101 protein-coding genes, 6 tRNA genes and 3 pseudogenes (1 of these 110 only partly in view) are annotated in these 115,343 nt (G+C 37.3%); 76 read left to right on the top strand and 34 right to left on the bottom strand.

Going from position 1 to position 115,343, the window contains the following annotated elements:
• The 5 genes from F960_RS03115 to F960_RS03095 all read left to right on the top strand — a co-directional run.
• Positions 1 to 1,129, top strand: partial view of a carbohydrate porin gene (locus F960_RS03115; protein WP_004857378.1) — the 3' portion only. 116 nt of this gene lie to the left of the window's left edge; 1,129 of the gene's 1,245 nt are visible here — the last part of the coding sequence; its start codon lies beyond the left edge, outside the window; its stop codon occupies positions 1,127 to 1,129.
• A gap of 153 nt (positions 1,130 to 1,282) precedes the next feature.
• Positions 1,283 to 3,673: a glucose/quinate/shikimate family membrane-bound PQQ-dependent dehydrogenase gene (locus tag F960_RS03110; protein ID WP_004857377.1), complete on the top strand. Its 2,391-nt coding sequence runs from the start codon at positions 1,283 to 1,285 to the stop codon at positions 3,671 to 3,673.
• 232 nt (positions 3,674 to 3,905) lie between these two features.
• Positions 3,906 to 5,036: a GGDEF domain-containing protein gene (locus tag F960_RS03105; RefSeq protein WP_004857374.1), complete on the top strand. Its 1,131-nt coding sequence runs from the start codon at positions 3,906 to 3,908 to the stop codon at positions 5,034 to 5,036.
• A 59-nt stretch (positions 5,037 to 5,095) separates the two neighbouring features.
• The gene (locus F960_RS03100) at positions 5,096 to 6,091 is read left to right on the top strand and encodes a DUF2804 domain-containing protein (protein WP_004857372.1); all 996 of its coding nucleotides are present in this window, start codon (positions 5,096 to 5,098) and stop codon (positions 6,089 to 6,091) included.
• Between the two features lie 64 nt (positions 6,092 to 6,155).
• Positions 6,156 to 6,494, top strand: a complete 339-nt coding sequence (locus F960_RS03095) for a hypothetical protein (RefSeq protein WP_004857369.1) — start codon at positions 6,156 to 6,158, stop codon at positions 6,492 to 6,494.
• 292 nt (positions 6,495 to 6,786) lie between these two features.
• Here the strand turns inward: F960_RS03095 and F960_RS03090 are convergent, their stop codons facing one another.
• The gene (locus F960_RS03090) at positions 6,787 to 7,662 is read right to left on the bottom strand and encodes a metal-dependent hydrolase (RefSeq protein ID WP_004857368.1); all 876 of its coding nucleotides are present in this window, start codon (positions 7,660 to 7,662) and stop codon (positions 6,787 to 6,789) included.
• Positions 7,663 to 7,806: 144 nt separating this feature from the next.
• Between F960_RS03090 and F960_RS03085 the strand changes: the two genes are divergently transcribed.
• The 5 genes from F960_RS03085 to F960_RS03065 all read left to right on the top strand — a co-directional run bounded on the left by F960_RS03085 (position 7,807) and on the right by F960_RS03065 (position 13,278).
• Positions 7,807 to 8,850, top strand: coding sequence for an AraC family transcriptional regulator (locus F960_RS03085; RefSeq protein ID WP_004857365.1), 1,044 nt, complete (start codon positions 7,807 to 7,809; stop codon positions 8,848 to 8,850).
• 486 nt (positions 8,851 to 9,336) lie between these two features.
• Entirely contained in the window at positions 9,337 to 10,140 is an 804-nt protein-coding gene (gene trpA, locus F960_RS03080; RefSeq protein WP_004857362.1) for a tryptophan synthase subunit alpha, read from the top strand.
• Positions 10,137 to 11,033, top strand: coding sequence for an acetyl-CoA carboxylase, carboxyltransferase subunit beta (gene accD / locus F960_RS03075; RefSeq protein WP_004857360.1), 897 nt, complete (start codon positions 10,137 to 10,139; stop codon positions 11,031 to 11,033). Before trpA ends, accD begins: the two co-directional genes overlap by 4 nt.
• On the top strand, positions 11,030 to 12,316 hold the full coding sequence (gene folC, locus F960_RS03070) for a bifunctional tetrahydrofolate synthase/dihydrofolate synthase (RefSeq protein WP_004857357.1): 1,287 nt from the start codon (positions 11,030 to 11,032) through the stop codon (positions 12,314 to 12,316). Before accD ends, folC begins: the two co-directional genes overlap by 4 nt.
• The gene (locus tag F960_RS03065) at positions 12,307 to 13,278 is read left to right on the top strand and encodes an SPOR domain-containing protein (RefSeq protein WP_004857354.1); all 972 of its coding nucleotides are present in this window, start codon (positions 12,307 to 12,309) and stop codon (positions 13,276 to 13,278) included. The genes folC and F960_RS03065 overlap by 10 nt, the downstream gene beginning before the upstream one ends.
• A gap of 31 nt (positions 13,279 to 13,309) precedes the next feature.
• Here F960_RS03065 and F960_RS03060 read toward each other — a convergent pair whose 3' ends face one another.
• Both F960_RS03060 and F960_RS03055 read right to left on the bottom strand, forming a co-directional pair.
• Positions 13,310 to 13,900, bottom strand: a complete 591-nt coding sequence (locus F960_RS03060) for a dual specificity protein phosphatase family protein (RefSeq protein ID WP_004857351.1) — start codon at positions 13,898 to 13,900, stop codon at positions 13,310 to 13,312.
• A 37-nt stretch (positions 13,901 to 13,937) separates the two neighbouring features.
• Positions 13,938 to 14,750: an MBL fold metallo-hydrolase gene (locus F960_RS03055; RefSeq protein ID WP_035374065.1), complete on the bottom strand. Its 813-nt coding sequence runs from the start codon at positions 14,748 to 14,750 to the stop codon at positions 13,938 to 13,940.
• Positions 14,751 to 14,935: 185 nt separating this feature from the next.
• Here F960_RS03055 and F960_RS03050 point away from each other — a divergent pair, with 185 nt between their 5' ends.
• On the top strand, positions 14,936 to 15,544 hold the full coding sequence (locus F960_RS03050; protein WP_004857346.1) for a glutathione S-transferase: 609 nt from the start codon (positions 14,936 to 14,938) through the stop codon (positions 15,542 to 15,544).
• Positions 15,545 to 15,618: 74 nt separating this feature from the next.
• Here the strand turns inward: F960_RS03050 and F960_RS03045 are convergent, their stop codons facing one another.
• Positions 15,619 to 16,041 carry a hypothetical protein gene (locus F960_RS03045; protein WP_004857343.1) on the bottom strand — a complete coding sequence of 141 codons (423 nt, stop codon included), beginning with the start codon at positions 16,039 to 16,041 and terminating at the stop codon, positions 15,619 to 15,621.
• A gap of 190 nt (positions 16,042 to 16,231) precedes the next feature.
• On the opposite strand from F960_RS03045, the gene F960_RS22580 reads away from it, so the two are divergent.
• From F960_RS22580 to F960_RS03035, 3 genes are all read left to right on the top strand, one after another.
• Positions 16,232 to 16,378 carry a hypothetical protein gene (locus F960_RS22580; RefSeq protein ID WP_004857342.1) on the top strand — a complete coding sequence of 49 codons (147 nt, stop codon included), beginning with the start codon at positions 16,232 to 16,234 and terminating at the stop codon, positions 16,376 to 16,378.
• Positions 16,379 to 16,706: 328 nt separating this feature from the next.
• Entirely contained in the window at positions 16,707 to 18,374 is a 1,668-nt protein-coding gene (locus tag F960_RS03040) for a mechanosensitive ion channel (RefSeq protein WP_004857339.1), read from the top strand.
• A 72-nt stretch (positions 18,375 to 18,446) separates the two neighbouring features.
• Positions 18,447 to 18,638 (top strand): hypothetical protein, encoded by a 192-nt coding sequence (locus F960_RS03035; RefSeq protein ID WP_004857335.1) that lies wholly within the window; start codon positions 18,447 to 18,449, stop codon positions 18,636 to 18,638.
• Between the two features lie 46 nt (positions 18,639 to 18,684).
• Here F960_RS03035 and F960_RS03030 read toward each other — a convergent pair whose 3' ends face one another.
• The 5 genes from F960_RS03030 to F960_RS03010 all read right to left on the bottom strand — a co-directional run bounded on the left by F960_RS03030 (position 18,685) and on the right by F960_RS03010 (position 24,620).
• Positions 18,685 to 19,881, bottom strand: a complete 1,197-nt coding sequence (locus F960_RS03030; protein ID WP_004857331.1) for a BaiN/RdsA family NAD(P)/FAD-dependent oxidoreductase — start codon at positions 19,879 to 19,881, stop codon at positions 18,685 to 18,687.
• A 98-nt stretch (positions 19,882 to 19,979) separates the two neighbouring features.
• Positions 19,980 to 20,849, bottom strand: coding sequence for a 1-aminocyclopropane-1-carboxylate deaminase/D-cysteine desulfhydrase (locus F960_RS03025; protein WP_004857328.1), 870 nt, complete (start codon positions 20,847 to 20,849; stop codon positions 19,980 to 19,982).
• 332 nt (positions 20,850 to 21,181) lie between these two features.
• Positions 21,182 to 22,327 carry an HlyD family secretion protein gene (locus F960_RS03020; RefSeq protein WP_004857325.1) on the bottom strand — a complete coding sequence of 382 codons (1,146 nt, stop codon included), beginning with the start codon at positions 22,325 to 22,327 and terminating at the stop codon, positions 21,182 to 21,184.
• Positions 22,328 to 22,396: 69 nt separating this feature from the next.
• Positions 22,397 to 24,052, bottom strand: coding sequence for an MFS transporter (locus F960_RS03015; RefSeq protein WP_004857322.1), 1,656 nt, complete (start codon positions 24,050 to 24,052; stop codon positions 22,397 to 22,399).
• Between the two features lie 7 nt (positions 24,053 to 24,059).
• Entirely contained in the window at positions 24,060 to 24,620 is a 561-nt protein-coding gene (locus F960_RS03010; protein ID WP_035374068.1) for a TetR/AcrR family transcriptional regulator, read from the bottom strand.
• A 260-nt stretch (positions 24,621 to 24,880) separates the two neighbouring features.
• Between F960_RS03010 and F960_RS03005 the strand changes: the two genes are divergently transcribed.
• Together F960_RS03005 and F960_RS03000 are read left to right on the top strand one after the other, a co-directional pair.
• Complete coding sequence (locus tag F960_RS03005) at positions 24,881 to 25,543, top strand: hypothetical protein (protein WP_042072507.1); 663 nt, start codon at positions 24,881 to 24,883, stop codon at positions 25,541 to 25,543.
• Positions 25,544 to 25,614: 71 nt separating this feature from the next.
• A pseudogene (locus F960_RS03000) lies at positions 25,615 to 26,196 on the top strand (class I SAM-dependent methyltransferase); the annotation flags it as partial.
• A gap of 55 nt (positions 26,197 to 26,251) precedes the next feature.
• Here F960_RS03000 and F960_RS23195 read toward each other — a convergent pair.
• Positions 26,252 to 26,359, bottom strand: coding sequence for a DNA polymerase III subunit chi (locus F960_RS23195; RefSeq protein WP_373430217.1), 108 nt, complete (start codon positions 26,357 to 26,359; stop codon positions 26,252 to 26,254).
• Positions 26,360 to 26,409: 50 nt separating this feature from the next.
• On the opposite strand from F960_RS23195, the gene F960_RS02995 reads away from it, so the two are divergent.
• From F960_RS02995 to F960_RS02975, 5 genes are all read left to right on the top strand, one after another.
• Positions 26,410 to 27,069, top strand: coding sequence for a YcbK family protein (locus tag F960_RS02995; protein WP_004857312.1), 660 nt, complete (start codon positions 26,410 to 26,412; stop codon positions 27,067 to 27,069).
• A gap of 112 nt (positions 27,070 to 27,181) precedes the next feature.
• Complete coding sequence (locus F960_RS02990; protein WP_004857307.1) at positions 27,182 to 27,373, top strand: NF038215 family lipoprotein; 192 nt, start codon at positions 27,182 to 27,184, stop codon at positions 27,371 to 27,373.
• A 228-nt stretch (positions 27,374 to 27,601) separates the two neighbouring features.
• A complete protein-coding gene (locus F960_RS02985) occupies positions 27,602 to 28,225 on the top strand; it encodes a LysE family translocator (RefSeq protein ID WP_004857304.1) in 624 nt (207 codons plus the stop codon).
• 134 nt (positions 28,226 to 28,359) lie between these two features.
• Positions 28,360 to 28,956: a hypothetical protein gene (locus F960_RS02980; protein ID WP_004857302.1), complete on the top strand. Its 597-nt coding sequence runs from the start codon at positions 28,360 to 28,362 to the stop codon at positions 28,954 to 28,956.
• A 77-nt stretch (positions 28,957 to 29,033) separates the two neighbouring features.
• Complete coding sequence (locus F960_RS02975) at positions 29,034 to 29,495, top strand: hypothetical protein (RefSeq protein WP_228681420.1); 462 nt, start codon at positions 29,034 to 29,036, stop codon at positions 29,493 to 29,495.
• A gap of 35 nt (positions 29,496 to 29,530) precedes the next feature.
• Here F960_RS02975 and F960_RS02970 read toward each other — a convergent pair whose 3' ends face one another.
• The 3 genes from F960_RS02970 to metG all read right to left on the bottom strand — a co-directional run bounded on the left by F960_RS02970 (position 29,531) and on the right by metG (position 32,727).
• Positions 29,531 to 30,016, bottom strand: a complete 486-nt coding sequence (locus tag F960_RS02970; protein WP_004857297.1) for a hypothetical protein — start codon at positions 30,014 to 30,016, stop codon at positions 29,531 to 29,533.
• A 78-nt stretch (positions 30,017 to 30,094) separates the two neighbouring features.
• Positions 30,095 to 30,511 (bottom strand): hypothetical protein, encoded by a 417-nt coding sequence (locus tag F960_RS02965; RefSeq protein WP_004857295.1) that lies wholly within the window; start codon positions 30,509 to 30,511, stop codon positions 30,095 to 30,097.
• 161 nt (positions 30,512 to 30,672) lie between these two features.
• Entirely contained in the window at positions 30,673 to 32,727 is a 2,055-nt protein-coding gene (gene metG, locus F960_RS02960; protein WP_004857293.1) for a methionine--tRNA ligase, read from the bottom strand.
• 339 nt (positions 32,728 to 33,066) lie between these two features.
• Here metG and F960_RS02955 point away from each other — a divergent pair, with 339 nt between their 5' ends.
• The 4 genes from F960_RS02955 (at position 33,067) to F960_RS02940 (ending at position 36,367) form a co-directional block, all read left to right on the top strand.
• Positions 33,067 to 33,816, top strand: a complete 750-nt coding sequence (locus F960_RS02955) for a carbonic anhydrase (RefSeq protein ID WP_004857289.1) — start codon at positions 33,067 to 33,069, stop codon at positions 33,814 to 33,816.
• 228 nt (positions 33,817 to 34,044) lie between these two features.
• The gene (locus tag F960_RS02950) at positions 34,045 to 34,506 is read left to right on the top strand and encodes a hypothetical protein (RefSeq protein WP_004857288.1); all 462 of its coding nucleotides are present in this window, start codon (positions 34,045 to 34,047) and stop codon (positions 34,504 to 34,506) included.
• Between the two features lie 205 nt (positions 34,507 to 34,711).
• Positions 34,712 to 35,956, top strand: a complete 1,245-nt coding sequence (gene apbC, locus F960_RS02945) for an iron-sulfur cluster carrier protein ApbC (RefSeq protein ID WP_004857286.1) — start codon at positions 34,712 to 34,714, stop codon at positions 35,954 to 35,956.
• A 60-nt stretch (positions 35,957 to 36,016) separates the two neighbouring features.
• Positions 36,017 to 36,367 (top strand): avidin-fold protein, encoded by a 351-nt coding sequence (locus F960_RS02940; protein WP_004857284.1) that lies wholly within the window; start codon positions 36,017 to 36,019, stop codon positions 36,365 to 36,367.
• Positions 36,368 to 36,504: 137 nt separating this feature from the next.
• On the opposite strand, the gene F960_RS02935 is transcribed toward F960_RS02940, so the two are convergent.
• A complete protein-coding gene (locus tag F960_RS02935; protein WP_179943804.1) occupies positions 36,505 to 37,065 on the bottom strand; it encodes a DUF2062 domain-containing protein in 561 nt (186 codons plus the stop codon).
• Positions 37,066 to 37,476: 411 nt separating this feature from the next.
• Here F960_RS02935 and F960_RS02930 point away from each other — a divergent pair, with 411 nt between their 5' ends.
• From F960_RS02930 to F960_RS02895, 8 genes are all read left to right on the top strand, one after another.
• Positions 37,477 to 38,070 carry a LysE family translocator gene (locus F960_RS02930; protein WP_004857279.1) on the top strand — a complete coding sequence of 198 codons (594 nt, stop codon included), beginning with the start codon at positions 37,477 to 37,479 and terminating at the stop codon, positions 38,068 to 38,070.
• A gap of 174 nt (positions 38,071 to 38,244) precedes the next feature.
• On the top strand, positions 38,245 to 38,814 hold the full coding sequence (gene dcd, locus F960_RS02925; protein WP_004857276.1) for a dCTP deaminase: 570 nt from the start codon (positions 38,245 to 38,247) through the stop codon (positions 38,812 to 38,814).
• Positions 38,815 to 39,209: 395 nt separating this feature from the next.
• The gene (locus F960_RS02920; RefSeq protein WP_004857273.1) at positions 39,210 to 40,730 is read left to right on the top strand and encodes a hypothetical protein; all 1,521 of its coding nucleotides are present in this window, start codon (positions 39,210 to 39,212) and stop codon (positions 40,728 to 40,730) included.
• 331 nt (positions 40,731 to 41,061) lie between these two features.
• Positions 41,062 to 42,537, top strand: coding sequence for a hypothetical protein (locus tag F960_RS02915; RefSeq protein WP_004857269.1), 1,476 nt, complete (start codon positions 41,062 to 41,064; stop codon positions 42,535 to 42,537).
• A 410-nt stretch (positions 42,538 to 42,947) separates the two neighbouring features.
• Positions 42,948 to 44,456: a hypothetical protein gene (locus F960_RS02910; protein WP_004857266.1), complete on the top strand. Its 1,509-nt coding sequence runs from the start codon at positions 42,948 to 42,950 to the stop codon at positions 44,454 to 44,456.
• Positions 44,457 to 44,694: 238 nt separating this feature from the next.
• On the top strand, positions 44,695 to 46,800 hold the full coding sequence (locus F960_RS02905) for a hypothetical protein (protein ID WP_035374076.1): 2,106 nt from the start codon (positions 44,695 to 44,697) through the stop codon (positions 46,798 to 46,800).
• Between the two features lie 10 nt (positions 46,801 to 46,810).
• Positions 46,811 to 47,518 carry a DUF6160 family protein gene (locus F960_RS02900; RefSeq protein ID WP_004857262.1) on the top strand — a complete coding sequence of 236 codons (708 nt, stop codon included), beginning with the start codon at positions 46,811 to 46,813 and terminating at the stop codon, positions 47,516 to 47,518.
• 25 nt (positions 47,519 to 47,543) lie between these two features.
• Positions 47,544 to 49,928 (top strand): DUF6160 family protein, encoded by a 2,385-nt coding sequence (locus F960_RS02895; RefSeq protein WP_004857261.1) that lies wholly within the window; start codon positions 47,544 to 47,546, stop codon positions 49,926 to 49,928.
• A gap of 135 nt (positions 49,929 to 50,063) precedes the next feature.
• Here the strand turns inward: F960_RS02895 and F960_RS02890 are convergent, their stop codons facing one another.
• From F960_RS02890 to F960_RS02875, 4 genes are all read right to left on the bottom strand, one after another.
• Complete coding sequence (locus F960_RS02890) at positions 50,064 to 51,779, bottom strand: proline--tRNA ligase (RefSeq protein ID WP_004857258.1); 1,716 nt, start codon at positions 51,777 to 51,779, stop codon at positions 50,064 to 50,066.
• Between the two features lie 242 nt (positions 51,780 to 52,021).
• Entirely contained in the window at positions 52,022 to 52,579 is a 558-nt protein-coding gene (locus tag F960_RS02885) for a hypothetical protein (RefSeq protein WP_004857256.1), read from the bottom strand.
• A gap of 164 nt (positions 52,580 to 52,743) precedes the next feature.
• Positions 52,744 to 55,848: an efflux RND transporter permease subunit gene (locus F960_RS02880; protein WP_004857255.1), complete on the bottom strand. Its 3,105-nt coding sequence runs from the start codon at positions 55,846 to 55,848 to the stop codon at positions 52,744 to 52,746.
• Between the two features lie 11 nt (positions 55,849 to 55,859).
• On the bottom strand, positions 55,860 to 56,978 hold the full coding sequence (locus F960_RS02875; RefSeq protein WP_004857253.1) for an efflux RND transporter periplasmic adaptor subunit: 1,119 nt from the start codon (positions 56,976 to 56,978) through the stop codon (positions 55,860 to 55,862).
• A gap of 599 nt (positions 56,979 to 57,577) precedes the next feature.
• Between F960_RS02875 and pilG the strand changes: the two genes are divergently transcribed.
• The 6 genes from pilG (at position 57,578) to F960_RS02845 (ending at position 66,105) form a co-directional block, all read left to right on the top strand.
• Entirely contained in the window at positions 57,578 to 57,961 is a 384-nt protein-coding gene (gene pilG, locus F960_RS02870; protein WP_004857252.1) for a twitching motility response regulator PilG, read from the top strand.
• 17 nt (positions 57,962 to 57,978) lie between these two features.
• Positions 57,979 to 58,347, top strand: a complete 369-nt coding sequence (locus F960_RS02865) for a response regulator (RefSeq protein ID WP_004857249.1) — start codon at positions 57,979 to 57,981, stop codon at positions 58,345 to 58,347.
• 3 nt (positions 58,348 to 58,350) lie between these two features.
• Positions 58,351 to 58,872: a chemotaxis protein CheW gene (locus F960_RS02860; RefSeq protein WP_004857246.1), complete on the top strand. Its 522-nt coding sequence runs from the start codon at positions 58,351 to 58,353 to the stop codon at positions 58,870 to 58,872.
• A gap of 202 nt (positions 58,873 to 59,074) precedes the next feature.
• Positions 59,075 to 61,120 (top strand): methyl-accepting chemotaxis protein, encoded by a 2,046-nt coding sequence (locus F960_RS02855; RefSeq protein ID WP_004857243.1) that lies wholly within the window; start codon positions 59,075 to 59,077, stop codon positions 61,118 to 61,120.
• 126 nt (positions 61,121 to 61,246) lie between these two features.
• On the top strand, positions 61,247 to 65,641 hold the full coding sequence (locus F960_RS02850; protein ID WP_004857240.1) for a hybrid sensor histidine kinase/response regulator: 4,395 nt from the start codon (positions 61,247 to 61,249) through the stop codon (positions 65,639 to 65,641).
• 5 nt (positions 65,642 to 65,646) lie between these two features.
• Entirely contained in the window at positions 65,647 to 66,105 is a 459-nt protein-coding gene (locus tag F960_RS02845; RefSeq protein WP_004857237.1) for a hypothetical protein, read from the top strand.
• Between the two features lie 53 nt (positions 66,106 to 66,158).
• On the opposite strand, the gene dapE is transcribed toward F960_RS02845, so the two are convergent.
• From dapE to F960_RS02830, 3 genes are all read right to left on the bottom strand, one after another.
• Positions 66,159 to 67,289 (bottom strand): succinyl-diaminopimelate desuccinylase, encoded by a 1,131-nt coding sequence (gene dapE / locus F960_RS02840; protein WP_004857233.1) that lies wholly within the window; start codon positions 67,287 to 67,289, stop codon positions 66,159 to 66,161.
• 117 nt (positions 67,290 to 67,406) lie between these two features.
• The gene (locus tag F960_RS02835) at positions 67,407 to 67,550 is read right to left on the bottom strand and encodes an entericidin A/B family lipoprotein (protein ID WP_020847023.1); all 144 of its coding nucleotides are present in this window, start codon (positions 67,548 to 67,550) and stop codon (positions 67,407 to 67,409) included.
• A 124-nt stretch (positions 67,551 to 67,674) separates the two neighbouring features.
• Positions 67,675 to 68,529 (bottom strand): DUF1853 family protein, encoded by an 855-nt coding sequence (locus F960_RS02830; protein WP_004857228.1) that lies wholly within the window; start codon positions 68,527 to 68,529, stop codon positions 67,675 to 67,677.
• An 83-nt stretch (positions 68,530 to 68,612) separates the two neighbouring features.
• Here F960_RS02830 and F960_RS02825 point away from each other — a divergent pair, with 83 nt between their 5' ends.
• The 8 genes from F960_RS02825 (at position 68,613) to F960_RS02790 (ending at position 70,633) form a co-directional block, all read left to right on the top strand.
• Positions 68,613 to 68,975 carry a YbaN family protein gene (locus tag F960_RS02825; RefSeq protein WP_004857226.1) on the top strand — a complete coding sequence of 121 codons (363 nt, stop codon included), beginning with the start codon at positions 68,613 to 68,615 and terminating at the stop codon, positions 68,973 to 68,975.
• 358 nt (positions 68,976 to 69,333) lie between these two features.
• Positions 69,334 to 69,409: transfer RNA gene (locus F960_RS02820), tRNA-Val, on the top strand.
• Positions 69,410 to 69,432: 23 nt separating this feature from the next.
• Positions 69,433 to 69,509 (top strand) — tRNA-Asp (locus F960_RS02815).
• 54 nt (positions 69,510 to 69,563) lie between these two features.
• Positions 69,564 to 69,640 (top strand) — tRNA-Asp (locus tag F960_RS02810).
• Positions 69,641 to 69,756: 116 nt separating this feature from the next.
• Positions 69,757 to 69,832 (top strand) — tRNA-Val (locus F960_RS02805).
• 30 nt (positions 69,833 to 69,862) lie between these two features.
• Positions 69,863 to 69,939: transfer RNA gene (locus F960_RS02800), tRNA-Asp, on the top strand.
• A 107-nt stretch (positions 69,940 to 70,046) separates the two neighbouring features.
• Positions 70,047 to 70,122: transfer RNA gene (locus F960_RS02795), tRNA-Val, on the top strand.
• A 40-nt stretch (positions 70,123 to 70,162) separates the two neighbouring features.
• Positions 70,163 to 70,633, top strand: a complete 471-nt coding sequence (locus tag F960_RS02790; protein ID WP_004857223.1) for a DUF2750 domain-containing protein — start codon at positions 70,163 to 70,165, stop codon at positions 70,631 to 70,633.
• A gap of 55 nt (positions 70,634 to 70,688) precedes the next feature.
• Here F960_RS02790 and F960_RS02785 read toward each other — a convergent pair whose 3' ends face one another.
• From F960_RS02785 to yccS, 5 genes are all read right to left on the bottom strand, one after another.
• Positions 70,689 to 71,474 carry a YdcF family protein gene (locus F960_RS02785; RefSeq protein WP_004857220.1) on the bottom strand — a complete coding sequence of 262 codons (786 nt, stop codon included), beginning with the start codon at positions 71,472 to 71,474 and terminating at the stop codon, positions 70,689 to 70,691.
• A 189-nt stretch (positions 71,475 to 71,663) separates the two neighbouring features.
• The gene (locus tag F960_RS02780) at positions 71,664 to 74,039 is read right to left on the bottom strand and encodes a TonB-dependent receptor (protein WP_004857215.1); all 2,376 of its coding nucleotides are present in this window, start codon (positions 74,037 to 74,039) and stop codon (positions 71,664 to 71,666) included.
• A gap of 371 nt (positions 74,040 to 74,410) precedes the next feature.
• Positions 74,411 to 77,137, bottom strand: coding sequence for a PepSY domain-containing protein (locus F960_RS02775; protein WP_004857211.1), 2,727 nt, complete (start codon positions 77,135 to 77,137; stop codon positions 74,411 to 74,413).
• A 196-nt stretch (positions 77,138 to 77,333) separates the two neighbouring features.
• Complete coding sequence (locus tag F960_RS02770) at positions 77,334 to 77,894, bottom strand: YcxB family protein (protein WP_004857209.1); 561 nt, start codon at positions 77,892 to 77,894, stop codon at positions 77,334 to 77,336.
• Between the two features lie 87 nt (positions 77,895 to 77,981).
• Complete coding sequence (gene yccS / locus F960_RS02765) at positions 77,982 to 80,156, bottom strand: YccS family putative transporter (RefSeq protein WP_081401775.1); 2,175 nt, start codon at positions 80,154 to 80,156, stop codon at positions 77,982 to 77,984.
• Between the two features lie 148 nt (positions 80,157 to 80,304).
• On the opposite strand from yccS, the gene F960_RS02760 reads away from it, so the two are divergent.
• Positions 80,305 to 81,522 (top strand): multidrug effflux MFS transporter, encoded by a 1,218-nt coding sequence (locus tag F960_RS02760; protein ID WP_004857203.1) that lies wholly within the window; start codon positions 80,305 to 80,307, stop codon positions 81,520 to 81,522.
• A 40-nt stretch (positions 81,523 to 81,562) separates the two neighbouring features.
• On the opposite strand, the gene F960_RS02755 is transcribed toward F960_RS02760, so the two are convergent.
• Positions 81,563 to 82,270: a nitroreductase gene (locus tag F960_RS02755; protein WP_004857199.1), complete on the bottom strand. Its 708-nt coding sequence runs from the start codon at positions 82,268 to 82,270 to the stop codon at positions 81,563 to 81,565.
• 421 nt (positions 82,271 to 82,691) lie between these two features.
• Between F960_RS02755 and F960_RS02750 the strand changes: the two genes are divergently transcribed.
• Positions 82,692 to 83,978, top strand: coding sequence for a DcaP family trimeric outer membrane transporter (locus F960_RS02750; protein WP_004857196.1), 1,287 nt, complete (start codon positions 82,692 to 82,694; stop codon positions 83,976 to 83,978).
• Positions 83,979 to 84,034: 56 nt separating this feature from the next.
• On the opposite strand, the gene chrA is transcribed toward F960_RS02750, so the two are convergent.
• On the bottom strand, positions 84,035 to 85,210 hold the full coding sequence (chrA, locus tag F960_RS02745) for a chromate efflux transporter (protein ID WP_004857192.1): 1,176 nt from the start codon (positions 85,208 to 85,210) through the stop codon (positions 84,035 to 84,037).
• A 128-nt stretch (positions 85,211 to 85,338) separates the two neighbouring features.
• On the opposite strand from chrA, the gene F960_RS02740 reads away from it, so the two are divergent.
• The 6 genes from F960_RS02740 to F960_RS02715 all read left to right on the top strand — a co-directional run bounded on the left by F960_RS02740 (position 85,339) and on the right by F960_RS02715 (position 90,243).
• On the top strand, positions 85,339 to 86,307 hold the full coding sequence (locus F960_RS02740) for a patatin-like phospholipase family protein (protein ID WP_020847028.1): 969 nt from the start codon (positions 85,339 to 85,341) through the stop codon (positions 86,305 to 86,307).
• 226 nt (positions 86,308 to 86,533) lie between these two features.
• A complete protein-coding gene (locus F960_RS02735; RefSeq protein WP_004857187.1) occupies positions 86,534 to 86,722 on the top strand; it encodes a hypothetical protein in 189 nt (62 codons plus the stop codon).
• A gap of 152 nt (positions 86,723 to 86,874) precedes the next feature.
• On the top strand, positions 86,875 to 87,396 hold the full coding sequence (locus tag F960_RS02730; RefSeq protein WP_004857185.1) for an acyl-CoA thioesterase: 522 nt from the start codon (positions 86,875 to 86,877) through the stop codon (positions 87,394 to 87,396).
• 153 nt (positions 87,397 to 87,549) lie between these two features.
• Entirely contained in the window at positions 87,550 to 88,110 is a 561-nt protein-coding gene (locus F960_RS02725) for a TetR/AcrR family transcriptional regulator (RefSeq protein WP_004857183.1), read from the top strand.
• Between the two features lie 17 nt (positions 88,111 to 88,127).
• Complete coding sequence (locus F960_RS02720) at positions 88,128 to 89,342, top strand: MFS transporter (protein WP_004857181.1); 1,215 nt, start codon at positions 88,128 to 88,130, stop codon at positions 89,340 to 89,342.
• A gap of 4 nt (positions 89,343 to 89,346) precedes the next feature.
• A complete protein-coding gene (locus F960_RS02715; protein ID WP_004857180.1) occupies positions 89,347 to 90,243 on the top strand; it encodes a LysR substrate-binding domain-containing protein in 897 nt (298 codons plus the stop codon).
• A 51-nt stretch (positions 90,244 to 90,294) separates the two neighbouring features.
• Here the strand turns inward: F960_RS02715 and F960_RS02710 are convergent, their stop codons facing one another.
• Positions 90,295 to 91,098: an amidohydrolase family protein gene (locus tag F960_RS02710; protein ID WP_004857178.1), complete on the bottom strand. Its 804-nt coding sequence runs from the start codon at positions 91,096 to 91,098 to the stop codon at positions 90,295 to 90,297.
• 7 nt (positions 91,099 to 91,105) lie between these two features.
• Positions 91,106 to 92,395 carry an SLC13 family permease gene (locus tag F960_RS02705; RefSeq protein WP_004857177.1) on the bottom strand — a complete coding sequence of 430 codons (1,290 nt, stop codon included), beginning with the start codon at positions 92,393 to 92,395 and terminating at the stop codon, positions 91,106 to 91,108.
• Positions 92,396 to 92,525: 130 nt separating this feature from the next.
• Here F960_RS02705 and F960_RS02700 point away from each other — a divergent pair, with 130 nt between their 5' ends.
• Positions 92,526 to 93,257, top strand: a complete 732-nt coding sequence (locus tag F960_RS02700) for a GntR family transcriptional regulator (RefSeq protein ID WP_004857175.1) — start codon at positions 92,526 to 92,528, stop codon at positions 93,255 to 93,257.
• A gap of 60 nt (positions 93,258 to 93,317) precedes the next feature.
• Here F960_RS02700 and F960_RS02695 read toward each other — a convergent pair whose 3' ends face one another.
• Both F960_RS02695 and F960_RS02690 read right to left on the bottom strand, forming a co-directional pair.
• Positions 93,318 to 94,913: a bifunctional 3-(3-hydroxy-phenyl)propionate/3-hydroxycinnamic acid hydroxylase gene (locus tag F960_RS02695; protein WP_004857173.1), complete on the bottom strand. Its 1,596-nt coding sequence runs from the start codon at positions 94,911 to 94,913 to the stop codon at positions 93,318 to 93,320.
• Positions 94,914 to 95,435: 522 nt separating this feature from the next.
• Positions 95,436 to 95,663: a hypothetical protein gene (locus tag F960_RS02690; RefSeq protein WP_004857171.1), complete on the bottom strand. Its 228-nt coding sequence runs from the start codon at positions 95,661 to 95,663 to the stop codon at positions 95,436 to 95,438.
• A 709-nt stretch (positions 95,664 to 96,372) separates the two neighbouring features.
• On the opposite strand from F960_RS02690, the gene F960_RS02685 reads away from it, so the two are divergent.
• From F960_RS02685 to F960_RS02635, 11 genes are all read left to right on the top strand, one after another.
• The gene (locus F960_RS02685; RefSeq protein ID WP_004857169.1) at positions 96,373 to 97,383 is read left to right on the top strand and encodes a CobW family GTP-binding protein; all 1,011 of its coding nucleotides are present in this window, start codon (positions 96,373 to 96,375) and stop codon (positions 97,381 to 97,383) included.
• Between the two features lie 57 nt (positions 97,384 to 97,440).
• Entirely contained in the window at positions 97,441 to 97,971 is a 531-nt protein-coding gene (locus F960_RS02680) for a YaeQ family protein (protein WP_004857166.1), read from the top strand.
• Between the two features lie 349 nt (positions 97,972 to 98,320).
• Complete coding sequence (locus F960_RS02675) at positions 98,321 to 98,944, top strand: MgtC/SapB family protein (protein WP_004857163.1); 624 nt, start codon at positions 98,321 to 98,323, stop codon at positions 98,942 to 98,944.
• A gap of 56 nt (positions 98,945 to 99,000) precedes the next feature.
• On the top strand, positions 99,001 to 100,227 hold the full coding sequence (locus F960_RS02670; RefSeq protein ID WP_004857161.1) for a DUF2252 domain-containing protein: 1,227 nt from the start codon (positions 99,001 to 99,003) through the stop codon (positions 100,225 to 100,227).
• A gap of 11 nt (positions 100,228 to 100,238) precedes the next feature.
• On the top strand, positions 100,239 to 100,580 hold the full coding sequence (locus F960_RS02665; RefSeq protein WP_004857158.1) for an FKBP-type peptidyl-prolyl cis-trans isomerase: 342 nt from the start codon (positions 100,239 to 100,241) through the stop codon (positions 100,578 to 100,580).
• Between the two features lie 367 nt (positions 100,581 to 100,947).
• Positions 100,948 to 102,942, top strand: a complete 1,995-nt coding sequence (pgaB, locus tag F960_RS02660; RefSeq protein ID WP_004857154.1) for a poly-beta-1,6-N-acetyl-D-glucosamine N-deacetylase PgaB — start codon at positions 100,948 to 100,950, stop codon at positions 102,940 to 102,942.
• Between the two features lie 12 nt (positions 102,943 to 102,954).
• Positions 102,955 to 104,226: a poly-beta-1,6-N-acetyl-D-glucosamine synthase gene (gene pgaC / locus F960_RS02655; protein ID WP_004857151.1), complete on the top strand. Its 1,272-nt coding sequence runs from the start codon at positions 102,955 to 102,957 to the stop codon at positions 104,224 to 104,226.
• A 22-nt stretch (positions 104,227 to 104,248) separates the two neighbouring features.
• Positions 104,249 to 104,662: a poly-beta-1,6-N-acetyl-D-glucosamine biosynthesis protein PgaD gene (gene pgaD, locus F960_RS02650; RefSeq protein ID WP_004857149.1), complete on the top strand. Its 414-nt coding sequence runs from the start codon at positions 104,249 to 104,251 to the stop codon at positions 104,660 to 104,662.
• Between the two features lie 87 nt (positions 104,663 to 104,749).
• Positions 104,750 to 105,874 carry an acyltransferase family protein gene (locus tag F960_RS02645; RefSeq protein WP_004857146.1) on the top strand — a complete coding sequence of 375 codons (1,125 nt, stop codon included), beginning with the start codon at positions 104,750 to 104,752 and terminating at the stop codon, positions 105,872 to 105,874.
• A gap of 161 nt (positions 105,875 to 106,035) precedes the next feature.
• Positions 106,036 to 106,929 (top strand): HARLDQ motif MBL-fold protein, encoded by an 894-nt coding sequence (locus F960_RS02640; protein WP_004857142.1) that lies wholly within the window; start codon positions 106,036 to 106,038, stop codon positions 106,927 to 106,929.
• 221 nt (positions 106,930 to 107,150) lie between these two features.
• On the top strand, positions 107,151 to 107,579 hold the full coding sequence (locus F960_RS02635; protein ID WP_004857140.1) for a hypothetical protein: 429 nt from the start codon (positions 107,151 to 107,153) through the stop codon (positions 107,577 to 107,579).
• Positions 107,580 to 107,689: 110 nt separating this feature from the next.
• On the opposite strand, the gene F960_RS02630 is transcribed toward F960_RS02635, so the two are convergent.
• Positions 107,690 to 108,478: a crotonase/enoyl-CoA hydratase family protein gene (locus F960_RS02630; RefSeq protein ID WP_004857137.1), complete on the bottom strand. Its 789-nt coding sequence runs from the start codon at positions 108,476 to 108,478 to the stop codon at positions 107,690 to 107,692.
• Positions 108,479 to 108,657: 179 nt separating this feature from the next.
• Here F960_RS02630 and pnuC point away from each other — a divergent pair, with 179 nt between their 5' ends.
• From pnuC to F960_RS02615, 3 genes are all read left to right on the top strand, one after another.
• On the top strand, positions 108,658 to 109,242 hold the full coding sequence (gene pnuC / locus F960_RS02625; RefSeq protein WP_004857131.1) for a nicotinamide riboside transporter PnuC: 585 nt from the start codon (positions 108,658 to 108,660) through the stop codon (positions 109,240 to 109,242).
• 19 nt (positions 109,243 to 109,261) lie between these two features.
• On the top strand, positions 109,262 to 109,528 hold the full coding sequence (locus F960_RS02620; RefSeq protein ID WP_004857128.1) for a hypothetical protein: 267 nt from the start codon (positions 109,262 to 109,264) through the stop codon (positions 109,526 to 109,528).
• A 110-nt stretch (positions 109,529 to 109,638) separates the two neighbouring features.
• Positions 109,639 to 110,139 carry a DUF2505 family protein gene (locus tag F960_RS02615; protein ID WP_004857127.1) on the top strand — a complete coding sequence of 167 codons (501 nt, stop codon included), beginning with the start codon at positions 109,639 to 109,641 and terminating at the stop codon, positions 110,137 to 110,139.
• A 45-nt stretch (positions 110,140 to 110,184) separates the two neighbouring features.
• Here F960_RS02615 and F960_RS02610 read toward each other — a convergent pair whose 3' ends face one another.
• Entirely contained in the window at positions 110,185 to 111,459 is a 1,275-nt protein-coding gene (locus tag F960_RS02610) for an MFS transporter (protein ID WP_004857123.1), read from the bottom strand.
• A 390-nt stretch (positions 111,460 to 111,849) separates the two neighbouring features.
• Here F960_RS02610 and F960_RS02605 point away from each other — a divergent pair, with 390 nt between their 5' ends.
• The 6 genes and pseudogenes from F960_RS02605 to F960_RS21715 form a co-directional block, all read left to right on the top strand.
• Positions 111,850 to 112,965, top strand: a complete 1,116-nt coding sequence (locus F960_RS02605; protein ID WP_035374117.1) for a GGDEF domain-containing protein — start codon at positions 111,850 to 111,852, stop codon at positions 112,963 to 112,965.
• 97 nt (positions 112,966 to 113,062) lie between these two features.
• Entirely contained in the window at positions 113,063 to 113,542 is a 480-nt protein-coding gene (def, locus tag F960_RS02600) for a peptide deformylase (protein ID WP_004857118.1), read from the top strand.
• 147 nt (positions 113,543 to 113,689) lie between these two features.
• A complete protein-coding gene (locus F960_RS02595) occupies positions 113,690 to 113,983 on the top strand; it encodes a cold-shock protein (protein ID WP_004857115.1) in 294 nt (97 codons plus the stop codon).
• 191 nt (positions 113,984 to 114,174) lie between these two features.
• Positions 114,175 to 114,306: pseudogene (locus F960_RS21720) on the top strand (DUF559 domain-containing protein); the annotation flags it as partial.
• Positions 114,307 to 114,557: 251 nt separating this feature from the next.
• Positions 114,558 to 114,927: pseudogene (locus tag F960_RS02590) on the top strand (endonuclease domain-containing protein).
• Between the two features lie 252 nt (positions 114,928 to 115,179).
• A partial coding sequence (locus F960_RS21715) for an endonuclease domain-containing protein (protein ID WP_004857110.1) occupies positions 115,180 to 115,343 on the top strand: 164 nt, incomplete at its 3' end.

Below are 115,343 nucleotides of genomic sequence, written 5' to 3'. Positions count from 1 at the left end.
TTGGAATGGTCAAAGAACTGCGTTACAGCAACAGGGTTATGATTTTAGTTTCGGTTATACAGGTGAACTCGCCAATCAGTGGGATGCAAAGCATAGTGGCGGGCATCCTACACAGTATTCGGATCAGTTTGCCTTAGGCGCTCATCTGGATCTAGAAAAAATTGCAGGTTGGAAAGATACTGAAGCTCAGATCACAGTGACTGAGCGTAATGGTCGTTCATTGTCACAGCGTTCAGAAGCTTTGCAAGGACACCTTAGTTCGACTCAAGAAGTTTGGGGACGTGGTCAGACTTGGCGTTTAACTGATTTGTGGATCAAAAAGAAATTTTTAGATCAAAAGCTAGATGTTAAAGTCGGTCGTTTTGGTGAAGGCGAAGACTTCAATACTTTTGACTGTGACTTTCAAAATCTGGCACTTTGCGGCTCGCAAGTAGGTAACTGGGTTGGCGACCAATGGTATAACTGGCCTGTTAGCCAATGGGCAGCACGTGTGAAATACAACTTAACGCCAGAAGTATTTGCTCAAGTCGGGGTTTATGAATATAACCCTGAAAATTTAAAACGTGGCAAAGGCTGGAATTTGAGTACTGACGGCTCACATGGTGCGATTATTCCTCTAGAAGTGGTATGGCAACCCAAACTTGATCTAGGTCAAGGCGCATTACCGGGTGAATATCGTGCGGGCTATTATTACAGCACAGCCGATGCTGAAGAAATCAAAAATCCAAGCCAAACTGACCATAAACAAGGTGGCTGGTTGGTATTGAAACAACAACTGACAGCTCATCATGGTGATGCAAACCGTGGTTTGACGGGCTTTGTCAATGTGACAGTGCATGACTCAAAAACCAATAGTGTTAACAATATGCAAAATATTGGATTGGTTTATAAGGGGTTACTTGATGCACGACCTAAAGATGATATTGGGGTGGGTGTTGCTCGTATTGAAGCGAATGACGATCTCAATAATCAATTGGATAGTGAATATAATGCCGAAATTTATTATGGCGTACATGCAACAAACTGGTTAACGGTTCGACCAAATATCCAATATGTCCGCCATGTCGGTGCTTATGATCATGGTGAAAATGTTTGGGTAGGCGGTATTAAGCTCGTAACAGCATTCTAGTTTTTAGATTGAATTTTGAATTAGGCTTGATCTGAAAATATGCAATGTATCCAAAGACAAACTGATTCAAAATTCAAGCACTAAAAACAACAATTGGTTCCATGCCGCTTTCAGGCTGGAAAGTTAAAATCTAAGAAAATAAAGGTGGTTACTATGACAAATCCATCTCAACCTTCAGGATTTCGAACTTTTGTCGTGGTTGTTTCTGCGATATTTGGTTTGTTTTTATTGATTGGTGGGATTTGGCTGGCAGCTATAGGTGGATCTTGGTATTACATATTTGCTGGGATCTTATTTTTAGCCACAGCCATTTTACTTCAACGCTATAAAAGTTCAGCTCTTCTGGTCTATGCATTTCTCGTTTTAGCCTCTGTGATTTGGGGACTATGGGAAGTCGGATCAGATTTCTATGCACTTGCTCCAAGACTCGATATATTGGGTGTTTGGGGATTGGTGTTGTTAATTCCTGCCGTAACTCGTGGTTTTGTTAAAAGCTCGGGTGCAAAACTTGCGCTTACAGGTTCTTTGGCGCTGACCATTTTAGTGATGATTTATTCACTCTTTAATGATCCGCAAGAAGTACGTGGTACGCTTACAACAGCACAGCCTGCAACGGTTGAGCCTACTCTCGGTGTTGCTGATGATGATTGGCCAGCTTATGGTCGAACTCAAGAGGGAGTACGTTATTCTCCACTCAATCAAATCAATGACAAAAATGTCAAAAATCTAAAAGTCGCTTGGACTTATCATACCGGCGAAGTTAAAACTGACAATGATTCGGGTGAAACAACCAATCAGGTAACACCAATCAAAGTCGGCAATAACATGTATATTTGTACGACACATCAACGATTGATTTCATTAGATCCTGCAACAGGTAAAGAAAAATGGGTCTATGATCCAAAACTGAAAGCAGATAATACGTATCAACATTTGACTTGTCGTGGCGTTTCTTATTTTGATGCAAGCAATACTGCAGGTTTTGCTGCAAGCTTGCAAAACAAAAAATCAAGCTCTACAGAATGTCCTCGTAAAATTATTTTACCGGTCAATGATGGTCGTTTAGTCGCAGTCAATGCGGATACAGGTAAGGCATGTAGCGATTTTGGTCATGATGGTCAAGTTGATCTACAAAAAGATATGCCATATCCATATCCAGGCGGTTATATCCCAACTTCTCCACCAGTCGTTACAGGCACAACGATTATTATCGGTGGATCAACTACGGATAACTTCTCAAACAAAGAACCTTCTGGTGTCATTCGTGGTTATGACGTCAATACTGGTGCTTTACTATGGGTATTTGATACAGGTGCTGAAAATCCGAATGCAATTCCTGCACCGGGTCAAACCTTTGTTAATAACTCACCAAATGCGTGGGCTCCATTGGCATATGATGCCAAACTCGATATTGTCTATGTGCCAACAGGTGTAGGTACACCAGATATTTGGGGCGGTGACCGTTCTGCATTGAAAGAGCGTTATGCAAACTCGATGCTTGCATTAAATGCGAGCACAGGTAAGTTGGTGTGGAATTTCCAAACGACACATCATGACCTTTGGGATATGGATGTACCATCGCAACCGTCATTGGCTGATATCAATGTCAACGGACAAAAAGTTCCTGCGATCTATGTCTTGACCAAAACTGGTAATGCTTTTGTACTTGATCGCCGTGATGGTAAAGCCATTGTGCCGATTACAGAAAAACCAGTACCACAAACAGTTAAATTTGGTCCACAAACCAAAGGCGAACATTATTCTGCTACACAACCATTCTCTGATTTCGATCTAGCACCTAAAGAGAAATTGACAGATAAACAAATGTGGGGCGCAACCATGTTTGACCAAATGATGTGTCGTATTTCCTTTAAACGTTTGAACTATGACGGTATCTATACACCACCTTCAGAAAATGGAACACTCGTTTTCCCAGGTAACCTTGGTGTATTTGAATGGGGCGGCATGTCAGTCAACCCTGATCGTCAAATTGCAGTGATGAATCCTATTGGCTTGCCATTTGTGACTAAACTGATTCCTGCCGATCCAAATCGTCCGCATACAGCGAAAGGTGCAGGTACAGAACAAGGCGTACAACCAATGTATGGCGCACCATATGGTGTAGAAATCAATGCATTCTTATCGCCATTAGGCTTACCTTGTAAACAACCTGCATGGGGCTATGTTGCTGGCGTAGATTTGAAAACACATCAAGTCGCTTGGAAACGTCGTATTGGTACAGTCCGTGATAGCTTACCGGGCATTCCATTACCGCCATTTAAAATGGGTGTTCCAATGCTTGGTGGTTCAATATCTACAGCAGGTAATTTGATGTTTGTAGGTGCGACTCAAGATGACTATATCCGTGCGATCAATGTAACCAATGGTGACGAACTTTGGAAAGGTCGTTTACCTGCGGGCGGTCAAGCGACACCAATGACTTATGCCATTAATGGCAAACAGTACGTGGTGATTATGGCCGGTGGTCATGGATCTTTTGGTACGAAAATGGGTGATTCACTGGTTGCTTATGCACTAGATTAATGACTTATCAATTCAATTTAAATAAAAAACCAGAAGTTCGCTTCTGGTTTTTTTATCCATAAATATTTAGAAAAAGCGAAAGCTGAGCAATATAAATAATTTGCAAGTTACATGAATTTTCATACACTATGCATATGAAGCAAATAGAATATTTACAAGCAAAGTAAAGCGATAAACTCAATCAACTCGTCGCTAGATGCAGCAATGTGGATAGCTAAAAAAGGAAACTTGATTGAAAATTAAAAATATTTTAAGTCGGGTCTTAGATTGGTCAGAAGTTGCCAAGACACAATTAATATTGTCATTTTCAGTATTTATGGATCTTGGTTTGTTACCACTGATCAATCGTTTCATAGATCATCCATTGGCAAATCAAAGCTTTTTATTGAAAGCACAATATTATCTCATTGCTTTTGTCTTGATCGGATTAACTTTGATTTGGATTGGGCATTTGCTTAAAAAATATAATAAATATCAAAGATTTTATACATATTTTTCACTTAATTATTATTCTATTTCTTTAATGTTTACTGCCATTGCAGTTGGGATTTTAAATATTACCAATGGCGTGATTTTTATTGGAACATGTTTGATCGGGATGATTTTATTTCCGAGAAAAGTCGTTTATAGCGGTATTATTACGACTTCTGTGATGTTTATTGTGGCGATCCTTTTAACGTTACACGGTACCATTTCTTATGCGCCAGCGATTAGGCCACATAGTGTTTTTGTTCCTGAACTAGAGCATTTTTATATTATTAATTCAACAATTTACACGCTGGCTTATTGTTTTGTTACAGTATGGCTTTTAGACCTCTGTTTACAGAGTTGGCATGAAAAAAACCAACTGATCAAAGAGTTATCCAATGTTGATGTATTGACTGGATTGATGAACAGAAGAGGATTGGAAAACTTTTTAGCTTCCATTAAGAATGAGCAAATATCTGCAAATTATGGATTGATCATATTGGATATCGATGACTTTAAAAGCGTGAATGATCAACATGGACATTTTGCAGGGGATCATGTTTTAAAATTTGTCTCCTCAGCGCTTAAAAATCTTGCCCGCAATGGAGATCTACTGATACGTTATGGCGGTGAGGAATTTATTATTTTATTGCCTCATACAAGCCTTGAAGCGACGATCCGACTTGCAAATAATATCAAAAACTATTTAAATCATCAGAAGATCAGCATAAATTCTGCAACAAATCTAAATATTACAGCGAGTTTTGGGATTACTCACTCAGGGGATTCGGTTTCTCGATTTGAAGAATTATTTAAAACAGCCGATCAACATTTGTACCAAGCAAAGGCGTTGGGCAAGAACCAAGTCTATGCTGCCGAAAGAATTGATTTATAGCAAGAAAATGCTTAATATTTATCCAAAAATGGATATTCTATAACAAAGGATCGTAGAAAATGGATTTGATTCAATACAATGGACAACCACGTTATGGTCGTTTTGAGCATATCCCAACGTCGATCAACGTAGAAAAATATATCTATCAAACACCTTATGGTAAGGTACTTACAGGTTGGCGTAAGCGATTAAAATATAAGAAATTTAAATTTTGTAGTATCCAGCATGGGGATTTTAGTATCGGCGTGGCAATTGCGGATATTTCTTGGGCTGGGCATGGTTTTATCTATATTTATGATCATGCGACACAACAGGTTTTAGAGTGGAATGCCAATACTTTTATGGGGCATAACACAGTGGTGGATGAGCAACCCTTATTTAACCAAAGTCATTTTGAAAAATCGCCGTTTCATATCGAGATGCAACATGCCAATGGTGTACGTTATATCCGTGTGACCAAGCATGGTGAAGAAAAATTAAAAGCCCGTATTTTTTGTGCAGGGACTCAACCATTGAGTTTGTGCTCACCCAATGGCATCAATGGATGGACGTATACGCAAAAGAAAACCACACTTACAGTTGAAGGTTTTTTTGTCGATAAGCAAAAAAATAAGATTGATTTTAATGAAAAAACGCTTGCCTCATTGGATGATACCTGCGGATTTTTACGCCCTGAAACCGCTTGGTTTTGGCTTTCATGCAATTTTTGGGATGCAGAAGGTAATCGTATTGGTTTAAATCTCGCTTCGGGTGTCAATGAAAGTTTTGGCAATGAAAATTGTCTTTGGTTCAATGGCGAACTTTATCCTGTTGCAGATGTTTTATTTGAAAAACATGATGAGCAACATTGGGTGATTCGTTCACTCGATGATCGATTGCATTTGATGGTTGAAACAGGTTGGCGACGTTTTGAAAATCTCAATTTACGTTTAGTCGGTAGCCAATTTAGCCAGTGGCAGGCGAAAGTATCAGGCACGATTCAAAATGAACAGGGAGAGAAAATTCAGCTCAACCGAGAATACGCTTTATTAGAACAACACTATGCCAAGTGGTAATTGCTATCAAATCAAAGTTAAATTTACGAACGCTTTAAAATATAAAACATAGGATTGAGAACAGATGCATAAAATCATATTTTGGGGCTTAGTTGGCTTTATGAGCAGTACCTTGCTGCATGCGGAATCAAGTAAAAAGACTGTCTGTAAATTTGATCAAAGTAAGCAAATCGTACCCTGTCAAATCACACAATCTAAAACAGCGGATGGAACTCTACTCAAATTGGTTGCGGCGAATCAACGCACTTATTTTGTAGAAGATTTATGTAATGATATTGGTGAATGTTCACCAGCGATTGGTTTATCTAAAGAGAAAATGTTTGATGGCATAGATGAGCTGAGTAAAGGCTTCCGATGCATCGAGGAAAGTTCAGAGAAACTCAAAGTTTGTTATAGGAAATAGAATAATCAAGAAGATTGAAAATTATAGATCTTATCGTGTGGTCTAATTGTTTAGTGTTTAAATTGAGGCATTCACCACATCGTCTTTCGTTTTATTTGAAATGCATTTCAATTTTGTTCAGGTTCACTTCTCTTAAGTTAAAAATAAGCAAAACTAAGCGTTTGGCGGATAGGTTATCCTTATCCACCAGCCCAACGCTTCACATATCTAACTAAGAAGCTTTTAATGTTGTAGATCTTTGAGTATCAAACATAGTCTAGATTATTACATTAAGAACAGAGCAAAGCTCGGCTTATAAACCCGCAGCCCAAAATGCTTCACCTGCCGCAATTGGATCATCAGTCTCATTAAGCGTGTCGACCCAAACTTGGTATTGGCGGATGACTTCATGCTGGCTTGGGTGAAAATCTTTTTTATACCAGTCCAAATATTGCTGTTTCATGCGCGATAAAGTACCCGTTTTACCAAAAAACCACGGCAAACCTTTTCGAGCCAGTTTTAAACGCTCAAGACGATTGAAGCCATCTTTTTTGAGCATGATATTGGTACGATACAGGGTGAAGCCAAACATCAGTGCAGTTGTAAAAGCCAGAGCAAATTTACGGGTGGATTCTGGCACCTCACCGACTTGTTTCATGACGTCAAATGCAACATCACGATGCTCCATTTCCTCGATAGAATGCCAAGCAAATAGGGCACGCACAAAAGGATCGACTTCAGCAAGTGTTGATTTTTTACTAAAAAATGTCTCTGCCATGAGCGCTGTTAAATGCTCAGCCGCCGCAGTCATGGCGATATTATATTGAGCAGAACGATTTTTTAAAATGTAGGCAAAATGCCCTGATAAATATTCAATAAACTGATCTACAGGCATACCTTGTGCCTTCATGATGTCGTTCATTTTGTCATGCGCGATACCGTGCTGAGCTTCTTGTTTGATGAAGTCTGTGACACGATTTTGTAAATCAGGATCTTTAATCTTATCTCGAAACAAGCGCACGCTTTGGATGAAATAACGCTCTCCAATCGGAAAAGTCAGGCTAAGCGCATCAAACATACGGGTTTTAAATGGGTCGCCACCAAACCAAAAGCGTGGAGCTTGTTCAAGTTTAAAATCAAGATTGCTACGTACAACTGGATCAACTTGGTATTTAACGAGTGCATTCATCTTATTTTACTGGCTTCGCTATTGATATGTTCAGTATGTCGCTTATTTACAAGTTTGTTTTGACAGATGTTGCCATTTTTTATACATTTTACGACAAATGACAATCTGATATTTCAATATCAGCATCTCAATATGAGTACCGCTATGCAGCATGAATTACTGATTTCAAATGGTTATTTCCAGCTTTGGCAAGCCTATTTAAACCAGCAAAATGATGACTGGACGGCATTGCCTTTGAGCGCTGAACAGACCCAAATGCTTGAACAGATCTTGTCTGAGCCGATGGATAAACTTTCGCCTTATTCATTTTTTATGGTGTTGATCGAGCTGACCCAAAAACATTTAAATAGTCCAGATCTACCTTTTGCGATGGCACGTTGCATCAGTCCTGCAAATTTTGGATTGTTGGGATATATGGCTTCGCGTAGTGAAAATCTAGCTCAAGCGATTGAATATGTGGTTCGTTTTAGTCGTTTAGTGATTGATGGCGACAATATAACGTCGATGAAATATCAAAGAGATGGTCAATATATTCGTATGCATTGTCCACTGAGCCACGAAAAGTTTGTGTTCTTACATGAAGTGACTTTGGCCGCTATGCTGCATTTGGCAAAACAATTTGTTCCTGAAGATAATTTTCCATTATTGCGCATGAGTTTTGTCAATAAACCGAGCATGCCGCTCAAATATTACCAAGCATTTTATGGCTGTGAGTTGAAGTTTGAACAAGCAGAATATGAAGTGATTTTTTCCAATAAAGTATTGGATTTGAAACCTGAGCAGGCTGATCCGAACTTAATCCAGCTTTTAGTCACTCAAGCTGAAGCTGCGATGCAACAACGATCAAAACAAAGTAATGTCGCGGAAAAATTACATTTTATTTTGGCGGAATATTTGAGACTACGTCAGCAAGCTCCAAAAATTGAAGATATTGCACAAGAGTTACATGTGTCTGTCCGGACTTTGCAGCGTCAACTTGCGGAGCATGATTCTTCTTTTAAACGAATTTTAGAAGTTGAACGGATTAAGCGCTGTGATGCTTTATTGAAAAGCGGTACGGCATTGACCGATATTGCTTTCGAGCTTGGTTATTCGGATCAGTCCGCTTTGGCACGTGCTTATAAAACCTTGACAGGGCAGACGTTATTGCAAAAGAAGAAAGTTCTAAATAGCCTAAGTAAATCATAAGCGGGCTAGACCTTGCTTTATCATTTGAATACTTACGATCACTTGATTATTCACTTTTATTTGCTGTTTAAGCACTGTGATTTTGATAAACGAAAAATGCATCGAGTTTTGTCGCTTAAAGGTTAATGCCTGTAAAGATAATCCATCAATTGATTTGTCTTTAGTGCTCGAACATGAGCTTTTGCAATGCCATTCTGATAAAAAAATAAAAATAAAGCTTTTTGATATGAATGACTTAATAAAGGAATGATTTAAAATAGCAACAAAATAAATCTGTTAAAAAACAACAAAATTAGGAAGCTTTGATCATTGAAGCAAAAGTTAAAATATTGATTAATGTAGCTCTTGGGTTGTCACTGAAATTTTAGAGGCTGAATCGTGACTTTTGCGCTCTATCTATTGAGTAAAAAATAGCGGTACAATGCAGGCTCTTGTATTTCAACACAACAACTCCTCAAATTTACAATTCAAGGAAAGTACAACCCTATGTCACGTCTAGCTACCCGTTTTGCAGAGCTTAAATCACAAAAGCGTAAAGCTTTAGTTTCTTATGTTATGGCGGGTGACCCACAGCCACAAGTAACAGTACCTTTGTTACATCAGATGGTAGATGCGGGCGTAGATGTTATTGAACTTGGATTACCATTTTCCGACCCTATGGCTGATGGTCCAGTGATTGCACTTGCTGCTGAGCGTGCTCTGGCTGCTGGAACAAATACCTTAGATGCCTTGAATATGGTGAAAACATTCCGTGAAAAAGATACAACGACTCCTGTCGTTTTGATGGGTTATCTCAATCCTGTCGAAGTGATTGGCTATGAGCGATTTGTATCGATTGCACATGAATGTGGTGTGGACGGTATTTTATTGGTGGATCTACCACCAGAAGAAGCACATGATCTTTCTGTAGTACTGAAAAAGTATGCAATGGATCAAATTTTCTTGCTTGCACCGACTTCAACCGATCAACGTATTCAACACGTAGTCAATCAAGCGAGTGGCTTTATTTACTATGTATCATTAAAAGGTGTGACAGGCGCTGCAACTTTAGATACTGCTGATGCGGCTTCACGTATCGAAAAGATCAAGAAAGTGACAGATATTCCTGTTGGCGTAGGATTTGGGATTAGTGATGCTGCTTCAGCGAAGGCGATGGGCAGTGTGGCTGATGCTGTGATTGTCGGAAGTGCATTTGTAAAACCATTTGCAAATTTAGCACCAGAACAAGCCGTAGAACATGCGGTAAATAAAGTCAAGGAGCTTCGAGCTGCGCTCGATGAGTTAGTATGAATCAAGAAGTGAAATCAGGGAAAATCCTTAGCCCATCGACACCTTGGACAGATCGCCCGATTCCGAGCATCCATGTACCAGATGCAAAAGAAACGATTAAGGCGACATTTACAGAACCAACGATTGAATGCCCTGAATGTCATGCTTTGGTGACACGTACTGCGATGTCATTCAATGCTTATGTTTGTCCACAATGTGATGAACATTTGAAAATGAAAGCGCGTGATCGTTTAAATTGGTTCTTTGATCAAGTTAAAACTGAAATGGGTCAAGAATTTCACGCCAAAGATCCTTTGCATTTTGTAGACAGCAAGCCATATCCTGAGCGTATGAAAGATGCTCAAGAGAAAACTGGTGAAACTGAAGCACTTGTAGTGATGCAAGGGACAATTAAAAATATCCCAATGGTTGCTTGTGCTTTTGAATTTGACTTCATGGGTGGTTCAATGGGTACCGTTGTTGGTGACCGTTTTGTACAAGCTGCCGAAAAAGCAATCAAAGATAAACAACCACTGATTTGTTTTGCCGCTTCAGGTGGTGCACGTATGCAAGAAGGCATGTTGTCTTTGATGCAAATGGCGCGTACTTCTGCTGCAATCCAAAAATTGAAAGATGCACGTCTTCCATATATCGTGGTATTGACTCATCCTGTTTACGGTGGTGTAACTGCTTCACTTGCGATGTTAGGTGACGTACACATTGCTGAACCTAAGGCAATGATCGGTTTTGCGGGCAAACGCGTGATCGAACAAACTGTACGTGAAAAACTTGAAGAGCCGTTCCAACGTGCTGAATTCTTGCTTGATCATGGTGTGGTCGATCAAATTGTCCATCGTCATGCATTACGTGATACTGTATATCGTATTGTAGCGAAATTGATGAACGTATCTTGAATAACACAGCACCATTAAAATCTGATCATCTACAAACATGGCTCGATTATTGGGGCCATGTTCATGTTACAGGAATTGATTTAGGCTTAGAGCGGGTCATTCCTGTTGCAGAGTATCTCGGTGTAACTCAGCCAAATGCCAAAGTGATTACTGTTGCAGGCACCAATGGTAAGGGTTCAACTACCACAACACTTGCTGCTATTTTAAATGCACAAGGTTTCAATGTTGGGTTGTATCAATCCCCACATATTTATCGTTTCAATGAACGGGTCAAATTGGCTGGTATTGAAGTCGATGATCAAACATTAATTGATGCTTTTGTTCAAGTCGATCAAGCGCGTCGCGCGTGTGATTTAAGCCTATCCTTTTTTGAAGCTACCACTTTGGCTGCTTTTATTATTTTTAAACAACAACAATGTGATGTTTGGGTCTTAGAAGTAGGACTTGGCGGTCGCTTAGATGTGGTCAATGTGATTGATCCAAATGTAGCTGTGATCACCAATATCGGTCTAGATCATACAGATTGGCTAGGCGATACCATTGAAAAAATTGCTTTTGAAAAAGCAGGAATCATCCGTCCCAATATTCCCGTGATTTTTGGGGGCATTCAAGAACTTCCGAAAGCGATTGAAAATAAAGCGCAACAATGCGGTGCTAAGCTTCATGTGGCAAATCGGGATTTCTTTTATGATTATGCCGAAGATGGACAATCTTGGAATTTTGCAAGCTCAGGTCTTACTTTAAAATTGCCATTGGGTGCTTTGGCTCTAGAAAATATTTCTACAGCAGTGGCTGCGATTTTATTGAGCGGACTAAAAGTATCTCAAGAGGCAATTGCCCAAGGGATCTTAAATGCTAAGTTACAAGGTCGTTTTGAAGTTCGGAAAATCCAAGAAAAAACTGTGATTTTTGATGCTGGACATAATCCGCATGGTGTTGAATTTTTGTTAAAGCAATTGCGAAAATTCTTAGAATACAATAAACAATACACAGAAGTCGTCGCCGTTTTTTCAATGTTGGCAGATAAAGATATAAATTCTGTCGTCAACTTATTGAAAAATACTGTATTAATGTGGAAAATTGCACCATTGACTGTTGCACGTGCAGCACCGTTGGAGCAACTGACATCCGCATTAGCAGGGGAAACGGTGCAACAATTTGAAAATGTACAAGCAGCATTTCAATCAGCGCTTGAGTCTACAAAAAATAATCAGCTGATTTTGGTGTGTGGTTCGTTTCATACCTTAGAAGCGGTCTGGGAGTATCTAGAAGAATGTCAATGAATAACAAACAACGCTGGATGGGTGGCGTTGTTTTATTAGGTGGTGGTGCGCTATTGGCGGCATTGCTCCTAAAAGGCAACGAAGAAATGCATCAAAAAACTGATGTCGCTCCTTCTGCAAATGTACAGCAAAATCAACAAACTTCTCAGACTTCAGGACAAGGTTTGACAGTGGATGTTGCCACTGAAAAACGTTTGCTTGAGGAACAAAAGCGTAATCGTGAAAAAGCGGTTGCTGAGCAAGAAGCCAAAGCTGCTGAGTTTCTACGTTTACAGCAACAAGCAGAAGCAGCTGCTGCTCAAAAAGCTGCAGAAGAATATGCTGCGCGTAATGCTAGAAAACTCGCTGCACAAGAAAGTTCAGACAACATTCCTCCTAAAGATTTGACTGACAAATCTAAAGCAGATGACACAAAGACAGCACAACAAAATAAAAATAGCGACAATGAAAAAAAGTTAGCTGAGCAGAAGCGTTTACAAGCTACCGCAGAAGCAGAAAAGAAACGTAAAGCAGATGAAGCCAAACGCAAAGCAGAGGCTGATGCTGAAAAAGATCATAAAGAAAAACTCGCTGCACAGAAAAAGGCTGAGGCTGATAAGAAAGCTGAAGCAGATAAGAAAGCCGCTGCTGAGAAAAAAGCTGCAGCTCAAAAAGCAGAAGCTGCTAAGAAAAAAGCAGAAGCTGAAAAAGCCCGTGATCTTTTGGAAAATGGCGATCGTCAATGGATGGTACAAGTTGCGTTGGCAGCTAACCAAGCCAATGCAGATGCTGTTGCAGCAAAATTGCGAGCTAAAGGCTATAAAGTAACGAAAAGCCCGACGTCAAAAGGGATCCGTATCATGGTCGGTCCTTCGAAAGATCGTGCCACAGCAGATGCGGCACGCAAAAAGATCACGAGTGATGCAAGCTTAGGAATGAAGTCTGCATGGGTGATTGATTGGGTGCCACTCGATCAACGTTAAGCAAGACGTTCAAAAGCATTTTTGCGAAACTTTAAGATGGATTTGAAAGCTGATTTCGAATCCATTTTATATTTTCAGGGCTAAAAAGTTTTTCGATATTGAACCAAATCGGGTGGAAACCGTAGCCACCATGTTTCATTTCATTGAGTGCATCTTCTCTTGACCAATTTTCAAAAATAATGCGGTACATGGCGACACTTGCCCCTGTACGATCCGAGCCATGATAACAATGGATAAGAACATTTTTATTTTGTTGTTTTGCCTTTTCAATGCTTTGCATGACTTGCAATAATTCTTCACGGCTGATCGACCATGTATTGATTGGGATATGCACCATTTGTATATGAGCGATCGATTGTAAAACCTGTGCATCTAAATTACTGGCACGTAGATTGATCACCATTTGAATATTTTGTTGTCTTAAAAGCGCTAACACATCTCCTGAAGGCTGTTCGCTACGATAAACATGTTCGGAAACTTGATAAAAATTATGTGGTTTTGAGACTACATGTGCCCAAGTTCTAGGTCTTTGTTCATCAGGCAAAGCCGAAGTACTGATACAGCCTGAGAGTTGCAGATTAAGGAGCAGGGCACAGCCAAGAGAAATGTAAATTTTATTCATTTTAATCAGTCTATTTATAAAGCAAAAAAGTAAAAAATTAAGTTAAAAATCGAGATAAATCTTTAGGGTCATGCGCACATATAATTTCAATATTTGATTGATTTGCTGCAAGTGCTTGGATATCGGCCAAGGATTTCATTCTTTGGCTATTATTGGCTGCCAATATCTTTTCTGTACGTTCTAAAATTGGCAATTTATTGCTCGGATCAAGCTCTAGATGTGAATAGTACGCATCACCGCAGAAAAATAACCAACCATTTTCACGTTTTATCGCAATACCACAATGTCCTTCGGTATGCCCGAGTAATGGGATTAGTAAAATTTCATCAGCAAAAATATTTAAGCCTTGCACACGTGAAAAATTAAACCAATTTTCACCTTTTTCTAATTCTAAAAAGTTCCAATAACGATGATTTTTAAACTGTTTTGGACGATAGCGCAGTTTATTTAATGCAGAAATTTTTTGGGCTGCATTGAACTCATTGGACAAGATATGAATGGTGGCATTTGGAAAATCTGAAATTCCTCCTGCATGGTCAAAGTCTAAGTGACTGACCAATATATGTTTTACATCAGAAGGTTTGAAGCCTAACTGCTGGATTTGCGCGATAGCGGTCAAAGTCAGATCAGATTTGATTGCACCAAAGCGATTGAGCACTGCACCAAGGCGTTTTTTTGTATGTAAATAATCTTGTATACCAAGCCCAGTATCAATCAAGACCAAACCACGGTCAGTTTCAACCAATAAACAATGACAAATGATATTGGCTTTTAAGCCTCTTTGTCCAAAAAGTGGTGCACAAACGGGGCACATTGTTCCACAATGAAGATGATAAATATTGTAAATCATATAAAATTTTACTTGAGATACATTCATCCAACGTTATACAGTAATTTTATAGATAGACCAATGTTTATAAAATAGGCAATTGAGTAAAATTGTAATCGCTCCTTTGCACTGACTTTAATAATAATTTTAAGGATAGTTAGCAAGTTTTGACCAGAAGATGAACAGCTGACTTGGGGAGAGTGGAAATGAAATTATATTATTCACCAACATCACCTTTTGCTCGGAAAGTTCGAGTGGCGATTCTTGAATTAGAACTACAAGATCAAGTTGATTTGATCCTTATCAATCCATGGGCTGATCCAGAATTACGCAAACTCAATCCATTGTGTAAAGTTCCGACTTTGGTACTCAATCATAAAGAAGTACTTTTTGAATCTGTATTGATTTGTGAATATCTCAACTCTTTACGTGAAAAGAAAAGTTTATATCCGATCGAACGTGTGCATTATTTTAAAGACATGCGTTTGCAGGCTTTGGCAGATGGTGCAATGGCCGCCATAGGTCGCTTATATGCTGAATATCAAAAGCCTGAACAAGAACAGTCTTTGAAAATGATTCAAAGATTTATTGAAACAAGACAAAGTAGTCTGAACTGGCTTGCAAAACATTTGGAAGATTTTGCGGAGGGTATAACGATTGGTGCGATTGCTGTCGCTTGTTTTTTAGACTATATCAGTTTTAGGTTTCCCAATGATATATGGAAAAATGAATTTTCAGATTTATATCAATGGTTTGAAAAAATGCAACAAAGAGATTCGATGCAACAAACAGTCTATCAAAATTTAGCCCTTTGATTTTTGTAAAAATAGATCTATAAAAAACCCACCAGATGATTGAGCATAGGTGGGTTTTTTATAGATATTAGGGCTTAATGGACAAACATATCCATAAACTCGCGCAGTTCTTGGATGGCAATTTCAGTATCACTGGTGAGCCAAGTCGGCTCAAAAAAACCTGCATAGTATTCAAGACGTTCTTGGGGAACAACTAAACGTATTGGACATTCTTCCTCAAGTAAACGCCACGGGATAATCGGCACATCGTTGTCTACAAAAGGTTTTACATCACGGATATCAATCACCATCGCATTGATACAATCAGGAAACGGCATCACCGAAAATTCCTCGGTACGACGACGAAAATATTCTAAATCTCCCCATTTCAAAGCATAACTTGGCTTACTAAACTCAATGATACCAATAAGATGACCATCGCGAGTGGTATGCAAAGTGCATTGATGAGTGACATCTGTATCCAGATCCAAAGAAACAGCTTGCCTTTGATATGACATAAAAATCAAGATCTAAAATGAGGGACGACATTATAGCCTAGTTAGATCTTAATATGTTGTTCTGTGCTTTGAATTTGTTAGGAGCAAATCTGCTGTAAAATTCTCATAACAAATGTATACACACAAAAGGATCAATCAGGCGTAGTATAAAAATTCACCAATCGAATATTAATAAATTAGAGAGGTGCTTATGCAACATGATTTCAGCCGTCCTTCTCATGTGACCAGCAGGGAAGAGATTCAACAAAAACGCCGTTTGCCAGTGTATATGCTGATTCTTGTAGGCTTATTCTTATTTGCGATGCTTATGTATATGGTTGCTGACTGGGCTAAATAATATGAAGCACCATTTCAAGCGTAGCGAGATGTTTATTCACAAAATACTGAGTGTAAAGTGATACATCAGCTGCAATTTTCAGTTCATGTTCCTCTAAATGGCATGACGATTTCTAGAATATTCCACCAACAGCCTTAGCAATTGCTAAGGCTTTTTTGCATCATTCAGTAGCGTTTTTCTATTCACGCTCATTTTTGTAGTAGTTATGCAGTCTTATGTTGCTTAAAAAATATACTTTTTCAATAATATTGAATATAAATTATCCAATTTATAAAGAACAAGTTGCTTGACTTGCTTGTTAAAAACAGAACATAACAAGAGGTGAAAAATGAACGGATATTTTACTGGAGACCCGAGGGGACTAGATTTTATGTACTACTGGGATCAATTTCATCCCATTATTGCTGCCGTACTCATTTTAATCGTGGGTTGGATTATTGCTTTAATCGTCGCAGCAGGCATAAAAAAGCTCCTACAAAAATTAAATACGAATCACAATCTTTCAAGTGCAGCAGGACATACTGTGGCACAGTCGAAAGTGCCTGATTATGAATCGATTGTTTCAAAATTTGTTTTTTGGTTTGTTTTAATCCTTGCTGTGATCGCAGCATTGAATGTTCTTAATATCAGTAGTGTCAGTGCTCCTTTAAGTGACATGATCGGTCAATTTCTGATTTTTGTACCAAATATCATCGCAGCGGTGATTGTGGCTTTTATCGGTTGGATCGCTGCAAGATTGGCACGAGCAGGCTTGGTTCGAGTTTTAGCCAAAACTCAATTGGATGAAAAATTGAGTGCGGACGTTGGTGTAAGTCCGATCAGTGAAAATATTGCAGAAATTATTTATTGGTTGATTTTACTACTATTTTTACCCATTGTTCTGTCTATTTTAGGACTCACAGGCTTACTGGTTCCTGTGCAAAATATGGTAAATGAAGCCATTTCCTATTTACCCAATATCTTTATTGCTGGGGTTATTATTTTTGTTGGTTATATCTTGGCAAAAATTGTCCGTGGCATCGTGGAAGGACTGATCAATAGCCTCAATCTACAGTCTCAAGCACAAAAGATTGGCTTGTTTAAAAATGGCAGTATTGCCAAATTTTTAGGTTCATTTGTTTTTGCCATTATCATTATCACTGCATTGATTGTCGCATTTGAAGCACTCGGTATACAGGCGATTTCTGAGCCTGCCACTTTGATGCTTGGTCAAATCATGAATGCGATTCCAAACATCATTGCTGCTGGATTGATCCTGATCTTGGCCTATGTGGTGTCTCGCTTTGTGGCTCGTTTGGTTTCAGAGCTGGTGGCTGGTACTGGTGTTGATGAAATCCCTGCAAAATTGGACGTACAGCGCTTTTTAGGCAACACGAAAGTATCTTGTATCATTGGATATTTGATCGTATTTTTCACTATGCTCTTTGCTGTTTCGGAAGCGGCGAATCGACTTGGTTTCGAGCAAATCAGTGTCTTGATTGCGATGTTTATCCAGTTTGGTGCAAGTATCTTGCTCGGTGCGGTCATTATGGTGATCGGCTTTTGGTTGGCAAATCTTGTGGCAAATATCGTGCAACGAGGTGAATACAATAGCTCAAGATGGCTAGGCAATTTGGTCCGTGTTTTGATCATGGGCTTGGTGATTGCCATGGGACTGCGAGCGATGGGTATCGCTGACTCCATTGTCAATTTGGCATTTGGCTTAACTTTGGGTTCTGTTGCAGTTGCCTTTGCTTTGGCATTTGGTTTAGGTGGTCGTCAACCTGCTGAAACTGTGTTGAATGGATTGATTGATAAAGCCAAAAAAGAGGCAAATCAACCCAATCCACTCGCTGAAAAATCTACAGCTACAACTGATCCATCACCTACAGAAAGTCAGCTAAGCACTGACAGTAATGCGGTCGAATCAGAGTACTCTGAACACAATAATCCTTATGGATCAACCGGTGAAAATAGCACTAGTTCAGATGACCCTTTGAAAAATGACCCGAAATAACCTTTAATTTTCACTCAAGATCGATCAGTCTAAATTGGTCGATCTTTTTTATTTTTGATTTGGAGGGAAATAATGCCACCAAAAAAACCGAATAAATTTATAGCACCTGTGGTGATTGCGGGGATTACAGTGGGTTTTTTAGCAAGCGCCTATAAATTTGTATTTGCAAAACCTAAGAAAAAATCACAGGAAAATGAACACGTCGAGGCGCAAGCTGATTTATACACAGATTCAGAAAGTTCTCAGCCTAAAAGCGAAGAATAGTTTCTATGTATACATCATACTTACTGGTGATCATCCAGTGATGGCACTAAACAAATTCAGATGCGGCATGTGCAGATGACCATGCCCATTGAAAATTGAATCCACCTAAATGTCCTGTTACATCCAGTATTTCACCGATAAAAAATAAACCTTTTTGTTTCTTACTTTCCATCGTTTTTGAAGAAACCTCAGCAGTATCTACGCCACCCAAAGTCACTTCAGCAGTGCGGTAACCCTCAGTTCCTGAAGGTTTTAACTCAAATGCATGCAGTCTTTCAGCAATCGTTTTAAGTTTTTCATCACTCAATTGACCAATCGCGGTTTCTGCAACATCAGACCAAATCAGTTGTTGTAGCTCAGTGATCACACTTTTTGGGTACATTTCACTTAATATGGTGCGTAATAAAACTTTGGGTTGGGTATTTTTCTTCTGTTTAAATAAGGCGTGTAAATCAGTGCTTGGTGCAAAATCAACTTTAAAACTTTGCCCAACATTCCAGTAGTTAGAAAGTTGTAAAGAACTTGGACCGCTCAAACCGCGATGAGTAAACAATAATGCTTCAGTAAAACTATTTAGGTCATTGGAAAGCGTTGCTTCTACAGCATTACCACTGAGTCGAGTGGTGACTTCTTTAAATTGATCTGAAAATGTAAAAGGTACAAGTCCTGCTCGTGTCGGATAGACATGATGACCAAATTGCTTGGCAATGTCATAACCGATGCCTGAACCACCTAAAGTTGGAATAGACAAGCCACCTGAAGCAATCACTAAGGATTCTGACTGGAAATCGCCTTGTGTACTTGTGATCTTGAAACCAGAGTCAATACTTTGAACAGCTTTAACTTCACAGTTAGCTCGAATCTCAACTAAACCCGTTTTTTCACATTCATTTTCCAGCATTTTTAAAATTTCTTTTGCGCCTTTTAGTGTGAAAAGTTGACCATGCTTACGCTCTTCGTAGTCGATGCCATACTCACAGACCATCCCAATGAAATCCCATTGGTTATAGCGGCTTAGCGCAGAAATCACAAAATGTGGATTGTGTGAAATAAAGTTTTCAGGCTCAACATATAAATTGGTGAAATTACATTTCCCACCGCCTGACATGAGGATTTTTTTACCAATTTTATTGGCTTTTTCTACAACGAGTACATGACGCCCACGTGCTGCGGCTTTTGCAGCAAGCATTAATCCTGACGCACCTGCACCCAAAACGATGACGTCATAATGATTTGTGGACATGGTCGATACTCGGTATTTTCAAAGCGGCAAAGTATAGCGAAAAATGGTGTAAATTTCAGGACTATTCGAAGGGGAGCGAATTTTTTAAAGTGGTCATTTCAATGCTTGGCTCCTTTGCCTTGCAGACCGCCACTGTGAATTAACAAGATGCGACTATGTTTGGGAAAATAATCTTGTTTGAGTAGCTCGAAAATGCCAAAACACATTTTTCCTGTATATACGGGATCGAGCGGAATTTGATATTTCTGTTCAAATTCATCGATAAAGTTGAGCAGCTCAGGAGAAAACTTCGCATAGCCGCCAAAGCAGTATTGATCAGTGATTTGCCAATTGGTTTTTTGCGTCCATTGGCTGATTTCTTGCTTGAGAAAATCACCTTTTAATGACGAAAATCCTAAAATTTTCTGATGATCTTGGCTGGCTTCGATGATGCCTGAAATCGTTCCACCAGTACCGACTGCACAGGCGATATAATCATATTCTAAGTCTTGAGCTGATAAGATTTCCTGACAGCCTTGTATCGCAAGGGCATTGGTTCCCCCTTCAGGAATGATGTAACTTTCAGGATATTTTTCCAATAATTCTTTTAAAAATTCTGCTTGATTTTTATGCCGATATTTTTCACGTGAAACATATTCCAACTTCATCGCATGACGCTCAGCAGTCGCCAAAGTGTGATTAAGCGGTTTGTTGGCTAATTCTTCACCACGAATGATACCGATACATTCAAAGCCAAAAAGTTTAGCCGCATAGGCTGTCGCCGCGATATGATTTGAATATGCGCCACCAAAACTAATAATCCGTTTTTTCCCTAAGCGTTTTGCTTCGAGTAAATTGTATTTCAATTTATAAAATTTATTGCCCGAAATTTCAGGGTGAATCAGATCAAGACGTTTGATGACCAGCTCAATCGTAGAGTCGAGCTGGACTTTTTGATCACAAATCGGTTGTTGAATATGCTCAAACATGGCTTTAGTGGCTTAATCTTTGTTTGTATTGTATCGAAAAAATGGCTTCGGACTGATTTATTTAAAAATAAAACAGCTTTAAGTCACCCATTAGATCTCTTTCATAAATCTAAAATATACAGTCATTTATTATTTTGAAAGTTAATACAGGAAGTCCCTTCTCCTTTTGGGAGAAGGTTAGGATGAGGGTAAATTTCTAATAGCATCCTTACTTTCTTGCGGAACATGTTCCTCATCCTTTAAAAAGGAGAGGAAACGGTACTGTAGAACATAATGTTAATCTAAAATCTATTTATGCACGTTATCTAGCCCATCTTTAAAACGCTATACATTTATTTTGAATTGGTATCGACTGAGGTCACAACCGACATACCAGGACGGAGGTATTGTAAGCCTTGTTGGTTTGGATCAATCGCGATACGTACTGAAATCCGTTGCACGACTTTGGTAAAGTTCCCCGTTGTATTGTCAGGTTTGAGTACGCTAAATTCTGAACCTGCAGCAGGAGATATTTCTTCAATATGCCCAGTAAATTTCTGATGATGCATAGCGTCTACAGTAAACCAAGCCTTTTGCCCGATTTTCATATCAGCAATCTGGGTTTCTTTAAAATTTGCCAAAACCCATGTTTGTTTGGGAATGAGGTAGAGTAACTGTGTGCCTGCCGCAACATATTGCCCAACACGAGGGCTAACCTCACCGAGTTGACCATCCATTGGAGCGGTAATCACACTATAATCCTTTGTGGTCACGGCTTGATCCAATTGTGCATTGGCATTGGTGACTTGTGCTTTTAAGCCTGTTTCAGCAACCTCAGCCGTTTTTAATGCTTCTTTGGCAACCAAGACATTGGCTTCGGCTTGTTTGAGGAGGGCTAAATTATTTTTGGCATCAGCAGCCGCTTTATCTTGCTCAGTTTTTGAAGCTGCACCGCTATTTCCAAGTTGTTGATAACGATTGAGCTGACTGACAGAAAGTTCATAAGTCGCTTTGGCTTGGTCAACTTTAGCTTGAGCTGCAACGATATCGGCTTTGCGTTGTTCAATATTTTGTGCTTGATTGGCTAAATTATTTTTAGCTTGATCAACACCTGATTCGGCTTGGGTGACTTTTTGATCATACGTTGTTGCATCGATATGCATCAACACCTGACCTTTTTTGACATGATCATAGTCGATGACTTTGACATCTTTGATATAGCCATTGATTTGTGAGGATAAAACCGTTGTTTTACCTTTGATATAACTATTGTCAGTAGACTGAATTGCATTGCTAAATGGACCCAGTTTCCACGCCCACATAATGACTGCAATCCCGATCAATAATACAAAAAACATCAGCACCAAAGTCCGCTTCGCAGTCGGAATGAGTTTACTCGAAGGTGGTGGAACAGCAGGGGACGGAGTAGGGCTTGCGGCAGGTGCAGACTCTGACTGAGGTGCTGTCGGTTTTTCTGTACTATTTTGATCTTGTGCCATATCGTTACTCAAATAAAATACTGATCTGTGTGCTGTATCTAGTTCAATTTAATCATTTCAAAACAAGAATTATGATTTCATTCTTTCCATCCGTTGTTGTTTTAAACTGAGATATTTGGTTCTTGCGATATTTGAACCACCCCAGATTAAGAGTAGTACCGCAAAAATACCATTGAGCGCAATGACATCATTATAAGCACGAACTTGCGCTTCTTTGGTCACTTGTTGACTTAAGCTACGTATCGCTTGATTTTGTTCATAATTTGGATCAATGGTGTATTTACTGGCACTTTGTGTATAAGTGGCAAGTCGCTGTGCAACTAATGGGTCTGCTTGGGGTAAATTGCTGACGATTTCAGTGACATAATTTTGCGTACGAATTTGCTGATAAGTCGAAAAAAATGATGAACCAATCAGCCCGCCAAAGGTTTGAGTTGCAGAAAATAGCACGACAAAGGTCACCATATGACTAGGACCTTTTTGCAGCGCATTGATGATCCCTGTTAATAGCAAAGGACCGATAAACATTCCACTGGCAAAGCCCACCAAAAACTGACTACGATAAAAATTTGCCGGTCTAACATCGCTGGTTAAATGATAATCTAGTGCACAAGCGACAAAAACCAAAAATGTGGCAAACAACAAATGCCAAATCATGCGTTCGCGAGAAAATGTTATCGCGCTAAATACTGTACCTATTACGATTCCGATAAAAATCACGCTATATAAGGGAACAAACTGATCTGGCCCCATGCCCATAGTCTTTAAGAAGTTAACTGCTGCATAGCTTTGTTCGGACATCAAAATACGTATCGCCAAGGCACCAATCACAAAGCGAATGGTAGAAGACGTGCCGAGCCAACGCGTCATGATCAACGGATTGACCCGAAAATGTTCATACGTCAAACCGACGATAACGAGGACAAAGCCCGCGATCAGGACATAGCCGAGCCATGGAACATTGACCCACCACAAAATTGGACCTTGAGTGAGCACAATACAAAAACAAGCAAAACCTGGTGCGAGCAAAGCAAAAGTAAAGAAATCTTGTTTTTCAAAGACTTCAATACGCAGACTGCGGGGTAATTTTAATGATACGACCATCGCTAGACAGCACAAAGCCAATCCTAACTCAAAGGTATAGAGCTGTGCCCAATCATTTACATCAACCAAATATGGTGAAATGATCCATGCCAACGGTACTCCGAGCTGTTGAAAACCCAGTGCTAAAAATAGTCCTTTACCAAAATGTACTCGCTTAAAGGCCTGCATAATATAGTACATACCCAATGAACTCAGCGGCGCAGCCACGATGCCACTGACGATGCGCACAAATAGTGCCATGTGAAAGGTATGCACAAAAATATGTAAAATCAGCACGCAAATAAATAGCACTAAACCTAATTCAGAAAAAAGCCGTAAACCATATTGCTGACGAGCTTTAAATAAAATCAAGTTTGAACTGACATTTGCCATTACGTAGGCAGCAGGAATCCACGCCGCCTCAGCAGGCGTTAAACCATATTCACCCTGAATTAATGGTAAATTTGCAGTAATAAAACCATTACTCAAACTACCTGAAATCGCCACCACGATGCCAATGATAAAATACAGCAAACGTTTTTGATTTGAATGTGCGATTGCAGCAGGTGAACCCGGTAATGTAGGACGCTCTTCAGGGGTCCAATCTGGCATTGGTTCTAAAACACGAGGTGATTTTTCCATCACAACCTCACGACGCTTTGATGCCATTGATTAGTAAATCAACGGCTCGTGTGGCAAGGCGAACTTGCTCTTGTTCATTTAAACCCTGAAAAGAAGAACGCAAAATCCCTGTGATCATTGCATAATCTTTAGGTGTCAAATCTGCACGACATACGCCATGTGCGATCGCCTTATCAATCAATGGCTGCAAAATTGCATCTCGACGCGCATAGATCTCAATCAACACAGGATCATGATGTTCAATCACTCGCCAATAATCCACCAAAGCGGTGAGTAAGGGGAGGTTATGAATATGATTGCGAATGAGTTGAAATAAACCATCCTCAAATTGGATGAAATGTTGAGCATTTTTTTCCAAACGTTCCAGTCCATACTCCATCAAAGCAATCACCAATGCTTTACGATCAGCAAAATTGCGATAAAAGGTCGCACGTCCAACACCCGCCTCATCAATGACCATTTGTAATGGCGCACGAATTCCGTGATGACGAAAAATCAAAAGAGCAGCATTGAGCAGGTCGATACGGTTTTGAGCCGCCTTTTGTTGACGATTGAGCGTAGTTTGCATATCGAGAACTTGCATGAAAAAAATAGTGAAAAGAACAATACGAATTAAACGGACATTTTTGTCCGATGTAAAATAATTTTCGGAAATTTTTTGTAAATCAAATAAAATTTGATGGAAAATGCCAATAAAAATGTGATGTAGTACACAAAAATATCATATGAACTATTGTAAAAATAGAACAAAATATGTAGAAATTAATGGAGAGTAAATTTAATTTTTTATTATTTATATTATATATATCAATATATTACTGGGGTGATATGTTAAAGATTATTACATTTTGGATTATGATATCTCAGTTTATTGTACTGACAGCATGCCATTCTAGAGAGGATGCTGATCAATTGAAAAATATAACATTCCCTGATAAGACAACTGAGCAACAATTTAAAAATTGGTATACGGGAAACAACCGAGTTTTATTAGATGAATATCGCAGTTACCTTGCAAAATATTTGAAAAATACTCCAAATGTATTTCAGCTCAGTTATAACCAAAGCAATGAGCTTAAAGGTTGTGAACAGTATCAATTTACTATTCCACCAAAACAATATTGGAAAAATATCATCAATTCATTGAAACTTATTGAGAAACTTCAAATGAATGGATTATTCGATCACTATCGTATTGTGCATGCTTATAGTCCTAAACAGGCCAATGCTTGTTTTAGCAATGCTATTGAAAGTAAACATGATAGTAACAGTGCAGTTGATATTCAGTTACTCAACGAGCAACAGCAAATTTATCACAATCAGGGGACAAAAATTAAAGAACTTTGTCAATTCTGGATTGAAGATGGGCGTGAGTACCGCATGGGTTTAGGTATTTATAACAATGACACTTTGCATATCGATACCTTGGGTTATCGAACTTGGGGCATCGGACGCTCAACCAAAAGATCGCCGTGTTTAGTAGATGATTAATAAAAAATATTTATAAATAAGCTTAAAACATATTATTTTTATTTTTTAAATATACTGGTTAAAGTATATACATGTTTCGTGGTGAGAATGGAAAAATGAAAACACAACATGATGTAAATACCAATCAATATCAAGATAAATCAGAAGCTTATTTACATAGTCAAGTTCATGCTCAAGGTGTCGAATTTGCTAAAATGCGTGAATTATTACAGAAAAATTCCTTTAAAAAGGTGCTTGATTTGGGCTGTGGTGGTGGGCATGTCAGTTATCAGGTTGCTCCGATCGTTGAAGAAGTTGTTGCTTATGATGTGACTCAGTCAATGGTTGAAACTGTATTGAAACACGCAAAGCAGCAGGGTTTAAATCATGTGACGGGTCAAGTCGGTTGCGCTGAACATCTCAATTTTGCGCCTCAATCTTTTGATTGCATTATCAGTCGTTACTCTGCACACCATTGGCAAAATGTTGGGCAGGCAATGCTTGAGATGAAACGTGTTTTGTCAGAGCAAGGTAAAGTGATCATCTTTGATATCCTTGGTCAAAGTGACCCGATTTTAGACACTTTTTTACAAAGTATTGAGATGATTCGCGATCCGAGCCATGTCCGTGATTATAGCTTGCAAGAATGGTGTAACTTTGCCGAGTATGCAGGATTTCGCATAGAAACCATAGAAAAACAAAAGCTTGAACTTGATTTTTCAAGTTGGATTACACGGATGCAAAGCCCAGATCATGCGGCAGAAACGATTTTGTATTTACAGTCCAAAGTATCTGATCGAGTTCGTAAATATTTTGATATTCAAGCAGATGGATCATTTTGCAGTGAGGCTGTATATTTAGTTTTGGGGCAAGCATGAACTACGAAAATGAAAATACATAATAAAATCGTTTGCTTGTTTGCAGTTTTTTTAACTTTGATGGCTTGTAATAAATCGCAAGATAAAAAAACTGCAGCAAGTGATACAGGACAAATTTCTGAAAATGAGCGTTTGCAATATCAAAAGTGGCGAGAAAAGAATGCTGTGCAATTGGATGAATATTATCAATATATTTCATCGAAAATAAAGGATGCACCAGAACCATATTACTTGGTATATACAGGGCATAGTATGCCTAAAAAATGCGAGGAATTTCGCTATGCTATTCCTCCAAAAGCAGACTGGCTACACTTGGTTAAAAGCTTAAAAGTGATTGAACAATTACGTGAACAAGGTGTGTTTAAACAATATCGAATTATTTCGACTTATCGCAGTCCTGAGATGAATACATGTGTGCGTGGTGCCAAAAAAAGTAAGCATATGGCCAATTTTGCAGTGGATTTTAAAATTATCGACCAAGACGCAGACTTAGAAAAAAAACATAAAAAAACGACTCAACAATTGTGTGAATTTTGGAGGAAAAAAGGGCCAAAGCTCAATATGGGATTGGGGATTTATCCACGCCATATTTATCATATTGATACTGCTGCTTTTAGAACTTGGGGTGGAAACTATAAATCTGATTCATCACCCTGTATGCAGAAATAATGAATTGGATTACATTGAAAAAAATTGTTGTATTTTGAAATAAAAAAATGCTGTTTTTTTGTGCAGAACTGCTAAGCTAAAACGATAAAAATAAACATAAGCAGGAGATGCTATGAAGATACGTACGCTATTCCTCATCAGTATCGTCGCAGTGGTTGGTGTGGGTTGCGATAAAAAGGAAGCGAAAACAGATACACAAAGTCGATCTATGAGTGTTGTGGGTGTTCCAGTTTATGATCACGATTTTAAATTGGGTGATCGTCAACTCAGCGCTCGTGAAAATATTGATATAAATCAACAGTAAATTTTGCAAATAAAAAGCACATATGATGTGCTTTTTATTTTTTAATAAATTGAATTTTATAATGATTTTTAGGATTAAGTGCGACAGTAAACAATTGAAATGATGTGCTTAGCTGAAAATATTAAGCATTTTAAAAGCAACAAAAAAGAGAAATATAAAATGATATTTTCATATGCATTTCATCAATGAGGCTGTAAAATACCTGAAATTTTTGTACTGGAGTAAATTTTGGACTCGCTTATTATTTTAGGCTCGATTGCTGCAGCATTGATGTTAGGTGCAATCAGTCCCGGTCCAACATTTATTTATGTTGCAAAAAATTCGATCGCAATTTCACGTAAACATGGTTTGTTTACAGCCTTGGGTACAGGGACTGGTGCTGCATTATTTGGTTTTTTAGCCGTAATTGGATTACAAGCGGTTTTATTGGCTGTACCGTCAGCGTATATCGTGCTTAAAGTTTTTGGTGGCTTATATTTACTTTGGTTGGCATTCAATATCATTCGTCATGCCAAAGAACCTGTAGAGACGCATACTGATAGCAAAACACAAATGAGTTATGCCCAAGCTTATCGTTGGGGGCTATTTACCCAGCTTTCTAATCCTAAAATTACGATTATTTTAGCCAGTATTTTTACTGCACTTTTACCAAAAGAAATTCCTACGTATTTTTATTTTGTGCTACCGATTCTGTGTTTCTTTATTGATGCAGGATGGTATTCATTGGTTGCTGTTGCATTATCAGCTGAAAAACCGCGCCGAGTTTATCTGAAGTTTAAAAAAGTTTTTGATCGAGTCGCTGGTGGTGTGATGACCTTACTTGGATTGAAATTAATTTTTGGGATGAAATAAGGATATTTTACTCCTCCTCATTCGAGAAAATGAGTTAGATAACTTACAATCAGAGAAGAAAAGTTAAAGACACATCTTTAGAGAAACAAAGTTAAAACGACACTGTTAAAGCAACATATTCAGAGAAAAATAACGTGAAGAATATAATCATTTTAATTGCAAGCTTATCGATCTGGATGACTCCTGCATTTGCACAAGACAAAGTTTTGGCACAAGCAGGAGACGTGCAAATCATTCAGAGTAACTGTACCAAAGATGAACAACAATGTGATTTTATAAAAAGTTATCGTGGAAAACATTCATATTTAATGAAGAATTGGTCGGGAAACGCAAACACTTATAAATTTTCAGATAAACTGCTGGGTATGACATTTAGTTCAACAGGTATCAAAACTTTATTTATAACGATTAATGATCAAAATCAGCAGTTTAAATATGCTTCGCTGCTTGGAATAGATGATAAAAATAGCTGTTTTATCACTCAAGAAACCTACAATAATGAAAAAGACTCGATAGTGTTTCGTAAAACATCAGACCAAAAAGTATTTTTTGTGATCAATAAATATACAAAAAATGTAACAGGTTTGAGCCAAGTTTTATATTCGAGTTTTGATCCAGAGGATCATCAAACTTTTAATTTTAATTATGGCACGATGATTGATAATGAATATGCTTCATTTGATATGACCGTGAAAAATGCATGTACAAAGCCGAGTATTCAAACTTACTAAAACTTTAATGATAAATTTTTAAGGAAAATAACGTGATAAAGCAACTATTATTAGCAAGCTTCGGTCTTGCACTTTCTATGAATACTTTAGCTGAAATCGAAAGTAAAAATACTCGATTTGGAACTTTTGAGATTAAAGAAAATCCAGATACAGGAGCTGAAACTGCTTATTTTAACAAGAAAATGATTAACCCCCTGATTGAGGGAAATAACAGTTTAAGTTTGGTTGGAAAATATCAAATTGGTGGTAGCGATATCCTTTTGGTTCAGGATAATGGTGGTACGGGTTGTCCTGCCGAGCTCTATTTCATCAATATTTCTCAAACGAAAGTGCCTGTGGTATCTCCTCGTTTTGGATCATGTTCTGATCTTATTGATGTGGTTGCAAATAAAGATAAAATTATCGTAAAAATGCCAGTCTTTCTAGGAATACCTGAAGATCCTGCTATGGTCAAAAAACTAGCAAATAAGAAAGTGACTTATGAATATGATGGTAAAGTTTTAAAAGAAAATGGAAAGCTTTTTAAACGCAGTGAATAAGGCTAAGCTTGTTTGATATTTATAAAAATGAGGATTTACTTTAAACGTTTATCCTCATTTTTAAGCTTTGAAAGTTGGAAATTTCTGCTTTTTCGCCACTCTATATATGCACATAACATAGCGCTTGGTATCACGACGACAAAGACAAAAAAAGCAGTAATCATCAACCATTTTTCATCAAAAATACTGAACAATACCAGTGGTGACCAAATCATCCCAGCCAAAAATCCTTTGTAAAGCACTTGTCCTTGCGTTTGTTCAGCAAGATTGTTTTTGATCAGTTTATAGAAAATTTGTTGTGTGATGAATGTTGGAATAATGCCTATACAGTAGCCGAAAATTAACGCGATCAGCATATAAAGTAGCATTGGAATTATGATTGAAGGCGTGACTAAGCCATGTAAAAAGCGTATGGGATCATTGGAACATATCCAAATATGCATACTAACAACAATGAGTATCGTAGCAAATAATGGCCCATATTTTGTGAAGCTATTAAATTCATTATTCTCATTTTCCATAAGCGTTATATTCTTTATTTTTTTCTAAACTAGCATAAAAAAGACCTCAAAAGAGGCCTTAGCATTTATTTTTATAGATTATTTGAGCAGACCAATGACTTTCATTTTGGCAATGTTTTCTGCGCTCCACTCAACAATTTCAAAATAACAGTCTTCACTCATTTTCAATCGTGATTGGAAACCTACAGATACAGGTGTTTTTTCTTGTGCGACTTCTACATTATTTTTTCGTGCATTTTCCAATACTTCATCAACATTTTCTACAACATATACGGCTTTGGTTTTTGCAACAAAATCAGGCTGCGCTTTGTCAGTTGCAGTAATCGAGTATAAACCTAAGCTATTTCGTACAGAATAAACGGTAGACTCTGTTGGCGCATGATCAAATTGAAAATCTATTTTACCTTCAAACACTTCAGTTAATGTTTTAAGTAGATGTGCTGCTTCTGCTTTAGCAACGAAAATACGTACAAATGGACCCGCTATAGTTTTCATTTTATTACCATATGATGTTGTTGGAATATGATAATTATAAAGTTTTTTTTAAATAATAATAATAAAGTTAAATTACAGGATTGTATGTCCTATTATTTGTGTGAATATTCATAAAAAAAGACTTCCGAAGAAGTCTTTTTAGCTCATTTTAATGAGTGTGATTAAGATACTTTATCACCTGGTTTAGCGCCGCTATCTGGCGAAATGATAAAGATACCCTCACCATTGCCTGCCGCAAGAACCATACCATTTGAGATACCAAAACGCATTTTACGTGGCGCAAGGTTGGCAACCAGTACCACCAATTTACCTGTTAAATCTTCTGGTGCGTAACTGCTACGAATGCCACTAAAGACATTGCGAGTTTCTGCTTCACCCGCATCTAAGGTCAATTGTAAAAGTTTGTCCGAACCTTCTACAGTTGCTGCCTCTACAACTTTTGCGACACGTAGATCAACCTTCAAAAAGTCTTCAATACCAATGATTTCTGCTTCACCAATTTTAGGTTCAGCTTTTTTCTCTTTGGCTTTTTCAGATTTCTTCTCAGCTTTTGCAGGAGCAGGCGCTGCCAAAGAATCCTTAGAAGCATCGACCATTGCAGCGACTGCTTTAGGATCGACACGTTGCATCAATGCCTCAAACTGCGCAATCTCATGATTGATCAGTACATTTTGACGTGAAGCAAAATCAAAGCTTTCAAGCTTCAAGAAATCCTGAACTTGTTTTGCAAGAGTAGGCAACACTGGCGACAAATAAACAGCTAACTGACGGAACAGGTTGATACCAACTGAGCAAACATCATGAACTTGTTGTTCTTGACCTTCAACTTTGGCAAGCGCCCAAGGTTTTTTCTCATCGATATATTGGTTAGCACGGTCAGCGAGTGCCATGATTTCACGAATAGCTGTAGAAAATTCACGTGATTCATATGATTTTGCGATTGAATCACCTGCATCAATAAAGCTTTGAACCAATTCAGCTTCAGCACAAGTATTTGAGAGTTTATTATCAAATTTTGTATTGATAAATTTTGCACAACGGCTGGCAATATTGACAACTTTACCGACCAAATCAGAGTTAACTTTTTGCACAAAATCATCTAGATTTAAGTCAGAATCTTCAACTTTATCAGAAAGTTTAGATGCAAAATAATAACGTAAATATTCAGGGTTTAAGTGCTGTAAATAAGTTTCAGCTTTAATGAATGTACCACGTGATTTAGACATTTTTTGACCATTTACAGTCAAGAAACCATTTACAAATAAACCCGTTGGCGTGCGGTAGTTTGCACCTTCAAGCATTGCAGGCCAGAACAGTGCATGGAAATAAACAATATCTTTACCAATGAAGTGATAGACTTCATTTTTAGAGTCTTTTTTCCAGTAGTCATCAAAGTTTAAGTCTGGACGTGTAGTTTTGACGTAGTTTTCAAAGCTAGACATATAGCCAATCGGCGCATCAACCCAAACGTAGAAATATTTGTTTGGCGCATCTGGGATTTCAAAACCAAAATATGGCGCATCACGAGAAATATCCCAATCAGTTAAACCAGCGTCAAACCATTCATCCAATTTATTGGCGATAGATACGGGTAAACGACCTTCATCACGCGTCCATTTTTGTAGATATTGCGCAAAATTTGGCAATTTAAAGAAGTAATGATCAGATGATTTTTCAACTGGTGTTGCACCGCTTAAAGTCGAGCGCGGGTTGAGTAATTCGGTCGCATTATACGTTGTGCCACAGACTTCACAAGAATCGCCATATTGATCTTCAGCTTTACATTTTGGGCATGTGCCTTTAATAAAACGATCTGATAAAAACATATTTTTTTCAGGATCGAATAGCTGAGTGACAGGGCGAATAGCGATATTGCCTGCTTCACGGTTTTTCAGATAAATGTCTTCTGAACGTGCTTTATTTTCATTGCTATTGGTTGAGTCATAGTGATCAAAATGCACGCCAAATCCATCAAAATCACGGATATGTTCTTTTTGAACATTGGCAATTTGTTGTTCTGGTGTGATGCCATTTGCTTCTGCACGAAGCATGATCGCAGTACCGTGCGCATCATCCGCACAAACATAAGTCACATTATGTCCCATTGCACGCATAGCACGAACCCAAATATCAGCTTGGATATAACCGAGTAAGTGACCCATATGGATGGGACCATTGGCATAAGGTAGGGCATTTGTGACTAAAATATTTCGCACGGATATAACTCTCTTTCTCAAAGTTAATGCAAGGCTAATGATTTTACATGACTTAGGCTTGATATGCACAAATGAATCAGTGAAATCTTTTCAAATATTAATATTGCCCAGTAAAGTGAAAATCTTAAAGTTTCTCTGGGTACAAAAAGCGTGGAGATTTAATTTAGGAAATTATGTGCATTGCATAGCAATTTTACAGCGCTATGTTTGAAAAAAATATGAGAAATTGCAAATTTTATTTTAAATAAATAATTAAAAAATAACATGATTTTTCAATTTAACAAAACTTAAACTCAGGCGCATACTGCTTGCGAATTTCAACATAGAAATGAGAAAGCGATGAAAAAATTAATTTGGGGATTGTTGTGTTGTTGTGCAGGCTCGGCAAGTTATGCAAACAATGATGTTCATTGGGGCTATCAAGGGGAGGTCTCAGCAGAACATTGGGGCGCGTTAAGTGATCAGTATCAATTATGTGCGACAGGTAAAAACCAAAGTCCGATCAATATACAGGGGACTTACCACAGTACAGATCAACATCCGATCCAGATTGATTATGCAGAAAATCCTGAAAATATAGTCTTTAATGGACATACTGTGCAGGTCAATGCAAAAAATAGCCAAAATAATAAAGTCACAATTGACGGTGAAAATTATTATTTAAAACAATTTCATTTTCATACACCAAGTGAAAATACAATTGATGGCAAACAGTTTCCTTTAGAAATACATTTTGTAAATGCCAATGCACAGGGACAATTGACTGTTTTAGCTGTGATGGTCGAAAACGGACAAGCCAATCCTGAATGGACTAAATTGTGGAAAGACTTTAAAGCGCAAGAAAATCAAACTAAGCCGATAACGAGTCAGATACAGCTTCAAAATTTATTGCCAACAACACGTGAATACTACCGATTTTCAGGGTCTTTAACGACACCACCGTGTAGCGAGGGTGTGAATTGGATTGTATATAAAAATCCAATTACGATGTCTCAGGATCAGATTCAAATGCTGCAAAAAGTACTCAATTTTCAGCACAATAATCGTCCTGTCCAAGTGCAAAATGGAAGAATCGTCATAGAGGACTAAATCCATTTCAACGTATTGAATCGTGATCGCAAGGTGTCAATTCATCAGTTGCCATAAAAAATATCCAAGTGATGAATTGACTAAAATGCTCATCCGTAACAGTTCGTATGGTATTTATTGCAAATTGCTTTTTTTGGTTTATTTCACATGAATTATCTATATATATAAAAGATATGTTCCGCAGTGAACCCAAAATTTTTCATTTGAACTAATCAAGAGGGTAATGCAATGACTGATAATAAAATTGATGATTTGAAACAAAAAGCGTCAGAGTTAGGCGATGATCTTAAACTTAAAGCGAAAGAAGCTCAGCTCCAAGGGGAAAAGGCACTTGATGATTTAAAACATAGTGCCCAAGAAGCAAAACTTGAAGGTGAAAAAAAGCTGACTGATTTAAAACATGATGTAGAACAAAATCATGCGGAGGACAAAGCAGCTTTGAATGAGCATTTGGATGAAGCCAAAGAGAAGGCAGCAGATGCCAAAGCCAATGCTCAAGAAAAGTTTGATCATCTTAAAACAGAAGCTGGACACAAGTTAGAAGAAGCAAAATTAAAAGCTGCAGAGTTAAAACATGATGCTTCAGTTAAACTTGATGAGTTAAAAGAGCAAGCCAGCGCCAAATTTGATGAACTGAAAAAAGCGGCTACGGATAAGATCAACTCTTTTAAGAAAGATGATCAAGGCTAAATAACAGCACTACAATTGTGAGAAAGAGACTCTTTTTTCGGAAAAGGGTCTTTTTTTATCAGTAAAAAACTGAATATAAAAAGAATAACCAACTAAATAACTAGGATTTATAAGTAGATTCAAAAAGCTTGATCAAACTGACCTTACCCAAATGCTTTTTTACCGCTAAACTATAGCGACTTGGCAGCATATTTGGAGTAACTCTATGTCTTGGCTTTCTTCTTTAAAATCAGTTTTTTCACCAGCAACGGAGGTGAAGGAAGAGGAAATCCAGCAAGTTCTACAAACTTATATGCTACCGAACTCCGAAAATGCCTTGAAAGATCGTATTACTCAAATCAACGTAGAAGGGCAAGTTCTGCAAATTACCATTAACACTTTCCCTGCAGAAGCAGATGATCTGCAAAAAATCCATGATGATTTGGCTGATGCTTTAGAAAAATGCGGGATCAATGAACTCAATATGCATGTGATTCAGCAAAAGATCCAACTCGGTGGCGATGATGGACATAGCTGTTCAAATCCAAAACATTCACATGAGCATTCACACAATCAGCCCGAAAATAAAAATCTACCACCTGTGGTAGATGCTTCGCCTAAGGTTGAAGAAGATCCAAATAATCCACCGATTCAAAAAGCTGCACCACAACAAAGAGATGTACCTAAACATCCAAGAATTCAAAATGTTATCGTCGTATCATCAGGCAAAGGCGGTGTCGGTAAATCGACAACTACCGTCAATATCGCATTGGCTTTACAAAAAATAGGGTTGAAAGTTGGCGTGTTAGATGCCGATATTTACGGTCCAAGTATACCAACGATGCTCGGAAATGAAGGCAAAACGCCCAAGATAGAAGGGGAAAACTTTGTTCCTCTCGAAGCGTATGGTATGGCTGTTTTGTCGATTGGACATTTGATTGGCGCGGTCAATACACCAGTGGCTTGGCGTGGTGCAAAAGCAACAGGCGCGATGATGCAACTCTTTAACCAAACTTTATGGCCTGATTTGGATGTGCTTGTTATCGATATGCCACCGGGTACAGGCGATATCCAGTTAACTTTGGCACAGCGGATTCCTGTGACAGGAGCTGTGATCGTAACGACTCCGCAAAACGTTGCATTGATGGATGCAGTAAAAGGAATTGAGCTATTTAATAAAGTAAATATTCCCGTGATTGGTGTTGTAGAAAATATGTCGACACATATTTGTTCAAATTGTGGTCATGAAGAACAAATTTTTGGTACAGGTGGCGGCGATAAACTTTCTGAACAATACCAAATTCCACTTTTAGGTCGACTACCTTTAGATGTGAAAATTCGTGAAAATGTTGATGCAGGCACGCCATCAGTTATGCTAAATGATGAAATTGCTGAAAAATATGTGTCAATTGCTCAAAAAATAGCTCAAAAGTTGCCTAAAGTCGAAAAAGACCAAAAGCGTATTTTCTGATATAAGTAGATATGACAAACAGCTCACGAACTGAGCTGTTTATAATAAGGGATACCTGAAATGCTGAATCTACTCAACAATAAAGTTTTTATGAGCGTCGCAAATACTGCTAATGGTGATGTAAATAGTGCAACGCGTTTTTATTACAACCAAAAAAATGGAGTAGTTACGGCAACCTATTCTGGTGGCTTTGTTGTTAAAGGTTCGATTATTGGCAAAATGTTGGATGAATATAATTTTGAAATTTGCTACCAACATTTGACTGTCGCAGGTGAGTTAAAAGCGGGTCACTGTAAGAGCAAAATTAGTTTACTCGACAATGATGTCATCAAAATTGATGAAACTTGGAAATTTTTAACAGGCGATCAAGCTGAGGGTACTTCTGAATTGGTTGAAGTTGTATTGAATTAAGTACAATTGATCACAGAAAAAGCCTCGAATTTTATGATAAAAGTCGAGGCTTTTTTGTCTAAAATTTGATGAAATTCGGAACGATGATCTGTATTTGAATGAGTAACATGACTATAAAATAGTAATGGAAAAATAATTTATAGCGGGGGCTCCAGCCTTTTTTCTCGCTTTTTTGATTTCTGTATAACTTTCCAATTCCAAATAATTTTTGTAATAAAGTAGGCTAAAACTGCTGTAATAAATGCTTCTATCAACATGCCAGTAAGCAGTATTTTAGCCAGACTTAGATCAATATGTCCATGCCCAAAATTTTTAATCCAATGCACAATCTGATGTAAAACACCCAGCAACATTTCTTTATTGATCATGTGAACATGATAGATCTTTGTACCCATCCAAAAAGCGATATATAAAATCGGAAGGATAGTAAAAGGATTCATGATCCAAGCAAGCATCAAACTGATCGGAAGATTTGCATCAAATAAAATGGCACAAATTACAATCAAAATACTGTGAAAAGGAATAGGTAACATTCCCCAAAATGTTCCGATCAACATTGCGCGGGATATAGATTTTTTATTGACATACCAAAGCACAGGATTTAAGGCACTATCGCCAAATATCCTGAGAATTTTAGATTGACTTAATTTCTCTTGCGAGGGTAGCCAATCTCGAAAAAAACGCTTTGTCATAGACAATCGTATCTTGAAAAAAGTGGGTTATTCTGCACTAAATTGCAGATAAACTAAAATAGTTTGCATGCCTTCACCTTAAAGTTTTCACTATCACTAGGTCAAGTTTTCGCTGATTGAAGCTAATTAAATAGATGTAATCAATAGATTTTTTTTGTTGAAAATAGTCTATATTTTATACGGTAAAATTCATTAATTTTTCAAATAAAATCATTTTATCGATAATTTGGTTTAAATAATAAACATTTGTGACCAATAAGTTCTTTTGGATTAATTATTTACAATATTTATTAATTTATTGATATTTAAATAAATATTTTATGGTTTAAATCCAAATTCATGTCCTATTACAAATATTTTTTTGCTAAGTCTAGGCAACTCATTTAATCTCTGCGCAACTCTATTAGAGGTTACTCAATGATTTCATGGTTTTTTATAGGACTAGTGATCACTATTTTACTTACACCGGGTCCGACCAATACGCTTTTGGCCTCATCAGGGATCCAAGTCGGTGTACGTAAATCTTTTCAGCTTATTCCAGCTGAGGCTTTTGGCTATCTTATATCGATCACGATTTGGGGAATTTTGATTGGAACAGTATCCAAAAAATATCCGATGATTCCTGTGATTTTGAAATTATTTAGTGCAACGTATATCTTTTTTTTAGCGGTAAAACTTTGGCGTACAGCTAAAAATCAAGTTGATTTAACGATGCCAACCATTCGTGCGCGTGAACTTTTTACAGCGACTTTGTTAAATCCTAAAGCACTACTTTTCGCTTCTGCTATTTTCCCTGCGATCGTATGGAGAAGTTCGAGTGAATATGTGGCGCATATGCTGACTTTTTTAGTATTAATTATTCCTATTGCATTTTTTTGGACTTTTATTGGTTCAATCTTGTGTTCCAATCAAATTCAGTGGTTAAATCAAACCAATTTACAAAAGACAGCCTCAGTTGTTTTAGTCGGATTTTCGATTCCACTCAGTTATTCAGCACTATTAAGTCTTTAAATTATTTTAAAATTTTAGAGTGAAAAAAGGCTTTTGATTGGTTCTTTTTAGTTTTGCTGTCGGCATTTATTTGAGCCTACTATCGGATGCTGTTTTGATGATAAACATTCCTTTCAGGTGCGTTTTACGTTAAAGTACTACGCAATTATCGAATTAAGCTTTTGGATTAAAAACATGTCAATTAAGTCAGATCGTTGGATTCGCGAAATGAGCGAAAAACACGGCATGATTGAACCTTATGCAGAAAACCAAGTGCGTTATGATGCAAATGGCGAGAAACTCATTTCTTATGGCGTTTCAAGCTATGGTTATGACGTTCGTTGTGCGCGTGAATTTAAAGTTTTTACCAATGTTCACTCTGCGATTGTTGATCCGAAAAATTTTGATGAAAATAGCTTTATTGATATCGAATCAGATGTTTGTATCATTCCGCCGAACTCTTTTGCTTTAGCGCGTACTGTTGAATATTTCCGTATTCCGCGCAATGTTTTGACTGTTTGTTTGGGCAAATCGACTTATGCGCGTTGTGGGATTATTGTCAACGTGACACCACTTGAGCCTGAGTGGGAAGGTCATGTTACGCTTGAGTTTTCAAATACAACCAACCTTCCTGCACGTATTTATGCGGGTGAGGGTGTAGCGCAAATGTTGTTCTTCGAATCTGATGAAGTATGTGAAACTTCATATAAAGATCGTGGTGGTAAATATCAAGGTCAAACAGGCGTAACTTTACCTAAAGCTTAATCGAAAATTGAGTTGTGTGAAGCTTAGCCTAAGCTGTTAGTATTTAAAATGGAAAAGCAAGCCCTTAGAGCTTGCTTTTTTTTGTCCAGTTTTAGTTTAAATAGAATTCGGATTATTCAAAAAATAAAAGTGTGATCAGTTTAACATTTTTAAAAAATATATATTTTAGTAAATCTAATGAGTTTTGCTTAATTGTATCTATATTAAATATAATATTTTAGAATAATTTAAAAGTCATTGTCCTCCGTCGCTTTTTAAAAAAAAATTAAGGGAGTGGTTCTAAATAGGTGCTATAAAAGCAAGAGGGAATAGTATCTTTCAAAAATAAATGTGATGAATATCGCATGAATAAAACAATGAAGATATTAAGAAATGGACGATTGAGGGCTTTAGCGATGTTTAAATTAAATCAATTTAATATTGCTTTATTTTCACTGAGTATGGGTTGTTTTGGTATTGCTTATGCAAATAGCAATCTAGTTGCTTTGACTGATGAGCAATTGGCAGCAACAACAGGGCAGGCATTGATGAGTTTGGGTTATCTAGCACCAACAGATAGCGCCAATCCGATGAAAAATATTACTGGCTCAAACAATATCGGATTTTATAAACTCGGTTTAGAAGCAGAGCTTGAGTTAAATGCTAATATTAAAAATCTACAATTGGGCTGTGGTGGGGTAAACAACTCCGTCAAATCTGATAGTTGTGATATTGATATTAAAAACTTATCTTTGAGTGGTTTGCCTGATTCTTATGATGGCAATGGAAATCCTGTGTATAACAATGGTCGTGCTTCGACCAGTGCAACATTGACGAATCCGTTTATTGAGTTTGCGATTAGTAATCCTGACAAATCCTCTACACGAGAAGTGAAGGGCATTCGTTTTAGTGCCGAGAAAATCAATGCTTTACTCACAGCTGGTCTTGCCAATAGCACAAGTGCATCGACGACTGACGGGATTCAAACTCTGAGTGGTTTTATGCAAATTGCACAGACTTCAGGAACGGCCAGTACCAAACCAATTACTTTTGGTAATGCCTCTGGTCAGGCAATTAACGGCTATGCAGATGTTTCAGGTTTAACGGATGTACATTTTGATAGTGATCCGAGCAAATCTTCAGGCATCACCATTCCTTCGGTCAGTACAGGTTTTACGGTCAATGCTTTTACTATCAATGGGGTGCGTAAAACGCAGGCAGAAGTGCGAAATATTCGTACTACAATTTCAAGTATTCCTATTGCGCCTGCGGTAGGCAATACCACAGATACTACATTTGCCAATGATAAGCTTTATGTCAATCTCAATTGTACTGGGAATACGGGTTTTTTATGTGGTTTGGCAACAGGATTGGTTCCAAATACGTCATTTATCATGGATAAAGGTTCTGATATTTCAAATCTTTCTTTATCGATTGATTTTTTTCAGTCTTTGAGCATGATTCACAATATTCCATTGACAGGAAATGGTGGATATTTATCTTTACAATCCACTGCACTTTTATGGCCGGGCGCAACGATTGCATCAGGGGATACAGGTATACGTGATTTGAGTAGTATGAGTGCAAATACGGATGTCGCGAGACCTGGTTGGTGGATGTCGTTTTCAAACCCAGTTCAATTAGGACAACTCAATGTTCAACAGCAAGTGGATATCAGTGCTGTTTTACCGCAAGTGGCGACTTTAGTTTCAAACTATTTGAGTGCGACGGATGCGAGTGGTAACAATATCAACGCTCCTTATGTAAATTTTGGACAAGTGATTGGTGCACTGGTGGGTTCACCGATTTATTCCAAATTGAATGTTGACTTGGGAAGTTATACAGCAACTAATCCTGCAAAATTGGTTTTGACCGATCAGCAACTTAAAAACCAAGGTGTGGTTGCCAATTGTTATGGTGGTTTAAAGTTCTGTTAATTCGATTTTAGTTTATTAGAAAATAAAAAACGGCATTACGCCGTTTTTTTTTGATTTAAATATATACGATAAAAATACAATCTATATTTGTGCTTACTGTTTAGTTAATCTAAATGTTTTAATATTGGTTGAAATTTAAGTGATTTAATTCTTCTTTTTAAAGTAATGTTGGTGTATATTTTGAGATATATATCACATTATTTGTTTGATATTTATTTTGATTTGATTTTTTAGATAATTTACGGGTAAATATTATTAAGTTTTGATAAAAATTTTTTAATATTTAGAAATATCGTTTAGATCGTAGTTAATATAAAAATAGGTAAAAAAAATGTTGAAAGCTAAAGGAATAGTTGTAGGGACTGCACTCTTTTTATTTTCTCATTTTGCTGTATCAGCTGCACCGAGTTTGATACAGCTAGATGATGCAGAGCTAGCCTCTACAACGGGGCAAGCGCTTATGAGTTTGAGTTATTTAGCGCCAAATGACTCAGGAAATTTGATGAGTAAATATAGTCAAAACTCAAATATCGGTTTTTATAAGTTGGGTTTAGAGGCGGAAATGGATCTTAATGCCAACGTCAAAAATCTACAATTGGGGTGTGGTGGTGTAAATGGTGCAGGACGCTGTGATATTGATATTAAAAATTTATCTCTCAGTGGTTTGCCTACAAATTATGATCCAAATAGCTCATCTAGCCCTGATTTCTCGTCCACTCCGCGTGCTTCAACGAGTGCGAAACTGTCAAATCCTTTTATTGAATTTGCCATTAAAAACCCAGATAAAGCTTCAACACGTGAGGTGGCGGGTTTAAGGGTAAGTGCAGAAAAAATTACAGGTTTGTTGACGGCCGGTATCAATAACGGTTCTAGCCCTTCAACAACAGACGGTATCCAATCTTTGAGTGGTTTTATGCGAATAGCAGGGACGACAGGGGATGTTTGGACTAAACAAACGTTGTTTGGTAAAGATTCTAATCAAGCAATTTCGGGCAATGTCGATGTTACATTGTTTGGAAAGCATGGATTTACCAGTATGCCCGGCAGTTCTGATACGACAGGGATTACTGTACCAAGTATGAATGTACCATTTACGTTGCCAGCATTTCAGGTCAATGGTCAGCGTCAAACTGCTGCAGTCGCACAAAATGTTCGTGCTGTTGTAAATGAAATTCCAATCGCAGCAGGAAGTTCTGTTCCAAGCTCGGTCTACGCCAATGACCAATTGAATGTGCAATTGAATCCATGTGTGAGTTTGATTATTTGTATTATCCGTGAAGCAAAATTTAAAATGGGTGAAGGTTCAAAAATTACTGGTTTAAATATGGATATTACTTTTCAGCAATCCTTGAGTATGTTCCATAATATTCCATTAACTGGCAATGGTGTTTATTTGGCTTTGCAGTCAAGTAGTATTCTTTGGCCTGGAAGTTATGTAGATCCAAGTGACGCAACTAAGACAAGCTTGGCATCTATGACGAGTAGCGATATTGCACAAAAGGGATGGTGGATGTCTTTTGCAAATCCTGTGCAATTAGGTTATCTAAAAGCAAATAATCAAGTTGATATCAGTGCAGTACTACCACAAGTGGCGCAGTTAATCACAAATCAATTGGCTGGTCAGTATATTCCAGTTTCTTTAGCAGATGGTATCGGGGCTTTAACAGGCAATCCAATCGTGAAAACTTTGGTTATTCCGTTGAATGATGCAACCTCGTCAAATCCTGCAACACTTATGTTGCAAAATCAACAGCTTGTAAATCAAAACATTACACCAAATTGTTATGGCGGTTTAAAATTCTGTTAATGTTGCTTTGCTGTAGCTTAAGTTTAATGATTTTAAAGCGATCTAATCGATCGCTTTTTTATTAGGGATTGTTTAGTGAAGGTAAAAAAATAGCATCGCCATTTGTCGGTTTTATTTTGATGAGGGAAAAGGGTGCTTTTTAACCAACTACTTCAATTTTAAATAAAAAATAAAAAATAAAAACTGATGGTTAAACGTAATTTATTTACTTTTATCTGAAATAGTTCATATGTACTTGTGTTTGCTAATTTATGGATATAGTGTGATATAAGTCACATTATTTTTTATTAACCGCAAATAGGCTAGTGCTATTCAACGCAACTTATATCTGTCGATTATAAAAAATAGATAATAAAACGGCCTCACAGGATGTTAGGTCGGTAAAATAAAAATTAAGGGAGTTGAATCAGATGTTTAAGCTCAATCCAATCAATTTTGCTCTATTGATATGCGCAAGTACTTTTTCTATATCTAGTTTTGCAGGTTCTGATTTACAAAAAATGTCAGATCAAGAGTTATCTGATATGACTGGGCAAGCATTGATGAGCTTGAGTTATCTAGCGCCTACAGATAGTGCTAATCCAATGAGAAATATTTCAGGATCAAACAATACTGGATTTTATAAATTAGGTTTAGAGGCTGAACTTAGTCTCAATGCGAACATTAAAAATTTACAATTGGGGTGTGGCGGAATTAATGGTGCTGGAGCTTGTGATATAGATATCAAAAATTTATCACTGAGTGGTTTACCTGATTCTTATGATAGTAGTGGTAATCCTGTTTTTAATAACGGTCGTGCCTCTACTTCAGCATCTCTGACAAACCCTTTTATCGAGTTTGCGATCTCTAATCCTGACAAAGCCTCTACCCGTCAAGTAACAGGCATTCGCTTAGGTGCTCAGCAAATTAGTGCGTTGTTAACAGCTGGATTGGATAATCTTTCTCAAGCATCGACTACAGATGGTATTCAGAGTTTAAGCGGCTTTATGCAAATTGCATCAACAACAGGTTCTGCAAGCACTAAAGCGGGGACATTTGGTTTGTCAAACAATCAAATTTTAAGTGGTTATGCAACAGCTTTAGGCTCAACTGTTAAATTTACAAGTGACCCATCAAATAGTTCTACAACTGGGATCACGATTCCAAGTGTATCTACTACATTCAATATTCCAAAGACGACAGTGAACGGTGTAAGACAGGGATCAGTTACAATTAACAATATACCCGCTTCTGTGGGTGTGATTCCTATTGCGGCAGATGGAAGTTCAAACTATCCAGCTTCGCAGTTTGCAAATGATGCATTGATGGTTAACTTAAGTTGCGATAGTACGACGGGAACAGGCTTATTTGGTTGTGGCGGGATTACTTTATTGGCATCAAAAGCAAAATTCTTGATGGCGCAAGGTTCAAATATCCAGAATGTGAATTTGTCAGTTGATTTTATACAATCTCTAAGCATGATTCATAACATCCCACTTACGGGTACCGGCGGATATTTGTCTTTGCAAAGTAGTCCTTTGTTATGGCCGGGTGCGACGATTGCATCAGGGGATAGTAATCTAACAAGCTTGAGTGCAATGAGCTCAAATACAGATGTAGCACAAAAAGGTTGGTGGATGTCTTTTGCACAACCAGTGCAACTAGGAACATTAAATGTTCAAAATCAAGTGGATATTAGTGCTGTATACCCGCAGGTTGCTGCGTTGGTTACACAGTTTTTAAGTAAGCAAGAAAACTATCCTGCGCTTGATGCGGGACAAGCAATTGGTGCTGTATTTGGTGTGCCAATTACCCAAAAATTGAATGTTGATTTAGGTAGTTATACGAAAGCCAATCCTGCTACATTGACGTTGATGAATCAACAGTTAGTAAATCAAAAAGTAGTCACAAACTGTTATGGTGGTTTGAAATTCTGCTAAAAACAATTTTATACAAAGACACTGGATTTGCTTTACATGGAGTGAAATTGGTTGATGAATCTTCATTCATCGGAAAAATGACCAATTTCACTGTTTATTTTTTGAGTTTAAAGAATTTGTTGCTATTATAAAGTGTGATAAAAGTATCATTATTGCCATTGTTCAGGAAAGATCAGGCAGTTTGAGCATAGAAATAAAATAATATGGTGCGGAGCATCGTATAAATAGGAAGGTCATGATGACTATACTCAATTATACGGTAAATTTTAAAAAAACCGTTTTATCTAGTTTTATTGGTTTAAGTATTTGCCAATCTTGCTTTGCGCTTGAAGCTTTATCAGATGACCATTTGAGCGAAACGACAGGTGAGGGTATTGCGATACTTCCACAAGATGCCTATATGGTTTTTCGTGGCTCAGGTAACGGTAATGAAAATGCCACTGATTTGTTGGCAGATCGTTCCAATGATATTGGTAATATCCACTTTTTGCCTGTTGGTCCATTGTCACAAACAGCTTTGAATGGTGGGGTAAAATGGACATCTGGCGGCGTAACAAAAACACATTCAGTAGGTAAAGCAGATCTCTATCTCTATGGCTTAGCCTTGTCTAAAGCGGATAGTGATCCCAATAGTCGCCTTGCATCAACAGCTGCTGCCGCAAAAATTACCAGTTGGGGAACTGCAGAAAACCCTTGGTTACTCAAAGTTGGAACACAAAATAATGTGCCAAACTTCGATCCAAAGGCAGCCGCTTGTACGTCTACTTCGGCAAATTGCCAAGTGCCATTTTTGGCGCTTGAAGCCCCTCTATATGACAAAGTCGTACCAACAGATCCAGCAAAAGGAGCAGATGCTTATCATTTAAAATTGGCAACATGGGCTGATGCTTTTGTACTTGATCAATCAAAATCACCAACAGATCCAAATTTGTATGCACTTGGTGAAACGGCAGGTTCTTCAGATGCTAACCGTGCCAACCGATTACGTATTCAGCTGATTTGGAATGACTTTAGTATGAATGGTAGTCGCATACAATTGTTCCAAACATTGGGCGGCGCAAGTAACTCCAATGGCATGAGCACCTTCTATAACAACACATTAGGGATGTCTGGTGTACTTCGTTTTAATACTGGCGATTCTTCAAACGTCAAAGCAACAATTAAAACAACACAAAATAAAGGTGCAAGCACCGAAACCATGGTGAATGATGGTTCAACATATAAGGTGAATGGCGTTGCGACATCTTGTGGTAATTCTGGTCAATCTTCCGCACCTGCATACGGACAGGCTGGTTGTCAGTATCAAGTTAAAAAAATAACTAGAACAGATACTTCAACATCGACATGGACCGCGCCAAGTTTGACTAAGGTACTGCGTTTGAGTACTCGTGAAACATCAGATACTCCTTTGTTGACCTCACCCGCATTTAGTGGGGGGACTGCTCCAACATTTGATCCAAATGAAGGGTTATTTCTATATAACACCAATGTCAACTTAGTTTTAGGTTCAACTTATCAACCTTTAACTTTAGGTTCTGATGGTAAAAACTTTACGATTGAATTGGCACGTATTCCAAATAAACCAGAAGTCTACACGCAAATTTATACGCGTTATGCAGGAGATACAGGAGACTCAGGTGTCGTTTATCGTGGTTCAACGTGTAATGTTTATCAGTGTGGGACGAGTGGTATTGCTGGTTATCAAGGCAATAATGCGCCATTACCAACCAGTGCGACCAGTGGTACTTATTACAATGCAACACATAGTAGCATTTCGATTGGATCGACGAATTATGATTCAACCAATAATATTTTAACTGCATATAGTGGACCAGATGCAATCGGTGTGTCATTTGGTGCATTGACATCTACGACAAATACAGTGACTGCAAACTATCTAGATCTTCAGCAGCGTTATCGTGCGCAGCGTGATCGGACTTGGTATTGGAACTGTGGTAGTTTCTGGGGAGCTTGTAGTAGTAAGGTTGTTTCTGATTGGGTTTATCAAAGTGATACAGGCGGTACTTTATCTACTCTAGATCCTGTGAATGTTTCTACTGCATGTAATGGAACGACTTCTATTGGAGGCTGTAAAGGTGATACTCCTCCAGCAGATAGCGCCTTATTGCCGTCAGTTACAAATAGAACATGGAATTCATCAAATGCTATTTGGACTTCAGCAAACTCAACTGCTCAAAGCCTTGCAGGAAACCCAACCATTAATGCCGCACCTAGCAATGTCACGATTAGTGCACCAGTAAATATGCCGAGTAACAATTTTGGTTCAGCCGTGATTGATGGCTTGCTGATTCAGCATATGAAAATAACAACCAAAGGTCTGTAGGAGCATAAACATGAAAAAAATAATGGGATTGCTTTTACTCACAGCTTCTATGGCGACACAAGCTGAACTTCAGATGCTCGACAATTCAGATTTACAGAAAATTGAAGGACAAGCTGGAGCCGATATTTCTTTAAAACTTGATCTAAACCAAGATGCTACTGGGCAATATGATCAGGCACTGTGTGGTGGTGCAAATGCACCATATTGTCGATTGGCATTGTCATTGAATAATCGTTATGTGACGAAACAAGCAGGTGATAGCGACACGGTTTGGAGCGCGCCAAATAGTAATTCAGGACGTAAACTTTGGTTAGTTTTGAAAGATATTCAAGGTTCTATCAATATTCAGAAGCTTGGATTGGATGGTGTTGATTTACTTTATGCAAAAAAAGGTTCAGCACAAGTTCAGATTTTAAAACCTGCAATTCAATTAAGTTTGACAGCATCAAAACCACTTATTATTAAAAATTTTGGTTTTAGCGCACTTTCGATTGAACAAGATCAATATCAAACCAGTTCAGATGGGTCGATTGCAGAAAGTAATCCGACTTCAGCAAGCCAATATGGTTATTTAAATAATTCAACCTATACCTCAACTGACTCTGTCTATGATGCTGGCAAGCAAAAAGGTTTTACAGGAATGATGATGAATGGGAATCTTGCTATAAACGGTCGAATGTTAATGTTTAGTTGCGATAGCACGCATCCTCGTTGCTAAGTAATAAAATGGAAGGAACCATAAAATGAAAAAAATAAATCATAAAAGTCCTTTTTTACTGAGCACTTTAATGGCGAGCATGTTGGTTTATATGCCTACTGCGCATGCTTTACAAGAAATGAATGACAATGATATGCGATCTATTGATGGTCAAGATGGCGTGACTGCCAAAGTTGATTATTCAAAAGTAGAAATTGATAAAGTCAGCTGGATTGATCAAACAGGAAGCTCAAGCAAAGCAGGTGAAGAAGCTGTTTATGCCAATTTAAACAATATTAAAATGACTCAAGGCTCAGGATCAAAGCCTTTAGGTACTACAGTAGACTTTGATGTATACAGTAATGACACCACTCATAAACCGGGTGTTCATTTGGCTGTAACGTCAACGATTGGAAAAGTCACGGCAGACAATGTTGCGATTTGCCAAACTGCAAGTTGTAGCAATAACGAAAAAAGTATGGGCGCTTTGACAGTTGAAGCCTATGACCCAATTACTTTTAACTTTTTGACAACCAATGGATTATTTAGTCAAGCAGACAAAGCCTATCTTGATTTTGGTGTGCGAGACATCAATTTAGGTTTAAGCCAAACAGATCAAAATGGTACAGTGAATACACTTGGCATGAGCCATTTTAACTTCAATTTTTCAGGATTGGGCTATATCACGATTGATCCCGCCAATGGTTTGACATTATCGACAGGTGCTGACGGTTTTGCTGATTTTACGCGTGATGCAAATACTGGACGACCAGGGATTAACTTAGAATTCAATGTCAATAATCATGGCATTATCCAAGCTGGAGCAAATGGTCGACTGGTGAATGCTAAAGTACAACTGGGTGGTACGACGAGCTCAGCAAACTTACTGGGAACAACTGGACCTACAGGTGCAGCAACGAACTCTATCGCGGGCTCAACCGGTATGCGCTTTGCATTGGCAGGTGAATTTACCAACAAATCTGATACCAATTTGAGTGCGGATCAGCAAGCTTCTTTTGATTTGGGTGGTGCAGGGACATTTGCCTACGGTTTACGCTTTAAAAATATTACTTCTTTGCAAACACGTTCTGGTATTACTGGTACAGAAACCCAAGATATTGCTTTAAATAAAAACCACGGTAGTTTGACCATGGATGAGGTCAATAATGGTGTGACAGGAGGTGTGTATTTTAACTTGGTCAATAGTCCAACAATTTTATTACCTGTAAATACTGCATTATCCAATACATTCTTGGGTAAAACTAATGGTACACCAATTGTCTTACCGAGTGATTATACGCAAGTGATTGCCGCGACAGCGATTCCAAGTGTTGTAGTTGCTGTTCGTGGTATGAACTTTAATGCAGTATCGAAAGAAGGACAATTTACCAACACGCCTGATGTGACCAGTCCAAACCGTGTTGTTGACTCAACCTCACAGAATTGGGGCTTAGGTTTACCGATTTATAATCTCAATGCCAATATTGCCTTATATGGAAAAACATCTGAAGGGAATACAGCAAATCCAGCGAAGGGTGACAACATCGTCACTAAAAATGGTACTGGTAGTACGATGATGGCACCGACGATCGCAGCGGTTTCAGGTTCGCAGCGCTTAGGGTTTAGTGCTGGGATTAGTACTCAAGGCGTGAGTGCAGATGGTTCAAAAACCACATCCATTATGTTGATTGATGGTGCGGATAATAATAACTATAGCGATAAGAGCATTCATACACCGAAAGATTATTATATTGGTTTAAGAAATATCAATATGCTACTCAATGGTAGTGGAAGCATCGGTTTTGAAGGTGGTAATATCAATGTCAGTATGCCTTCGATCAAAATGGTCATTGCAGCACAACTTGCAGCGGGCTATTTACCGGGTGCTCGCTATGGTACATGCCCTGCAAATAATGGTTGTTATGCGCCATCAAATAACTTTGCAACCAATTTTGATGTCTTGAGTGGAATCAAAGCCCGTTTGATGGGTGGGATTAACTTTGCACTTATTCCGCGTGCAGTTCTGACGAGTGATGCGGGTTTAGTTGATGGGGTAAATGCATTGAATGTGGTTGGGCAAATGGATTTAGATTCGACATTGCCAATGAACAACTCCTTGCAGCTTATCGATCCAGATGGTTCAACATTAGGATTGGATAATTTGTCAGGCTCGATCGCATTTGATAATAGTTTGATTGTTAATAAAAATAATGCAGGCTTTAACTATAGCTTCTTATTTAACCCACAACGAAATGCGACAGGTGTATTTAGAGCACGTGATATAAATTTATATCCTGGAACTGGAACACTTGATGCAACAGGTAATCCTGTGATTGGAAGTGCACAGCGCTTAGGCGAGTTGGCGATTACAGGTGGCCGTTTAAGTTCGCAAATGGCGATTACTCCACGTAATGGTGACTTCACTTTCTAACTGAGTAGATATTTTCAAGTCAAGTTTATATTTTTCCCAAGAGTCAAAAAAACCGCTTCATTTTGAAGCGGTTTTTCTTTGGATACTAGATGTAAATTAACAGTATGAAAATAAAAGCATTATACAGTTAAAATACTAAGCTTTGAGTTTAGCCAATAATTCATCTTTGCTTAGGTTTACAGATTCAGCATCAGTACGGCCTTTATATTCAAAAGTACCAGCATCCAAGCCTTTTTCACCGATCACAATACGATGTGGAATACCTGTCAATTCGATGTCAGAGAATTTAACCCCCGGACGTTCGTTACGATCATCGAGCAATACATCAAAACCTTGTGCTTGAAGTTCTGCATATAATTCTTCAGCAGCTTGCATGGTTTTTGGTGATTTGTGTGCATTCATTGGTACGATTGCCACTTCAAAAGGTGCAATCGCAGAAGGCCAAATAATCCCTTTATCATCAAAGTTTTGTTCGATAGCAGAAGCAACAACACGTGTAACCCCGATACCATAACAACCCATAGTCACGACTTGTGGTTTACCATCTTCACCGAGTACTTTACAGCCCAAAGCTTCTGAGTATTTTTGACCCAATTGGAAAATATGACCGACTTCGATACCGCGTTTGATTTGAAGTACGCCTTTACCATCTGGAGAAGGATCGCCGTCAACGACATTGCGAAGGTCTGCAACTTCTGTGAATTTTGCATCACGTTCCCAGTTAACACCTACAGCATGTTTTTCAGCTTCGTTTGCACCAGCAACAAAGTCAGAAAGTACCGATGCTGCACGATCAACAATCACGGTTAAGCCTTTTTCAACTAAACCTTGAGGACCGCAATAACCAGCAGTTAAGCCATTTTCCAAAAGCTGTGCTTCTGTTGCAAATGTCAGTGGAGATGCGATTTGTGCATGGTGTTCAGCTTTGATTTCATTGAGTTCATGATCACCACGAAGGAACAATGCAACTACAGGCACATGACCTTTTTCGTCTGCTACGCCTTGTACGAGTAAAGCTTTTACTGATTTTTTCGCATCAGATTTTAAAAACTCGCAAACTGCTTCAATGGTTTTGGCATTTGGTGTATCAACGATTTCAAATGCTTGTGTAGGCGCTGCACGTTCACCGACCAATACTGCTTCTGCTTTTTCAACGTTCGCAGCATAATCAGATTCGGTAGAAAATACGATATCGTCTTCACCACTTGATGCAAGTACGTGGAATTCATGTGAACCTGAACCACCAATTGAACCTGTATCCGCTTGTACTGGACGGAAATCCAAACCTAAACGTGTGAAAATACGGCAATAAGTGTCATACATCACATCATAAGTTTCTTGAAGAGATGCTTGGTCAATGTGGAAAGAATATGCATCTTTCATGATAAATTCACGTGAACGCATCACACCGAAACGTGGACGGATTTCATCACGGAATTTGGTTTGAATTTGATAAAAATTCATAGGAAGCTGTTTATAGCTTTTTAGCTCATTACGTGCCAAATCCGTGATCACTTCTTCGTGTGTAGGTCCAAGCACAAAAGGATTGTCATGGCGGTCTTTAAAACGTAAAAGTTCAGGACCATATTGGACATAACGACCTGATTCTTCCCAAAGACTTGCAGGTTGAGTCACGGGCATTAACACTTCGAGCGAACCTGCACGATTCATTTCTTCGCGTACAATCGCTTCAACTTTATTTAACACACGTACACCCATCGGCAACCAAGTGTATAAACCTGAAGCCAATTTACGAATCATCCCCGCACGTAACATGAGCTGATGAGAAATGACTTCAGCATCATTTGGGGTTTCTCTTAACGTTGCAAATAAAAAGCGACTCGCGCGCATGGAAACTGTCCTAATTTTTTAAGCATTAAAGGGGAGATTATACGATAAATTCTGAGCTGTTAACATTTCAAAGTGGATGCAATATCGTATAATTCAAATTTTATATTGGATAAGGTGTATAGATCAGATTTTGATTGAAAAATATTCAAGCACAGTTATGGTCTACACTATTCTTTGAACTTCATGCCTTGCCTGCTCAATATTGGTCATCAAGGTAATTCAGTTGTGAAATGTCACAGGCTCTAGTTTGCATAATTACAAGAAATTGTAATTAATGGCCAAGGATTATGCTTTTCGTCATTCATAGATGCATTGTTCATTTCAAGCGTTCGGTTATAGCCGGGCATTTTGCTGGTATAAATCGTATAACTTTTCATGTTTAGCTTGTTTAAATCAAAAGCTTCATTTAATTCAGTATCTGGCTGTGCATCAAGTTTTTTTGCCAAATCTTGAATTTCTTTGAGTGAATTTTTACTTGGTACGCCTAGAAAAAAAGTCAGAGACCATATGCCATTCGCATTGACTGAATGGGTAGAAAAATACTGGCTTGAAACACCGAAAATACTGATTTGTTTGTCTAATTTATAGTAAGTATCAGAGTCAGGCCAATCTAATTTTTTAAAATCATCCTCTGTCATTTTCACGCTATGTGCTTTTAAAAATTTGAGCACTGACTCTGCAGTTTGTTTCGTTTCCTTACAAGCAAAAGTATCTTGAATCTGTTGCGTTGTCGGATTTGCAAAAAGAGATGATGAATAAATGAAGAATAGGCTGAGTGTTGAGATTTTTATAAAATTCATATAGATGCTGACCTAGTTTAATGTATTATTTTTTAATGAAACTGCGTGATTATTGGCAAATTTACACTGTATTTATTCTGCGTAAATCTTGTTCATTGTGTTGAGAAACTAGCATTTAGTTTGAACAAGATCAACAATTATTGTTGCTGGGGAATAGCTCCGATTTAGGAAGAAATTTTTCTAAACTGTCGCATCATGAAGTTTTTAAAATCATCTAAATAAGTAAAGATGACGGGCACAACGACTAAGGTCAGTAGGGTGGACGTGATAACGCCACCAATCACGGCATGTGCCATCGGAGCACTTTGTTCACCGCCTTCACCTAGACCGAGAGCCAAAGGAACCATTCCCATGACCATCGCACAAGTGGTCATTAGAATCGGACGCAGTCGGGTTGTTCCTGCTTGAATAATCGCATCATAACGATCAACACCACGCTCCATTGCCTTTTTAATAAAATCAATCAGTAAAATGGCATTTTTGGTGACCAAGCCCATGAGCATGATTATCCCGATAATCGAAAATAGATTCATGGTACTTTTAAACAAAAATAAAGCCAAAAATACCCCAATCAAAGATAGAGGCAAAGACATCATGATCGCTGCAGGATGGATGAAGCTATTAAACTGTGAACCTAAAACGATATAAATAAACACGATAGATAAGGTAATTGCAGTCAGTGCATAGCCCGCAGACTCCGCCATGTCTTTGTTTGCGCCTTGAGTATTAAAGCTATAACCAGCAGGCAGTTTAAAATCAGATTGTAATTTTTGAATATCTTGTCCAATATCACCTGTTGGACGGCCTGAGGTATTGGCTTGAATCAATATTTCACGTGATAAATCACGTCGATTGATCTGTGAAGCGCCCATGGTTTCTTGCATGGTCGTTACTGTTGACAGTGGAATCAGTGCATTTTGCCCATTTGCGTCGACTTTATTAGAGTTGACATAGAGATTTTGAATATCACTCGGCAAAGCTCGTTTATCTTCAGTCAGACGTAAATTGACATCATAAGTTTCGCCACGATTATCCTGCCAAGTGGTGACATTATCACCCGCCAAAAGTGGACGTAGGACATTGGCAATTTGAGCAACCGATAGTCCCAGATCATTGGCCAAGAGCCGATTGACATAGATCGAAAGTGTTGGCTTGGGTGCTTTTAATGAGCTTTCGAGGTCGACGATACCATCAATTTTTCGCATTTTTTGCATAAACTGATCTGAAATACGCTGCAACTCATCCAAATCTTGTCCTTTGATCGAAATCATGATGGGTTTCTGTCCACCAGAAACAACTTCATCAGCTGAAGCTACAGACGTGACATGGATCCCCGCAACTGATTTTAAACGTTGACGAAATTCATTATTTAAATCATTTAAAGTTTGGCTACGTTGCTGACGTGGTGTGAGCTCTACTCTTAAAGAAACGTGATTTTTACCTTTATTTGTCGTGGCATTGATCACCCCATAAGTCGAAAGCACTTGTGGGTTTTGACGAATGATCTGATCGACTTGCTTGAGTTTGGCTGAAGTATATTCAAGCGAGGCATCCACTGGCGTTTCAAATTTAATGCGAATAGAGCCTTTGTCAGGAACAGGTACAAATTCAGTACCGATCATTTTTGATAATGCCAAAGCACCAAATAATGAAGCAATCGCAATCACAATCGTGAAAATTCTAAAACGTAAAGCCAGTTTTAAAAGTTTGGCATAGACATAATTGAGTCGATCTAATTGATCTGAAATCCAATTAAAAAAACGCTTCAGCCGAGATGGCTTTTTATTTGGATTGGGTTTTTCTGCCCAATGTGCAGACAACATTGGATCTAAGGTAAAGCTGACAAACATGGAAATTAGCACAGCAGTACTGACAGTTACACCAAACTGGAAGAAAAAGCGCCCGATAATGCCGCCCATAAATGCTACAGGTAAAAATACCGCCACAATCGTAAGCGTGGTTGCAAGTACCGCCAAACCAATTTCTTTGGTCCCTTCTAAGGCTGCCGTAACATGGTCTTGCCCCATTTCAGTATGTCTGACGATATTTTCACGGACCACGATGGCATCATCGATCAACAGACCTATACATAAGGAAAGGGCGAGTAGGGTCATCATATTGATGCTAAAACCGAAAGCCCAAATGAAGGTAAGCGTACCGAGTAGGGCGATAGGTAAGGTTAGACCAGTGATCACTGTAGAACGAAATGAACCTAAGAATAACAGGACGATTACCACTGCAAGCGCTGCGCCTTCGATGATCGTTCGGGCAACATCTTTGATCGTGCCACGAATGGATTTTGAGCTATCCACAACCACTTTTAGGTTGGTTCCAGTAGGAAGTTGTTGTTTGATTTGATCTAAAACTTTATAAGTTCCGTCAACGACTTGGATGACATTTGAATCAGAGCTCCGCAAAATATCCACGGAAACAGCGGCTTTACCATTGATATATGCGCCCGTTTCTAGCTCAGCTTGACTGTCTTGTATATCTGCGATTTGCTTTAATAAAATAGGTGAACCATTTTTGTTGGCAACAACTAAGTCACCAAAAGAATGCGGATTTAAAACTTTAGATTGAATTTCAACGACCAATTCTGAGGTTTCTTGATTGAGTGAACCACTCGGGACTTGGACATTTTCATTTTTTAAAGTGTTAATGACTTGGTCTACACCAATGCCATAGCTTTGTAGCTTGATCGGATCAACCACGATACGAACTTGCCGTTTTGCATCACCAAGTAAATTGACAGAACCGACTCCAGAAACTGTCCTGAGCTGTGGCACTAAGCGTTGATCTATATAAGTACTCAACTCTTGCAAGTTCATTTTGTCCGATTCAAAAACGATCGACATGATCGGGCTTGCGGTAGGGTCATATCGTTCAACAACAGGTTTGTCTATTTCATCACGGAAATTTGCACTCACCGATGAGATTTTATCTCGAACATCTTGCGCTGCCGTGGCTGAGGCGACGTCCAAATTAAACTGAGCCACGATCATCGACAAACCTTCGCTGGACTCAGATGTAATCTGCTTCAGTCCTGAGATGGTATTGATTTGATCTTCCAGTTTTTTGGTCACTTCCGACTCTACCGCTTCAGGAGATGCACCCGGATACTGGGTATAGATAATAACAAATGGAAAATCTACATCTGGAAACTCTTCGACACCCATACGTTGCCAAGATGCAAGTCCAAGCACCATTAAGCACAACATCATCATGATGGTGAAAACAGGATATTTGACACTGATTCGAGTTAGCCACATAGCAAATATCCTTAATTTTTGGCAATCGAAACTGGTTTATTGATGTCATCGTGACTCAAATCAGTTTTAATGATCAAATCACCCTGATTTAAACCTTGTACTACCGCAACATTATCATTTAAACGTTGTTGTAAAATTTGCACAAAAATTTGTTGAACTTTATTGTTTCTGACCACCCAGACATAAGGTTTATTTTTAAAATCTCGAACAGAATCAAGCGGAATCATTTGCCCATTTATTCGACTAGATCCAATGATATTTCCATCAATAAATGCACCAATACTAAGAGAATTGATCGCTTGATTTGGGGTTGCAAAAAACTCAATCTGACGACTGACTTGGTCTGCTATTGGGGAAATACGAGATAAGGTTGCTTTATATGTTTCAGCGCTACCTTGAATGTTAAATTCGATTTGATGACCAATTTGAAGCGCCGTCTGCTGATCTACAGGTAATTTGGCTTGGATTTCTAAATGATGAGGATCGACTATTTCGAAAATGCTTTGACCAGCAGCAACGGTTTGCCCTACATCGACTTGACGTTTGGTGATCACCCCAGAAATAGGACTACGGATGACACCGTCTTGATCTGCCTTGAGCGCGATATCGACATTGGCTTGTTGAGCTTTGACATTTTCTAGTTGTCCTTGATAATCAACCTGACTTTGCTCATATTCTACTTTTGAGATAAAACCTTGATCATATAAGCGTTTTTTTCTATTTACCATGTTGCGGGCTTGATTGGCTTGTGCTTCAGCAGAGGCTTTATTGGCACGACTTTGAGCAAGCCGAGAAGCATTATCCTGATTGTTTAATCGGACTAAAATCTGTCCTTTTTCAACGGATTGACCCACTTGAACATAGACTTGACTGGCAGTTGCCGTGACTTGAGTTTGGATACTACTTTGATTGATCGCTCGAATCGTCCCTGTAAATGCAGTTTTTTGACTGACATCTCCTTGTTTTATCTCAACAATATCTTGCTGAATCAGTTCTACAGGATGATTTTTTTGTTCAATGACAGGTTGTTGATCTTGTTTTTTGCAGGCAAATAAACTGAGAGAAATACACAACAGTGTGATTTTAAATGGATTTGCTTTAAAAAATACATTTTGTTGCGCTCTCGGCATAAAAATTCCTGCGAATCAAATTTTTGATTTATTTGACAAAATCTTACCTGATTCAATGGCTTTGAAACAATATAGAATTGTTGCGGATTGGCTACTTTCTACATTGATCTGTGTAAGTCAATAAATTCAATTAGTTATGTCCACAATAAAACATAAATAAACATATAAAAATAGCATGCTTAAGTCGAAGAGCTTGCTTTAGCAATTTGTGAAAATGGATTTTAATGAAGAAATTTTTTTTATATATAAGTAAAATGCTATAAAATATTTTTTTGATTTTTAAATAATATTAATTATTGGTTTAATATTAATGTTATCTTTCATGTGAAAAAATAATAATTAAAAATTTTATTTTATTAAAATATTATTCTAATTTTTAATCATTACTTAAATTATTGATTTTAATTGTTATATAATATTTTTTTGTTGGTTTTTTAATGGTTTTTATTAATATGGAGAATTGTTGGTTTTTATGTTTAAATAATGTGTTTAATATCAATAAAAACCTATTTGAAAGCTATGTTGTATATGTGATAAAAATGCATGTATTAAAAAATAATATAATTAACTGTGTTGTTGAGTGATGTATTGGGGGGAAGATGGATAATATTTTTGATAAATTAAAAGTTATGGTAATTGATGATTCAAAAACCATCCGTAGAACTGCTGAAACTTTGTTACAGAGGGAGGGGTGTGAGGTTACAACGGCTGTGGACGGTTTTGAAGCATTGGCAAAAATTGCTGAAATAAACCCAGATATTATTTTTATTGATATTATGATGCCACGCCTTGATGGTTATCAAACGTGTGCACTTATAAAAAATTCACAAACTTATCAAAATATTCCAGTCATAATGCTCTCTAGCAAAGATGGATTATTTGATCAGGCAAAAGGTCGAGTAGTCGGTTCGGACGAATATTTGACGAAGCCGTTTAGTAAAGATGAATTACTCGGTGCTATACGTCATCATATTCGAGTTTAAATTACATGGAGAGCGCAATGTCACGTATTCTCATTGTCGATGATTCACCAACTGAAATGTTCCGTTTTAAAGAAATTTTAGCCAAACATGGCTTTGATGTACTTGAAGCAAATAATGGTGCGGATGGGGTAACGATCGCACAAGCAGAGCAACCAGATTTGATTTTAATGGATGTGGTGATGCCTGGTGTTAATGGTTTTCAGGCGACAAGACAGATTACGCGCGGCGACAAGACCAAACATATTCCTGTCGTGATTGTGAGCACCAAAGATCAAGATATTGATCGGGTTTGGGGCAAACGACAAGGCGCGACGGATTATTTAACTAAACCTATTGAAGAGATGTTATTGATCGATGTGATCAAACAAAATCTCGATACGGAATAATCTATGTCAACGAAAGGATTTATCGAATTACTTCGATTATCTAAGCGCGGCAATAAAAGTCAGCTTCATCAAAAGAATGAAGCTCATCGCTGGTCTGGCGTTGCTTTTGAAATTATGGGGCAATATTTTATTGCACCACTAGGGGAAGTTTCAGAAGTTATTTATCCACCTCAATATACTGCTGTTCCAAAGGTCAATAATTGGTTGAATGGAATAGCAAATATTCGTGGAAAATTACTCACTTTAACTGATTTGAGTCATTTTATTACGGGTCAACAGAGTACTTTTCATTCCACGCAAAAAGTCATTTGCATTCAGCATGCTGAGCAATATATTGGGGTGACCGTGGATCGAGTACTGGGGATCCAACATTTTAATAAAAAAAGTTATTTTTCTGAAAATAACGATTTAGATCAAATGCTAAAACAATATTGCGCGGGTTATTTCAAACATCATCAGCAAGTTTGGAATATCTTTATGTTTAGTCGTTTGTTAAATGATCAAGCATATATGAAAGGGGTTTAAGTGCTTGGATTTGGGGATAAAGCATTTAGATTTTAGTTTTAAGAGTTGTGGTTGAGTTAGAAATTTTAGAACCTGTTTTGGGTTTTGATTGATGATTTTTTAAAAATATTTAGGTCTTGCCTAATGATCTAAAATGATAAGTCATTATATTTTAACAAAATAATTTGCGCTAATAAAAATGAGCGTTTGGGGGAGCATGGTTATGGGCATGATGAAAGATAAAACAGATGTGAATGTGGCACAAAACAAAGGTCGAAAAGGTCAGTTTTTTCCGCTTTTAGAACAAAATACTGATTCTCGAAGATATATCAAAATCGCGATGATCAGCTTAGTTATCGCACTGATTTCATTGTTATATCTATTCTATAGCGTGCCTCGATACAATGCTTTGAACCAAAGCTTAGCCAATCTAAAATTGTTATCACAAACGATTTCACGTCAAGCGACTGATGCCACAAGCTCGGGTTCTGTTGAGGCGATGAATGAATTGACTAAATCTAAAGATCAATTTGCTGACCATTTGCAAGTTTTAAATGGAAGTTATGCAAATCATCAGGACTTTAAAACTGCAAGTCAAAAATGGAAAACTCTATCCAAAGATCTTTCAGTGATTTCATCCAAACAACCTGTGTTAAATCAACTTTTTGATACAAATCAAGCCATTTCAGAATCAATCCCGAAAGTTCAGGCGGATTATAATCAAATGGTGGAGTTGATGAAGTTTTTAAATCTATCAACGAATCAGATTATTATTGCAAAAAATCAAGTTTTTTTGGCAGAACGTTCTGCACGTGCGATCGAAAGCTTATTGAATGGCTCTGAACAGTCAAAAGTGACAGCGAAAGATTTTGCAGTTGATACTGAAACATTTGGTATATACCTAAATGCACAGTTGAATGGTAGCAAGAAACTGGGTATCGAGCGTATCGAAGATCCGCAATTACGTGATGCTTTGATGAGAGTTCGTAGTCATTATGAGCGTGTGCTTAAGCCTGCATCTGCTTTGGTGACAAAAAATGCAGCAGAGATATCACAAGTAAAAACAGCAACAGGTGAGATCACAAATTTATCGAAAGATTTGTTGAATAGTTTAAGTAAAATCACAGTTCATAGTGGTTTACATACAATATTCCCAGCCTTGCTTTTAGTTTTTGCTCTGGCATTTTTTGTATTCAATATTTTCCGTATTTTCATGTTGCAAAATCAAATGGACGAGGTCCGTGTCACACGTTTACAGACTGAATATGACCGCAATCAAAACGCAATTTTAAGACTTTTAGATGAAATTGCGGATTTAGCTGATGGTGATTTACGTGCTTATGCAACGGTATCAGAAGATTTTACTGGAGCGATCGCAGACTCAATCAACTTTGCAATTGAACAATTGAGAGAGCTTGTTTCAAAGATCAATGAAACTTCACAGGAAATTGCGCGTTATTCTCAGGGTACTCAAGACATTACCAATCAGTTGGCTGATGCATCAGAGCATCAAGCCCAAGAAATTGCCGGTGCCTCGATTGCCATTAATGAAATCGTTCAGTCGATTGATCATGTCTCGACTAACGCAACAGAGTCGGCAGAGGTAGCACAAAAGTCAGTTGAAATTGCTGCGAATGGCGCTGATGTTGTAAATCGTTCAATTGATGGGATGAATGTGATCCGTGAACAGATTCAAGAAACAGCAAAACGAATTAAACGTTTAGGTGAATCTTCACAAGAAATTGGAAATATTGTTGCATTAATTAATGATATTGCAGACCAAACTAATATCTTGGCTCTGAATGCTGCAATTCAGGCATCCATGGCAGGGGATGCTGGTCGAGGTTTTGCGGTTGTTGCAGATGAGGTTCAACGTTTGGCTGAACGATCTACTTCTGCAACTAAACAGATTGAAACATTAGTAAAAACTATTCAAGCCGATACCATTGAAGCTGTGACCTCTATGGAACATACCACTTCGGAGGTTGTACGCGGTGCAAACCTTGCCAAAGATGCGGGTGTTGCTTTGGATGAGATTCAAAATGTATCCAATGACTTGGCAAAATTGATTGCTAATATTTCTGACTCGGCAAAATTACAATCAGCTTCTGCGGGTCATATTGCACATACCATGAATGTCGTCCAAGAAATTACAGCTCAAACTACAGGGGCGACCTTTGATACAGCACGATCTGTAGCAGAATTGGCCAATATGGCGGATACCTTACGTCAATCTGTATCTGACTTTAAATTGCCAGAACAAGCATAAAATGGCGTGTAGATGATGTTTTGGGGAGCATTGTCTACACCATTTAGTTTCGTTTTATGAAAGTCATTTTAGATATTGTGTTTTAAACAATATTGAGCTGTAGTCAAAATAAAAGAAGCCAGAACTATGAAAGAAAAAATAAAACAATTGATTGAATCAATAGCCTTAGTTGAAGATTGTTATTGTCAAGAAGATGTTGAAATTTTAGATATTTTCACAGATGAACTTCAAGAAATATTGATTGATTTGGAAAGTTTACTCACTGCTTGGCAGGCAACTAAAACTGATCAAACAATCCTGAAGAATATACGTCGATATTTTCATACCTTGAAAGGTTCTGGTCGTATGATTGGGGCTAAAAGTTCTGCAGAATTGGCATGGACGGTAGAAGATTTACTCAATCGAGTTATATCTAAAAAAATTCAATTAAATGATGGGATTATGGAATATGTTTCTGTTGTCTTTAGATTGTATTTGAACTGCTTAGTGCATGATTTTAAAAGTAAAATAGAGCATCAATGTGATTTTCGTCCTTTTATGTATTTGGGTATGCAGCTACAAAAAGGTGAATCACTTAATGACTATCATCAAGCGCTACTCGATTATTTTAAAGATTTAGACGTTGAAAACTTATATAGCAAAACAAAACTAGAGTTTGCTCAAGACATTTATAGTGTTGTTGAAAAAAATGTATCAAATCAAAATCATGATTTACTAGAAATTGATCTTGAAACGCTCAGTATTTTTATTGAAGAATCACAAGAACATTTATCTACGATTCAGCATTTTATAGCGCTAGCTCAACCAGAATCTGATGATTTTAATCAGTTGCTACGTGCAGTTCACACTTTACGTGGAAGCTCTGCAATGGCACAAGTCGAGCACATTTTTATTGTGAGCTCTTTTGTTGAAGATGTTTTGAAATCCTTGATTCAAGAAGAAACGATAGATATATCAAATAAACGAGCTTGGTTAGCGCATTATCATGATTTTGTTGTTCTATATTTGGCAGCAGTACAATCTGAAAAAAATATTGAATATTTAAATGAAATCTATCAAATATATGAGCTTGAATCTAAGCAGTTTGATCTTGCAGAACTATCGCAGTCTGAGTCTACACCTCAGTTGATACATGATATTTTACATTTGAAAATTGATGAGCTTTTGGATGCTGAATATCAATTTGTAGAACGAATACAGCATGATTCCCAAAATTATCTCGCGATTTTGATTCATCAATGTGATGTTTTAATCGAGAAGTCTCAGCACAAAGCTACTCAAGCTTTAGTCGATTGTGCTGAAGCTTTGAAAAGTGCATATCGCATTTTTATCCAGTTAGAAGAGATTAAAAATAATCCTTTGACTATCGCATTTTTTGCACAAGCACATCAGGTATTGATTCAATTATTTGATCATTTAGCTGCTGGGCAACGTCTTTTATTAACACCTGAAAATACTGCAAAACTCACCCAACTAAATCATTATTTAACACAAATACAAGCCGAAAATGATGCAGAAAATGAGTCTCGATCACTCAACCAATTAGATGAAAACTCGATTATACAAACACATGAGGATTCAGTACTTTCGGTCATTTATGAACAAATTTCACTTGATAAATTACTTTATGATTCGTCAGAAATTTATACTCAATTTGATCCAGACTTATTGAATATTTTTACAGAAGAAGCAGATGAGTTATTGATACAAATTGATCTGGCACTTAGCCAATGGTCAGACGATATTACAGATGTTGATATTTTATCTAAATTGATGCGTTATTTGCATACCTTAAAAGGCGGAGCAAATATGGCTCAAGCAGCATATTTAGGGTTAGTTGCGCATCATTTGGAAAGTATTTATGAAAAAATTATTCATCATCAGATTGAGGCAAATCATAGCTTAGTAACTGTGATGCGCTTGATCCAAGATGATGTTGCTGATCGTGTCGCAATTTTAAAAACTGATCGTATAGATTATCCCGTAGCAAACTTATTAAATTATCTAAAAAATATTGGTCAATTACATGTGGTTTCTAAGCTCGAACGCGAGCATTTAGATGTTGCTGCAACTGATTTGCAATCTAGGAGTGAGAACAATGTCGATTTAGAGCTAGTATTCACTGAAATTTCTACATCGAATATCGAACAAGCGAATGATGTTATTGATGATACAAGTTTGGAAGAAATCGCACATCAGGCTTATGTTGAAGAAGCATCTGAATTGATCACTCGTGCTTTAACCTTGCTTAAATCATGGTCTGAAGCACGTGAAAAACGTAGTTTACTTTTAGAATTACAAAGAATTTCGCACACTTTAAAAGGTGGTGCCCGTATCGTCGGGCTGACGAGTGTTGCTGAGATAAGTTATGCCTTGGAAATTAGTTTTGAAAAATTTGCTCAACATCATTTTAATTCAAATATTTATGATGCTTTGCTTGAGAAATCATTTAAAGCACTTTATCACTCGATTATAAATGCTCAGTTTGATGAAATTCTGATTTTAACGCAAAGCTTAAAACAGCTTGATTTTGAAAATATTTCCTTGAAACTACCTACAAATGTAGCCTTGAATGACGATGACGTTTTACAAACTCATTTTGAGATTGTGCAAGGGGATGGTACAGAACCACCAGCGATGTCGGGTGAGCTTCAGAGTACAAATGTGTTTGAACAACAGCATGAGATGGTCAAAATATCAGCTGGTCTGGTCGAGAAGATGATTGATCTTTCTGGTGAAAATTCTATCAATAGGTCTCGTATTGAATTGGATTTGACACAGTTGAATAGTACTTTGAATGAAATGGAACTTACGATTCATCGTTTGGCTGACCAACTTCGTCGTATGGAAGGAGAGCTAGAAACACAGATTATTGCAAAACATGATGATGGCTCATTACTCAATTCAGATTTTGATCCATTAGAAATGGATCAATATTCTTCATTGAATCAGCTTTCTAAGTCTTTGGCCGAATCTGCTTCCGATTTGGTCGATTTTAAAATGACTTTGGCTGAAAAAATTAGAGATACAGAAAGTTTGTTATTGCAACAATCACGTATTCAAGCCGAGATGCAAGAAGGCTTGATGCGTGCACGACTAGTACCTTTTTCTCGTGTAGTACCACGTTTACAGCGCTTAGTACGTCAGATATCTACATCATTAAACCGCCCAACTGAATTGCAATTTTCAAATGTTCAAGGTGAATTTGACCGCAATATTTTGGAAAAGTTAATTACTCCTTTTGAGCATATGCTTCGCAATGCAATTGATCATGGGATTGAAGATACAAATCAGCGATTAAGTGCCAATAAGTCTCCAACTGGTAGCATTCAATTGGATGTTGAACGATTAGGCGGTGAAATCATTGTCACTTTTGCAGATGATGGCCGAGGAATTGATGTTGAAAGTATTCGTCAAAAAGCGATTGAAAAAGGTCTAATCCATACCAATCAATCTATAGATGATCAGGAAATTTTACAGTTCATTTTCAATTCTGGTCTAAGTACTGCCAAACAGGTCACTCAAATTTCTGGAAGGGGCGTTGGCTTAGATGTGGTTCAGAGTGAAATTAAATCATTAGGTGGGCAAATCTCTGTTGTATCTGAGCTGGGCAAAGGGACGACATTTACGATCCGAGTGCCGATTTCAGTTGCGGTGAGCGATGCATTAATGGTGAAAATTGCTGATCAACAATATGCAATTCCGCTTGCACAAATTGATCGGATTATTCGTATTTCACCTATGCAATTGGATGAATATTTTAATAGTCATGATGATTATTTTGAAATTGATTTCCAAAGTTATAAATTACGTTATTTATCAGAGTTTTTAGGCAACCAAACCCATCCAAAATTGAAAGGTATCGGACATTCTCTTCCTGTGCTTTTGGTTAAAAATAATTTAGGACAGACAGTAGCCATTTTAGTTGATCAAATCATTGGTTCACGTTCGCAGATTGTGGTGAAACCTATTGGTCAACAATTTTCACAAATTGGTGTGATTTCTGGTGCGACGATTTTAGGAGATGGTCAAGTTTGTCTCATTTTAGATAGTCAAAATATTGCAAGACAAATCCAAAGTACTCAGAGAATCAAACAGATACATACAGAAACCTTGGTAGAGCACAAATCGCATCAGCGTAAAGTCATCATGATTGTTGATGACTCTGTGACTGTACGGAAGGTTGCAAGTCGCTTGTTAGAGCGTCAAGGTTATGAGGTGCTTACAGCTAAGGATGGATTGGATGCAGTAGAGCAACTGGAAAATATTCGCCCTGATCTCATGTTACTTGATATCGAAATGCCACGTATGGATGGTTTTGAACTGACTCAACATGTGCGCCATCATGCGATACATGCCCAATTGCCTATTATTATGATTACGTCAAGAACTGGAGAAAAACATCGTGAGAAAGCATTTGCTTTAGGGGTGACACGTTATATGGGTAAACCTTTCCAAGAAAAGATACTTTTGCAAGAAATTGAAAGTTTATTGACAAAAAAGATTGTAAATGAAGGCTGATTCACATGAATAATTTAATTTTTAATCAAAATGATCATCATGAATTACAGCATTTAATTACAGCTTCTTCTGGATTAGTCGATGCTTATATGATCGAATGTTTTGAAAATATACCGATGCTATTGCCACAAAATATCATTTTATCCGCTATAGACTGTGAAACGGATGCTAAGCTGATTTATTGGCATGATCAACCATTGGCAGTTTATCCAATTCATCATCCAAATCGTAAAAAGGGCGTAGCTTTGGTCATTGAAGCTGAAAATCAGTCTGATCGGTTTGTGTTGCTTTGTGATGCGATGCCTAAAGCCGTTCGCATACGAATCTCTGAGTTAGTTGATGATCTAGAACAAGAGTTAAGCCCACATATCTATCAAGTCGTTAGATTTATGGAGCAGCTCTATCAAATTCCAGATTTAGATACGATTCAAGCAATTGCTCAAAAAAGTAAAATACCAGCTTAAATTTTCAGCATAAAAAAAGGGAATCACGATTCCCTTTTTAAATTGGCATGTGATTAAGCGAGAAGCTTGACTAAGATTTGCTCGTAGATTTCAGCTAATGGCTCAAGCTCTGCAACATTTACATGCTCATCAATTTGGTGAATTGTGGCATTTAAAACACCTAATTCTAAAACTTGCGCTCCAGTTGGCGCAATGAATCGACCATCAGATGTGCCACCACTGGTTGATAATTCAGTTTCAGTCCCTGTAACTTCACGGATTGCATCGCGTGCAGCATTGACTAATTCACCAACTGGGGTAAGAAAAGGTAGACCAGATAAGGTCCAATCAATTGTGTATTGTAATTGATGTCGGTCCAATATCTCGATCACTCGGGCTTTTAAGATGTCTGCAGTTAGTTCTGTTGAGTATCTGAAGTTAAAAGTTACATCCATTGTTCCTGGAATTACGTTGGTCGCACCAGTTCCTGAATGAATGTTTGAAATTTGGAATGAAGTTGCAGGGAAGTATTCATTGCCATGATCCCAAACGGTTTCACACAATTCGGCAATGGCTTTCGATGCTTCGTGTATTGGATTACGCGCCAAATGAGGATAGGCTACATGACCTTGTTGGCCTTGAACATGCAAGACACCATTGAGGGAACCGCGGCGACCATTTTTGATAATGTCACCTAATTGCTTAGTACTTGATGGTTCGCCAACAAGACACCAAGTCATTTTTTCATTGCGTGCTTCAAGCGTTTCTACGACTTTTACTGTGCCATTGATCGAAGGACCTTCTTCGTCTGAGGTAATCAGAAATGCGATAGAACCTTTATGATCTGGATGTTTCTTTACAAAACGTTCAGATGCAACAACCATAGCAGCCAATGCAGTTTTCATGTCCGCACTGCCACGACCATACAATTTCCCATCACGAATTTCTGGTTGGAATGGATCTGAATTCCAAGCGTCTAGACTACCCGTTGGCACAACATCGGTATGACCTGCAAAACAAAAAACAGGTGATTCAGTACCACGTCTTGCCCAAAGATTATCAACATCTTCAAAACGCATGTTTTCGATATTGAAGCCTATTTTACTCAAACGATCCGCCATAATGGTTTGGCAAGTATGGTCAATAGGGGTTACAGAGGGCTGGCGTAGAAGTGCTAAACTTAAATCAAGGGTTTCGGAAGTCATGTAAATGCTAAATCGTTAAAAACTTTGCTAACTATGATAATAGAAGATCGAGAAAAAAAGCACTTATAAATAAAAAAACCTTATCAGATGATAAGGTTTTTTTAGATGATCTATTTCTTACAGTTTATCTTGTGTCTTTTGCGCAGTGTTTGTAACAGCATCACCAGCTGAAGAAACATCTTTACCTACACCTTTAAATGTATTACATCCAGTTAAAACAAATGCTACTACTAAAGAGGCTGCCAAAATTTTTTTCATCATCATCTCCACGTTAAAATTATTCTGATGTGTAAATAGACTAAAAAGAATGATAAAAATTGAACATTGTTTTTTCATTATAAATACGTAAATAAATGTTCGTATTCAATCCATATTTAACATTAATTTAACAATTTACGCATGGTAGTGCTGTATTTCTAAACATATAAAACTGTTGTGTCGTCCTGTTGTGATACAAACCATCTGTCCACCAATAGGCAGGTGGTGAGCTTTGTTGCCAATCGGGACAAATCCATTCCTGACGTTGTAAACGATAGAAGTCTTTTAGCGTTTCATTCCCCCAAGTGCCTATTCGACGCTCAGAATTGACCCATAGCGGTAGAGCATTATTTAGGGCATTGGTCGGCAAATAGAGTTGACCTTTCATTATGGCAAAACGTCGATCTATCGCATGATTTTTCACATAATTGAACTTAAATTGTTGATGACTAAAATGTGTCAGTTTACGGAGTAGGGTATCCGTCCGATTTAGACCGTACCAATGCTGAAGCGCAAGGTCATGTTCAGCCAAATAGTATTTTAATGCCACTTCCCAGTGTTCAATTTCTTGAGTTTTCTTATTTAAAATCAGAAAATCCAATTCCCCAAGCGTATTTGCACCTTCGATGATTTGGATACTATGCCCAATTAATTGGTAATGATGATACGCATCATCCAATAGCCAAAACCAAAAGAGATATTCAAAACGTAAACCTAAGCGAGTGCTTTTTAATTGTTTTAAAAACTCCACTAAAGGCGTAGGGTTATTATCCAATTCAGTTAAGCGTTTTTCATAAGCTAGAAAATGTTCGAAGAACACTTGTTCGTGATGCAATTCAAATGCATGTTGTATGTGCAACTGATCAGGAATTTGGCTTAAAATATTGGGACTAGCAACAGTAAAAGCCAGTTGGCGAACTATTGGTGTTTTGTATTTTAACCAAGGTTCAAAAAGCAAGGTTTGTTCAAATATATTTTGCATTGGCTTGAGATGTTACTGTAATTGAGAATCAGATTCATTTAATATCCGTTTATATTATCTTAATTTTATCGTTTGAGTGCTAAATGAAAATATTGTTTTGGCGAAGTCTTGTTGTGATTTTTATCATTCTTGGCTTTATCGGTGCATTACTACCGGGTATGCCGACCACAGTATTTTTGATATTGGCAGCGTGGGCTGCATCAAAGGGCTGGCCACAAATGGATGCATGGCTACTCAATCACCCCAAATACGGTCCTACGCTAAAAGCATGGCGTGAAAATGGCACGGTTCCTAGAAAGGCTAAATGGATCGCGTGCAGCATGATGTTCGTGAGTGCCATTATCATGTTATTTACGCCAGCACCTTTATTGGTAAAAATCTTTACCAATGTCACAATGTTTATTGTAGCGGTTTGGTTATGTATGCGACCTGAACCTAAAAGTTAAGTTTTTTTCTCAGTTTGATGTAGATTATTTGGCTTTTCATGGTCGGGATTAAAACTAATTCAAATAGAGCAAACGAAATCATTATCTAAAATGAAATACGCTTATCTTGAAATGGCTATAAGAGATAGAATTTTAGGAAAAAAAAATGAGATTGCATGCTTTAAACATTCATTTTCAATTCAATCTTGAAAATTATTTTTGTATAAATAGATAAATATTAAACAAAAAATGCCAGTTTTTCGTAGAAATGATCTATTTTTTAATCATTCAAACCTAAAATGTGAGTTTCCGTAAGAAAAGCGTTTGACAGTCAGTAAAGATTCTCTATAATGCACCACACAAACGATAAAGACGTAAAGGGCGCTTAGCTCAGTTGGTAGAGCGTCTGCCTTACAAGCAGAATGTCGGCGGTTCGATCCCGTCAGCGCCCACCAAACCTTTATGTTTAGAATTTAGTGCAGCGGTAGTTCAGTTGGTTAGAATACCGGCCTGTCACGCCGGGGGTCGCGGGTTCGAGTCCCGTCCGCTGCGCCACTTAATTCTTTGTTTGTATTGTTATTTGTTTGAAAAAATAGATAATGTGACGACGCAGCGGTAGTTCAGTTGGTTAGAATACCGGCCTGTCACGCCGGGGGTCGCGGGTTCGAGTCCCGTCCGCTGCGCCATTTCTTACAGAGGTGTAAGAAACTTAAATCTCCTGATTTGAGAATCGAATAAAAAGAAAAATCATAGATTTTTCTCTTGCGTTCGGACAAAGCGTTGCTTTGTTAATCCTCACTCAGGGCGCTTAGCTCAGTTGGTAGAGCGTCTGCCTTACAAGCAGAATGTCGGCGGTTCGATCCCGTCAGCGCCCACCATATTACTTTACTTCGGTAAAGTGCCGCAGTGCAGCGGTAGTTCAGTTGGTTAGAATACCGGCCTGTCACGCCGGGGGTCGCGGGTTCGAGTCCCGTCCGCTGCGCCATCTCTTGATTGCTTTATCTTGAGTGGTTATTATAAGAAAGTTAAATTTAGGTGAGTGAGTAATCTGGTATTGCTCGAACAAAGTAAAATTTGTTTATCCCTTGCTCAGGGCGCTTAGCTCAGTTGGTAGAGCGTCTGCCTTACAAGCAGAATGTCGGCGGTTCGATCCCGTCAGCGCCCACCATATATTATTATAATTTTTTCTCTTTTTTTTAATTTTTATCATGAAAAATCCATATCAAAGAAAAACTTCGGCGAAGTCCAAGAAGTCTCAATCCATACTTTCTCCTAAAGACGCTTATATCCAGTTTTTGAACAAAATTTGTCATCAAGCCTGTGTTTATTCGATTTATAACAATGGCTGGACCATTTCAACCTTGGTATCTGGTGAGCGTGCTTTTCCATTCTGGCAGTCAGAAACTTTGGCGAGATTGGTTTTGCAGGGGCAATGGGCCGATTTTGAAATTCGTGAAATCAGTTTTAAAGATTTGATTGAACGGGTGTTACCTTATATTAAACAACAACATATCAGTGTGGCTTTGGATATCTCACCAGATGGTAAGTATCTACCTTCAAATGCAGATAGCTTGATGATTGATTTAAAAAGATATTTATATTTACTTAAACGAACTGATCCGCAATTATTTAGCAATCAGGTTTTGCCTGAACCTAGAAAATTACGGATCAATTTCTAAATTGATCAAATGGCTGGATCTTATTTTTAAATTGATATCAGTTTAAAATCGAGTATCAGTATTCTTTTAAGACCCATCCGCTGATATAAGCAAAATATTCTCTTAACCATGCATTGTAGCGGGTACTGAGTGGCGTAGGTGCACTGATCATTTGGAAATGATCATAGCCTTGTTTACGTGCGATTGCTGCAGCTCTGAGGGTATGGAAGTCACTGGTCACGATTGCTAAAGTTGCATGTTGATTGAGCCCTTGTTGTTCTAGGATCATTTGACTGTTTTTTAGATTAAGTTCGGTACTGGTACTTTTTGATTCTTCTAATAGTTTGTTTGGATCAAGTTGGTATTTTTCGATTAGATAGTGTTTCATTGCGCTTGCTTCAGTGATTTTTTCACCAAAATCCAAACCGCCACTCAAAATCATCCAAGCATTGGGATTGTGCTTTGCAACATCAGCCGCTTGATCTAGGCGCATAGCTAGGGTAGGTGTAGGTATGCCTTGCGAAATACCACTCCCCAATACAATGATGGCCTGTGGTTTAAAATCAGGGCTGATATTTTGATGGCTCTGGCTTAAGTAAATAAAAAATCCAACCAAACTGATCGCCCAGAGGCTAAATAAGGTCCAACCCATTTTCCAAAATTTATTGAGGGTTGCTCTTTGATTTAAGAAAAGATGAATTTTCTTATAAAAAATGGCGTAGACGCAAAAAAATAGACCAATGAAAAAGGGCAGTATCGTCCCTAAGTGCAATTTTTTGAGTGCAATTAAAATCAGCCCATCCAAAAATAGAATCAAGCCAATAATAAAAAACAGGATTTGTTTGAAACTTTTAAACTTCATAATACTTAACGCTTATTATTGTTCTATCAGTTTAGTCAATTTTAAAGCTGAAATAAAATAAAAAGGCAGGAGAATGTTAATGAATTGAATAGAAGTTCAAAATGGCATGAAGTTGGTGTATTAAATTTTATCCACCAACTTCGAAATGAAGCTTTAAACTGTTATAAAAAATTTGATTCTTTGAAAATGTTAGATGTGTAAGGTAACACCTATTTGAAAACCACGTCCTGGTAATGGAGCAATATATTTTAATGGAGAGTTTTGAGGGCGTGCTTCGTCATTTAACAAGTTCGTTCCATTTAAAAATAAATCTACATCTGCATTTTTCAGTTGAACTTTTTTATTAATGTATAAATCCACTAAGTTATAGCTAGGTAGCGGTTCTTCTGCATTGACATTTTTACCTAAGTATTGCGCTTTTTCGTAGTAAATACTCGAAAGACGGGCAGTCCAATCTTCTCGATTCCATTCGATACTCGCTCCATAACGATTGGTCGGCATATTGGTGAAATAAATACCATCATTATTTGTAACTTTGCTTTTAGATGATTCTAGTTTATTTTTTACCAAGTCTGCAAACGCAGAGACTTTAAATTTCCCATAATTTCGAAAATCAAAGCTATAACTTGTATCTATTTCAAAACCTGTAATTTTTGTATCACCTTGTGTCCAATATTTCAAAGGGACACGATTTGCTGATGTGGTCATCCCTGAGTTAGTTTGATAAAGATAATTATCAAATTTCGTTTGATATGCTGTTCCAGTAATCATCGCATTGGCGATATTGAGTTGAGTTGTAAATTCTAAACTTTTAGAACGTTCTTTGTTTAAATCTTGTCGACCTTCTTCGTGTACCATTTCCGAAAAATGTAGACCACTTGCATATAATTCATTGATTTCAGGAGCACGAGAAGAATCGCTATATTTAAGATGAAATTTTAAGTAGTCAGTTGGATTAAACCCAATGCCTGTAAAATAACTATGTAAGTCAAAATCTTGATCTTTCAATTTACCATTTGGACTGTTACGGGATTGATCGAAACTTCCATCCTTGACTTGATGATCTACTTGCTCAAAACGATAACCTACTTCAAATAACCAGAGACTCCAGTTAAATTTTTCCGTAAAAAAAACTGCACGAGTATCTGTTTTTACGTCAGGCAAATAACGTTTGTTGCCAGAACCCGTGACATCTCGTGTTGAAAAATTGAAACCAAGACTTCCATTTAACTTGTCCCAAGCTGAATGATTTAACAGAAGCTCAGCTGATGTAGTATCAAATTTATATGTATTGGCATTGGTTGAACCCAGATACTCTCCAGATTTATTTATATTTTTGGTGGCATTGAATTGAACGTTATCTAGTAGACCATAGGGAGTTTTGAACAGGCTTTGTATAGAATAGCGATTTTGTTCATTTTTAACGTTGACTGGAGTGCTGTTGTAAACTTTTTGAAAAGTGAAATTATCCATAGCAAAGCCTGGAACGCCATATTCTGAGTTGATACGGTCCAAACTAATACCAATATAACTGCCGTCATCTAAAAAGTATGTATTTCCTAGAGCAAAATGAGTGCTTTCAAATGCGCTATTCCAAATTTTTTTGTTGGTATCAGGGGTAACATCTTTGTTAATTTTGTCCTGCTTATATTGGGGCGTGTTTGCTACATAGTTTGGATTTGGCGTATTGTGATAAGTTTTTCCGCCTCGTTCTGTAATTGCATCATTGGTATATTTTGCAGATTCTAAACCATCATAATTATCCCAAAAAATCGAAGGATCATTTTCAATTTGTTTGAGTACATAGTCATTCATATAGGGCTGCGAACCCGTGTGATAAGTTGATTGAATAGAAGCATCTTTTTGGCAGGCATCAGCCAGAGTGCTGTTGATTCCTCCTGTACTTGGGAATAATTTACTATTACAAATACTGGCTTTACTCCGTCCAGGAATCTTGTAGGAAGAGATTTCTTGACGAGAATATTGGATATTGGTACTTAAGTTTTTTTGATTGTTGACGTTGATATTTATGCCACGTGCATCGACATTATTAAACCCTTTTTTCATGATGATATCTATGCTATGACTTTTTTCCTCCATTTCTTTTGAAATAATTCCTGTATCAATATTTACACTTCCCCCTATGGCATGCCCACCATAACGTACGGCATCTGATGATTTATCTACCGTGATTTTTTGACTAAAAATAGGGTCAAATGGAATACCAATATTGCCACTGATCGAGTTCATGCCATTGAGAGATTGTCCATTCTCATAGACACCGACTCGATTACCACTTAGGCTGCGTATAACAGGCCCACCTGAATTTGGCCCAAAGGAACTGCTTTGTACCCCTGAAATATGCTTGATTGCATCCCCCAATGTTGTGATATTCTCAAATCGATCTTTATTTATAATTGCAATATTTGTTTGATTTTTTTCTTCTTTTTCATCATATGCCTCACTAGATATAGCTTTGAGACGAACAAAATCAGGTTCTGCAGCATACAGAAGACCTGATTGTAAAAGGGTCAAAGTATAGAAAGATAGTTTGTTGAGTCGCATATAATTAATAGCCTGATGAATTTATGTAATGTTATAACATAACAATAAAGTATTTTAAATTAATAACACACAAACAATTAATATTTACTTCATTTTTTAAATGAGAACGCAAAATTTATTTGTTTTATTTCCAATATAAAAACTATTAGAGCTAATCTGTATTTATAAATTGAAAATTATAATAGTATTTTATGATGGTTTATTCTCAAGTTAATACTTTAGATGTGGTTTTTCACATATTAAATCTAAATCATTGAGCACATAAAAAAGACCTCAACTGAGGTCTTTTTCTGGTTTTGATGATTAAAAATGTGTATTCATTTATATGCAATTTAAATGATTATTCATCAAATAAACAGGACAAGTGAAAATCAATATACATCTCGGCGGTAGCGTTTAGCCTCACGCAGTTCATCAAGCTTTTCAACGCCTAAGATATCAATCAAGGCTTGCTCTACACCTCCAGCCATTCCTTGAATGCTGCCACATACATAAATAGCTGCACCATTTTCAAGCCATTGTTTCAACATATCAGCATTTTCACGGAGCTTATGGTGAACATAGACTTTATGTTCTTGATCACGTGAAAAGGCAAGGTCTAAGCGTTTTAACTTGCCAGTTTCTTGCCAAGATTGAATGGTGTCTTTAAAGAAGTAGTCACGTTCAGATTGACGTTCACCAAAGATTAACCAGTTTTCAGCTTGCCCATCCTCGATACGTGCATTCAATAAACTCATCAATCCAGCGATACCTGTACCATTACCGATACAGATGATTGGGCGTGGACCTTCGATGAGATGGAATGCTTCATTTGTACGGATATTGACATTCACTTTGTCATACAAAGCGAGATGCTGTGTCATGAAGCCTGAACCTAAGCCTAATTCACCATTTTCATCAATAGTTTGGCGAATGACCAAAGCCAATACCTGTTGAGATGGGATACTCGCAATCGAATATTCTCGGGTAGGGAGTAGAGGTAGTTTCGCAACTAAATCATCTAAGTCATTAAAATCAAGCTCTTGACTGAGATCTTTTTCATGTAATGCCTGTGCAATGGTCTGCCCAGTCGTGCTGAGTTGAGTATTTGCATCAATATGATACTTTTCCAAGAATTTTCGAACGCGATTTATGCTATTTGCTGTTTGAATTTCTGCAATATCACCCGCTTGCCAAGTCAGTTCTTGCGTGGTTTTTAACTGAATATGAAAAGCAGGCGCACCTAAGCTGTCTGGATTGAGTAAGTCACGTTGTTGTAATGACCACTCTGAAAATGCTTTTTCAATCACAACTTCTTGTAAATCAAGTTGTGTTGCTGCAGCAAGTGCTGTATTCCATTTTTGTAGATCAGCTGGATTGCCATTGTCCACTTCAACTGTAGGGAAGAGCGCTTGAGCAGCATTTTCTTTGAGCCAAGCCGCGATTCCATGACCAAATTGGCAGTAGCTTTCTGGATATTCTTTAGAACCTAAAGCCAGCACAGCAAAACTTAGATGTGAAAGATCAAGTTTTTCATGCATCAATTTTTTGCTAAAACTGGTTGCCAAATCTGGTGCTTCACCTGTGCCATAAGTACTAGCAATGAAAATAATATGTAGCGCATTTTTCAAATCATTGCTGGTTAGCTTTTGAATGGCGATAACACTTTTTGGCAAAGATGCTTCACGCAAACTGCTAGCAGTACGCCAAGCCAACTGTTCAGCGACACCAGTTTGTGATGCATAAACGATTAACCACGGTGTAGCATTGAGATCAAGTGTACCCATCGGTGCAAGATTGCGTGCAGCCAAGGTCAATTTCTTTTGTTTACGTCGTTTGAGATAAAGCATCCAACCTGTGACAAAGAACAGTGGCATCATCAATGACGCTAACATTACTAAGAATTGGTAGACTGGACCAAAGAAACTACCACGGTGCACTGGCAACATACTCGACATGATTTTTTCGTTGAGTTTTTTGTCTTCGTAGAGATCAAATTTGCCAAATTGTGCATTTTGATAATCAAAGCTGACTTTGTTACGTGCTCGTTCGTGTTGAACAACAGGATCCACAAAAGTGATTTCCAGTTTTCCATCAGGTTTTTTAGGAATATTTAAACTAATACTAGAATAACCATGTCCAAGATTGTTTTGAATCGCTGTCCAAGTTTGGGTTAAAGCAAGATTAACTTGTTCTGGTGATAAACCTTTTTTCCCTTCTTTTTGATCACGTTGATCATTGGCTTGCTCAGATTGACGACCTTGCTCGGATCTTGCTGAGCGGTTTTCATTGCCTTGTAAATTGGCACGATCACCTTGACGATTTTCTGGATTTGCATCTGCACCATCACGAGGGCCTCTGGCGTTTTCACCATCACGAGGGCCTCTGGCGTTTTCACCATCGCGTGGTCCTTTACCACCTTCGCCTTGCATTTGCGGAGCAGGGCGTTCAACCCCCATGACTTTGTACATGCCATTACGCCACCAATCGTATGACCAAAACAGACCTGTACAAGCTAATAGTAAGTAGAAGACAATAACCCAAGTCCCAACGACAGCATGTAAATCCCAAAGAAAGTTACGACCTTTGAGTTTGGGTTTGATCACAAACCATTGACGCCAAGTATGTTTTTTCGGCCAGCGTAGATATAGACCACTGAAAATAAAAAACAGCAACATCAATGTACATGCACCAGTAATTTGCTTACCTACTTCGCCAGCAGTCAAATTACGATGTAATTGTTGAATAAAAGCAAAAAACTCACGACCTTTGACTTCAGGTAATACTTCAGCGGTATAAGGGTTGATCATCATGGTATAGCCTCGACGCGCACCTTCTTTTACGATGTTGATGCTGCTTGAAGCGCTTGGATCTTGATCAATGGTAATGCTATTTATTTTTATATCAGGTGTATTTTTTTGAAAATGTTGAAATATTTCAGCAGGGGATAGTTTATTTTGATGATTTGGAACTTCAACCGTAAAGCTACTGGGATTGATCCATTTTTGAATGGGTTGTTCGTATGAAAAAATCGCGCCTGTCAGTCCCATAATGGACAGTATCAAGCCAGCAGTAATCCCGAGAAACCAGTGGATCTGGAAAAAAAATTTCTTAAGCATGAGTGGTGTGAAGTTGAAGTTTGAATTGCTGCATTATAAAGCAAGATTTAGAAGAAAAAATGGATTTTGAAGATAATATTCATTCTCATTATCATTTTTATTGCATAATTGTTATTGTTTATAAAAAGACCTCCATATTTTGGAGGTCTTTAGGGTCTGATGGCATTTCACAACTGAATTGCGTTGTTCGCTAAAATTATAGCGTTTTTGCTGTGCCTACAACTTCTTTAAGATGCTTGCGAATGGTTTCAAAAGAGAAATTTTTTGTGTTCATGCGCTTAGGTAAGATGTATGCACCTTGTTGTTCTTTCACTTTAAAATTGAGCAGCATAAAATCAGGAGTATCATACCATTCATAGATATCTTTCCATGAAATCGCACCAACACCTTCTTGGACACCCATTTGTTGGCGCATCACGATGCCGTGTGGTTGTACACCGAGTTTAATGCCTTTAATTTCCTGAGCAGGAAATTCATTCATTTTACGTTTTACGTACCATTCCAAGCCAAATTTACGGATCAATAAATAAATCACCACGCAGGCAATCATGATCCAAAACAAGATGGTTGAGTAGTTTTTAATGAATACGATGCCAAGCAAAGCAAGCGCAATAACCACGCCCATAATTGCCCAAGCTTTAGTACCGATTTTGTTGGTGCTGCGCCAAATCAACAGTTGTGCATGACGTTGTTCAGCTTCTGAAACTTCGTATGGAACTGGTTGTAATGTGTATGCGTAAATATTCTTTGCGGTCATAGTGTCAGTAGCAAATTTTAAACTGGTCAGAGTTTATCATTAAATTATCTAAACGAGGGAGTATATTGTACCAATTTACCAGCCTATTTAGAGTGAAGCGAGTTCAGTTGCATCGTTGTCCCGATCGTGACTTAAACTTTGTTTTAAAGTACTGTAGGACTTGAGAATACTAAACATTAATGAAAGCTGTTGCAATATAATCAGTGATTTAGGGGAGTCATGTTCACTTTGATTTAGACGCTGACGGACACTTTGTAGCATATTGTGTGCAGTCAGATCGGGAACTTCGTCACGCAATAACGCACCTTGTATATCATCAAGGGCTTGATCAAGTAATTTTAAAATTTCAGGATCATCAATTTTTTCACGATGTGCCCCGAGTGCAGCTATATAACTTAAAAAAGTATGATTTAGGCATAAAAACTCAAATGCCAATGATTTTTGGGTTGGATCAATATCGGGTTCAGTCGCTAAAGTAGAAATCAATGAAGCAACTTCAGCATCGGTATTATGAGCAGCACGACGAACAACACGATAGTTGAGTGCATTATTTTTGCCGTGATGATATTGGGAAACAACCTCAGCCAAATAATTACACTGTGCATTTAAAGAGCGACTGATACTGTGCGGTAAACGTCTAAACTTCCAGTCTGGGAAGATAAAACTCACCCCAAACCACGCCAAAGCACATCCGATAACGGTATCGATCATGCGGGGTAGAGCAGCAGAAAAACCTAAGCCATCTAGGTTGAAATTCATCAAAGCTAAAATGGTGATAAAAGCAGTCGCTTGCGCATATTGTTTACTGCGAAGTTCAAAGAACAACACGCCACTTAGGACCAAGACGACCAATTGACCTTCGACGGAGGGCACAAAATATAAAATGGCATATCCTGCAATAATCCCACCTAAAGTCCCTATGATTCGTAATCTGAGACGACGTTTAGTGGCGTTAAAGTTAGGTTGGCTGACAAATAAAGCGGTGAGCAAAACCCAGTAGCCATACTGAATATTGGTAATTTGAACAAAAATATAGCCAATCAAAAGTACCACTGATACACGGATTGCATGTCTAAACAATACCGATTCTGGGGTCAGGTTTTGTTTGATGCGAATCCAAATGTCTTGCATGCCTTTGAGATCGTCGTCTTTAAGCTGATTTTCGATATATTTGGTTTTATCAAGTTTGATATTGCGGACTGTTTCGATATTTTTAAGTTGTGCATCAATCGCTTTTAAATTTTGATAAAGTGCAAAGAGTGCATTGACCCAAATTTGGTCATAATACTGATCATTTCTTAGCTTATCTAAGGATTTTCTAAGATTTTCAAAAGCATATTCGAAACGGCTATTATGCTGATAGGTCGAACGATGCAAAATACTATCGCTCAAATCCTTACAGGCTTTGCCTTGCAGAGATAAAATTCGTTGGAATCGAAATAGAATGTCGCTATGTTCAAACATTTTTGCCAATTTTTGATAATCAATATGTGCAGAATCAGCACGTTCATGAATATCTTGCGCTACAAAATAATATTGCAAACTTCGGCGGGTATCTTGTAAACCTCGGTCACCTTTTAAACGGGTCAGTAGGGCAGTTTTCATATCGTTGAAAATGCCGATCAATTGCCCATTTTCAAGGGTGAGGTTGATCATACTTTTTTGGTAACTGCTGGCCGTCATATCCACATCAAACAAATTTGATTTTGAATATAAAAAATTGCCCAGAGACGAATAGCATTGGGACAATTTGTCTTGGACTTGGCGTACAGGAAAAAGTAGAAAGCTAATCGTAGAAATCAGTCCATACCACGCTGCACCTGTCACCAATAACACAGGCTGAGTGTACCAATGTTCAAATAGATGCACACCGAGCATGGAGTAGACGGATACCACCAAGCATCCATATGAAATGGTGGCATAACGACGGCCGAGTGAACCGAGTAAAATCCAGCCTATACAAGAAATGATTAAACCAATCGCAAATAAAATTGGGTAGGGAAATAACAGTTGAATTGAGGCTGCTGTGATAAAAAAACCGATGTAGGTATAAACCAAATTCATGATACGTACAGAAAAGCGATCATCAATATCACTTAAACCTGCCGCAAGAACCCCCAGTGTAAGGGGAATGGTCATGAGCTGATGCCCTAAAAAATACGGTACAAAAGCGGTACCAGAAAATGCGATGACCATTCTCAGGTTATACATAAATGTGGTGTTGTATGTCGCTTGTTTCAGTCGCGTAAGCCAAGATTTCAAAATTAAATCCTTACCCATTTTTTTATGGTTAAAAACCATGCGAATAATTTAGTTAAAATGTGAACAATTATGTGTTGAATAGACAAATTATACGATGATCCGTGTAAACTTGTCTGTATTGATCATGATTTAAAAACTGAAATTTTCTATGTCTGGACAAAACGCTGGAAAGCAGTATTCAACGGGCTGGATTGTGTTATTGGCGTTATTTACATCGCTAGGACCATTATCCATTGATATGTACCTACCTGCTTTGCCACAAATGGCACATGACTTTGGTACTACAACTCAACAAATCGCAAATACGCTTCCTGCCTATTTTCTAGGTTTGGCAATCGGTCAGTTAATTTACGGTCCTATCAGTGATCGAATTGGACGTAAAAAACCACTGTATTTTGGAATGGCGCTCTATGCCATCGCCAGTCTGTTTTGTGCATTGGCAGGTGATGAATGGAGTTTGATCGCAGCGCGTATATTGCAAGCACTTGGTGGCTGTGTTGGTGTGGTTATGGCACGTGCCGCGATTCGTGACAAATTGGATGTACAAGGTTCGGCTCAGGCTTTTGCCAGTATGATGATTGTGATGGGTATCGCGCCAATTCTGGCACCGACTTTGGGGGCTTGGATTTTACAGTTTTTTGAATGGCGTGCCATTTTCGTAGCTTTGGCATTGATTGGATGCGGACTTTTTCTCTGTGTGCATTTCTTCTTTAAAGAAACTTTGGCGGTAGAACGTCGACTAAATTTATCATTTAGTCAGGTTTTTATTTTATACGGTGCAATCTTTAAAGATAAAAGTTTCCGCTTTCCGATGCTTGCAGGGTGCTTAACAGGTGCAGCGTTATTTTGTTATATCAGTTCAGCGCCAGCAGTATTGATGGATGGCTATCATCTAGATCAACAGCTTTTTGCTTATATTTTTGGTTTTAATGCCTTTGGGATCATTATTTTATCTTCGCTCAATAAACGTTTAGCAGGCAAACTCAAAGTTGTTCAACGTTTAAAAATGGGAGGTTTCATCCAAGTTGTGGGTGCACTCATTATCACGATTTCGGGATTGATGCATGATGCACCTTTGGCATTGGTCATGTGTGGCATGTTTATGGTGGTTTCGGGGATTGGTTTTACAGGTCCTAATGCGATGGCTTTGGCAATGTCAGAGCAAGGTGCGAGAGCGGGTACTGCCAGTGCAATCATGGGCAGCATGCAGTTTAGCTGTGGGTTAATTGGTGGTGTATTGCTCAATCTTTTGGTTTGGAATGATTTGATCAATATGGGCGTCTTGATGCTCCTGTTTACTTTGAGCGGACTCGCTGCTATTTACATGGTGGCAAAACGCTTAGAAATGCAGAAAAAAGCCATCTAAAATTTATTATAAGAAAAGGGGAGTAATTTGCTCCCCTAAATTAATCTAAAAATACTGTAAAATCTTCAACATCTAAACGCGGTGTAATAAAGCTATTTACGATTTCATCTGGATCGGCATAGCCAAGAGCGATAGCGCAAACCAAATCTTCCTCAGTACCATCAACACCGAGCACATCCAGTACTATAGGATGAAAATGATTCCAAGCGGCTTGAGGGCATGTGTCTAAGCCACGAGCTTTTGCAGCGATCATGACATTTTGCATCATCATGGCAATATCCATTTTTGAACCAATGCCTAGTGATTTGTGTACAGTAAAGAAAATCCCAACAGGTGCATCAAATAGTTTGAAGTTACGCAATAACTGCTGTGCCATTTTTTCTTTTTCACCCTTTTCGATACCAAGTAAGCCATAAAGTCCCCAGCCATTTTCACGTCTACGCTCGATAAAAGGGGAAAGCCATTGATCAGGATAATAAGCAAAGCTTTCTTGATATTTTTCTTTTAAATGTGGCTGAAAAAATAGCTCCATTTGTGCTTCACAAACTCTTTTAACAAGTTCATCACGTGTTCCACCAGTGACCACATAAACATTCCAAGGTTGAATATTGGTCCCTGATGGTGCACGGCATGCTACCCTTAAAATGTCTTTAATTGTGTCCTTTTCGACGGGCTGATTTAGAAAGGCGCGGACCGAATGACGTGTACTAATGGTCTGATCAACGTGTTGAACTCGTTCTAAAGACATATTTATTCCATTTATTTTGTAATTTTTCCACGAAAAACTATATACCATAGTCGAACATTCTTTAGAAAAATTTACGAGACATTTCTCTAAATGTAAGAATTTATATCAATTTATGCATAGTTAATCTGAAAAAAGAATTGAAAAAAAGAATCTATTCGGTAAAACTGATTTTAATAAAGCTTTTGGTTTATATAAATTAAACACATATGTATACATATCGCACATTGTGTTACATTTGTGTTTCAAAGCTTTTATAATTTTTACAACAGGCATTAAACGTGCATTTGTATTAACCGCGTAGAGTTGTATTTACTACGAGATTAAAAAAGGCTGTATTTTCCCAGCTTTTGAGTAGTTTTGGGGAGTAATAATGATTCTAAATGCACAGGATGCAAAACATAAGTAAGGTGAGGAGTTTTACATGAGTCTTAAGCTCAGTAAGTCATTAGTTAAACAGGGTTTAGCACTTTCAGTAACAGCTTTGATGATGACAGCCGCGAATGCAGCCAGTTCTGACAAAGCTGAAATTCAACAGTTACGTGAAGAAGTTGCTCAACTAAAATCATTAATTCAGCAGCAACAACAAGTACAACAACGTCAGCAAGTTCAACTTCAAGAAGTTCAAACTCAAGCTGCAGCTCCTGCTCCAGCCCAAGCTCCTACATTATCTGGTTTACTTTCTAAATCTGGTGCAAGTGTAAACATCTACGGTTTCGTACGTGCTGATGCAGAATATGCATTTAAAGGTGCAGACGGTATCTTTAACGCACCAAACAAAGTGGATTTAAATGGTGTTCCAGTTAATGGTGTAGTAAACCCAAACAAAGATCGTTTTTATGCGACAGCTAAAACGACTCGTCTTGGTTTAGACTTTAAAACACCAGTTCAAGGTGCTGATGTCGGCGGTAAAATCGAAGTTGACTTCGCTGGTACTAACGACGGTCTTCGTATTCGTCATGCATACTTGACATATAACAATTGGTTATTCGGTCAAACAACATCTTCGTTCTTATCAACTGACACTCAACCAGAAATGATTGACTTTGGTTCGCCTTTGGGTGTTGGTACTAAACGTACGCCAATGGTTCGTTATGCTGATAAAATCAATGCAAATACGGCTTATGCAGTTGGTTTAGAGCAAGGTCGTTCTGACAACCGTTTCCCTAGTGCTACTGGTAAAATTAGCTATAAACTTCCAGATGGCTTAGGTTTAGTTAATGCACGTGCATTGCTTCAAGAGACTCGTGGTCGTCTTGTTGAAGCAGGTAAAGAGTATAATGACAAAACTGACTTAGGCTGGGGTGTTGGTTTAGGTACAAACATCAAATTGCTTAAAGATCAGTTGATCTTAAATGCAGATTATTCGCATGTTAAGGGCGATGATTTCTACCTACTCTTCTCTGAAAATGCAGCGACACTTAATACTGCTAAGAAAGATTATGATCTAAATGAGTTTGATGCAGTAACAGTAGGTCTGACTTATAAGCTAAATCCAAAATGGCGTAGTACTTTAGGTTATGGCGCGATTTTCTATGACGATGCTAAAGCTGGTCAAAATGACAAGATTCAACAAGGTTGGTTAAACGTACTTTACAATCCAGTTAAACCGATTACATTAGGTGCTGAATATGTGTACGGTGAACGTGATGCAGATATTCGCACTGGTCGTGACAGCCGCCTAGGCGTTATGGCGAAATACGACTTCTAAGTTTGAACAAAACCTAGAATACAAAATAGAGATCCTTGTGATCTCTATTTTTTTGTTTAAAAATAAAAATACAGCACAAAAATCAGTGGAAAACTGATGAAAATAGATATGTTCAATTTTAATAAGATAAACAATAAAATGGCACAAAGCGCATCTTTAAAGCTATTTAAACTTAGCATCCCCATTGGAATAACTGTTGCTAATAATAAGCCAACGACAGCCGCATTAATGGCGAAAACTATAAATTGGATCCTTTGATTTGAAATAAGCAGCGACCAATATTTCAAACAAGCAAAGATCAAAAAAAATGAAGGTAGGAAAATAAAAACAGTGGCAATCACGCTATTGACCACAGGAGATGCTGTAATTGGGAGTAGTGCCCCGAGATAACTGGCGAAACTAAAGAGTGGACCTGGCATCAATTGCGCAAAAGCATAGCCCATTTCAAAGCGATGTGTTTCTATCAATCCTGTTTCTACAAACTCCTGATGCAATAGTGGTAATACCACGTGTCCACCACCAAAGACCATCGAACCCGTTGAGTAAAAGCCAAATATACTTTGATTGAGCATATTGGCTTGTGTGATTTTTAAAATAAATAAAGCCAAAAAAGTGCTGAAAAATACAAGCATCCAAAGCAATCCAGTTTTATTATTTTTAAACATTTTCCAGTCGATCTTTGCTGTTTTAATACTTTGGGTGCGATAAATCAGCAAGCCAATACATCCACTTAGGACAATGATGAAAAATGGGTTAATGGCCAGTGGGAAAAGTAATAAGGCACAAGAGAGTAGCATTAGTAGATATTGCCAAGTAAATTGACAGAAACTACGGAGCATTTGCCAAAAGGCAAAACTGATCACAGTTAAAACAATGATTTGAATAGCTGAAATAGATTTAGGTTGTTGTAAAAACTGAAAAAATTGGAAATCAAAAATAGCCAAACTCATCATAATCAATGCAGAGGGAAGGGTAAAACCTACCCAAGCACATACAGAGCCTAAGTAACCATGTTTAAGATAACCAATGGCTATGCCAACTTGACTACTACTTGGACCGGGTAAAAGTTGAGTAAGCGCGATGAGATGTTGATAGTCATGTGAAGTGAGCCACGCTTTTTCTTGAACAAATACTCGTCTAAAAATATTTAAATGAGCAGCAGGTCCTCCGAAAGATGTTAAGCCCAGTTTTAGAAATACGTAGAAAATTGTAAATAGATTTATTTTTTGCATGTTAAATTAACTTTAATTTTCAAAACAATAATCGACTTATAAAAGATAGCGTAAAAAAACATAACAGCAAGATGAACAATTTTGTGTTTAGATTATCCGCTGTGTGTTTTTTACAATAATGTGATTTGATGAATTTCTTGAAAATAATGACTTTAAGTTTTGCACTTGTACTAGGTGGTTGCCAAAGTTTAGCAATTCATCATGACAATGCTATGTCAAAAGCCCAAGAGGCAACATCAAATATTCCACAACATCCTTTTGAATATATCCACCAAAAACAGAAAAGACCTGTGGTTGCATTGGTGTTAGGAAGTGGTGGTGCACGAGGTTATGCACACATTGGGGTGATTCAAGTTTTAGAAGAATATGGGATCAAACCTGACTTTATCGTGGGAACCAGTGCGGGCAGTATTGTGGGTTCAATTTATGCCAGTGGTAAAAACGCTGAGCAATTACGTGAAATTGCACTTGATATGAAAGTCGGAGATGTTCGAAATATTAAAATTGCCAAAAAAGGCTTCTTTGATGGTGATAAGGTTCAAGACTATATCAATCAGCAAGTCGAAAATACACCATTGCAAAAACTAAAAATTCCAATGTATGTGGTAGCAACTGAGCTTAAAGATGGCAAAAGAGTTGTTTTTAATCAGGGGAATACAGGACAAGCTGTTCGTGCATCTGTATCTATACCAAGTATGTTTATTCCTGCACAAATTCAGGGTAAAGAGTATGTAGATGGCGGTCTGGTCAGCCCTGTTCCTGTCAATGTTGCGCGGGATTTAGGTGCGGATATTGTGATCGCCGTGGATATATTGGCGCAACCACTTTATACAGAAACCACAAATATTTGGGGTTTATTTAACCAAAATATCAACATTATGCAAAACAAACTTGCGGCAGAAGAGTTAAAAAATGCTGATGTGGTGATCCAGCCTGATTTACGTGAAAAAGCCCATATTTTTGATGTGAGTGAGCGTCAACAGACTATGCAATCAGGCGTAGATGCCGCTATGCAACAATTAAATAAAATCCAAACGGTATTCAATGCAAAAGATCCGAGTAAAAAGGCATTGAAAAATCTGCAAGTTCAAAACTAAATTTTAGATTTTGAGTTGGGTTTATCCAAATAACATTTAGAATCAGTTGCTTATTTTTGTTTTTTATTTTAGATACTCATCTAAGCGATAAAAATATTGATCTAAATTTAGATTCACTTTAGTCGCATAGATCTCGACAATTTTTACGATTCTCAGTAGTTTAACTTGGCTATGAAAATTATTTAAATCCAAGTAAAACGTTAAATAAACAAGGGAATATTTTTAAATGAAAAACTTTGCATGCGGGCAAAAAGTCATGCTTGCCAATACCCCAGAAATGGCATTTGAAATTATTGATATCAATGCAATTGATCAAACTTATGCGATCGAATTTCGTGTTGCAGGTCAATCCGTTTTACATTACGACAATATCGCAGGTGAAATGCTAATTGCGCTTGAGGAAAATCCTGTATAAGCTTTAGTTTTTATATTTTATAATCTATATCTTTTTGATAATCAAAATATTTTATTTTGATTACGTTTAATTATGGATTTAAACACATTTTTTTGTGTAATTTGGATATAATAATATCGAAATTCTTTTGTCCTAAATAGAGTCGAAACTGCATGTCACCTCTTGATCAAATGCTTCCACCTTTAGATGACCAATCTGAACTGAATATGTCAATTTTGATGACGCCTGATATGGCAAACTTTTCAGGTAATGTTCATGGGGGAACGATCTTGAAATTGCTTGACCAAGTGGCTTATGCATGTGCAAGTCGCTATTCAGGTACGTATGTAGTGACTTTATCCGTAGATAAAGTGACATTTAAAGAGCCGATCCATGTGGGTGAATTGGTGACATTTTTGGCGAGCGTCAATCATGTTGGTCGTACTTCTATGGAAATCGGTATTCGTGTTGAAGCACAGCACATCCAAAAACGTACAGTTCGTCATACCAATAGCTGCTATTTTACCATGGTTGCTGTGGATGAAAATGGTAAACCACAACAAGTACCAGCTTTGGATTTGGATAATGATTGGAAACGTTGTCGCTTTGAAGCTGCTGAACAACGCAAAATCGCACGTTTACAGGAAAATCATCATCCTTCTTGCAGTATTTATAAAAAAGAAGCACAGCACTAATTGTTTGATTGATATAAATCAATTACAAATTCTAAAAGACCTCATAGGAGGTCTTTTTTTGTTTTGTTAAAAATGAAAATAAGTATACCAATTCACTCAGTTTAAATTTAGAATAAAACGATACGTATCGTTTCGATTGTGCATGGATTGGCTATGGTTGATATAGAAAAAACATCTCGAAAAAAACAGGAAATTTTAAATGCTGTGATGGCGGCATTGGACGAACATGACTATGTCAATTTGACTATTGAAGATGTTGCATCTCGTGCAGGTGTCGGAAAATCAACAATTTATCGCTGGTGGGGACATAAGTCAGAGTTGGTTTTTGAAGTGTTTAAATTGCAGACTTTAAGCATTTTTGATTTGGATTATTCTAAAAGTCTTGAGTCAAATCTCAAAATTCAATTACTCAAATTATCCAAAGTATTGCAAACCAAAGTCGGTCGTGCAGCTTTGATTGTGATGACTGAACATCGTGAAGCTGCTGGCAATTTCTTTAGACAGTATTTACGCCCAAAACGTGAAGAGATGCATAAGCTGATTCAGCAATCAATTTCTAACGGGGAAATCACATCAGATTATCCCTTTGAATTGATGCTTGATAGTTTATATGCCCCGATCCATTACCAAATTATTTTTTTCAATCACGCCCCAGATCAAGACTATATTGATCAATTGGTTAAAATGATCCTTAGTCCTGTGCGCGTGCAGTGATGATTTGAGATACTGATATGCACGATCTCGAATTGATACCCAATCGGCTTTGGAATAGAAACTTTATTCTTTGTGTTTTGAATAATTTGTTTTTATTTACTTATTATTTTGCCTTTTTAACAATTTTGCCGATTTATATCATGCAAGATTTGGGTGGAAATATTCAAGAAGCGGGTTTATCGCTGACTTTATTTTTGCTTTCTTCGATTGCTGTGCGCCCATTTTCTGGGTTTATTATCGAAAAAATTGGCTATAAAAGGGCATTTCGTGGTTCGGAAGCTTTATTTGTCATCTGTGCTTTTAGTTATCTTTTTGTGGATAGTCTCTGGTTTTTACTTCTCGTCCGTTTCATTCATGGCATCTGGTTTAGCATCTTAACGACAGTAGCTGTACCCATTGCGACTGCATTTATTCCTGAGCATCGCAAGGGTGAGGGCATCGGTTATTATGTCATGTCGACCAATTTGGCTGTGGTCTTGGGTCCCTTTATTGCTTTAACTATTACACAATTTGTTGATTTTAGAGTGCTATTTGCATTATTAACTGCTATTATATGTACAGGTTTCTCATTTTGTTTGATGATACCTATAAAAGATAAAGTAGAAAAAAGTCGTGTTATAGAGCCAAAACAATTTATTAAAAAAAGCGCTTTATCTTTAGATGATTTATTAGAAAAACGTTCGGTGCCAATTGGCTTTGTCGCTTTGCTTACAGCATTTGCATATTCAAGTGTCATGAGTTTTATCACAGCGTATAGCGAAACAAAGCATTTATTGGCTTATACCAGTTTATTTTTTGTTGTCTTTGCTATGTCTATGATCGTGGTGAGACCTTGGGTAGGAAAAATTTATGACCGTGTTGGTCCAAGTTCGGTAATTGTGCCTTCGTTTATATTTTTTACTTTAGGTCTAATTGTTTTGAGTTTTGTGGATAACCAATGGCTTCTTTGGTTGTCAGCTATTTTTATTGGAATTGGGTATGGTTCTCTATTTCCTTCTTTTCAGACTTTAGCAATTCAATCCTCTCCTAAACATCGAATGGGACATGCCATTTCAACATTTTTTACCTTGTTTGATCTCGGTATGGCGGTTGGCTCCGTCGTCATCGGGTTTACTATTGCGAAATTTGGTTTTGAGTTGAGCTATTTGCTTTGTGCATTGGTTAGCTTTTTAACTTTGTTTATTTATCAATCTACTGTAGCTAAAAAATTAAAATTGGCGAAAGGGAGATAATTACGTGGAATTAAGACATTTACGTTATTTTGTTGCAGTTGCTGAAGAGTTGAATTTTACCAAAGCTGCGCAGCGCATGTGTACCGTTCAACCTTCGCTAAGTCAGCAAATTAAAGATTTAGAACAAGAAGTTGGGGTGCAGCTATTGGTGCGGACCAATCGGAAAGTCACCGTAACAGAAGAAGGTAAAGCCTTTTTAAAAGAAGCTTATCTGAGTATTGAGCATGCTGAAAAGGCTATACACGATGCTCGATTTATTGCCAATGCCAATAAAGATCAGCTCAATATCGGCTTTGTTCCTGTTGCAGAAATGAAGATTTTTCCTTATATCATGCCCAATATTCGCGCGCAGTATCCGCATGTAAAGATCAATTTTCATAGTCTCACAGACATAGAGCAGATCAAAGCTTTGGAAAAAGGTGAGATCGATATCGCATTTACTCGCTTTGTCGATGACAGTGAAAAGTTTGGTTATGTGCAGATTTTTAGGGAGCCTCTGGCTTTGATTGTTCCTAAAAATGCATCAATTGCAGCCCAATCTCACATCAGTATTAAGCATTTCAATCATCAGGAATTTGTGATGAGTGATGAGGCTTCATCACCGCAGCTGTATAAAATCACCAAAGATTTCTTTAAAAATGCCAAACTCGCGCCGAATATTGTGCAATTTTCCACAAATATTTTGCTCAATATCAATCTCGTTGGAATGGGTGTAGGTTGGAGTTTAGTGCCTGCTTATGTGATTCCATTACTCGGTGATAAGATCTTGGTAAAAAATACCGTTGAGCCTTTACCAACGATTGGTCTCTATGCAAGTTATAGAAAAAATCAGGAAAATGAAGTGATTGAGTTGATTTTACAAAAATTAAAAGAGCAGTTTTATATGGATATGTTTGCCTAATTTTTCTTATAAAATTGAAAAAGTCGAAGTTTATACTTCGACTTTTTTTGCTCAAAAATAGAAAAGATTTTTGGCATTTTCACCTAAGATCAGTTTTCGATCTTCTGGATCTGTAACGATTTGCTTAAATGTTTCAAATGCTTGTGAATAATTTACACTACTTTCATGTTGGGTATGTGGCCAATCACTTCCCCATACCATTTTAGGCAAAAAGCCTTTTGCTTTGAGCAGTTCAAAAGCTTGAGTAGCCCTTGCAACATTTTCAGGAAATTTTCCTATACGATAAAAGCCTGACACTTTGATCCAATGTTGATTAATATCTAACATTTGCAAAAAGCTTTGATAATCAGGATCGAGTATGCCTTTTTCTGGATCAATGCGTCCAAAATGGTCAATCACAACATTGAGCTTATATTCGGCTAAATACGGTAGTATTTGCACTAAATATGAGGGTGGTGCATGTAATTCAATTTGCCAGTTGATAAAGGAAAGATGATTTAAAAAGCTTTTCCACTCTATGCTTGTTAAATCTGGGAGTTCTTTTCCAAACAAATTGATGCGTGCGCCAACGATTCCTTGATTGTTTAGAGTAATCAATTCATTAATCGTGATCGTATATGGAACGACGGCAATCCCTTTTAATCTTTTGGGATGCTGAGCAATCGCATCAAGCATGACATGATTATCAAAACCAAAGAAACTCGGCTGTACTAAAACACCATGACTTAAATGATGTTGATCTAAATGCGCAAGGTATTGGCTAACTGAAGCATCATAATCAGGTTGATATCTTGCAGTTGCTATACATGGATCATTTTTTGAAAAAACATGCGCATGCGTATCAATAGCAAACATTTTTATCTCACATGACAAACTTTAAAACAAGTACAGCAATCAAAGCGGCAACTAATCCAATTGGAACAGCTCTAAATAACAATTGATTGAAGAGTACGTTTCGGTCGACACCATCTGGTGCTGAACCTAAAATTAAACTTCCGCCAGACGAAAACGGGGAGATGGCGGAAGCTTGCGCACCAACAACGATGCAAATGAATAGAACCATCGGATTTAAACCCGAAGTCAATGCAATTGCAGGAACAATTGGGAAGAGCGTTGGTGTAACCACACCTAAAGTGCTGGAAAATACCGACATCACTGCACTAATTAAACAAATTAAAATAGCAATTAACCAAAGCGGAACATTGTTTGCGAGCCAGTCAGAAAGTTGAGTGATCAAACCGAGTTTTACGCCAAGTGCAATCAACATTCCAACGCCACAGATCATGATCAGCGTATTCCATGGCACCAAAGCCATCACTTTTTTCTCATCAGCCAATTTCATCAATAAACTGATTAGCGCAAAAATAATGGCGATAAAACCGATATCAATCTTTGAATTGAGGAAAGCAATCAACGCATTATCAGAGAAGATTAAATTTAAAATCGGGAAGATAAGCACAATAACCATCATTAACACAATCAGAAAAATTGATTTTTTCTGTTTAGTATCAAAAGGTTCTGGTTTGATATCTTCAATGTGAATAGCGCTACTATTACGATTCCAAAGGGTATAAAGACCCAATACGATGATTGGAATAATCAAGGTAACAACAAAAATACCTGTCGCATAAGTAAAACCAGTCGCACTATCTATACCGACATTTTCCATTAAACTTCTGAAAATAATGCCACTTTGTGAGGTCATGAAGTTCGCGCCTGCGAGCGCTCCATAATTGACCGCCATACCACCAATGATCATGCTCATATTGGTTTTTTTGCACAATAACAAGGTAATCGGTGCCATAAATGCTAAAACGGTATAAAAACCAGCACCTAGAGCCGCGATTAAGGTCGAAGCAAAAAACACAGCAAGCGGTAAAAGCTGCGGGAATTTTCTGCATTTATACAAGAGATGACCGGCTAATTTTTCTAATGCGCCATTTGCAAGTGCGAAGTTATAAAACAATGTTACAGCAAAAATAATAAAGAAAATTTTCACGGGCCAAAGTTCGATGATTTCGGCAGGTTTTAAACCCATACCAAAACAACCAATTAAATAGGCGAAAATAATGGTGAAAAATCCAATATTTATCTTCGTAACATAGCCTAAGCCTATCGACACAGCTAAAGCAGCTAGAATAAGAATAGTCATTTGTCATCTCTCCTTGACAGAATATGACCTGTAAATACATGCAAAGATATAAACATATATATGTCTATATCTTTATATTAGAATCGTATGTGATATGATTGTCAAATCGAAATTTTGAAATAGTTCCCAAATGCTTGATGAAGATGCATTTAAAAATTTTAAATTGCCTAGATATGAACAAGTTCGCTGGCAAATACAGAAACTTTTAGTTAACTCCAAATGGACGATTGAAACACCAATTCCGTCTGAACAAGAGTTGGCGACGATGTATGATGTATCTGTTGGTACGGTTCGTAAAGCTGTGGAATGCTTGGTTGAAGATGGACTTTTAGTCAAAATACAAGGTAGAGGTACTTTTTTAAGACAACCTAACTTTGCAAGTTCGCTCATGCGTTTTTTCCGCTTGAAAGACAAGTCTGGTGAAGACGTTCAACCGAAAGGGCAGCTCAAAAAACTAGAAGTCGTTGCCGCGATTGCTGAAATCAATCAAAAGTTGAAACTTGCTGACGACGCAAATTTAATTTATATCGAACGTGTCCGTTTAAATGGAGACATCGTGGTATTAAGTGAAAAAATTTGGTTGTCAGAGTCGCGTTTTGCAGCACTCAAAGAGATTGAGTTATCGGATTTCGCCAATTTACTCTATCCTTTTTACTATGAACAATGCGGTCAGTTTGTCTCTTCTGCAGTTGAACAATTGTCATTTATCAAAAATGTAGAAGATCCTTATTTAAAAAATAAGGCGACGGATGCATTGGTACAAGTATGCCGTATTGCAAAAAATATAGAAGGATTTCCGATAGAGTATCGTGAATCATTTGGTTTTGCTGAAGATTTTAATTATGAGATAACCATTCATTAATTTTTAGCCAAATAAAAAAGCCATCGTTATGATGGCTTTTTTTATCTAAGGCTTAAATGCTTATGCGTGTAACTTTGCAAAAAGTGCAGTACTCACGGCATTCATAGATTGTGGGATTGCAAGCGCAGCCACAAAACGGTCAGGACGTAATACCACCATCGATTGGTCAGTATTGCCGAACCATGAACGAAGCTCTGTACCGATATCGCCGATGGTGATCACACCTTCAAATTGTTTACGGTTTTCATTGCCAAGCTGAACAGCAGGTAAGACTTGGATGAACTTCACTCCGAGTTTTTGCCATTTTTGGATGTTGTCTTGAGTTAAGCCCCATTTTGGATCTACGCCCCAAGCGATGATGGCAAAATCGTTGCCGATGACATCATCGAGTAAAACTGTTTCACCATTTTCAAGTTTTACTTGAGGTTGGATAAACATCTTACCTACAGGTGAGTTTTTGTTTTGATCAACCAGTAATGCGCCATCATTGTATTTTGGCATCGGTTTAAAACGCATTTCCAATAAATACTGTTTGATCGGTTTGATATAGTTGAGAACATAAGAAATACTGTCACGCACAAAACCATGCCATTTTTTAGGTGGCGCAAGCACATTACCCGCCATAACTGAAAGATCGATCATTGCTTTGGCATGGTCTTTGCGTTCGATTTGGTATGAATCTAAAAGCTCAGGACCTGCTACACCTTTGACGACAAGTGCCATTTTCCAGCCTAAGTTAAAGGCATCACGCATGCCACTGTTATAACCCTGACCTTGCCATACTGGCATAATATGGGCTGCATCGCCTGCCAATAAGATACGATCGACACGGAATTTATCTGCGATACGAGCATTATGGGTATAGACACGTTGGCGAATAACATCAACATTTTCAGTATTTGGTAGAACTTTTGATAATAGCTTGCTGATATTTTCAGGTTTGCTGAGTTCTTCTTGGGTTTCACCTGGCATCACCATAAACTCAAAACGACGAATACCGTGAGGAAGGGCAGCAGAAACATAAGGACGTACAGGGTCACAGCAAAGATAAATATGCGGTGTCGCCAATGGATCATTGTCTATATCAATGACAATCCATTGATTCGGCGCAGTTTTTCCTTCAAAACCAATGTTGAGGGTACGTCGAACAATTGAGTTACCTCCGTCACAGGCAATCAAATATTTGGCATGCACGGTTTCTTGTTGTTGTTCTTTATTTTCAATAAATAAGCTTACGCCATGCTGATCTTGACTAAATTCTTTTAAATGACGAGCAAATAAAACTTGAGTATCTGGATATTGTTTTAAGCCTTGCAACAAGACATTATCCACTTGCGGCTGAATAAATGCGTTACGACGTGACCAACCAAATTCGCGAGTCATCGGTTGAATATCTGCAAAACAGCGACCTTTAGGTGTCAAAAAACGCATCGCATGATTTGGAGTTGTGTGAGGAAGGACTTGTTCAACCAAGCCTAAAGATTGGATCGTGCGTAAAGATTCATCATCAATCCCGATCGCACGTGGATAATCAATCAAATGATCCAGTTGTTCGACGACAGTGACTTTGATGCCTTGTTTACTTAAATAATTGGCAAGTGTTAGACCTACGGGACCCGCACCTAAAATAGCCACATCAGTGGTGAAATCAATCATCTTTGAACTCACAGCAAAAATCCATTCATGTTTACTACAGGACTATTAATGCCCCAAATCATGTTTTAAGCCTAGTTAACCGATAGTTTATAGAGAGGGTGTAAAATAGAAGGTGTAATCTTATTTTTTATTTAACCTGTTGAAATATAATATAAATAATATTTTTATTGTATATGAATAAGTGATCAAATGATCAATTTAAGCTATCGTTATTTCATCAAAAATATACAATGTCATTTGTTTATTTGATGACTAATATTTTAAATGTTTTAGAGTGAGATGTGATAGCGATAACTAAAAAGTAGAAAACAGCATTTTGCTGAGATTTTTATTCTTTGTTTTTATTTTTAGATGACTAATTTGTTTTTCATTCAATAAATCACGTGATTTAAAAGTCTAAGTCTCATAAAAAATAGGCAAAAAAAAACTGAGCCGTAGCAAGGCTCAGTTCCGTTTCAAAACCAGCAGGTTTTGAAATCGTTACCTAATATTCTGGAGAATATTGAGATCTAGAATCTTGAATTATTGGTTTGCTGGAGCATCAGTTGCTGGAGTAGCACCTTCAGCCGCGCTTTCTGTAGAAGGTTGACCCGCTGTAGGTTGAGCAGCAGCAGATGAATCAGAAGCTTCAGCGCCTACAACTTGAGTTGCAGCAGTTGAATTGTCATCTTGAGCTTCTTGAGTAGCAGCAAAAGTTGAAGCAGCAGCGATTGATAATGTAGTAGCTAATAAAATTTTAACGAGTTTCATGTTTGGCATCCTATCTATAAAATAAAAACATCCTACTGAACTGATTACTTCAGTCATCGTGAGGAGTTAGACCCATGCTAAGAGCTAAACGGCAAATCGGCAATCAAATCAACAAAGCGAAACAGTTTGATTTACAATAAGATACAAAACAAAGTTAAATGTCAGTATTGTGTAAAAAAGCCAATTTTATTTCCAAGTAAAATGTATGTAATTATGTCGAATTGAACAAAAAATAAGCTATAAAATTACTCAGCTTTTACAAAGTGTGTAGAAATGATGAAAATGTAGAATTGAATAAACAGATTAAGTAATCTAGTTTAATTTTAAAATCAGATTGAATGTTTTGATATTTCACGCAAATTTTAATGTAATTATCTTTAGACTTTATGATAAATTTCAAAAGATTGCAAAATTTAAATTTTGATAAAATCTTTGAATAAATAGAATATCAAGCCATTCTGAAAAATTTATTAACATTTATAAATAAACTGCACCATTCGTCAGAATTTATCAATTTCACGTATGATGAGGTGGATTCATTGCAATTTATTCTCGTTATTTTTAACCTAACAAATATGTCTATTTCATCTTTATTGCGTGATGATTTAGTCCTATACGCTTATGTTTGAATATCTAGAGCTAGGTTTCATAGACCTAGTCTGCAATGTCTAGCCTTTAAAGTTTAGTCTTCAATTGATTGAGTAAAAAATTGAAAATTCTTCAAAATAAAGCAGTTAAAACCCATATCATTTCAGGATTTTTAGGTGCAGGTAAAACTACAGTTTTACAGCATTTGCTCAAGCAAAAGCCTGAACATGAAAAATGGGCGATATTGATGAATGAGTTTGGTCAAATTGGTATAGATCAGCAACTCTTACCGCAAAATTCAGGATTTGAAATCAAAGAGCTGTTGGGCGGTTGTCTATGTTGTAGCAGTCAGTTGCCGATGCAAATTGCACTTTCACGACTTTTGAATGAAACCAAACCTGATCGACTCTTTATAGAGCCGACGGGACTTGGACATCCTGCAGAATTGATTGAGCAATTAACAGAACCGCATTGGCAACAGAGTATCGACATGCGAGCCTTGGTCATTGTTGTGGATGGTAGTCGTCTGCATGATGAGGCTTGGCGCACACAAAATTTATATCAAGATCAGCTTAAAGCTGCTGAAATCGTGGTGATCTCCCATACAGATGTGATGAATAGTGAAGATCAACATGCATTGCAACAGTTGAAAATAGATCATCAGGCTTATGTGAGGTCATGGATTTTGGCAGATCATGGGCAAGTTGAACTTGCGCAAATTGATCTGGATCATGTTGCGATTCAACGGAAAATTCAACCATTATTGAAAGTTCAAAAAACCATTTTATCTCAAGCAGAATCTACTGAGATGCCAGTCATCAAACAGCTGCCTTATCATTATGTGGAAAGTACAAATGGTTATATGGTCGCGGGCTGGAAATTTCCTAAAAGATGGCAATTTGAATTTTATCCTTTATTGGATGTTTTATGTGATCTGCAAGATTGGCTACGAATCAAAGCGATATTTTCAACTGATCAAGGTTGGAAAAGTTTCAATTTCAATCCTGAGCAGTTTAACTACAAGTCGGCAGAGGAAAATATTGATAATCGAATCGAGATTATTACCCAAAATCCACTGGACTGGGAAAAGCTTGAAGCTCTGCTTTTAGAATGCCAGTTAAATTTGCAATAAAGCATTTTAAAATCATAAAAATCCGATATGCTTAGCGCCATATTTGAGGAATTGATTATGGCGTTAAAAGCGACAATTTATAAAGCTGATTTGAATATTGCAAATATGGATATTCATCAATACGGTGATTATCAACTGACTTTGGCTTTACATCCTTCTGAAACGATTGAGCGTTTAATGGTGCGCATATTGGCTTATGCACGTTTTGCGACTGAAGAGTTGGAGTTCACCAAAGATCTATTTGAAACAGATGAGCCTGCACTTTGGGAAAAGGATTTGACTGGGCAATTGGTTAAATGGATCGAAGTGGGTTTGCCAGATGAAGATAAAGTCAAAAAAGCAAGCAGTCGTTGTAAGGAAGTTGCAGTTGTAGCTTATGGCAATAGTGTCGCTGAATGGTATAAAAAGAATAGTAAATTAAAGACATTATCCAATGTTCAAGTTTGGCAATTGACGGAAAAAACCACACAAGACATACAGGCACTCTGCGAGCGAACCATGCAGTTGCAACTCAATGTTATGGATGGGGAGTGGACTTTGATTGGTGATCAAGCTCAAGCTGAGATTGAGTGGATTCAATTGCAATAATGATTTATTTGTCATGTGCTTTGGAAAGTTTTATAGCTGTATGATTGTTTCAATATTTTAATTTCTATGCATTAGCTTTCTCTGACCATCATTGCTCCACTTTTGCTCACCCAAAAGTGGAGCAAAATGGCTTTGTTAGATAGATAGCATTTACCCGATCATAAGCATATCCGTGATAATAAACCCTACTGGCTATACATTGATTTAGTTTATTGATTTATATTTTTTGAAAATATTTTAATAAAAATAAAGGTTTAAAAATAAAAGAAAATTTCACTAAGAAAATATCTTGCAAAGTTTCACAAAAATATTCTATATCTCAGTAAGACAACATAAAAAATAGCAGCCTATGGAAACAGACATCCTTCATCTTTTGATTGCCTTAGCTATTGGGGCTTTGATCGGTACAGAACGTGAATATCGTAGTAAATCGGCAGGGCTTCGAACCATGATTATGGTGAGTTTGGCTTCGTGTTTATTTACCATATTGTCTATAAAAATCGGCGTCGCAAATCCTGATCGCTTGGCAGCCAATATCCTGACAGGTCTAGGTTTTCTAGGGGCGGGCGTTATTTTTAAAGATGATAATCGTATTTCTGGGATTACCACTGCGACCACGATCTGGATGGTTGCAGCGCTTGGAATGGCAGTGGGTGCAGGATATATTTTACTTAGCCTGTTCGGGACTTTTATGGTTTTGGTGGTGTTGGTGCTTTTGGTTTATGTGCAAGATAAAATTGAAAATGTTCACCAATCACGTAGTTATCGAATCGTTTGTGAATATCAACAAGAAACCTTAGATCGTTATGAAGAACTATTTAAAAGCTTTCAAATGCACGTGATTCGAGGTGTACAAAATAAAACAGAAAAACAAATTACTGGACGTTGGATTTTAATCGGATCAGCGCAAAATCATAAACGATTAACAACATATTTATTAGCAGATACAGAAATTAGAGAACTGAGTTTTTAAAACATTATTTTTAATAAGATTGTTTTAAAGATAAAACTCAGCAACTTGGAGGCAGCATGAGCACGGTTGTAGACAGAATTGTTCAATATAATCAAGGTCGTAATCCACAATTTCTCCCAATGAAATATAAACTGATGGCGAGTGGCGCGTTTCGGTTTTTCCGTGGCAGTTGTCATTTGTTTTATGAGGATCTCTCCCAGAAACAAACATGGCAGGATGCAAATAAAACATGGATTTGTGGCGATCTGCATGTCGAAAATTTTGGTTCTTATCGCAGCCATAGCAAAGTTGTGTATTTCGATCTAAATGATTTTGATGAAGCAGTTTTGGCTCATCCGACATGGGAAATAGCACGCTTTTTGTGTAGTGTTTTTTTGGCAGGTCGAGAGCTAGATTTGAGCGATCAAGCTTTGAAAACGATTGTTGATTTATTATTTGATGAATATATCAATGCCTTAAAAAAGGGCAAAGCTTATGCCATCGAAAAAGAAAGCATTCAGGGGATATTGAAAAAATATATTAAAAGTGTCGAAACCCGTGATGAGCTAGCATTTTTAGATTCAAAATCAAAATTGCTTAGCAATCAAAAAAGAGCATGGATTATTGATAATAAAAAATATTTTGCGATAGAAGATAAAGTCAAAAAAGCGCAACTTATCAATTATTTTTCAGATTATCTCAATACCCTGAGTAGCACCCAAGCGAAGAATTTTGAGGTGCAAGATGCTGCGATACGTGTAGCAGGCACAGGCAGTATCGGATTAAAACGTTATGTGTTTTTGGTCTATCAAAATGACAGTCAAAGTTTTAGTTTGTTTGATGTCAAACAAGCACAAAACTCGTCATTAACGCTAACGCCATATATCAAGTTAGAACAACCCAGTTGGAAAAATCAGGCGGAAAGAATTCAAACCATTCAAGAGTATATGGAATATGTCACCCCAGGTTGGTTGTCGCGAATCAATATAGATGAAGAACATTTTATCGTAAAAGAATTACAACCTGAACAAGACAAAATGGATTTTAGTGCCTGTAAAGACAAGCCGAAAAAGCTGACCGATGCTTGTCACTATATGGCTCGTTTGGTTGCATATTCACAGTTACGTTCGGCAGGTCGATCGGGATCTGACAATATTGATAGTTTAATTGAATTTGCAAATAATGCAGGGCAATTCAAAGCACAATTACTCGATTATGTTTATAATTACTATCTTCAAGTGCTGGACGATTTCTCAGAATTTTCCCAAGCATATAAAGATTCAAAATCCAAAATCTCTGGATAATAAGGTGTTGCATGTCAAACGAACTTGAAATTATTGATCTTAAAGTAGGTGAAGGCAAAGAAGCGGTAAAAGGTGCTTTGATTACTACACACTATACAGGTTGGCTTGAAGATGGAACCAAATTTGATTCATCTATAGATCGTGGTAATTATTTTGAATGTGTGATTGGTACTGGTCGTGTGATTAAGGGCTGGGATCAGGGCATTGTTGGAATGAAAGTCGGTGGTAAACGTAAATTGATCGTTCCTTCACACTTGGCTTATGGCGAACGTAAAATGGGCAATATCATTCCAGCCAATTCAAATTTGATTTTTGAAATTGAGCTTTTTGATGTCAAAACACGTGATGAGTAATTTTCAAAGAACTGTATAAGCAAAAATAAAGCCTAATCTGGCTTTATTTTTTTATATAGATCAAGAAGTAAACGGAAGTTATGCATTGAAATCAACAATGATCATTTAAAATATCTCTCCTATTACAGTTCTTCATGTCATCATTTCTTTGTATTGTGAAGGTACTATGAGTATGAGGTTAAGGTCTGTAAGTATTTTAAATTAATAAAATTATTGTTTGGTTTTAAGATTGGTTTCAGCTTTATAAATTATAAATTAAGCTTCAAATTAACTGGATATTTTATTCATATAAAAAGTTTCATATTTTCGTTGTGAACTTTTTATAAAATATCGATATCTGATTGAATCAAGATGATGAGCAATAGTTATGGTAACTCGTTTTTTTAAACCCGCAGTTTTAGCTTGCCTTTCCGTGTTGGCAATGTCAGTCAGTGCTGTTGTCCAAGCTGAAACGACTGTTGCGGACCCTTCGACTTTAACGATTATTGGTTATCATGAGATTACGGATAAAAAAGATGCCTTGATTCCTCAGTACGCCATTACCCCGCAACAATTTCAGCAACAAATATTATGGCTGAAAAAAAATGGGTATAACTTTGTCAGCGTAGATCAATTGATCAAAGCACATAGCGGGACTTACAAACTTCCGAGTAAGCCTGTCATGATCACTGTTGATGACGGTTACCAGTCATTTTATAAAAGCGCTTATCCAATTGTAAAAGCCAATAAAGTTCCAGTGGTTTTGGCAGTTGTCGGAAAATGGCTTGAACCTAAAGAAAATCAAAAAGTTCAATTTGGCGATGAAGTGATCAAGCGTAGTGAGATTTTATCTTGGTCTGAAATTAAAGAAATGCAAGACAGTGGTTTTGTTGAGATCGGTAGCCATAGCTATGATTTACATCATGGTGTTGTAGGCAATCCTCAAGGAAACTCAGAACCTGCTGCAACCACTCGTATTTATGATAAAAAAACCAAAACATACGAAAGTGATAAGGCCTATGCAGCCCGTATTTATAATGATTTAAAGAAAAATAATGATGCGATGAAAGCGCATGGTATCCGTAGTCCACGTGTGATGGTTTGGCCTTATGGTCGTTATAATATGCAAACAGTCGATATTGCAAAAAAACTGGGCATGCCGATCACGATAACCTTGGATGATGGTGCCAATAATGTTAAGCAATCATTGGGTCATCTCAATCGAATTTTAATCGAAAATTCAACTTCTCCAAGTGATATTGGTGATGATATCCGTACTCGCTCAATGGGTTTGACGGATAATAATCGTCCACAAAAGATTATGCATGTAGATATCGACTATATCTACGATAAAGACCCCGTACAGCAAGAGAAAAATCTAGGCTTATTACTTGATCGTATCATTGCGATGAAAGTGAATACGGTTTATTTACAAGCATTCTCAGATCCTGATGCTGATGGTTCTGCGGATATGGTGTATTTCCCGAACCGTTATATTCCAATGCGTGCTGACTTGTTTAACCGTGTTGCTTGGCAAATCCAGTCTCGTACTCAAGTCACTCGTCTATATGCTTGGATGCCTTTGATGGCATGGGATTTACCAAAATCAAATCCTGCTTCAAAACATGTCGTAGTTACGCAACAAGCCAAAAATACTGATCACTTAAATATGGGCTATAAACGTTTATCGCCTTATTCACCTGAAGCACGTAATGTGATTAAAGGTATTTATCAGGATTTAGGTAAATCATCGACATTTAATGGTATTCTATTCCATGATGATACGACGCTTTCTGATTATGAAGATGCGAGCCCAGATGCTTTAGCGGCTTATAAGAAAGCTGGCTTATCAACCAATTTAGAGGCAGTACGTAAAGACGATAAAGCGTTGTCGAAATGGACTGCATTTAAAACCAAAACCATAGATGATCTTGCTATGCAAATGGCTGGTGAGCTTCGTCTATATCAACCATATCTTGTGACTGCCCGCAACATGTATGCGCAAGTTGCTCTCAATCCTTATTCTGAAAATTGGTATTCTCAATCTTTAGAACAATCGCTAAAACGTTATGATTTTACAGCGATTATGGCAATGCCTTATATGGAGCAAGCACCAGATAAAGACAAATTCTATTCTGATATTGTCAATCGTGTGAAGAAATATCCACAAGGTATAAAGAAAACTGTATTTGAACTTCAGGCTTTGAACTGGAGAACAAATCAACCTGTTCCATCGGAAGAAATGGCAGATACGATTAAGTCATTGTACAAACAAGGTGCGATGCATGTTGCCTATTATCCAGATGATCCATTTAAAAATCATCCAGATCCTAAGGTTATGCGTCAAGTTTTTGATTTACAACCTAATCGTCTGATTCCGTAGAAGGAATTTAAAATGACGTCCTTACATTATTTTTGGCATTCAGCACTGAACTTTGTGTTTTTCTACCCATTGTTCATGTCTTATCTATGGATGATCGGTGCGCTGATTTTCTATAGAAAAGAACGCAAAGAGCCTCCTTATCAAGAACCTGCAGCTTTGAGTAGTTATCCCAAAGTTGCAGTCTTGGTACCGTGTTATAACGAAGGGGACAATGCTGAAGAGACACTGACCCACGCATTGGCTTTGCAATATCCAAATTTTGAAGTGATTGCGATCAATGATGGTAGTTCGGACAATACTGCCGAAGTGCTGGATCGTTTAGCTGAAAAACATGAAAAATTGCGTGTTGTTCATTTGGCTCAAAACCAAGGTAAGGCAATGGGCTTACAAGCAGGTAGTTTGTTGACCGATGCTGAGTTTCTTCTCGGTATTGATGGCGACGCTTTACTTGATCCGCATGCCGCGACTTGGATGGTTCGCCATTTTCTTGAAGATGAAACTGTTGCTGCTGTGACAGGGAATCCGCGTATCCGTACACGTTCAACTTTGATTGGGCGTATTCAGGTCGGTGAATTTTCATCTATTGTCGGTATGATCAAGCGTGCTCAGCGTAGTTTTGGACGTTTATTTACTGTTTCTGGTGTGATCACTGCCTTTCGTAAAACTGCCGTTCACGAAGTGGGCTATTGGTCACCTGATATGTTGACTGAAGATATTGATATCACTTGGAAACTTCAGCGTGCAGGTTGGGATATCCGTTTTGAGCCAAATGCATTGGTTTGGATTTTGATGCCTGAAACATTCAATGGTCTATGGAAACAACGTTTGCGTTGGGCTATGGGTGGCGCTCAGGTGTTGATTAAAAATATTGATGTATTGGTCAAACCAAAGCTCAATTTTTTATGGCCTTTGATGATTGAATTGATTTTAACTTTGGTTTGGTCTTATTTGATGCTGATCATGACCATCATTTGGTTATTACATTTCATTATTCCAATCCATGGCATCATGGGTGAGGGAATTAGCTCTCCTTTTTTACCTTATGGCAGCGGAATTTTGTTAGGTGCGACCTGTTTAATTCAGTTTGCTTTAAGCAAATGGATGGATAGTCGTTATGAACCGAATCTATTTAAAAACTATTATTGGATGATTTGGTATCCATTTGTTTTTTGGTTGATTACGGTAACGGCAAGCATTATTGCATTTCCAAAAGTATTGCTCCGTGGTGATGGTAAACGTGCGCGATGGGTCAGCCCAGACCGTGGTGTTCGAATAAACGATTGATGCTATGAGTAAAAATAAAAAGATGAAATCAAATAATTTGATTATCGACTTGCGCCGTAAATTGCCGTGGCATAAACGTTATGCAACCACGACCAGTACTGCGATGATGTGGGCATGCTGGCTGTTCTTATGGCGACCAATCATGCTGATTATCGGGTTGATTGGTCTGCAAAAACCGCATTTGGTGCATGAAGTATTGCATGCTTTTGGTGTTGGTGTGCAGCATGGGATTACTGCATTACTGGCATGCGCAGTTGCATTACTACTTTGGAGTCACTTTATTCCTTCAAAAACAGTGATACAACCAAAGCGCAAAGATACTCAAGATTATGCTGATTATTTTGAAATTCCTGTTGAGCAAATTGAGCAGGGACGTAGTCAGAAAATCAGTACAGTACATCATGATGAACATGGTCGTATCACCTTTGTAGAATAGAAATTCACGTGAATAACGTCCCACTTAGGTGGGATTTTTGTTTATTGGAATGAGTGAAAACTCAACTTGATTGGAAAATTGTAAAAGATGGCAAAATTAAATGCAGCAGAAAGTATTCGAGGGATTGCCTGCTTGGCTGTGGTTTTTTCACACCTGAGTTTGAGTTTTTATCCTTATCTGCATCATTTTGATACCAGTGAGAAACCTGAAAATCAATGGGTGTATTTAATACACCATTCACCTTTTGGTTTTTGGTACTCTGGTACTGCTGCTGTATTTGTTTTCTTTGTTTTAAGTGGATTTGTACTCAGTTTTAGCATCTGTAAGAGTAAAAATATTCCCAAAAAAATTGAAATTATGGCGATAAAACGCTATCCGCGTTTGGCTATACCCGTATTTTTATCTTGTATTATTGCGTGGTTGGTCAAGAGTACTGTGCATGTAGATGCTTCCGCAGTAAATATGTGGTTTCAAGATTATGCTCACCAAGTTATTCCTTTAAAAACAGCACTGTATGAAGGAACAATCGGTTCTTTTTTATTTGCAGCAAGTGATTCAAACTGGGTGCTCTGGACGATGCAAATCGAATTATTTGGTTCATTTGTGTTGTTTATTTTATTATTTTTAAAAAATATCAATCTCACATTATTCTTTATTGCTTCTGTGATCTTTCCAGTTTTGGCTTATATGAAAGATCTTACTTTTTTCTACGGTATCTGTAGTTTTATCATCGGCATTTATACTTATTTATACGGTAAAAGTATTCGATTTATCTGGGCAGTACCAATGTTTTTGTTCGGACTGTATTTGGCGGGGGCACATAATAGCAGTCATGCCTATGCTTGGATCGCCAAATATTTGGGTGGAAATACCTATGATTTCTGCAACTTTTTATCTGGGTTTTTCATCGTCTATAGTGTCCTCATGTCAACAAAAATGTCTGAGATTTTAGATCAAAAAATATTTGTTTGGCTCGGAAAACTCTCTTTTTCTATTTATTTATTGCATATGGTACTGATGTATTTGGTCTGTGTTCCTGTCTTCAATTTTTTGTTGCACCATACTACACTTGGATATGATCTATCGGTATTGATTGCCATATCAATATTTATTGTGGTGACATTGTTGTTGTCAGATCTTTATAGTCGTTATGTCGATCATTTTGCGATAAATGTCAGTAACCGCATCGCAGATTTATTGATTAAAAAATAGTGGAAATGGCATCTAAATTACGCATCGCGTAATTTTGCTTGCTGTTAAATTTTTCTGAAATATTTATACATAATTTCAGCAATTTATTTGATTTGGAAAGTTGAAAAGTAAAGTAAATATCGCAAATATACGCATTCACTTAAATTGCCTAAATTGATCGTATGTTTCTCAAAAAATTATGTGTCGTGTTAAGTTTCATCAGTATTGTGAGTCATGCCCAAGCGGCACTTGATCCGGCACAGCCTTTGACTGAAGCCCCTCCAATGAGTTTATTTGAAAGTTGGAATAAGCCGATTGCTCCATTTCAAATTTTCAAAAATGTATATTATGTTGGGACTGAAAATTTATCTTCGATTTTGATTGATACTGGCAAAGGATTGGTGTTGATTGACGCAGGGATAGATCAATCTGCTGAGCAGATTAAAGGCAATATTGAGCGCTTAGGATTTGATATAAAGAATGTGAAATATTTGTTGAATAGTCATGCTCGTTTAGATCAAGCTGGTGGCTTTGCAAAACTTAAACAATGGAGTGGTGCACAGCTTGTCGCAAGTCCTGAAAATGCCAAGATGCTTGAAAATGGCGCAGCGACAGATTTTGCTTTGGGAGCACAGTTGCCATTTCCACCAGTGAAAGCAGACGTGATTTTAAAAGATGGCGAGTCTATTCATCTGGGGCGTCAGACATTTACTGCACATGCAACACCCGGACATTTACCTGGTTCAACCTCGTGGACGACTAAGATTCGTAAAAATTTTAAAACATACAATCTAATCTACGCTGATAGTTTATTTACAGGTGGATATTACTTGATTAATAACAAAAATTATCCAACGATTGTGAGTGATATTGAAGGAACATTTAGTAAACTTAATGCAATTCATGCGGATATTTTTTTGGCAAACAAAGCCGATCGTTTTGATATGTTAGCAAAATTAAAACGACTACAAGCTGGCGATCAACAGGCTTTTATTGATCCTCAAGGTCTACAAAATTATGTCAAAAAAGGGCAGGATGATTTTGAAAAACAATTGCAACAACAATTAAAACAATAAACGCTAAAATAATTTTTAATGAGGTGTAAGGTTCAGAGAAAACTGATCATTCACCTCATTAAAAAAACTATTTATTGAAAAATGATCTACAATAAAAGTTGAAGTTAACAATTTTTTCTTGCGCTACATACTTCGAATAAGGGGTGTTCTAAGCTATGTTGAAGTTGATTGTTGTGATCATTGTTGTGCTTGTTCTGTACATGTTATGGAAGAGGTCTTTTTTGCATAAAATCAATCAAAACGATGATCAGCAGCATCGAAAATATATAGATTTGGTGAAAAATAACGAAAAAAATCATGAAAAAATTGTTCAAAACCAAACACAGCAAAATGAACAAAATTTACCGCCCATCAATGAGGAAGAACAAAGGTTATTCGATGAAGTTGCTCAATTTTTCTTTGCTGAAAAAATCAATAATCGTGTCTATCAAAATGCAGAGCAAATCCAACATCATTTTTTGAAAAATATGCCAGCGAGTACACTTAGCCAAATAGAAAAACATGATCTGGAAGAATGGTCGATCTATTGGAGTTTTGCTGAACAATCACTTGAATATTATGTTGGAAAATATGGCGTATTTTATGCGCATGTGGATCGATTTGGTGTCGAGCATAAGTACGAGATGCTCGACAACGAGCATCTACTTTAAGTTTAAGCTGATTGCTAAGTTCGCTTTTCTATAAGATTTTCGAAATGCTTAATTGTTATAGTTTATGCAATAAATCTTGCATATAGATAATAACTATTTGAATAATAAAATTACTTTCCTTTGAAATTGGAAGCACGCCGTTCAAGCATTGCTTTTACACCTTCAACTGCATCTTCAGATTTGAGTAAAGGATCTAGTAAACTTTGTAAATTGTGAAATGCTGCTTCAGGGCTTTGTAAAAATGCTTGATGCGCCGAAGCAAGGGTTGCTTGAACTGCTAAAGGAGCGGCACTTGCAATACGTTCTGCGAGTTCTAAAGCACGTATTAGTTGATTATTTCCAGAAACTATTTCAGTGATCAAGTTCATTTCATAAGCATTTTCAGCATAGAACATGTCACCTGTTAAGATATATTTCATGGCTTTTGCCCAACCTGCAGCTTGCACAAATCGCACAGTTGCGCCACCAAAGGGGAGGATGCCACGTTGAACTTCAATTTGTGTGAATTGTGTATTTTCATTGGCAACGACGATATCAGCATTCAGCATTAATTCGATGCCCGCGGTATAGCAGTAGCCTTGCACTGCAACGACTAGCGGTTTAGTTCTTTGACGGCCGACCGTTCCCCAAGGATTGATCTGGTCATTTGAAAAGTTAAAAACGCCATCTTGCAATTTGGGTTGCAACTCAACCAAATCCAATCCTGCAGTAAAATGCTCACCATGCGCAAAGACTACCGCACAGCGCAGTTCTGGATTGTTTTCAAACTCAGTCAAGGCAAGTGATAAATCACCAATCATATAACTATCAAACGCATTACGCTTATCTGCACGATCTAAGCCAATTAAATAAAGATGCCCACGTATTTCACGTGAAACTTTTCCTTGAGAAGATGACATTTTTATACCTTTTTCATTTGATTATTTGAGTAGTGTGGATCTACTAATAGCGCGTAAAGATCTCAGCTGTCAAATCTCTATTGTGAGTAACTGTTCTTGTATAAAAAACATTAAATTTTAATTTAATTTTCTGATAATTTTTTTCATAATAGCCACTCCTTGCCCACATAAAATATCCTATGTCTCCTTTAGAAATTTTTTCTGTCATTATTAGTATTATTGGTGTGGCATTGACCATAAAAAGAAATATGTTGTGTTGGTGGTTTAACTTCTTAGCCTTTGTTTTATATGCTTATATTTTCTATGAAGTGAAGTTGTATGGTGAAACTATTTTACAGTTCTTATTTATGATCGTGAATTTTTATGGTTTTTATCATTGGTTGAAAGGAAAACAGCAAGACCATGAGATTCGTATTGAACCTATCACGAAACAACTTGTGATTATTCAAATGATTATGGCTGCAATAGGCGGTGTTATTTTTGGATTGGTTTTGCATAATTTTACAGATGCAGCAATCCCAATGCTAGATTCTCAGTTGGCTGCGTTTAGTTTGTTGGCAACTTATTGGACCAGTAGAAAGCATACTGCAACGTGGGTACTTTGGGTTTTTGTTGATACTATTTATGTGGGAATGTTTATCTACAAGGATTTGTATCCGACAGCATTCTTATACGCTGTATTTGTTGGAATGGCAGCCTTTGGATGGTGGCAGTGGAGCCAGGTCAAAAAGAAACAAATCAGTCAAAATGGCTTGGTGTCTTAATTGATTCGAGATTGTGGAAATGTTAATCGATTTTAACCAATTTCAGTTTAAAAAATTTGATGAAATGGTGAGTAGAATTAAAGCTCATCCTCAGGATTATATCGATTTTGATTCTGTATCAGATTTTTATAAGGCTGATTGGCTCGCGGCATTTCCACAAGGCACAACATGGTTTGCAACAGGACTTGATAATGGCGCTGAAGAGTTTTATGCCCAAATTGAGTATCGACATAAAAAATTAACAATTCATGTAAAAACTGGTGAAATTGCAATCAAATCTATGTGAAAAAGCCAATGACGTTAACAGTATTCCTTGCTTCAATATAGTTAAATATTGAATCTTTTAAGATTTTCAAAATGAATTGCAATTTAAATAATAAAGCAAAGGAATAAATAATGACGCATAGATTTACTGTGAAAGCACAAATTCATAATGTTTCAATTGATGAATTTTCAAAGCTGGCTGCTGATCCAGTTATGCATGAAAAAGTTGCTAAAAGAATCCCTGGGGAAGATATTCAAATCCATGAATCTAAAATAGAAAATTCAATTTATACCTTAAAACGTAGCTATAATTTAGAAGTAAATATTCCCGATATAGCCAAAAAACTTTTGAAAGATGCTTTCCGTTTAAAAAGAACGGATATTACTGATCTAAACTCGTTGAGCTCAACAGTAGATTTAGGGGCAAATATTCCACTAGAAGCACATTGTGAGCGTTTAGTCACAGGTGATCAGCAACATTTAAATATTCAATTAATATGGGTTGTTAAAGTTAAATTGCCTTTAATTGGTGGAATGCTAGAAAAGCATGCTGAAAATGAAATTCGACGTTTTAGTGAAATAGAAATTGCGATCGTAGAAGATGAATTGAAAACTCAACTTAATCGACATTAATCACGAAAAAAATCCCTAAATTTTAGGGATTTTTTGAAACTATCTTTAAAGTTTCTCAAAGTGTTGGCGGTAATAAAGTGCCGCCAAACATGAGATGAAGACGATAAACCAAATATAATACATTGCACCAATATTGCTGTATTGGCTTAACCATTGTAATAAAGGTAAGGTCAAACCACCGACAATGGCATAGGCGACATTATAAGAAAAAGAAATGCCAGTAAAACGAATTTGGGCAGGGAACATTTTCACCATACTGTAGGACACCATGCCGACAGTTCCTGAAAATAATCCGAGTAACATATATAAAACGACGATATTGGTATCTGAGGCCATACCCAAACTTTGATAGAAAATGGTTGCAATTATGCCAACGGCAATTGAACCAAATAACATGATTTTTCCAGCACCAAAACGATCGGCCAATAATCCTGCCAAGATACAGCCAAGCATTTGCATAAGGATTGCTGCACTTTGCATTTTAAAAGCATCAGCACGTGCGAAACCAAAACTACCACTCAGTAAATTTGGCATCGCTAAAATGATCACAACCACGCAACCTGTCAAGAACCATGTAAATAACATGCCAATCATGACTGCTGTTTTATGTGAAGAAAGCACCTGTTTCACTGGTAATTCTTTACTTAAGGCTTTGCGCTCTTGCATCGCTTTAAATACTGGTGTCTCCTTAAGATACATACGTAAATAAAGGGCAATTAAACCAAAGATACCACCGACAATAAATGCAATTCGCCATGCCCAACCATGTATCTCAATTTCTGTAAATTTCACAGAAATCCACAGCGACATCAGTGCACCAAGCAAAATCCCCAAGGATAGGCCAGCAGTCAATAAACCATTGGCAAAGCCTATACGTTTTTCTGGGACATGCTCAGAAACAAAAGTCCAAGCTGCGGGAATTTCACCACCTATGGCGATCCCCTGAACGACACGCATCAATAAAAGTAAGATGGGTGCAAAAATCCCGATGCTGGCATAAGTAGGCAAGATACCGATGATCAAGGTAGGAAGTGCCATTAAGAGTATAGATAATGAAAACAACTTTTTTCGACCAAGTAAGTCGCCGAAATGTGCCATCACAACACCGCCTAAAGGGCGGAAGAAGTAGCCTGCAGCAAAAATACCATAGGTATTTAACATTGCCCAAAAAGGGCTCAATGTGCTGGGAAAAAATAGTTCAGAAATAATTTTTGCGTAGAAAACGTAGATCACGAAATCATAAAATTCGAGAGCGCCGCCGAGTGAAGACAAACCGAGGGTACGTTTGTCTTCGTTAGATAAATATTTTTTTGCTTCCATGCTTTATGTATAACCCAAAATTTAGATGAATATCTTAACTAATAGATGGTAATAATATACAGAGTTCTTTTATAAATGTGAAATTTCACAGAAATAGTAAATAAAAAATAGGTTCCTTTTTTAAAAATATATTAAGTAAAAGTTAATAAATATATAAATTATGAATTAATTATGGAGATATAATTTAGTAAAACTAATCTGTGTGTTCTGGAATGTGATGTATTTATCATAATTAACCCTGATTTAGATTGTGATTTTATTGATTAGGCGTTAAAGTAAAAAAAATCAAAATTTGAATTTATAAAAAATCAGAGTCCCCAAAAACACATGAAATTTTATTTGGTTAATTTAACCGAAAAAGCTCATCGCTTCATGAATGAAAGTGTGATCATGAGCTGGAATAATATAAACAAGACGATATTGGTACTTGTTTTAGGGGGATTCGACCATTTGTTGTGGGTATTCTGGTGTATATATAGTTATATGCATCCATCATTACAAAAATGGATTAATGTTGAAAACTTTCACTATCTAATCTATTTATTGATTTTGAATACAGGTATTTTATTTTTACTTATCTTACCTACTTATTTTCTTAGACATAACGTTTTTATAAAAAAATATATGCCATATATTGCGATATGCTTTTTCGCATGTACATTTATTCATGGTGGTTATGTTATCGGGATTATGAGTCCTACGACCATTGCAGGATACATTAGTCTCATTAGTGTGGGATTGGTACTTTTTGAAAGGAAAATCATATATATAGTCTTTATTCCTGTAACAGTTTTTCTTTTGGGCGCGATTTATCTAAGTAATATTGGTGCAATGAGTTATGCACCTTTTTTCAGTGATGCACTGAATCAGAGTGTGTTATACCAAAATCAGTATTGGATATATAGCATGATGTATTTATATATTCCGATATTTTTTGCCAGTATTGTTTTGTTTGAAATTTTACTGATCCAATGGAAAAATAGAGAACGAACAATAAATGAAATAAGCTTGAAGGATCCACTCACTGGTATTTTTAATCGTAGGCATATTAGTTTGAATCTAAGCCATTTTCATGATGAAGGTAATTCATATGCTGTGATATTGCTAGATTTGGATTATTTTAAAAGTATAAATGATCGATTTGGGCACGAAGCTGGCGATTTGGTTTTAAAGAAAGTTGCAAAAATTTTAAATGGTCATATTTCTGAACATGATTTTGTCGGTCGCTTTGGTGGCGAGGAATTTATTATTGTTCTTTATCAAAAGGATCTGAGTGAAGCTATCGAAATTGCTGAACGTATTCGTAATGAGATAGAGAAAAAATCAGTTTATATAGACCGTAATCTTTCATTCAATTTTACTGCAAGTTTCGGAGTCGCATTATCTGCTGAAAATCTATCTAAGGATTGCGTTATACGTCTAGCTGATCAAGCATTGTATTTGGCTAAAGCGAAGGGGCGTAACCAAGTTTGTCATTACCTCGAAGTATCGGTGCTTGAAAATTAATTTTATAAATAAAATGAATATTCAAATAAGATCGTTAGAATTTACTTTTATAAAAACTCTTTTAAAATAAAAATATCAATTCAAACAAGGCAGAGTAATGAGTGAGATTTTAACAGTTGCGCAAAAAGGCGAGGATATTTTAAAGATAAAAGCTACTCCTGTCACAGCATCTGAATTTGGCTCAGATTGGCTGTTTGAGTTTGCGAATGCTTTAGAAGCAACCATGCTTGAAAAGAATGGTGTTGGAATCGCAGCACCACAAGTCTATATTTCAAAAAGAATCATCATCGTTGCATCTCGACCAAATCCCCGTTATCCAGATGCTCCAGAAATGGATGCAATCGTGATGGTCAATCCTGAAATAGTATCATTTTCAAGTGAAAAGAATGTTGGAGAAGAAGGTTGCCTAAGTGTGGCAGATCAGCGTGCTGAGGTTGAACGTGCCACAAATATTCAAGTGAAATATCAAACATTGGCAGGGGGAAGTGTTCAACAAAATTTTAGTGGTTTTCCTGCTCGGATCGTACAACACGAAGTTGATCATTTAGACGGTATTTTATTTGTTGATCGAGTTTAGTTGTATTGTTGAAGTGCATTGGCTGAATTTTAGCCTAAGTGCCAATATTTGAATTTGAACAATTTTACTTCGTTTTAAAAATATATTTCCTGATCATTTTTGAAGACAGGTATAATCAACTTAAATGTAAATTTATAGGCAGTATCTATGAAAGCTGAAATCTATCAAGGAAAAATTAAACAGTACCATGCAGATAGAGGTTTTGGTTTTATCAGTGGGCTAGACGAGGATATTTTTTTCCATATCTCAGATTTTCCACTTGAAGAAGGTGAGCCTAAGCGTAATGAACGGGTGAAATTTTCGATTGTTGAAAATCAAGGTAAATTAAAAGCTGTGAAGATCGAACGTGTTGAAGACAATTCAGCAAAAGCGAAAAAGACGCGTGTGGTTGAAAATAATAAGTCGATTACCAGTGCTTTGCTAAATAATTTTAGAAAGTGATGGATTTAAACTTTTCTTTGTGACGTAATTTTTTTTGTTTTTTCACTTGAATAATATTTTTAAATCTTTCCAAACCCCTCTTTAAAAAAAGAGGGGGGAATGTCATGTATCTAATAAATTATGCTCTAACCTTTCCCTTTTTAAAGTTAGGGGTTGTTATGTAATTCATTTGACATACGAAGGCTGATAGAAATAGAGATCAGACTCTAGGTGAATTGGGGCTAAAAGTTTTAAGATTTGATAACAGGCAAGTTTTACAGGAATTGGATGCTGTAATACAAGCTATTTATGACAGGTGTTATCAGCAATTGGAATCTCCTTGAATTAAGAATCCCTCCCAACCTCCCTTTAAAAAAGGGAGGGGCTGTCACCTAATTCTTTGGATACGCGCAGTTTCTCTCTTTTTCAAAGAGCGGTTAGGGGAGATTTAAAAAATCAAGAAATCGAATCGTCCAAATTCGGCATTAAGCAACATTTGCATTATCCAATATTTAGTCTTTATATCTTGCAAAATTGATTACAACTATACGGAAATTAATTATTATAATGATTTGAATTTTATGATTATTTAAAAATGAAACCATACAATAAAAAATTAAAACAAGCTTCACGTGATTTGAGAAATAATATGACGGAGGCTGAAAAGTTACTTTGGTCAAGATTGCGTTATAAGCAAATTTTAGGATTACAGTTTTATCGGCAGAAACCTATTCTAAATTTTATAGTTGATTTTTATTGTCCATCAGCAAATTTAGTCATCGAATGTGATGGTAGTCAGCATTATACAGCTGAGGGGGTTAAAGGCTGATAGAAATAGAGATCAGACTCTAGGCGAATTGGGGCTAAAAGTATTGAGGTTTGATAATAGACAAGTTTTGCAGGAAGTGGATGCTGTAATACAAGCTATTTATGACTGGTGTTATCAGCAATTGGAATCTCCTTGAATTAAGAAGCCCTCCCAACCTCCCTTTAAAAAAGGGAGGAGCTGTCACCTAATTCTTTGGATACGCGTAGTTCCCCTCTTTTTTCAAAGAGGGGTTAGGGGAGATTTAAAAAATCAAGAAATCGAATCATCCAAATTCGGCATTAAGCAACATTTGCATTATCCAATATTTAGTCTTTATATCTTGCAAAATTGATTACAACTATACGGAAATTAATTATTATAATGATTTGAATTTTATGATTATTTAAAAATGAAACCATACAATAAAAAATTAAAACAAGCTTCACGTGATTTGAGAAATAATATGACGGAGGCTGAAAAGTTACTTTGGTCAAGATTGCGTTATAAGCAAATTTTAGGATTACAGTTTTATCGGCAGAAACCTATTCTAAATTTTATAGTTGATTTTTATTG

Origin of the sequence: Acinetobacter gerneri DSM 14967 = CIP 107464 = MTCC 9824 (assembly GCF_000368565.1) — a bacterium.
GTDB classification, from domain to species: Bacteria; Pseudomonadota; Gammaproteobacteria; order Pseudomonadales; family Moraxellaceae; genus Acinetobacter; species Acinetobacter gerneri.
The sequence above is the reverse complement of the archived record's forward strand: the minus strand, read 5'-3'. Positions and strand labels throughout refer to the sequence as shown.

Excerpts from the sequence above, each read along its gene's own strand:
- F960_RS03110 (WP_004857377.1), top strand. The coding sequence starts at position 1,283 with ATGACAAATCCATCTCAACCTTCAGGATTTCGAACTTTTGTCGTGGTT.
- F960_RS03100 (WP_004857372.1), top strand. The coding sequence starts at position 5,096 with ATGGATTTGATTCAATACAATGGACAACCACGTTATGGTCGTTTTGAG.
- F960_RS03095 (WP_004857369.1), top strand. The coding sequence starts at position 6,156 with ATGCATAAAATCATATTTTGGGGCTTAGTTGGCTTTATGAGCAGTACC.
- F960_RS03090 (WP_004857368.1), bottom strand. The coding sequence starts at position 7,662 with ATGAATGCACTCGTTAAATACCAAGTTGATCCAGTTGTACGTAGCAAT.
- F960_RS03085 (WP_004857365.1), top strand. The coding sequence starts at position 7,807 with ATGCAGCATGAATTACTGATTTCAAATGGTTATTTCCAGCTTTGGCAA.
- trpA (WP_004857362.1), top strand. The coding sequence starts at position 9,337 with ATGTCACGTCTAGCTACCCGTTTTGCAGAGCTTAAATCACAAAAGCGT.
- accD (WP_004857360.1), top strand. The coding sequence starts at position 10,137 with ATGAATCAAGAAGTGAAATCAGGGAAAATCCTTAGCCCATCGACACCT.
- F960_RS03065 (WP_004857354.1), top strand. The coding sequence starts at position 12,307 with ATGTCAATGAATAACAAACAACGCTGGATGGGTGGCGTTGTTTTATTA.
- F960_RS03060 (WP_004857351.1), bottom strand. The coding sequence starts at position 13,900 with ATGAATAAAATTTACATTTCTCTTGGCTGTGCCCTGCTCCTTAATCTG.
- F960_RS03055 (WP_035374065.1), bottom strand. The coding sequence starts at position 14,750 with ATGATTTACAATATTTATCATCTTCATTGTGGAACAATGTGCCCCGTT.
- F960_RS03050 (WP_004857346.1), top strand. The coding sequence starts at position 14,936 with ATGAAATTATATTATTCACCAACATCACCTTTTGCTCGGAAAGTTCGA.
- F960_RS03045 (WP_004857343.1), bottom strand. The coding sequence starts at position 16,041 with ATGTCATATCAAAGGCAAGCTGTTTCTTTGGATCTGGATACAGATGTC.
- F960_RS22580 (WP_004857342.1), top strand. The coding sequence starts at position 16,232 with ATGCAACATGATTTCAGCCGTCCTTCTCATGTGACCAGCAGGGAAGAG.
- F960_RS03040 (WP_004857339.1), top strand. The coding sequence starts at position 16,707 with ATGAACGGATATTTTACTGGAGACCCGAGGGGACTAGATTTTATGTAC.
- F960_RS03035 (WP_004857335.1), top strand. The coding sequence starts at position 18,447 with ATGCCACCAAAAAAACCGAATAAATTTATAGCACCTGTGGTGATTGCG.
- F960_RS03030 (WP_004857331.1), bottom strand. The coding sequence starts at position 19,881 with ATGTCCACAAATCATTATGACGTCATCGTTTTGGGTGCAGGTGCGTCA.
- F960_RS03025 (WP_004857328.1), bottom strand. The coding sequence starts at position 20,849 with ATGTTTGAGCATATTCAACAACCGATTTGTGATCAAAAAGTCCAGCTC.
- F960_RS03020 (WP_004857325.1), bottom strand. The coding sequence starts at position 22,327 with ATGGCACAAGATCAAAATAGTACAGAAAAACCGACAGCACCTCAGTCA.
- F960_RS03015 (WP_004857322.1), bottom strand. The coding sequence starts at position 24,052 with ATGGAAAAATCACCTCGTGTTTTAGAACCAATGCCAGATTGGACCCCT.
- F960_RS03010 (WP_035374068.1), bottom strand. The coding sequence starts at position 24,620 with ATGCAAACTACGCTCAATCGTCAACAAAAGGCGGCTCAAAACCGTATC.
- F960_RS03005 (WP_042072507.1), top strand. The coding sequence starts at position 24,881 with ATGTTAAAGATTATTACATTTTGGATTATGATATCTCAGTTTATTGTA.
- F960_RS23195 (WP_373430217.1), bottom strand. The coding sequence starts at position 26,359 with ATGATCCATCTGCTTGAATATCAAAATATTTACGAACTCGATCAGATA.
- F960_RS02995 (WP_004857312.1), top strand. The coding sequence starts at position 26,410 with ATGAAAATACATAATAAAATCGTTTGCTTGTTTGCAGTTTTTTTAACT.
- F960_RS02990 (WP_004857307.1), top strand. The coding sequence starts at position 27,182 with ATGAAGATACGTACGCTATTCCTCATCAGTATCGTCGCAGTGGTTGGT.
- F960_RS02975 (WP_228681420.1), top strand. The coding sequence starts at position 29,034 with ATGAATACTTTAGCTGAAATCGAAAGTAAAAATACTCGATTTGGAACT.
- F960_RS02970 (WP_004857297.1), bottom strand. The coding sequence starts at position 30,016 with ATGGAAAATGAGAATAATGAATTTAATAGCTTCACAAAATATGGGCCA.
- F960_RS02965 (WP_004857295.1), bottom strand. The coding sequence starts at position 30,511 with ATGAAAACTATAGCGGGTCCATTTGTACGTATTTTCGTTGCTAAAGCA.
- F960_RS02955 (WP_004857289.1), top strand. The coding sequence starts at position 33,067 with ATGAAAAAATTAATTTGGGGATTGTTGTGTTGTTGTGCAGGCTCGGCA.
- F960_RS02950 (WP_004857288.1), top strand. The coding sequence starts at position 34,045 with ATGACTGATAATAAAATTGATGATTTGAAACAAAAAGCGTCAGAGTTA.
- apbC (WP_004857286.1), top strand. The coding sequence starts at position 34,712 with ATGTCTTGGCTTTCTTCTTTAAAATCAGTTTTTTCACCAGCAACGGAG.
- F960_RS02940 (WP_004857284.1), top strand. The coding sequence starts at position 36,017 with ATGCTGAATCTACTCAACAATAAAGTTTTTATGAGCGTCGCAAATACT.
- F960_RS02930 (WP_004857279.1), top strand. The coding sequence starts at position 37,477 with ATGATTTCATGGTTTTTTATAGGACTAGTGATCACTATTTTACTTACA.
- dcd (WP_004857276.1), top strand. The coding sequence starts at position 38,245 with ATGTCAATTAAGTCAGATCGTTGGATTCGCGAAATGAGCGAAAAACAC.
- F960_RS02920 (WP_004857273.1), top strand. The coding sequence starts at position 39,210 with ATGTTTAAATTAAATCAATTTAATATTGCTTTATTTTCACTGAGTATG.
- F960_RS02915 (WP_004857269.1), top strand. The coding sequence starts at position 41,062 with ATGTTGAAAGCTAAAGGAATAGTTGTAGGGACTGCACTCTTTTTATTT.
- F960_RS02910 (WP_004857266.1), top strand. The coding sequence starts at position 42,948 with ATGTTTAAGCTCAATCCAATCAATTTTGCTCTATTGATATGCGCAAGT.
- F960_RS02905 (WP_035374076.1), top strand. The coding sequence starts at position 44,695 with ATGACTATACTCAATTATACGGTAAATTTTAAAAAAACCGTTTTATCT.
- F960_RS02900 (WP_004857262.1), top strand. The coding sequence starts at position 46,811 with ATGAAAAAAATAATGGGATTGCTTTTACTCACAGCTTCTATGGCGACA.
- F960_RS02895 (WP_004857261.1), top strand. The coding sequence starts at position 47,544 with ATGAAAAAAATAAATCATAAAAGTCCTTTTTTACTGAGCACTTTAATG.
- F960_RS02890 (WP_004857258.1), bottom strand. The coding sequence starts at position 51,779 with ATGCGCGCGAGTCGCTTTTTATTTGCAACGTTAAGAGAAACCCCAAAT.
- F960_RS02885 (WP_004857256.1), bottom strand. The coding sequence starts at position 52,579 with ATGAATTTTATAAAAATCTCAACACTCAGCCTATTCTTCATTTATTCA.
- F960_RS02880 (WP_004857255.1), bottom strand. The coding sequence starts at position 55,848 with ATGTGGCTAACTCGAATCAGTGTCAAATATCCTGTTTTCACCATCATG.
- F960_RS02875 (WP_004857253.1), bottom strand. The coding sequence starts at position 56,978 with ATGCCGAGAGCGCAACAAAATGTATTTTTTAAAGCAAATCCATTTAAA.
- pilG (WP_004857252.1), top strand. The coding sequence starts at position 57,578 with ATGGATAATATTTTTGATAAATTAAAAGTTATGGTAATTGATGATTCA.
- F960_RS02865 (WP_004857249.1), top strand. The coding sequence starts at position 57,979 with ATGTCACGTATTCTCATTGTCGATGATTCACCAACTGAAATGTTCCGT.
- F960_RS02860 (WP_004857246.1), top strand. The coding sequence starts at position 58,351 with ATGTCAACGAAAGGATTTATCGAATTACTTCGATTATCTAAGCGCGGC.
- F960_RS02855 (WP_004857243.1), top strand. The coding sequence starts at position 59,075 with ATGGGCATGATGAAAGATAAAACAGATGTGAATGTGGCACAAAACAAA.
- F960_RS02850 (WP_004857240.1), top strand. The coding sequence starts at position 61,247 with ATGAAAGAAAAAATAAAACAATTGATTGAATCAATAGCCTTAGTTGAA.
- F960_RS02845 (WP_004857237.1), top strand. The coding sequence starts at position 65,647 with ATGAATAATTTAATTTTTAATCAAAATGATCATCATGAATTACAGCAT.
- dapE (WP_004857233.1), bottom strand. The coding sequence starts at position 67,289 with ATGACTTCCGAAACCCTTGATTTAAGTTTAGCACTTCTACGCCAGCCC.
- F960_RS02835 (WP_020847023.1), bottom strand. The coding sequence starts at position 67,550 with ATGATGAAAAAAATTTTGGCAGCCTCTTTAGTAGTAGCATTTGTTTTA.
- F960_RS02830 (WP_004857228.1), bottom strand. The coding sequence starts at position 68,529 with ATGCAAAATATATTTGAACAAACCTTGCTTTTTGAACCTTGGTTAAAA.
- F960_RS02825 (WP_004857226.1), top strand. The coding sequence starts at position 68,613 with ATGAAAATATTGTTTTGGCGAAGTCTTGTTGTGATTTTTATCATTCTT.
- F960_RS02790 (WP_004857223.1), top strand. The coding sequence starts at position 70,163 with ATGAAAAATCCATATCAAAGAAAAACTTCGGCGAAGTCCAAGAAGTCT.
- F960_RS02785 (WP_004857220.1), bottom strand. The coding sequence starts at position 71,474 with ATGAAGTTTAAAAGTTTCAAACAAATCCTGTTTTTTATTATTGGCTTG.
- F960_RS02780 (WP_004857215.1), bottom strand. The coding sequence starts at position 74,039 with ATGCGACTCAACAAACTATCTTTCTATACTTTGACCCTTTTACAATCA.
- F960_RS02775 (WP_004857211.1), bottom strand. The coding sequence starts at position 77,137 with ATGCTTAAGAAATTTTTTTTCCAGATCCACTGGTTTCTCGGGATTACT.
- F960_RS02770 (WP_004857209.1), bottom strand. The coding sequence starts at position 77,894 with ATGACCGCAAAGAATATTTACGCATACACATTACAACCAGTTCCATAC.
- F960_RS02760 (WP_004857203.1), top strand. The coding sequence starts at position 80,305 with ATGTCTGGACAAAACGCTGGAAAGCAGTATTCAACGGGCTGGATTGTG.
- F960_RS02755 (WP_004857199.1), bottom strand. The coding sequence starts at position 82,270 with ATGTCTTTAGAACGAGTTCAACACGTTGATCAGACCATTAGTACACGT.
- F960_RS02750 (WP_004857196.1), top strand. The coding sequence starts at position 82,692 with ATGAGTCTTAAGCTCAGTAAGTCATTAGTTAAACAGGGTTTAGCACTT.
- chrA (WP_004857192.1), bottom strand. The coding sequence starts at position 85,210 with ATGCAAAAAATAAATCTATTTACAATTTTCTACGTATTTCTAAAACTG.
- F960_RS02740 (WP_020847028.1), top strand. The coding sequence starts at position 85,339 with ATGAATTTCTTGAAAATAATGACTTTAAGTTTTGCACTTGTACTAGGT.
- F960_RS02735 (WP_004857187.1), top strand. The coding sequence starts at position 86,534 with ATGAAAAACTTTGCATGCGGGCAAAAAGTCATGCTTGCCAATACCCCA.
- F960_RS02730 (WP_004857185.1), top strand. The coding sequence starts at position 86,875 with ATGTCACCTCTTGATCAAATGCTTCCACCTTTAGATGACCAATCTGAA.
- F960_RS02725 (WP_004857183.1), top strand. The coding sequence starts at position 87,550 with ATGGTTGATATAGAAAAAACATCTCGAAAAAAACAGGAAATTTTAAAT.
- F960_RS02720 (WP_004857181.1), top strand. The coding sequence starts at position 88,128 with ATGCACGATCTCGAATTGATACCCAATCGGCTTTGGAATAGAAACTTT.
- F960_RS02710 (WP_004857178.1), bottom strand. The coding sequence starts at position 91,098 with ATGTTTGCTATTGATACGCATGCGCATGTTTTTTCAAAAAATGATCCA.
- F960_RS02705 (WP_004857177.1), bottom strand. The coding sequence starts at position 92,395 with ATGACTATTCTTATTCTAGCTGCTTTAGCTGTGTCGATAGGCTTAGGC.
- F960_RS02700 (WP_004857175.1), top strand. The coding sequence starts at position 92,526 with ATGCTTGATGAAGATGCATTTAAAAATTTTAAATTGCCTAGATATGAA.
- F960_RS02695 (WP_004857173.1), bottom strand. The coding sequence starts at position 94,913 with ATGATTGATTTCACCACTGATGTGGCTATTTTAGGTGCGGGTCCCGTA.
- F960_RS02690 (WP_004857171.1), bottom strand. The coding sequence starts at position 95,663 with ATGAAACTCGTTAAAATTTTATTAGCTACTACATTATCAATCGCTGCT.
- F960_RS02680 (WP_004857166.1), top strand. The coding sequence starts at position 97,441 with ATGGCGTTAAAAGCGACAATTTATAAAGCTGATTTGAATATTGCAAAT.
- F960_RS02675 (WP_004857163.1), top strand. The coding sequence starts at position 98,321 with ATGGAAACAGACATCCTTCATCTTTTGATTGCCTTAGCTATTGGGGCT.
- F960_RS02670 (WP_004857161.1), top strand. The coding sequence starts at position 99,001 with ATGAGCACGGTTGTAGACAGAATTGTTCAATATAATCAAGGTCGTAAT.
- F960_RS02665 (WP_004857158.1), top strand. The coding sequence starts at position 100,239 with ATGTCAAACGAACTTGAAATTATTGATCTTAAAGTAGGTGAAGGCAAA.
- pgaB (WP_004857154.1), top strand. The coding sequence starts at position 100,948 with ATGGTAACTCGTTTTTTTAAACCCGCAGTTTTAGCTTGCCTTTCCGTG.
- pgaC (WP_004857151.1), top strand. The coding sequence starts at position 102,955 with ATGACGTCCTTACATTATTTTTGGCATTCAGCACTGAACTTTGTGTTT.
- pgaD (WP_004857149.1), top strand. The coding sequence starts at position 104,249 with ATGAAATCAAATAATTTGATTATCGACTTGCGCCGTAAATTGCCGTGG.
- F960_RS02645 (WP_004857146.1), top strand. The coding sequence starts at position 104,750 with ATGGCAAAATTAAATGCAGCAGAAAGTATTCGAGGGATTGCCTGCTTG.
- F960_RS02640 (WP_004857142.1), top strand. The coding sequence starts at position 106,036 with ATGTTTCTCAAAAAATTATGTGTCGTGTTAAGTTTCATCAGTATTGTG.
- F960_RS02630 (WP_004857137.1), bottom strand. The coding sequence starts at position 108,478 with ATGTCATCTTCTCAAGGAAAAGTTTCACGTGAAATACGTGGGCATCTT.
- pnuC (WP_004857131.1), top strand. The coding sequence starts at position 108,658 with ATGTCTCCTTTAGAAATTTTTTCTGTCATTATTAGTATTATTGGTGTG.
- F960_RS02620 (WP_004857128.1), top strand. The coding sequence starts at position 109,262 with ATGTTAATCGATTTTAACCAATTTCAGTTTAAAAAATTTGATGAAATG.
- F960_RS02615 (WP_004857127.1), top strand. The coding sequence starts at position 109,639 with ATGACGCATAGATTTACTGTGAAAGCACAAATTCATAATGTTTCAATT.
- F960_RS02610 (WP_004857123.1), bottom strand. The coding sequence starts at position 111,459 with ATGGAAGCAAAAAAATATTTATCTAACGAAGACAAACGTACCCTCGGT.
- F960_RS02605 (WP_035374117.1), top strand. The coding sequence starts at position 111,850 with ATGAGCTGGAATAATATAAACAAGACGATATTGGTACTTGTTTTAGGG.
- def (WP_004857118.1), top strand. The coding sequence starts at position 113,063 with ATGAGTGAGATTTTAACAGTTGCGCAAAAAGGCGAGGATATTTTAAAG.
- F960_RS02595 (WP_004857115.1), top strand. The coding sequence starts at position 113,690 with ATGAAAGCTGAAATCTATCAAGGAAAAATTAAACAGTACCATGCAGAT.